Origin of the sequence: Cohaesibacter marisflavi (assembly GCF_963665895.2) — a bacterium.
Taxonomy (GTDB): Bacteria; Pseudomonadota; Alphaproteobacteria; order Rhizobiales; family Cohaesibacteraceae; genus Cohaesibacter; species Cohaesibacter marisflavi.
Genome location: NZ_OY762533.1, coordinates 57672 through 173014 on the forward strand (window position 1 = coordinate 57672; position 115343 = coordinate 173014).

The following is a 115343-nucleotide window of genomic DNA, read 5'->3' on the forward strand; positions in this document are numbered from 1 at the left end:
GGGAGTTTACGTGGCCTTTCGGGCCTTGCTTTGGGCAAGGCGGTAGCTCTCACCATTCATTTCCAGAATGTTGACGTGATGGGTCAGTCGGTCAAGTAATGCTCCGGTGAGCCGTTCGGTTCCGAAGGTCTGGGTCCATTCGTCGAACGGCAGGTTTGAAGTGATCAGTGTCGCCCCCCGTTCGTATCGCAGCGAGATGAGCTCGAAGAGGAGTTCCGCCCCGGTTTTCGATAGAGGGACGAATCCCAATTCGTCGATGATCAGCAGTTTGACGTTGGCCATCTGCTTTTGAACACGCAACAAGCGGCGCTCGTCACGCGCTTCCATCAGTTCATTGACCAGAGCTGCCGCGGTGGTGAAGCCGACACTCATCCCTTTCTGGCAGGCCGCAAGCCCCAGGCCCAGCGCCACATGGGTCTTACCGGTTCCACTGGGCCCCAGCGCGATGACATTCTCGCGCCGGTCAATCCATTCGCAGCGCGCCAGCTCCAGCACCTGCAGCTTGTTGAGCCTCGGTATTGCCTTGAAGTCAAAGCTGTCGAGGCTCTTGGTAGCCGGGAACTTCGCCGCCTTGATGCGGCGCTCGATCATCCGCCGCTCACGGTCAATCAGTTCCAGTTCCACCAAGCGCGTTAGGAATTGCACATGGTCCAGCCCTTCGGAAGCACATTGGCGCGCCACCTTCTCATACTCCCGCAGGAAGGTTGGCAACTTCAGTGTTTTGAGATGATGGGAAAGCAATATCTCGGGCGCATGGGTCATTGTGCTGCCTCCGTCATTAGGGACAGATAGTCGGCCGCCAAGGTCGCCTCGACCGTTGCCCTTGGCAGGTAAGGATAGACATCAAGATCGAGCCTCGCCGGGCGCTTTTCTACCTGACACAGGACAAGGTGCTTCACCGCATCGAAGCCGATTGCACCCAGCTTCAGGGCCTGCTTTACTGCGGCCTGCAGATCATCCATGCCGAAGCTTTCCAGAAGGCGCAGCACCTGAACATACTCACGGCGCCCCATCTTCAGCATGCGCGCTTCCATCAGGCGGCGCAAAGTATCGAACTCTTCGGGCAAGTCCCATCCAGCCAGAGGTGCTGCTTGGTCAAGCGCGTTGATTTTGCGCTCGATCAGAGGGAGGTAGTGAACCGGATCGAATACCATATCCTCGCGATCGTAGCAGCGAGGATGGCGTGCGATGACCTCGCCACGGCAACCAATCACCACCCGGTCAACATAGCCACGCACCCAGACCTCTTGATGGCCATAGGCCACGGGAACCGAGTAGTCATTGGTGTCGTAGCGCACCAGAGACTGGGAGCTGACGCGACCACTGGTCTGATTGCAGGCCTCAAAGGGAGCGGCTGGTATAGGTGACATGGCGGACAGATCAGCTCTCAATCTCTCGCCGATTGTTTCTTTATGACCGCGCAGGATATGCGCCTGCCGAGCACTGCATTGGGCTTCAAGGTCTGCGTTGAAGCTCTCCCAGTCAGGAAAGTGCGGGATCGGCACCATATGATTGCGGCGCGTGTAGCCTACCATCCCCTCAACATTGCCTTTGTCATTCCCCTTTCCCGGGCGCCCATAGCGATCCCGGAACAGGTAATGCGACAGCAGCGCGCTGAACAACGTGGCACGAAGGCGTGTTCCATCCGGTTCTATCTTCGAGACTAGACAGCGGTCGTTGTCATAAAGGATTGATTGCGGCACTCCGCCAAAAAAAGCAAAGGCATGAACATGCCCGTCCATCCAAGCCCCAGCCGTTGCCGCTGGATAGGCCCGCACGAAGTAGGCGTCACTATGTGGCAGGTCCAGCACGAAGAAATACGCCTTCTGCTCCACACCTCCGATCACAACAACAGCTTCGCCAGAGTCCGCCTGCCCATGCCCTGGCGCATGGGACAAAGGCACAAACATCTCCTGACTGCGCCGCCCGTGCTCGCGCACATAATCCTTGATGATCGTATAGCCTCCGGTGAACCCATGTTCCTCACGAAGCCGCTCGAATATCCGCTTGGCCGTGTGACGCTGTTTGCGGTGCACGACCTTGTCCGCTTCAAGCCATCCATCGATGATCGCCGTAAAGCCATCAAGCTTGGGCCGCCTGATCTCTTTCTCTCGCCGGTATCCTGGGGGTGTCGAAAATGCAACCATCTTGCGAACGCTGTCGCGCGATATGTTGAAATGACGAGCCGCCTCCCGCTGGCTCATGCCCTCTGAGCAGGCCAAACGGACCTTCCTATAGAGTTCCACGGTGTATATCTCCTCGCCCTCCCTGCAAAAACAAGAAAGGCAGAATGGACGACTTTTACGCCGCCCGCACCGCCAACACGACGGCGCTACCGTGGTCTAATTTTGCACCGCCGTTCTCACTGCACCATAGTGTCCGGAAAGGTAGCCGCGATGGCGAAAAGTCCGCTTTACGCCTCAAGGTCGAGGATCCTTCGCACGTGCAGCGAATTCACACTTCCCGCTCTTTTCGGATTAGCTAAGTCGGCATTCACACCAACCACATGTAAGGCTGTGTCTCTTTGCGAGAATGAAAATAGTTGAAATTTGTTGTTATTCGCCCCACATCTGGTTTCAAACTCAGGAGGAGTGAAAAATGAACTTTTCTCTAGGAAAGAAACTTGAAGATTATGTCGCCGGGCAGATTTCAAATAGCCTCTACAATAATGCGAGTGAAGTGGTCAGGGATGCTTTGCGCTTGCATGAAGAACATCATCTGAAGCTGGAAACTTTACGCCGTGACGTTCAGCTTGGTATGCAGTCTGTGAAAGCTGGACGTATTAGCCGCCCTAGTGCGGAAGAGGTGATCGCAAAAGCGAAGCAAAGAAAGCAGGCATAGTGTCAGGATTTTTCCTTACCGTTGAGAAGACATCCAGGACATTTATTTACCGAAGAAACATGGGGAGAACAGAAAGGCCGAGACTATGTTCTCAGTCTGTATGGCACTTTTGATCTTCTCGTCACCACTCCTCTATTGGGCAGGTTGCGACATGAGCTTGGTGATGGCATTCGAAGCCACTCTCATGCTTCTCATATAATTTTCTATATGGAATGGCAGGAAGACACCGCCATTTTGCGGGTACTGCACAATTCCCGTGATTTTGAAGAATTGTTCGTTATCTATTCTCCAGTGCTTATCGTCAAAAATGATTAAAAGCTGAAAAAATCTCACTCCTGCAGAAAGTGGTAACTGTCCGCCTTCATTGACTATTGTAACGGCGCGCCGAGCGAAAGCTTCTATCATTTGCTAGATTGCGTACGGCAAATATGCCTCGCCGCTTGACCTGTACAGAATTCTGTGCATATGATTGCAATCAGCTATGGAGACACATCATGGATGTTCTGACTTATACAGATGCACGCGCTTCTCTGAAGGACGTAATGGATCGAGTGATCCATGATCGCGTTGAAGTTGTTGTAACCCGCAAAAAAAGAGAAGCGGTCGTCATGATTTCCCTTGAGGAATACAATGCGATCCAGGAGACACTTCATCTGCAAAAGAGCCCAGAGAACGCACGCCGTCTACAGGCATCCATCGCACAATTGGATGCAGGCAAGGGCGTTGAGCGCGAGATTGACCTTTGAAGCTCCTCTTTTCAGAACACGCTTGGGAAGATTATCTTTGGTGGCAGTCTGCCGGCAATGAAAAGGGCCTGGAGCGGATCCATGAGCTACTCAAGAACACGATGCGACAGCCCTTCAAGGGAATTGGCAAACCTGAACCCCTCAAAGGAGATCTGAGTGGTTGGTGGTCGCGCCGCATCACCGATGAGCATCGGTTTGTTTATCGTGTGAGTGGGAAAGGTGACGCGCAGAGCTTGGAAATTGCTCAGCTGCGTTATCACTACTGATCCCGTCTCAATCAGCCAGTACATTGTAGACCGTTGAGCGAACGGCCTTACGGTCCATGCTTGGCTTGCGACCGATGGGCCGCGATTGCCGTTCACCAGCCTGGATGAGCGCGTTTTTATGACAATGCCCGGCTCGTGTCGGGTTCGAGCCCACTTTACGAGACACACATTCAGTATCCGTGATGTTTCGGTTCTAAAGCGAATGTCTCAAAGATTAGCAAACCCGTCCCCTGGTCGCTGACACATTTTCAACACTGCAGTTCGCACAAAAGGCAAAATAAAAGATCTGAAGACCCGCATTAGCTCGGATCGGTTCAGAGCGAGCCTCAAGCTAATCGCTTTACAGTTTCATGATTGAGATGCGATCGTTTTTGCAGAAACAGCAATCTGATCCGCTCAACATAGTTGTCAAATGCAAGATCCATGGCGGACTGCTTATCCGATGCCTGATCGTTGATTTGCTCATTTGGAGCGACCATCCCCCAGCTGCTTTCATTCCATTTAAGAACTTCATAGCGACCAAATATGGTGTCAGCGAAATGGCGCTCATTTGCGTTGAGGGATTCTTTCCAATCGAGTGGGGGAAGCAAGGTACCAATATTTGACAATACGCATAGTACTGCAGCCTCGGCTGCATGCTGCCATTCCTGAGACGAGGCATCTATTGTGCCTCGAAAATCAGCACTCAAGGCTTCTGCTTGATGCACACGACAAATCGTTTGGGCGACGAGATCGGTCAAGGTATTCATTTATCGCATCTCAACCATAACCAGACAATAACAACATCTACTAATCATAAATCGATTACCGCATCAGCTTTATCGCAGATATTGGCAAAAATACCATTTATAGTAGATTTATCAGACAATACACCTTTATCTGCATTGCAGGCGTTTGATCGAACAGATTTGCCCTGCAGCCCTGATATCTTTGTATTTTAGAAATCAAAGTTAGACTAGAAACGAAAGCCAAAAGCTATAAATCTCTTCTATGCTAACGCGAGCGCCCCTTGCCTTTCGGGCGTTGAACCCGTTCTTTAGTCTTCGGCGCCTTGCCACCAAAGAAGATAGAAAGATAGGCTTCCTGAATGGCTAGCGCCTCGCGGACCTCGGCATTTTCCCCTGCAAAGGATTCCAGAAACTTCCTCCAGCGACGATGCTTTTTCTGTTTCCTGAATCTCTTCCAAACACGATGCTTTTTCAGGGATGGATCGAGTGGTTCCCTTTTGTAGGTTCGATCCTTATCGGTGTTCAGGCCGATCCGGTTATTGTCGATGGCGACATAAGGGCCAAAGCGCTTTTCAAGTTCCGCTTTCGAGAAGGACCGATCCACATTGCTTGCCTTGTCATGTACACCTGTTCCTTGATCGACAAAAACTAGGCCATTGCCGCGCGTCTTGATAACCACACCAAGTATGTCGAGCTTTTCGTGGAACTCTGCCCAGGAAGAAGACGCATCGCGCATGGTCTTGAGAAGTTCCTTATTCTCCCTGAGAAAGGAGGAGAAGGATTTCTCCCATGTGAAGCCTTCCATATCCTGCGCTTTAGTGTTGGTCCGCTCTTTCTTTTCTTCACGGCCCTTTTCCAGCCTGAGACCATATCTCTTCTCTAGAATGATGCAGGTTTCCTGCAAGATTTTAAAATCGCGATAAGGGGTATGCATTTTGAAGGTTTCCGGATGCACTTTGTTGAACATGATATGCATATGGAAATTGTCGGTATTCTTGTGCGTACCAACTACCCGCTGATGGTCGGAGAACCCGAGAGCATCGGCAAATTCCTTCTCGATATCCTTGAGAACATCAATGCTTGGTTTTTCTCCTTCAGCGAAAGAGACGACAAGATGATAGTTTGGATCTGACTTGCTGGTATGGTTCATGCCCTGAGTGGCAACAATTTCATAAGTCGCAAATTCAATATCCTTAAGCTCTGTGCCTGCATCACAATTTGACATCCAAAAGCTTTCGAGCTTTTCGCCCTTCTCTTTTGCATCGGCGATATAGCGAATGAGTCTGCTAGCGCCACGAGTATTTTTCAGGGCCGTCCGTTTTGCAATCATTTTCCAACCAACCGTATCTTGCGTTCTATCTGTTCTGTAAGTTGGCGGGTCTCTTTGAAAATTTCCTGCATTTCGGCAACAAGAAGGCCGTTCTGGATCTCATTCATTCCCTTGAGCTGTAAATTGCCCAACCGCGCTAAATCGGCCCGCAGCTTCACCAATTCTCGAGTTAGCTCTTTAGCCGACGTATCCGGTAGCCTGCCCCTCATGAAAACAGTTAGGAGTAGCTTGGATTGCGAAACATTGGCTTTTTTCGCCAAGGCTGCAATCTTTTCTTTCTCGTCTCGGGTAGCAAAGACCTTTATGAATTTTCGCGGCTCCTTCTCGGGCAAGTTTCTCATCGAGCAATCTCCCGACTTCGCCCTAGATTCTTATCTTGGCTCCGGTTTCGAGAGAGAGACAAAAAAACCTGCCGCAGCGCCTCTTCCAGTCCTTTAAGGCCCCGCTCTGCATGAATGTCGTTCCAGTCAGTAAGGCCTTTGGCCTTTTCTTTGCTGGTCAATGGAGGAGCGATCAACTTACCATTGACCGCCTTTGCCGCTTCCCGACCCTTTTCGAGGCCAACATTGGGAAGGCCTCGCAGTGGTAACTGGTGGTCATTATCAGCTGCTATACAGATCTGAAGATCGGGATATTTTTCCCGAATTTCCTTGGCGACCTTGACCAGATTGCCACCATCAAAGGCGACAAGCGTAGGAAGGTCGGTTGCTTTGTGAACCGAGGCCGCCGTTGCATAGCCTTCCGCAATGAACAACGCTTTGGCAACGTCACTTTCAAGCTGACGCTTGGGATCAATCACATGGAACAGCCCTTCCTTGCGACCGTTCTCAAGGAAGAACTTGTCTTTCCCAACGAACTGAACGTTATGCAGACGCCCGTTTGTGTCACGAAGCGGAATAAGCAAGCGGCCATCGTCAAGTGCTTTGACACCATATCCGTCAACGCCTTTGCGCTTGAGATAGTCGCACCTCTTCTGAGTTGCCCAGTGGGGGGCATTCTTCCAGATCCCAAAGGCGGTTTTTGCAGCAGCATCCCGCTCTTTCGCGAGATCTTCTGCTTTCTTTTCCCGATTATGCTCGGCCTGAGCCATGACAGCTTCGCGCTGCTCCCGGCTCATTTCAACGGCCTCCCCACGCCATTGCAGGGTTTCATCTCCCTTGAAGAGCTTTAATTGCCCATTGGGAACACCGCCATCATCAAAGCCGCGATAGGAGGCATTGCTTTTTCGCTCGCCATTGATGGTTACACGGTGCCACGAGCCATCCATCTCTGGTTCACCTCTAAGGTCAACATCATGACTGCGCAAAAAGCTGGCAAACTGAGCGCGTAGATCCTGCGTGCTGCGCGTATTGTTCGGCAACCATTGTTGCAAGGCATCAGATAGCTTTTCTGAAGGGGCATACCAAAGCTTCCTAGAATTATCGAAGATTGCCCCTGCTTTATCAGCTGCTTTTCGCTCGGCATAGGGAACTGCAAGGTAAGTTCGTTCGTCTGGCATTTCGAAAATCTTTCAAATTGAAAAAGGCAAGGTCTACGCGGCTTTGGGAGGAACCATTTGGGCTCGCGCAAGTAGATCCTTGTCTTGAAAATACAGAAGCTGACGACCATAGATCGGTGAATAGCCAGCTTGGAAAATCAGCATATCGCCGGCTTTCGAAATGGAGCCATTTGCCTTCTTCTGTAGACCTGGCAGCGCCATACATTCATCCGGTGTCAGCAATGGGCGGGAAATCTCAGCAAGGCTTTCCGAATGGGAGGCTCCCAGTTTGTCGGTACGCCAACTGGCTGACGTGCGTTTCTGGATAATGGTCGTCTTTCCTGCCATGTCGGATAGAAGCCGTGCGGTTTCCAAGGTATTCGGAGCATAGGCAATGCGAACATGGCAGTTCGACACGATGGATTGCTCCCGACCATAGGCCTTTTGCAACTGGGTCAAATCCTGCACGATAATGAAGGCCTTAAGGCCATAACCGCCCATGAAGGCAATAGATTTCTCAAAGATCTCCAACTTGCCAACAGAGGTGAACTCATCAAGCATCAAGAGCATCCGGTGCTTGTAATGCTTGATAGATCGTCCCTCTTCAAAAGCCATGTGCGATGTGAGGCGGGTTAGAAACTGGTTGAGCAAAATCCGCACCAACGGGCGCAGCCGGGCAATATCCGAGGGCGGAATGACGATGTAGAGGGTCGTTGGTTTCTCCGCATTCATCAGATCCGCAATCCTGAAATCCGAGGCTGAGATATTGTTCGAGACAATGGGATCGGAATAAAGGGCGAGCTGGGACGTTCCGGTTGAGTGAACGCCAGAGCGTTCGTTCGATGAGCGCTTGCGCATCCGTGCGGCACCAATGCGGACCTCATCATTGACGATCTTGCGCCCTTCATGATCAAAGGCTTCCATATCGCGCAACAACCGGTCGAAGCTATCATCCTCTTCAGCATTTGATGGCTTTGCGGCCAATTCACCAACCGTCTGTCCAATACTCTCATCATCACCGATAGACATGAACTGACGGACATCGGCCAGTGTGGCGGAGCGCCTTTCCTGGATCTTGATGCGATACAAAACATGGAGAATTGCGGTTGAAAGCCATGCATAACCCTCTTCCTGCCAGAAGTCCTTAAGCCCGGCTCCATCAGGGTCAATGATCATGATTGCGATATTCTGGCAGTCGGCAATCTCGTAGTCGGTGCCAATGCGCACTTCTTCAAGAGGGTTGTATTTGGCTGATCCTGAAACAGCAGCCGGATCAAACCGAAAGACCCTCTGGCCTTGCGCGGCCCGCCATCCCGCAGACAAGGCATAGTTTTCTCCCTTGATATCAAGAACAAGAGCGGATTCCGGCCATGAAAGAAGGGTTGGGATGACAAGCCCCACACCTTTACCAGATCGGGTCGGTGCAAAGCAGAAAACATGTTCCGGACCGTCATGGCGAAGCGCCCTGACCGATCCTCGCTTGGGCCATCCTCCGACAACAACACCCTGATCGGACATCAGGCCGGAACGTTTGACATCTTTTGCCGTCGCCCATTTCGCGGACCCATGCAGATCCTTGGTATTGCGATCACTGCTAATAAGAGACGAGCTGGCGCGTCTGTCTGCCCATGCAGATATGCCCATCACGACAGCAAATACCCCCAGTCCATAATAAACCGGATAGAGAATTTCGTTCGGCACTTTCACTAGAGGATGCTTGAACTGGTCAAGCAGCCATAACCACCACTGAGGATTGGCAAAGTCAAAGCCAAAGGAATAGCGCCAGCTTCCAATGATGGTGACGACAAGGAGGACAAAACCAATGACACGAATGATCGGACCCATGATATCTCCTCACGCTGCAAGGTTTTCGCCATCAGGCGTCAAGCGTCGCAGAATATAGTGGTCATTCTTCATCTCGTAGATTTCAGAGACAAAGCGACGGCCATCATTGGTGCGGCGAATATGGACCACCAGATCAATCAATCGGGACATGAAGCCAGCAGCATCAGGAAGGATCTGTCCGGATGCATTGATGTTCTCCTGAAACCTTGAAGGCACCAGAGCGGCGCTTTCGGCGTGAACCGTACAGAGCCAGCCGCGCGCGCCCGTGTTGAGCACGTTCAAAGCAGCAAATGCATTCTGGGTTGATATTTCCCCGAAGATGAGATTGTCCGGCGAGATACGCATTTGATGGTCAAAGAGCTGTTGCCAGTCCATGAAACCAGCTCCGGCGGCCTTATCACGCGCAGCAATCAGGGAAACACCGTTGTAAAAGCGGTCAGTTTCCAGCTCCAGGGTATCTTCAGCGCTGACCACGCGCCGGTCATCAGGCAGAAAAGACAGGAACTTGTTCAGCAGCGTCGTCTTACCGGTATTTGTTGATCCGGATATCGCTATGTTCCATTGGTTTCTAAGGGCATTCGCGAGATAGGCAATGTGGTGACTATCAAGGCCCATCATTTCCAGAGACACATCGTAAGGGTGTTTCAAGCGAATAGCCAAGGACATGTCGGAGGCAACAGAGTTGCCAATCAGACATTCGAAACGATGATTTCCGGGAAGACGTGCCGAGAGTTTGGGCGCAGTATCGGGATTATACTCAATTCCGGAGATGTGCGCCAAGCCCATGCAGATTTCGATAATCCGCTTTCGGGTTAGCTCGGGCTCGGCCACCCGTTTATAACGTTCACCCTCACTTCTCATTTCAAGGATGATTTCGCCAACTTTCTTTGATCGCAACTCAACCACTTCGGGATTGTCATAGTGGCGGGAAAGGGGTTTGAGCAGCCGTTGAAGCAGCAGATCGGACATAGGTGCCCCCCAAAAATAGTCAATTGTCAGAAGAAAGGTACGGCGCATGAACGCGCCGTACTAGCTAAGAGGTCAATCATTCCGATTGGGGCGACAAACACCTTGTGTCTGCCTATGATCAACATCAGCGACATATGGCCTGCCACGCTCTTCGCTGGTGTAGTCTGAAGTGCCATCAGGATATTGAATACGACGCCTCGTCAGAACCGCCTTGTAATGCTCAAGGGTTACAGTCATATCGACATAGGTGGTATTGTATCGAACCGGAGGGCAATGTGGCGAACCAGTAGAAGAGATCCGGGTCGGCAGATTAGTCTCAATGACCGCTGAGGTACCAATAGCAATATCCTGTCCCGTAGAGTCCACCACATGAACACCTCTTAGAGGGGTATCGGTACGCACTTTCTGAGACGTGATTACGTCCTTAACGTAGACTTCAGCAGTCTCGACCGTTCGTACACATTTGTCACCCTTGTCTACGACTGCTCCATCACCGATAGGAATTGCATATTCGGAACCGTCAGGTCGGGTGTAGATGTCACTTTTATTGCTCGGATAAAGAAGATTGCAGCGGTCATAGTAGGCCCGTGAAGAATCTTCCACTTCCTCGATACCATCATGGGTGTATGGGATCTTTTCAGCTCCATCCGCCAGATAGGCAGACTCAATCTGCTTTTCGACCCCGTCGACATTCAGAGTGATTGAGATAAGCTTTTGAGCATAAAGCTCCTCGTCATTGTTCTTCCAACCATCAAACATCCGAACACACTTATCGCCCTTGTCTACGACTGCTCCATCACCGATAGGAATTGCATATACGGTGCCGTCAGGTCGGGTGTAGATGTCACTTTTATTGCTCGGATAAAGAAGATTGCAGACATCATAGTAGGCCCGTGAAGAATCTTCCACTTCCTCGATACCATCATGGGTGTATGGGATTTTTTCAGCTCCATCCGCCAGATAGGCAGACGCAATCTGCTTTTCGACCCCGTCGACATTCAGAGTGATTGAGATAAGCTTTTGAGCATAAAGCTCCTCATCATTATTCTTCCAACCATCAAACATCCGAGCGCACTTATCACCCTGATCTTTGGCAGCTCCATCACCAACAGGAACTGAATATTTGGTGCCATCAGGGCGGGTGTAAACGTCACTTCGATCGCTTGGATAGAAAAGATTGCAGGTTTCATAATATGCCTGCTTGGGGTCTTCGGTATCCTCAAACCCGTTATAGGCATAGGAAATCTGGGCGGTCCCATCCATCAAATAGTTGGAAGCGATCGGATATTCGGTTCCATTCACATTGATGGAAATTGAAACAAGCTGCTGAGCATAAAGCTCGTCATCATTGTTCTTCCAGCCGGTAACGGTCACATCGTGCGGATAGGTCGTGCTATTGCTCATGCAGCCAGTGACATATTCGCGGCCAAGCTTGGTATCATAGTAAAAACGGGATTGACCGTATGAGACACCGGCACTCAAATCATGGGTCCAGTTACCCGGATCGTCACAGCCGTTGGTCGTCTCTTCGATCGTGGTGGTGGAATTTGCGGCATCAGGCACACAGGCGCTGATATATTGCGGCTTTCCATCGACCATGATCTGTGTGCGATACTGCTCGGTAGCGGTCCCTGCGGCCTTATCGACGAGAACCGGACAAAGGCGAATACCCCCTTCATAGAAAACCTTGGAATGCTGATATTTATTGCCGGTTTCCGTGCAAGGCGTCACTTGATAGTAATTGCCATCCTCACTTTCATAAGCATACATCACCATTTCCGATGAAACGCCCTTTGAAAAGTCATGCTTCATCGTGCAGCTGTAGCTATCAGCAACAAGCTTGTAAGGCTCCAATGTCTCCGATGGTGAACAATCCTGCACCTTGATCTGGGTGTTATTGCCATTTGTATAAACAAGAGACGTATTCCGGCTAACCTTCATATTGTCGATATCAACCGACACAGAACAGCCATTCTCAATCTCGGAGATTTTATAGGTTTTCTCGATATCTGGCTGACAGTCGGAGATCTCCTTGCGGGTCGCCTCAGCGTCAATATAGTAGGACAGATATTGAGGATTAGCGGTTTTACCATCCAGATCAACCACATCGCTACAAGTCGTATAGGACTTCTGGATGGTATAGGTCGTACCGTTATCGGTGCAGGCATCTTCCGAGGTCATCGTTCCATTGGTGAAGGTCTGGCTCTTGGATTGCACACGAACAAGCCCTTGGGTCTCGTCAATGACAACCGGACAGCCGACAGTCGTCACACGAACTTCAACAGTATCTTCAGGCTCTTCTTCTTCCGGCTCGATCCTCTCAGGGGTCTGGTAAGAACCGGCGATATCATTTGCACTCCCTCCACCGCTTGTGGAAGCGCCTCGATCAGTTCCGTTCTCCGTGCCCTTTTCTTCGGGCTCTTCCTCTTCTTCAGGTGGGGTTTTCTGGAGGGATTTGACAGCAGTGACAAACTCCTCTTCATTCCCGTTGACAGATATGGCCATTGTTGGCTCCAACATGTCAGAGTCAATATTGAACTGACTGGTGAATTTATCGGCCGAAAGAGCGACTGACGCGTCATCCTCGTTGGATAGATTGGTAACAATAACCTGGGCGATCTTCTCGCCATCAACTGTCACGGTTCGCGTAAACCCCTTCGCAGAGATCCCGCTTAGATCAACTGGTGTCTCCGTATTGGGAGATCCGGAGAAGGAAAGATTGACGGGAGACCCTTCTTCCGTCATTGCTGTTTCCAGCGTGGGCACAACGGTAAACAGGTTTTCCTTGATAACCGCTTCGGCGTCGGTTGGACTCGCTGTTGCCAAAGCGGGATCTGTCGTTGCTGCCTGCGCACCACTATCGGGTGACGATTGAGCCATAGCGAGATTTGGTGTAAGCAAAGCTGCTAACACAAATCCCAAGCTCAATTGCTTTCGCAATCTCATAGATTTGCTCCTTAGTTTGATTTGACCGGATCGGCCAGATACCAGTCTTTCTCTGGTCGGATTTGCACGCGGGTTCCCTGTGCAATTCGGATGATCGGGGTAAGATCAACTGTGTCTTCAAGAATGGCGGCGGTAATCTGCCCCACATTCTCGGAAACTCCGGATGCTCCATTACCGATGATATTGGAATCTGACTGATCAGCTGAAGATGCAGCCATAACGCCGGCTTCGACTGCCGACCCAAGCGCGGTCGTCAGGATGGCGCTGCCATATTTCTCCCAGAAGCGATTATCGACCTCGCCCGAGAGACCACCATAGCCTTGGCTATCACCAATATGAGAGGAGAGCTGGAAGATTTCAGCGCGGCTCTCAGCCAGAAGAATACGATTACATGTAAAGCCGACACGCGTCTGCCCGACCTTATCGACTTCATCATAGTGACAGATCATGCGTGAGCCCTTGGGAACCAGTTTGGTTCGTCCGTGAGCCCCGTAAACATCACGAGAGACTTGCACGATCACAGATCCATTGTCTGAAAGCTGCGAGTTCACGCCATTCTCAAGAATGCCGGTGATGACACGGTCAGCGGCCAGAATACGGGTATTGTCTACCGCAGTGGTGGAATAACTGCGCTGAGCGCTGTATTTACTATTCTCTTTGTCAATGCCATCAGGCGGCGGAAAATTCGGAAGGTTCGCATTGTAGCGCCCTTCTGGAGCCTGCCTACTGGTCAATTCTCCATCAAGATCCACCGCAACAAGCCTTTGTTGGGCAGCACGGCGCTCAAGCATTTCTTGTTGCAAGGCAATCTGCAAAGACGTAGGGCCGGGTTCCTCTTTCACTTCGGGTTGAAGATACTGCGTCACATATTCAGTGACCTTTTTCTCCTTGACCACTTCCTTCTCAACCGGAACCTCGACCTGCTTATTGATAACAACAGGCGGCATTGTTATGACGCGTGGCTTGGGAGGGGGCGGCGGAGGCGTTGGTTTTTCATAGTCGAAAACCTGAGGATCACTTTCCCCAACACCACGCGGGATTGAAGGGGGTTGGTGGCATAGCCCCCCCAATGACATATTGAGAGCCAGGAACACAGTGCACAATCCCATGATCAGTCTCCCAAATACTGGATGCACATGTAGGACTGACCGCTCTTGAGCGTGATCAACCGATGGGTTGACTCAACGACAAATGTCGTACCGATAACGCGTGTGTTGACCAGTTCGTCAATGTCATCGACCACCACATAAGCCGTTGGAAGCTCGATATCATTCCATTTGTCGCCATACTGAATGTAAGTGAAATTGTCATCGCGATAGACCTGCTCGGGCTTCAGGCTCTTGTCACCCCACAATTTGTAGCTATCGAAACCACGAATTTCGGAAGGGTCGAAAGTCGCTGTTTTAAGGAAGTCTTTCGCTCCAGTTGCGGCCATCTGACCTTGCACAGAGGGGCTGGCAGTACCATTGGCACCATCAACAAAGTTGATGACCTCCAATCCACTTGCATCAATCCGGTCCTCAATCTTGAAGGTAAGGTCCGGAGCGTGCCTGGACCGCACCGATTCAGAGCGAAGATAGAAGGAAAGAACCTGACCTTCTTTTGTATAGACCTGCATGGAGCTATCAACCCCAGATCCAAGAGGTTTCACGACCAGAATATTCTTGGTACGGCGCTTGGCGTCAAACCTGTTGGTATCCCCTAGATCAACGCTTTCAATCTCCATTCGCTCTGGCAAAACGATGGCCGTGGTCATGTACTCACGCAAACGGACCTTATAGACGCACGTATCGCAAAGCGCTTCGATATGAACGCCCTGCCCTTTGGTTTTATATGACCATGCAGACTGGATCTGCCCGCCGATGGAAACATTGCGTTGCATAACACCGAAGTCACCAGAGGCTTGCAAGCGAGCTTGCTCCTCAGCAATTGCATCCAGCCCCAATGCGGCCTGCGCGGCCGCCTGATTGGCCCCATCGATCCGGCTTTTGGTATTATCGGCAACAGAGCGATTAGGGGGCTGCCGCACAATCGCGGTCTGAGCATGGGCGATTGGTGCACTCACTAGAACCGCAGCGGCCAGAATTGATGCGAATATGGACTTATTCATTTTTTGTAGGTTCCTCTTTGACTGCCATATTGAGGACGCGGATACCGAGGGGATTTTCGAATTTATCGACTTCCTGAACGTCTTGCTGGCGAGGCTCTAGTTCGAGATAGGCGCGCAAATGGCGCTTCTTTGGCTTGTCTCGCCCGATCTTGTCTGTCTGGATGAATTCAACGACAAACTGGTAGATGTCGTCATACCGAACGATCTTGTTTGCGCCGACCACTGTGATTGATCGGTTCAAACCATCCGCAAGAGCGCGGGAGATAAGATCTTTGTTCGCTTTGAGATAGCCGTTGAAGAAGTCGCTGTCGCTATAGCGACGAACGCGATTGAAGCGCTCATTCTGGGTAACATCATCAATCGCCAGAATATCGCGAACATAGCGGCGAGCAATTTTCTCGACCATCAGCTCATAGCCGGGAACTTTTATAGAAACCGGCTCGACCGAGTAGATCCGATCATCATTGGGGTCCACCCGCAACAAAGCAAACTCGGTTGTTTTAAGCGGGAAAAGCTCACTTATTGTGCTAACAAGAACAATGATCGCCAAGGTCGCGGCTGTCGAATAGACGACGAAAAAACGCAAGAAAAAGGCGTTCCGACGCGCTGCCGTTTTGAAGGCAAACGGATCTGCATCAAGCACGGCTCTGTGGTTGCCGATCCCTTCCTCAGCTTGTCGTGCTGCTCTTTTTTCCTTGCTTGCCGCCCTGTCGTCAGACTTCGGCTTTCTGGTGGTTTGCGTCTTGCCAAAAGAGAGCATTCTTTTATGAAATGGCAGTTTCGAGCCGTAGTAGACAGCAGGGTCTTCCTGCTGCTCATACGCGCTCGTCCCCACGTCTCCTCCCACCTGCTTTTCGTCATTGGCGACCGTAAGCATCAATAATGAGGAAACAGCCTCCGGCTCTACGCGCTCAACTGGCTCGATGCGCACAACCTGATCAGGGGGCTTGCGCAGCTTTCTGAATAGTCGAGTTAGAAATCGCATAAGGAACCTCAACCCACCCATTCAAAACGGGGAGCCTGATACTGGATCTCAGTGCAAGCACATGGAGATTTGCGCATTTCATCGACGCCATCCGGTTTGATAGGCATTTCCGTTTTCGAGAATGTGGAACAGCCTGTCATGGTGATGGATGAGGCAAAAATAAGCGCACTCAGGACTACTTTAATCATCTGATTTACCTTTCGAATTTCATTCTGTAGGGGTGGATATTTCGCCCGGCCTTTTGCGATTTTTGTATTTTTTGTAGCCAGTTTTGGCTCCGTCTAGCGCTTTGCTGCCAGCATATTTCGTGACACCCATTCCAACGCCACCTGCGGCAGCTCCAGCCCCAAGAGCCCTGCCTGCAAGAGTGCTTGCTCCAACCGAACCAAGCATCGCACCAGCGATAGATCCTGAAATCGAAATGGCTTCGGACATCAGTGCGCAACCAAGCCAACCCATTATGAGAGCAAGCAGAAACGGACCAGAGGTTAGTGTTGCAAAGTCATCAGGAGAGAGGGAGGCATCGCCTCCAATATTGAGAACGTCGAAGCATTTCGTAACGATGGAAAAGACCAGTGTTACGGCTAGCATGGTTGCAATCGCACTGATGAGCGTGCGGATAGCCTGAGCATAAAGTCCCGACCCAAAAGGGAAGCCGGATAGAGCAACAATAAAGGGGGCAAGGCCGCAAATCAGCGTTATCCGAAACAGGCAGGTTGCCGTTTGGGCAAGAAAGAGGATGAGCAGAAGACCATACGGAACTAAAAGGAAAAATCCATATATCGCCCTCATCACATATGATATCGATCCTGCCCAACTAGGCTCTCCAATAAATATGGAAACGATCGTGATGACTTTGGTAATCTGGGATTCAATTGCCATCAGCAGAGACGAGATCCCATTGGTTCCCGCGCCGCTATAGCCTGTAATGGAAGCAGACAAACCGCCAAGGACGGAAATGGTCGTATCAAAGACTGCCGAGACGATACTTTCAACGCCCAGAAAGGCCCCAAAGCCGAGAACCATAAAGACAACTTGTTTCACCGCATGAGGGACATCAAGCGAGCCTAAGACAACCTGAATGCCAACCCAGACGATCCAGACAGTTGCAATGGCTATAACAAGACCGGTAAGGGGCCCTTCCACGTTGGAAACCATCTGATCAACAAAGCCGGACGAGTTATCGACGAAGGCCTCAAAAACTGTGCAGGTGGTGCAATCCATTATTCTTACCCCTCTGCATCGGTCTCTTCGGCCAGATCGTTCTCTACAGGGACTTGTTCATTGATGGTCGCAGCGGCCTGAACCTTGAGCATTTGAGCCATAAGCTGGTTCATATGGCTTTGTGCAACCAAGCGCGCCACATTGACTTCAATCAGCACCTGAAGCCGCGCATTCATGTCTGAGGCTGTCTCGCCCGCTTTCTTATAGTCCTGAGCGGTTTCCAACGTCTCGTCGGCTGTCTCAATGGCCTGATCGGCCTGCGCCAAACCTTTGACAGACGCATCCGTGATGGTGTTGACCCGGTTCGTCTGGATGCCCTTGAGCACTTCCTTCTTTTCAGCCCATGACCCGGTCTGAAGGCTCTCCCTCTTTGTGATCAGCCCGGAGCTATAAGCCGAACTGCGATCACAGATTGAGCTGAAAGACATGCTCTCAAAATCGACTGAGGGCATCAGGGTTTCGTAATCAGGAACGAGACAGCTTTTTGCACTCGCAATCGAGTTCGCCAAGCTCTCGAAGTTGATGGATGGGATCGAAATATTTCCCATTTCACCAATGGCAGAGAAGGTGTCATCGGCAACCTTCTTGACTTCCTGAAGCTTCTTGAGCTGATCGGTTGCCACCTCCAGACTCTCTTTTAACGTGTTGAGCTGGTTTTTAGCGGTTTCAAGCTGGCTCTTGAGCGCTGCAACGGATTTTTGGGCCTCCGCTAGATTGCTCGTGTCGACAACCAGCATCGCAGCCCTTGATGGAGATGGAGCGCCCACCAGAGCAACGAGAAGTGATGCTGCAAGCAAATGTGATCTTAGATATGGGATAGCCATTGATCCCCCCATTTTTGTTTGATTTCGTTGAGTTCGCGAATTGGGGCTGGACCGGAGCGGTAGAAACGGATTGCGTCTCCAAAAGGCGTAAGGTCAATGTCGATGATGGTGCTCTCATTGAAAGAGCTGGCTTCGAACCGCTTGACAATCATGACCTGTCGGCCACCACGCATATCCCCCTGCCCCTTGATGAATGCGATCTGTTCAGAGGACAGATTAAGCGGTTCGAGATTTTTGGTATCGACGTTGGAGTTGGGAAAGAAGAACATGGTCTGGGCATTCTCAATAATGCCCGAAGCTCCTTCTACCGAAAGCAAGGCTCCCGGTTCCTGAAAGGCCAACCCAACAAGCCCATCAAGCTTTCTGTATTCGCGATACATCTCAAGCGCGAGCTTGCGGAAGCCATCGTTACGCAGAAGATTTGTGGCTTCATCGATGAAGATGGAAAAGCCACCATCAGTTTTACGAGCGGCTTGAGAAATCGCGTTGGCAATGTGGGCGATGACCGGAGGGCCCAACAGAGGATCTTCCAACGCCTCGTTCATATTGATCCCTGCAAGGAATGACTTTTCCAGAAAACCGGAAATCTGATCCCGAGGCGCATTGAAGACATGGGCATATTGCCCCTCTTTCTCTTCAAGAGAGACCCACTTTTCAAAAAGCCTGTGTTCGGTCGATAAACGAGGGAAGGAAGCGGTAAAAATGTTGTTGAGTGTCCGTTCGCCAACTTCCAGATATTCGGACATATCAATGGCATTGCTAAGCAACGCCTCCATATTCTCCGTATATTCGTTGCCCGCGAGCAAGCGCATAATCTGAAGCGCTCTAAGCTTGGCGGTCTTGTCCGACAGGTCCGTATCCAGAGGATTGAGCGCCAGCTCGTCATAGCCCTGATAGACACCGCCCATGGCTTCGACCATGAAACGCGCACCGTCCTTGGAGTCGAACACATAGTTCCGAACTTTTGGAAATTTCGACAGGCCTCCAAGCAGATGCATGATAAGGGTGGACTTACCTGAACCAGTCGGAGCAAAGACAAGGTAATTGCCGGGGCTCTGCGGTTTGTCCGATACGTGAAACTGGAAGGCGTAGTTGGCGCCGGTTGGCGTCTTGAACAATCGGATGGGACGATCCCCAAAAGGTGACTTCCACATACCAATAGGGGAGAACTGGAACGGCCATAGCGTTGCTATGTTGCTATCAAAAAGGCGCAATGGGCGCAGAAGCTTCTCTCGACCTGGCATGCGATTGAACCAAGCCACGCACGCCCCTTTTGTCTCGATGGAATATAGGACACGCGCTTTGTCGAGAATTGCGGTGATCTTGTCGATCACCTCATCAAGCCTCGCTTCGCACTTTGATCTGACAGCAATTTGAAACTGCGTTTCCATGAGATGATGCTCATCATTGAGCAAGTCCTCAAGCGCTCCTTCAAACTCCGCAAGCTGAGTTCCAGTCCCGAAGAAATTGTGCTTTTGCTCTTGGACAGTCCGCGTGAAAAGCGCAACCTGCTGTGTAGTGTCCAGCGGCTTCACAATATGACAAATCTCTAGCTCGGCAGGCAGCGCAAGAATTTGAGAAATTAGAAGTCCATTCATGGTTTCTGGCCATGTACGAACCGCTATGATTTTGTTGAGATATGAAGCAGGAACGGTGGTCTTGATCAAACCATCCGACGATATATCCAGATCACAAGCCGGAATATTGGCGCTCATATTTTGGGAAATACGCGGTAGGAAGGGCATGAACTGGCCGCATATCAAATAATTGACAAAGCTACTCAGTTCACAGGGGTCATCAAGCTTTGATGCGGCGAAAACAGGTCGTAGGCCATAGCTTTCGAAGGATGAAGAAAATCCTCTGGTCGTTTTGTCCAACTCGCTCATAGTTGGGCAGGTAAGGACAAGGCACCAGATTTGCTCAAAAGCATTTTGATAAATGCTCTGCTCTTTCTCTCCGATTTCCTTGAGCGTGATAGTCGGCCATTCTGCATCAAAGCTAACATCTCGGGAGCGCTTCACGCCAAAGATACGCAGCGTTGTGTTGGGCTTCAGAAATTGATGGAATGCAGTTGATCGGGTTTTTGCAAGAATATCCTGCTCAGCCAGAGAACGCGTCTCATAGGCCACTCCGGACAAGGTAAAGATGCGGACATACTGCCCATCCTTCAATTGAAGTGTCTGATTGTCGGCAAGGATTTGATCAAATTCCAGCTCGTTAGCCAGCCAATCCTCATCAATGTCACCGAGCAAATAGCGCGATGTTTTAGGATGAAAGAGCGCACCAGCAAAAAGAGCTGTTGTTGTCATGAATAATGCTTGGGTTAGCATTGGTTATTTCTCCAAATTCTTCTTTTCACCAGCAACCAAATGGCGGCTTGGTTTGCCTCTCAGAAAAGTATTGGGCAGAAGGAAAAGAGTGTCGGAGTGAGGATCTTTGCGGCGCATATAAACGGCCCACGCAATCCCGAGCGGCATCGTCACGATGAAAAGCACAAAGGCAACAGATTGACCGCCCGCTACTCCGCCAAGCATGGAAAGGAGAACCACCCCAATGACGACAACGGAAAAGTGAAAAGGTGACATACCGAGGATTTTCATCGGCTCTTGCACATAGGTAGCAACGCTGCTTTGTGCTTTCATCGTGCTGCTCCCTTATGACGTTGCCGACAAGAGGGCCGTCAGAATACTAGGACCAACCATGATCAAAGCGCCGCCGAGCACATAGGTCAGTACCCGCCGAATATCGAAGTGCCCTGAAATTATGATATAGATGCCGTAAAGGATCAGCCCGAAGCCGATAATTGCAGTCGCAATGCTCACGGTGCCGCTCTGAAGGGATTCTGCCAGAGACGTGGCAGGAGAGGCCCAGTCAGAGCCAGCCAAGGCGCTGGAACTACCAAGGGCCATACCGGCAAGGGCCAAAGGCAGACGAGTTTTGGATTTTCGAATATAAATGCGCGACATTGTAATTTCCTATTGTTTGAGGATCACAAAGATGGCGATAACCGCCAGAATGTTGATGGAGGAAAAGAAGCCGTTCCAACGGGTCATGCGCTGCATGGACCGTTTGACAAGCGTTAGTTGTTCGGTGAAATGAGCGACGGCCTGAAGATGAGTAGCGATATTCTCTTGTGTCACCGCATTGTTGATCTCGGAGACCGATCTGACCGCTTCATTCAGCTGGTCATCGACGGTGGCGACAACTTCACGCACGCCAGATTTGCTGCGCTCTCCAAAGAGATCCATGGCCTTTGAAAGATTGGCTTTAAGCGTGTCTGAAAAGGCATTGAGCAAGGGCACAAGCGCCATTATGGGATCATCTTCAGACAGAATGACGCCGGAATGTCGCATAATGGCTTCTCTGGCATCTTCATTCTTGAGAGTATCCCACTCCAGATCCAGTTGATCTGAAGAGTGATCGATCCCGCTCATTCTGCGGCCTCTTCGGCAACAAGCGCAGCAGAAAGCCTGGATTGGTCCAGTTGAGTCACATGCGACTTCCAGATCTGTCTCAATCTTTGGCGGCTCATGATCTTGAAGTCTGGAGACTGGATCGCAGCTTCAAAAGTGAGACTTTGCTCCATCATCGCTCTTATGTCAGCGCCAAAGGTTGCTTGTTGAACGCGAGGATGCAAAAGCAGCTCGAAAATCCTGTCTTTGTAGGTCTGGAAGAATTTACTTTCGCTAAAGCTCTTCCCTTCCCGACCAACAGGCCCGAAAAATTCGTTTTCCCAGATGACAAATTGAGCCGTTTCAAACTGTGAAATCAGCTCTCCTAGACCGTCGAGCGTGCTCTGAAACGCAGGGCCACCACAAATGGGAGAATGGATCAAAACGCGCGTTCCACTGTCCTGCAGAAACGGAAGGGCCACATTCTGAATGAGGTATGATGTGAAGGGCACATAAGCACTCGTGCCAATATCGCAGATGATCTGTTCACCAGCCTCTGCTTCAACAATTGTCTCGATCATCTGATCAAAACAGCGAGGGTTGATGTCATCTTCCTCCATAATCTGAAGGGGAATAGCTTTCAGCCCGGGGATTGTCGAAAAAGTGGGTGTACTGGGATCACAATCAACTGCTGTTACCGAAACAGCTCTATGGGAGTAGTACTGGGCGATGATGGAAGCAGTCAGGCTTTTGCCGATCCCGCCCTTTGCTTGCAATACAAGATGGAAGGTTTTTTCCATTAGAATTCAAACCTCTTTTTGCGATCAATTTTTCGGAAAGGGTTATCTTTGGAATTTCGGAAGCGTTCAGCCGCTGACCTTGATTGATCGACTGTTTTTGAATATGTTGGCAGGGTCGCAGCTTCAGAATTTTGGGATGTGTTTTGTGAAACCGAAGCGAGATTTTCTGTCGTCGGGACATTCCCTCCGGCATTGCCCCGACCAGACCCATCATGTTCGTGAGAATTGGTGCGAGCCATAGAGCGCAGGTGCGAGAAATCTCGATAGCTCACTGCACTTTTGAGGCTGCGCATAAAGGAAGAATATGAGCTGGAAACACGCCCTCGGTTATTGAGGTCCAACCAAACTTCCTTTAAATTTGGCTTCACAAGGCAAAGTTGTAGCGTTTCCGTCAGCACAGCATCAACCTCAATGCGAGATTGACCATAGGGCTGACGGACTGAGGTCCGTTCAGACGGCATGGTATTGTTCGCGCCAAAAGGCGCGCCCTTACTATTTGTGGTAATTTTTGTGGAATTGGCGAATTGGTCGCTTCAATAACAAAGCGATTCAGCCATTAGTAGACTTCAATGCACAAAGCGCGAAGCGCGAAAGTCAGCGACCAATTGCCAGACTTTGGGTAAGTTGGTTCTCCAATGCGAATGTTAAACTGGTACTTTAATGTTCGCTAGGTTCGGGTGGTCTTATGTGGAAGTGAGACCACTCGAACCGCTAGCGACTTACAAAACACACCATAGTGTCAAGGTGACTCCCTGTATACGGGAGGTTGACTCCTCTCCCATTCCTTTTCCACAATTTCAAAAATCATCACTAATGTTGAGTAAATTTGTCTTCACTGTGTGATGGGAAATTCAACCAATCGTTGAGCGTGAAACGCGAATAAGAATTCTCTTGCATGACGAACGGTACCGTCATGCCTATCCTGCCGTCCCACCTATTGCGATTTGTTGCGATAGATTGCGATGAATTACGACAGATTGCGATTCCGTTGGTTGCAATTCGGAACATAAAAAGAACAAACTGCAATAAATTGCGATAGAATGCGAAACAAATTGAACTATTGCGATTATCCGAGATTTCCACGAGATTTTGTCAGATTCTTCGAGATATTCGGAGAAGAATTGCAATAAACAGCGATTTCTTTTGTTAGATTGCGACCACTCGGGTTTCAAATCGAGTCAATAAGAAAACCTCAAAAATGAGAGACTTCACCCTCTGAAGCCAGCGCAAAAGCGCGTCTCACACTCCGCTTCCGGCCTGTCGCTCCGATGGAAGGGATGAGAAGAGCGCTTTGCGCTCTGCAAATGGGTCGCAGGACTCATGGGAGCGCGCCCCAATGCGGGGAAGGAAGAGTGTGTTTAGCCATGGCGGCGGTTGTGCCGATCAACTCGCGTCATGGACACCTTCACAGCCAAGCCTTTTGATGTCGTGGGCGAGACGACGAGGAGAAAAGGAAGTGACGGTGCGGAATCTTCCCCAACGAAAAAAAGGCCGAGGGTCATCTCCTCAGCCTTCAGACAACCGACAGCTTGTCTCAATACACTCACCTGATTTCAGTCAGGAGCCGTTTGAGGTCCTTATAGGTCTTCGTGTGATTGGTATTGTAAATATCCTTGTTCTTACCCTTCGGGTTGAGAATGAACCATGTGTCACCGGTCACTTTGGTTCGGTTTCCCTGCTTTGAAAACATCAGTTCAACCTGAGCGACCGGATTGCCCTTTATGCGGTTCCGCAATTCAACGATGTTTTTTCCGTCGCTCTCGGAAAAGGATTTGCTAAACAGCAAGGACGTTTTGGTTTCTTTCGTAACCGAATAGCCGAGAGTGGATCTCGTAAAGATCCGCTTCGCCTTCACTTTGGCCATAGGAATTGATTTCTACGTCATATGTACCGCCAGACGACTGGATGCTTCGGCCGCGGGACTAACCAAAAATGCAGCCGCAATCAAACTCGCCAAAATTGCCTTTTTCATTATGTCCTTTTCTTCACAAAAGATAGGGAGAATTTAAGCATCTTTTCTGAAAAACTCAATAAATACCGTGACTTAACAGGATGCTAAAGCTAAAATAGTGAAAAGACAAACACACTCTAAAGAATAGAGACTATGCGTAAGATACTTGCATCTGTGGCCACCAATCTGGTGAGAATTGTCTCGCTCTTGCTTGCGACGGCAACCACAATGGCGCTATCATTGGTGTTGGTATTTCTTGTTCCGCTATTTCTGCAGTTTTTTTATCAAATTCCCAAGAGTTGGAATCACGATGGCCCTATCGCAACTGACCCTATTTTTTGGGCTTTTTGGCTGTCCATTTCTTTTGGCCCGGCTGTGCTAGCTTTTCTTGTTCCGCCAATTGGCAACTGGATTCAAGACCAAGGTTTTTGGAGTGCGCAAACCTTCGGTCCGCGAAAATGCTGTCATTGCCCAGGTCAACGAAAAACTTACGGTCGCCGCCAAGCAAAAAAAGAGACGCATATTCCAAGTGGTCTATCGTATGATGGACGATGATGACACCAATGCCTTTGCATATGGAAGCAACCGTATAGTGTTTACCACCGACATGCTTCGAAAGTACGCAGCATTTCCCAATCAGGTTGACATGCTAGCTGCGATCGCGGCTCACGAGTTGGGGCACCACAAAAACTTAGATACCTTTTTCGGGACAATTCAGAATTTTCTGTTCTACCCTCTGCATCTTGCGATCTTCATTTTAAATTTGCTGTTCAGCTGGATACCAGTTCTAAGCCAAATCAACTTCTTGTTTGTTGCTGTAGCGCAAATTCCACTTTTCTTGTCGCAATTTCTTTCAGACTTCACGCGGCAAATGGTCGAGTATCGAGCGGATGCCTTCGCAGCACGCCTTCTTGGGCCGAAACACTTTGCAGATATTCTCGACGATTTTGGAAAAACCGAACGCTGGGAAGGTGGCGGTGTTCTCGTTTCGATGCAACGCTCACATCCCCCCTCCGAGCTGCGCCGAGACAGGATTTTGAAAGAATTCGGACATCTGATTTCATCAGACAGGCTCCATGCGCAAGCCGTGGAGTGATCGGACCAGGTTGAGGTTTCCTTCCTCGGCGCGGTCGATCATTGCCTTGAAATAGGCTGCCGGATGAGAGATCAGCTCCGGATCTCTGAGCGCCTTTTCGACAATTACGGCCAGACAGACGAGCGCCATCAGGTTGCCTTGTCGTTCAACACCCCATCCAAAATCTCGGTCACTAAGGCCAATAGTGAGTTTTAGCATTTGCGCCGATCCCATCAGTTCCTGCCATGATCCGAAGGTGCAGCCGGTCACGGTTTGCACCTTTTTGCATGCGGTCTGCACCAAACCGATGGATACCTGATCCATGCAATCGATTTTGCCCTGCTCTGGCCCTTCGCCTTGGAAAAATGGTAATTGCTTTTGTTCGATCTCGCGTCTAGGCTTTCCTTGCAAAGCCCATTGAGCGGCTTGTCCGCTCTCAGAATTTGAGACTTGCTCGTTAGAGCAAGGCCGCAATTTCTTATTACTAATATTATCGGAATAGGATGTATTAGGTATAGTCACGACACCAGTGTCATGCGCGGGTGACATTTTTGCATTTTCTTCTGTCTTTTCTGCATCATAACCAAGCTTGGCAAGGGCTTCCTGATAGATGGATTTCATAGCATCTGCACAATCATGCCAACTCGCTCCTGTATCATCCAAGACACGTTGAGCACTCTCAACCTGCTTGCCAAGATCCACATCATCCTGCATGGAAAGATCAAGGATCGCACGCGCCAACCGCGTCACAGATCGCTTGGCTTCCCTCTCTGCATTCAAAGCTTTCTGGAAGGCATCCGCCTTCTTGCGGAAAGCAGCAAGGTTGAAGCAGGCCGGGGTGAAGTCGAGGCCATAGGCCTGAATAACCTGCCCTGCCCGATTGCGATCAATGAAGCGCCGACCGGTCGGGCTATCCTTGTAAGCCAGGATACCTGCTTCAACGAGCTGCTTAAGCCCTCTCGTCACGGTTCGGGTCGTATGCTGCGTATATTCAGCCAAGCGTTGATTGGAAATAGCAACGATGGGTGTGTTGCCTTCCTGAAAGTCGTCCGCATGAACCAGTCCAAGCAAGATATCAAGAATATGATAGGCCGTCCCCTTGATGCCCAAAGCTGGCGCTACGCGCTTGAGGGTCAAAGACAGCTCATGCTTTTCGATAATCGGGCGATTGTCTTGCTGGGCAAGGATCGCGCTTGCGATAATGCCATCCGAGAGAGATCGGAAATTGGCAATTGTGGTGTGTTTCTGTGACATGGTACCTCCCGCCAAACAGCGGTTTGAGATCCTGTATCCCAGACAAAAGCCATAGAAATCCCGTTTTTGGTCAAGAAGGAGTCTTGCCAAATGGGTCCATCACACCTATAGTCAAATTTGCTAACTATGGACTATAGCGCTTGTCGCTTTTGTCTATCTAATAAACCCGTCAATTTGCCGATTGACGGGTTTTTTCGTTTCCCGCAGATCAGGTCATTGTTTCTCTCCCTTCTCTGCTTCGTATTCAGAGATGAGTGTTTCCATTCTTTCTCTAAGGAATTCAGCGAAACCTTCCCCCTTCGAGCGATCAATCGAAAAGTCCAGAGATTTAACCTTCTCCGAAAATTTAACGATTTTGTCACCATTTCCCGATTGAAAGAACACAATGGTTCGCTTGTTCGTTGATGCTGATTTTTTATGCGCGGAGCGCTGTGCCACCTTGAGAGCGATTTCAAAACGCCCGTTGCTGTCTGCCTTTTGCCACGCAGCAGAAGCTGAAGCATTGACGATAGCGTCTTCAGCAGCTTGCTGCCTGTCCTCGAACACGATCGCGAGGGCAGACCACCGAGGCAGGCCAACGCCATTGGCGCTGCCGATCAAATGACAAATCTCGTTGGGAATTGCATCTGCAATACGAAGAAGTTTCCGTAGATTGGATTTGTCTTGAACTCCAATAGCCCTGCCAATCACGGAATGTGCATACCCAAAGGCTTGCAATGACCGAGCATAGAGAGCCTTCTCGATGAAAGACAAATCGGTACGATCATTATTTTCAATACCTTGAGCAACAACCAGTTCCTCGTCGGAAAGCTCTTGAACGAAAGCCTTCACCGTAATGCCTAGAAGGCGACAAGCATGCGCCCTCCTTGCACCATACGCAACTTGGAAATACTCAGACTTCTCCGGATGGGGACGCACAAGAATCGGAAGTTTCTGACCTTCCAGTTGGATAGACTGCTTGAGTGCTATAAACTCCTCAGTATCCTCGCTCCAAGGGAACCGGTCAGCTACCGCAGAATCTAAAATTTTCTTAGGATCTATTTTCTGGAAAGCTGTTTCTTTCAACTGGTTCTGGAGTTCTACTACCCGCTGTTCAATTGCAGTCATTGAGGTCTTGAGCGCTTGTGTAGGGATGGAAGCAGACGAGCGGCGACCGGCATCTTTCTTTGCGCTCTCGAGAAGAGCTGCACGATCGGAGACATCATAAGCAGCACTTAGCTTCTGCTTCCTTTTATCGTTAGCACTCATTTCCGCCCCCATGCTTTTTCAATCAGATCGAAGATCTCACCATTTACTGCGTTCACAGAGTCAATCGCTCGAATATAGGTGTCACGGCTAACATCACTGCGGTTCAGTTCATACAACGATTTGTTCTCCAGACCGGCGTTTGCTATTGCAGTCGTATCAAGCACAGTAGTTCCAATGATCTTATCAAGAAACAGTGAGCGCATCATCGCAGCCAATGTGGTCTGGGGCACATCGTTGGGATTATGACGAGTTATTAGCAATCGGAAAAAATCATGTGCAAACGGCGTGCCAGCATCTTTGAAAGCTGCCAGCATCTCGACCAACATCGACAAGAACTGAGACATACTGGCAACATCGATCATTGCCGGTTGCACAGGAACGATTAAGCCAGTTGCAGCATAAATCGCGTTCAGTGTCATATAGGAGAGCTGAGGAGGCGCATCGAGGATGACAACATCATAGTCGTCTTCAACCGTCTCAAGCGCCGCCGCGATCCGACGAACAAAGTGCGACTTCCCAACAAATTCGGGGTTGCTGATCGCGCCTGGGGTTTCATGCTCAAAATAGTTTAGTTCTGCATGAGCTGGAATAAAGTCCAACCCGTGAAAATAGGATTTCCGTATTACATCCTTCATCACAGGCCGTTCTTCATCATAGCAAACCACCCCATAGATCGACTCCATCGATCCAACGTCAATTGCGGCTCTTATCCCAAATGTCTCGGTTAAACTTGCCTGCGGATCCAAGTCAATTGCGAGAACCCGCAATCCCTTCAGTGCGAGATATTGCGCTAAATGAATGCTCGTAGTCGTCTTGGCGCAGCCACCTTTGAAGTTAGCAACAGTTATGACCTGAAGCTTCTCCTCACCTTGTCTACGTGGCAGGAACTTTAATGCGTCAGAAACTTTTTTCGCGGCGTAATACTGACGAATATCATCAATATCGGAAAGGGTATAACGCCTAGCCGAATTGCCCAATCGGGCAACTGGCGGAATCTCACCATCAAGCTCAAGCTGCCGTAGTCTTGTGCTCGTTACACCGATCAGCGACGCAGCTTCCTTAGCCGTAAAAGATCTGAGTGTTTTTTTAGCTTCAGGCGGATAAGTTGCGGTCCATATGCGATTGATCTGTTGATTCAACAGCAACGACATTTCTGAAAGGAACTCTTCCGTGTCTGTTTCCTGGACGGACTGCATAACGTTATTTATCTCCTAGCGGCCCCCAAAATTACGGAATATGGATCAAGGCCGACGAAAAATTGTAAGCAGATCATGTTTGAGGAGTCTCATTCTGTCAAGCAAGATAGGGTTAATGGAAGATTAATGTCGACATAAACTTATGAAAACATAGAGAATATCTAGCGTTTATAGCTAACGGGATAACAGTGGACTTTTACTCTGCTAGTGCAATCAGGTCCCAAACTGTCAGAATCGATTCTTCCGGTGTCCCTCCGAGTATATGCAGCATTGCTCTACCCCGTACAGGCCTCTAAAGAATTTCATTGCAACTGCTACGAATCACCAAGATCAGTAATTTCAATAAGTTAAGTAGGGGGTTAGTTAACCCCCTTGTGAGTTTCGTGCCTTCAATCAACGTTTGATCGAGAACCGCAACAGGAATTGCGACGCGATATTGGCCCCCTACTCTTCGCTCACGTCTGGTAGCCGCTGGCCTCATCTCCTCATGAACCGCTTGGCATTTCGAAGGTCCGGCGCGATATCGACGCTTCGCCCGTTCTCATAAAGAACATAGATCGAGCACTTGCGGGTTGGCCCTGCATGGCGATGAAGTCACGGCGCTTTCGCGCCGTGTCCTTCTTGGCTGGCTCCGGCTTACGCAGCATCTTTGGCCTCTTCGGTCTGCAAGCTGTCGGGGATCGGGTGGGTCTTGCTGTCAGAGAGATAGACAGCGACCCATTGCGGATACTGGCCGGGCTGCCGCTTGCGCGGGTCCAGACAGGTCTTGAAGCGGAACGTCTTGCATTTGGAAAGACGGGTGCCGCGATAGCATGAGGAAATAGCAGAATATTCGGCCTTGGTGAGTTCGATCTGGGTCAAGCTTATCACCTCTCCAGGATGATACTGGTTCTCGGAATCAAGCGTCTCGGCTTTGAAGTTGAGGATAGAAGGCTTAGCGGTTTTCTTGGCTGGCACCTGATAACCGGTATTCTGCATCAGGTCGCGCCAAGCCTCATCAGACAGGGGAAGACATTTGGTAGACGTGCCGCCGACCAAATGAAGGGGCAACGGAACAGGGCTTTCGAGTTTAAAGCTCCCCTCCTCCGTCTTTGTTGCCTTCGGCTTCTCTGCTCCATGCTCACGGGCAAAAGCCTGAATGACGGTTGGGGTCAAGGCTCCTTCAAAGCGTGCCACGTCTCCCAATAGCTCTCGCTCATAGGCGAGCCGGTTCAACAGATGCTCAATCCAGCGATGTGCAATGCTGCCTTCAACAAGGCGGGTAAGTTTCTCGATCATATCCAGCCGATAAGCTTGCGGGTCAATCTCTCCATCGACCATTTTCTGCCACGTACCAAAGGGGGCAATACAAACAGTGCCGATCTGGTGCATACCAACCAACTTTATAATGAACTTGTTCGATAGGTTTTCTTGGAAAACTTCCAGCGCTTTTGCGTAGCTGTTAAGCGTGCGCTGATGGTCGCGCAGATCAGCGAGCAGGGTTTTAATGCGGCGGGCGCGTACATTGGGCCGCGCTTTGTAGTCTGCATGACGCTGCACGCTCTCGGCTCTGTAGAGGTAGTGAGAAGCCGCACGGCGGCTCTCAACGGCTTTGCTCATATTGTTATGCATGCGCTCTTGGGTCCGGCGTGCCTTGCGCTCGGAATGATGCCCCACAAGGATCGGCTGGCCGAACTCAAAAGCGCGCGACAGCGTGTCGGCTGTGGCGGTGAACGCATTGGCCTTACGGGTCTTGTTAGTGGCAATGGCGTCCAGTCGCTCGGCTTTCATCTCGGCGCGTTCAGCAAGGGTCGTGCCTTCTGGCTCGATCTCGCCAGCAATCGCAAGGCAGAAGTCTTCGCGGGCAGGCGTCCATTTGGGGGCTACAAAAAGCTCCTGCTTGGGTGCCCATTTAAAGCCAGCATCCTTGACCAGCGCGTATGTGCCGCTGTCCAATCTGGTATCGGAATAGATCCGTAGTTTGTTGTCTTCAGGGGAATAGGTTGCTTCTACGCCTTCGATGCGCTCGATCTTGGTTTCGGTGTTCGACATTGATTTGCTCCTTGTTCGCTTGGCTTGATCGCCTTTCACTTTCTCTCGTCGTGCGACAGGCCGGAGCGGGGTCAAGGTCACAAGCGCCGAACGCAAGTGAGGGGATCACCTGCACGCAATGACCAAAGGGAATGAAGGAAGGGGACGCGGTGCAGCGCAGCTGTTCAGCCTTGACCCCGATCTGGCCATAGCCAGAGAACAGGGACAAAGCAGGGCGCGAGCGCCCTTCCCCGATTAGCCTTTGGGTGGCGGAATAAGAACGGCGAGGAAGGGAGGATCAGAAGGGTCGAAGTTTCCGCCTCACCTTTACCGGCAGCCTGGCCGGAGGGGAGTTCGAGGGGCGGGTGTGGCCCCCTCGCGGCAAAGCCAGCCGGTCGATCCGGTTGGCTTTGCCCCAAGGCGATCTGCTCTGAAGGGGCTTTCACCCCTCCGAGCCAACCAGCCTATGCCACCATATCAAACAGGTCTGTTTGAAGGGGGGTGGAAAATGCAGGAGCGGGAAACTCACAAACCACGATTTCAACGCAAGGGGAAACCCCTCTCCAGTCGCCACGGTAGATTTCGGTATCAATGCCGCATCCAGGTTCGATGGTGATCCCTGTTTTCTCCGAGAAGCTTTTGAACTTGCGACTTTCAGACCGCAAATAGTAACGCTCACCGGAATAGCGGAAACCGGCTGAGGTCTGGGGCAGAATGAAAGCACCAAACTCAGCCATGCGGGATGCAATTTCGATCACTTGAAACTCAAAATCCATTCCTTTTTCTGAACGGGTCCGAGCCTTGCCAAACGGCGGGTTGCTGATGGCACAATCAAAGCGGCGGGCAGGGGCAAAATCAAAGACAGATGCACAAATCCAATTGGCTTCGGGGACGATCTTCTTGCCAATCTCGACATAGGCGGGATTGATCTCGACGCACGTCAGGCTTTCGGCACGTCCCGACCAAAGGGCATGAAGGGACAAAGCCCCGATGCCAGCACAAAGGTCGATGACATGGCCATTCATGATTTCAAGGGAGAAGTCTCGAGCAAGGCCGCTGGGCGTGAAGAATGCACCGGCATAGGCATTGTTATGGCTTGCGCCTTCCTGCCAGTTATCGAGGACAAAAAGCTTTTCGTCATCAGACAGGCGGTCTTTGGTCAGGATGGCTTCGCCTTCATTGTGGGCTTTGGTCTGTGCTTTGGTGAGTTTCATAATGCATACCCCTGTGCGTTCGAGTAGGAACTGGCGGCTCGTTTGATCGCCTTTCACTTTCTCTCGTCGTGCGACAGGCCGGAGCGGGGTCAAGGCCATAAGCGCCGAACGCCAGTGAGGGGATCGCCTGCACGCAATGAACGCAGTGAATGAAGGAAGGTGACGCGGTGCAGCGCAGCTGTTCAGCCTTGACCCCGATACGGCCCTAGCCAGAGAACAGGGATAGAGCAGGGCGCTTTGCGCCCTTCTATTTCCCGCTTCTTGTTTTCCGGTCCAAGACACAAAAAATGCCCCTCCCGAACCAAATCGGGAAGGGCTTCCTGAAGCTCTCGCGGGGTATGCAATGCAAGAGCTTCAAATGGGTTATTAGTGAGTGCTATGAGGCTTCCCAGACAAATCGAAGCCGATGGCGTCCATGACAGCTAAGGTCGTCGTCAGGGTCGGATTGCCTTCTTGACTGAAAGATCTGTAGAGCTGTTCGCGAGAAAGGCCAGTCTGCTCTGCAATTTTTGTCATGCCTTTGGCACGAGCGACAATTCCGATGCAGTCAGCGATGAGTGCAGCGTCTTTCGTTTCAAAAGCGTCTTCAATAAAGGTCCGGATCGCTTCATCAGATTTGAGAAATTTAGCCGGATCAAACTCCTTAAGCTTCTCCACCATGGTCAGTTTCTCCATTGTGCTGCTATGCGTTTAGCATCCTTGATATCTTTGGATTGGGTTTTCTTGTTGCCGCCACACAGAAGGACAATCAGTTCCGCTCCTCGCCTTAGGAAATAGATCCGATATCCGGGGCCATAGTGAATGCGTAATTCACTTACCCCGTTTCCAACTGGTTCAGCATCCCCAAAGCTTCCTCTGGCAACAGATACCAAACGCAGGGTTATCTTTGCCTTGGCATTCTCGTCCTTGAGCCGATCCAACCATTTATCGAACGTCTCTGTCGTGAGGATCTTGATCATTTGCATATATGTAGTTTAAAAACTACACCCTGTCAATGGAAGTTGAAACCCACCGCGCCAAACTTTTGTGTCCGGTCGCGGCGGGCTTGCTGGTTTAGGCTGCGAGGTCTTGCTCGGCTTTCTCTTCTTGGCTGGTGGCCTGCTCTGGTGTCAAGGGCTGGTTGATCATGCAATCCGGTACCCAAGATGCAATGCGGTCCTTTGCCTCTGGTGAAAGGCCGTTGCGGTCAACGTCATTATTGAACAGGGCATGGAGCCGCGCCACCTTGTCACCCTTCTTCATGTTGGCAAAGTTCGCAGAAACAGGCTTGCCATCAATGAAGCTCCTAATCTCGTCAAGCTGGTCGGCCTTGAGGCGTTTAAAAAAGGTGCTGTTGGGCGTCCATGTGTTGCGCACATCAAGCTTCACTGCGTCAGCTAACAGGTCCACAAAGGGGATGGGATTGCCGACATAGATGATAGCATGTTGAATGTCACAAAGCATCTAAAGCTGCGCATAGAAAGCAAACATTTCAGGGGGAAGTAGAACATGCTCTGGATCGTTGGTTTGCCAAACATTCAATCAGACGGCCAGTTCTGCCATAAGCGAGATGAATCAAATCCAATCAATTGATTCCCAATATGAATTGGATTTATTCGATGCCGATCCCTACCATCATAGCATAGTCAAGAATAGGGGAGGGGGCCTTGTCTATCCGACCGGAAATCCATTTGAGAAAGCTGATCCCATCGCGCAATATGCACCGCTTTTATCGCTTTAAAATAGAGCCTGATTTACTGGGGGGTGTTCAGTTAATCCGTAATTGGGGCCGCATTGGTACATTCGGGCAGGTCAAAACTGAGTATTTCTCAGATAACAGAGCTGCTCTAAAAAGGTGTCGCTGCCTTCAAGCGCAGAAGATCGCGAGAGGTTACGTGCCTGTCGCACCGGCAAAAGCGCTTTAGCGGATCGCTTGGCGCGGGATATGTATTTTCTTTCGGCCTCAAGCTGGCCTGCAATCACAATGATAGGGGACCCATTGTGGTCGCTATGCTCCTTCTTATAGATGCCTCTAAGGCAAACCGGCACTTATTCGGCGTGTTCTTCTTTCATGCGGTCCAGATCCAGAGTGCGCAAGGCGTCCCACTCGGCTCTTCCTTCTCTCAAAGTCCTGCGGCTTTGGTCAGATTAACACGGAAACGGTCTCTTCGGCGCTGATACCGGCGCGTCATTTCAGCGCTCGCATGACCAAGCTGCTTTTGAACGTAGCGTTCGTCAACTTCAGCCGAAGATGCCAGACCGGCGCGTAGGGAATGGCCGGCGAAGAGTTTATCCCGCTCCTTCTCTGATAAATCTCCCCGGATTCCTGCGCGTGCTGCCGTTCGTTTGACAAGGCGGGACACTTCTTGCGCATTGAGGCGATCAGGGCCAACCCTCTTGCCCTTGCCAGTCACCCTGCGAAACAACGGGCCATGGGCGATCTTGCCAAATTTGATCCACTGTTGCACGGCGTCAACTGGGCAACTGGCACTCGAAGAGCCTTTGCCAATTTCCACTTCCCGCCAGCCAGTCTTGCCGCGCAGGGTCACAAGCAAGCCATCCTTGAGGATCTCGATCCAACCGTTGCCATCCTCTGTCTGGTCCCGGCCGAGATCGAGGGCGACAATTTCCGAGCGGCGGAGACCGCCGGCAAATCCGATCAGTAGCATGGCCCGGTCCCTCATGCCTCTGAGGCTGCCCGGATCAAGGGTGTCGAGCATTTTCATGAGGTCTTCTGGCAGAATGGCTTCTTTTTGGCGTGGGGGCGCTGCGTGGCGATTACGGATGCCAGCGAGAATGGTGGCGATGGTGCGATCCTTGCGATCCAGAGACAGGCCACGCTGGGTATGGTTCCAACAGATAGCCGACAGGCGCCGCTCGATGGTGGCAACGGCCGCAGGGCACCTGTTGGCGGTTGCCTCGCCGGATGCCAGGGCGGTGATATAGAGGCCAACCGTCTGGGGGTCACCAGAGGTGGCTGAGACCCCGTTGCGGCGGCACCAACTGGAAAAATGCTTCCAGTCGGACGCGTAGGCCCGTCGGGTATTGGTTGAAGAGGCCGCTTCGACATAGTCCCGGGCACGATCGATCAGGGGGGTGAGATGGGAGAGGGGAGGAGACGTGACGCCTGGTGACCCATGTGCCGGTTCTTCAGCTGGCACGACGAGGCCCTCTCTGCCGTTCTCGTTGGTCGGAGGGACGTTGTAGGTGATTTGGTTGGACTTTTCGCTGTCAGAAGCCATGATGTCATATCTATCTTAAAAGGAATGATAATGCAACATTATCATTCTTAACTATCGTTAGACAAGCTGTGCGCTTTTATGCAATAATTTCCCTGAAAACCGCTCATTCAATCGGTGCCCAGGTCATGACACTGCCGCTGCCTCAACCGCCAACCGCGATCAATCCGATCCCGTCCATGCCACAATGGGCCCGCATGGATGAGAAAAATCTGTCGACCTCGGACGCAGCTTTCTTTGCCGGTATCGCCCTCACTTGCCTTGATACTCTTGTCAAAAGCGACCCGGTCTGGGTCGGTTGCTGGCGGGCGCGCCAGGCCCTCACCTGTGCGGTCGTGACCTCGCAAATGCTGGGACGCCGCCAGGAAGCGGCCGCCTTGCGCGACATGCTCCTGCTCACCACGCCGGGGGATGATCCGGGCCCGGCTGGCCGGATCGCCAAGGGCTACAGGCGCTGGAGCCGTTCAAGCGGGACAGTCAATAGCAAGACCCTTCGTCGGTTGGCGGACGCTTTCGGTTTGCCCTGGGATGATGCGCTTGCCGGCGTGGTCATTCTCTTTGACGACGCGCTGCAGACACAAAAGGCAGTGCCCTTCGCGGTCGCGGATCTGTTGGCCGCCGTAATGGCCTTAAGACCCGATATCGAATGCCTCGCTTGGCTACTGGGAGACTGGCTGATTGCCTCAAGGCTTGGCTGGCACTCCCCCGTGCCGCTGCTGGTCACAGAACGCTATGCCAAGGCCTTTCGTCTGCCAGTCGATTCCCGGCGTGTGCAACCTGGAGAGAGCGGGTTTGAGCGGGCCGTGTGTTTGTCCCTGACCCACGCGACAGACAGGGCCTTGCAATCGGCGCGCTCCATCGCGCATCGGGCTGACTGTCTGATCGAGGTGGCGCCAAAGCTTCGCACGAAAGGCGCCGAGCCTGTTATCAAGGCCTTGCTCGAAGAAGATGCCGTCCTGTCCTCAGCGCCCGGGCTTGCTTTATCCCGTTGGGCCAGTCGGCGTCTGTTCCTGCGGTTGCAGGATCTGGGAGCGGTCAGGGAATTATCCGGACGCGCTTCCTTCAAGATATATGGATTGTGATGATGGCGCCAGAGCATACAATGGGCGGGGGAGGGCAAGACGGTTCGGCATCAGACGATACCCTTCTCGATCGGGACTTGCTGGATTGGCCCGCTCCATTGCGCTGGCGCGAATGGATGCTGCGCGTCGAAGCGGTGATTTTTGCCTCTGCCCAGCCGGTTTCTCGCGAGCAGTTACAAAGGGTCGTCGGAAAGAATTGTAGCATCGATCTGCTGATTGAGGATCTCATCGAGGACTTGCGCGATCGACCCTACGAGCTGGTCGCGGTCGCAGGAGGCTGGCAGCACAGGACCCGGGTGCGTTTTGCCCAGGCCATTCGGGCATCAAACGCGCCGACCCGCTCAACCGCTGCCAAACTATCCCAATTTGAGGCCGCAGTGTTGACGGCGATCAGCTATTTCCAGCCCATAACCCGCAATGAGTTGACCAAGCTGTTCGGCAAGGAAGTGTCCCGTGACCTGATCGGCAATCTACGCGGAGCCGGCTTCATTGCCTCAGGGCCGAGAAGTCCGACGCCTGGTGCGCCCTATAGCTACATTACGACAAAGCATTTTCTGACAGTGTTTGGCCTTGAGACCCTCAGAGACCTACCGGACATCGAAGCGCTTGAAGATGCTGGCTTGCTCGGGCGACAAGGCGAGTAGACACAAAAGAATTCAAGGCAGGTTTCTGCATCGTTCAGCTCGTCAAATCCTCGTAGCGACGGAAACGAGGAAGCCCGGAATCTGAACAACCGTTTCGTTATCGCAGATAATCCCCTGTGTTTCTATTTGCTCAAGCGCGTGGCGGTTTCGGCATAAGGACAAATGCAGGCGTCATCGGTCTGAAACGCAACAAGGCTTGTGGGGGACTTGAGGCACGTATTGGCTTCCGTTCCCATTAGTAAAACAGGCGGGAAGGAGGCATTCGCTGCAGGAGCGAGAACTTAGGTTCTGTCGGCAAATGCTGACATTCGCGGATTCTCCCACTTGTGGAAAAATCGACGTCGGCCGATCCTTTGAGATTTGGTGCCACTTCAGATTGTCAGGGGCGAGCCAAGCGACTATCTTTCCGACATGGAACATGCACATCTAGATAGGCGAGTCGCTATTCAGGTTGATGGCGAGGACGTAGTTCAACCACTAAGTCTCCTCCGCCGCGAACCGTATCTTGTCTTGCTCGGCGAGCCCGGTGCAGGCAAATCTACAGCACTGGAGTACGAAGCATTTGCTGAGGGTGGCGAGATTGCAACTTGTCGGGAAGTGATGAACGGATATCCGATGGGCGAGTCTGGAACCGCATATCTTGACGCGCTTGACGAGTATCGTTCGGGTGACAGTGGGAAAGAAAAACTCCTACAGCTTGCCAATGCTATTTCACACAGTAACATTCGACGATGGCGCCTCACATGCCGTACTGAAGACTGGCGTGCGACGGCCGACCTCAAGGCAATGCGCCGCGCCGCAAACAACGAGTCAATCACAGTGGCGCATCTTTTACCTCTGAACGAGGAAGAGGCGCAATTGGTATTGGCGTCGCTAGGAGAACCCGACCCGGAGACGTTCATTGGCGAAGCTCGGCGCAAAGGTGCCGATGTGTTTCTCGAAAATCCACTTAGTCTGAGACTGCTTCACTCGGTTGTCGTTCTGAACGGCGTTTGGCCGACCTCTCGCTTTGATTTGTTCACGAGAGCCACTTTTGCGCTTGCTCACGAACATAACCCAGAGCGCGAAACCGATCCTCGCCCTGGGGCGGAAGAAGTTCTCGCGTCAGCTGCCGCGATGAACTTCTATCTACTTGCCTCTGGGGCTAAAGCACTCTGGCGTTCGAATGCATTGCCCCCTGCTTCAACCCAAAACGAATATGCCGCTACACATGCCTTGGGGCTGGAAGCTCACGCTCTCGAAGCCGCTCTTGATACCGCCTTGTTTAGGGGCGAAGAACAAACGTTCACGCCATTACACCGAACGGTTGCGGAGTTTTTGGCAGGTCGTTTTCTGGCAAAAAGGGTGGTAGGAGCTTCGGAGATGCCTGCGTTTCCGTTAGGAAGAGCAATTGCGCTAATCACGGGAAGCGACCAGAAAGCCCCAAGTGAGCTCAGAGGACTTTATGCTTGGTTTGCCGTTCACCTGCATTCTGAGGGTGATCCTAGTGGTGCACGCCGTCTTATTCGGAATGATGCAGCAACAGTGCTGGCATATGGCGACGCTGCGGCATTCGATGCAATTGGGCGGAAAGAAATCCTATATTACTTGGACCGTGATGATCCTTTTTTCCTATCCTCACAGGATGGAGCGACGGTCGTCGGAGGGCTTGCTGGTGATGACCTCGCCGACGCCTTCAAAACCATTCTTGACGCCGATGTCCGTAGCCACCGGCAGGTTACTGTCCTTCAGGCACTTGCCGAAGGTCAGCCCGTCGAACAAATGTCGGAGAAACTGCGGGAGATCATGCTTGACGCTGCAAGGCCTCTCTGGATGCGGAAGAGGGCTGCCGAAGTCCTTGTCTCAAAAGCTATAGACAATGTTGGGATGCAACGGGACCTCTTGGACGATCTAGCTAAAATGACGGTTGACTGGGGTCAATTGGCAATCCGGGCCTGCATCTTAGGAAGTTTCGCAACTCAGGACGTCCAATTTCACGATCTCCATGCGCTGCTCGAAGATATTGACCGCATGCCTTCGAAGAATCGAGAGGATGCAGATGACGATGACACAGCCTCTCTGCACAATCTGCCCATAGCGATAACGAGATCCCCGCGACCGGACTTTTTCGATCGGGGTATTGGAAAAAGCGATGCTACGCGACGTCACAAAGCCCGGGTTGAGTCGTTTCTTAATCGAGCCTTTGTCGTCTCAATTGAAGCTAACCCAGACATAACCGCAGTTCGGCTTCTATCTTGGATAGGAAACCTTCGAGAACATAGATGGGATATGCTCGAACGTGACGTTGTTGAAGCCATTGGCAAGTGGATGGAACGCGGTTCAGGGCGTCGGGAACTTGATTTGTTCCTTGCAGTGACGGAACGAAGCTCCTCTGACGAGGGGCCTTGGGTAGTTTGCAATGAATATGTTTCGACCGTAAGACGGCTACCATCCGACGTTTTGATCCGTGAGTTGTTAGACTTCGCGCAAAAGGCAAGTAAGGGAGCGGTGCGGAAGAGGCGGTTTCAGATAGCTGCGTATGCGGCTCGAGCCGGAACAAACTGGCCAAAATGGAAGAAACCGATTGTTTCGCTGCTCGAACAGGAACAAGGTTTCAAGGGTTTTGTCAGGTCTCTGCTGTCCGACCCCAACGCACAATGGAAAAAGAAAGAAGCGAAGCGAAAAGCCTGCCAAGAAAAGGAAACCGCAAACTCGCGAAAAGGCAATATCGCCGAGCTTGCGCCGGTTATTGACCTAATTTCTGCTGGTGCACCTGAACAGTATCGCGTCTTGAAATGGGCTTCCAAACATTACAGGGATTGTCGGGTCAGCGAAAGCAAGTCGCCGCTCGAAAACATTACAAAATACACAAATGAAGAGATCGCCGCAGCTATTGCAGAAGGCTTTGTTCAGTTCACGATTCATACCGGCATAGAAGTTAGCGTCGAAGATCTTGGCGAAGCAGAGGCAACCAACCAGGCATACTTTAGTGAGTATGTCGTTGCGGCAGGGTTGCATCAGGCGCTATTGCACGGACGAGAAAATGATATCGATGCGTGCCCGCTGATTATTGCTTTGGTTGGGCTTCGGCAAGCCTATTTCAGTCGCGACAATGATCCTTCGGTTGCAAATTGGGCAGTTGGCCGACTGTCTCATGATCCCGAACAAGGTGCTGGAGTGATGTTGCGATACTGGAATGCTGCCCTTGATGCTGGCGATGATGACCTTGGCTCCATCCATCATCTTACGAGCTCGGGCGGGCCGGAACTGATATCTCGGTGCCTTGTTGGCTTGCTTGGCGAGAGACCAGGACTACCAGATTCCGCATTAAGGCAGGCGATCGCTGCCTGCGCTGAGACGATCAACATTAGTGAGATGACTGAACTCGTACAAAATGCTCTTAAACGTCATGATCTCGAGCGAAGCCAAAGAGATATTTGGTCTTTTGTTGGACTGGCGCTGATGCCTCGGGAGTTTGCCAGTCGGCTATCAGAAAGCGAACAAGAGGCAGCTCTGTTGGCACCAAGTGGTGACATTGCGGAGTCATTCAACGAATTGTGCCCGGATATCGATTTGCTGGACCGTATTAGAATTGGGGTTCTTGGAAAGACACATCCGGCACGTGACGATGATTGGTGGCGCTCAGGTGGAAGCGGTATTATTAGGACATCGATCCGGCGTCTTGAAGCCTCTAGTTCGGTTGAGGCTGGAGAGCATTTGAAAGAACTCGCTGCCGTGGTCGACACGACTTGGGCACCTCATTTGGCTCACGCAGCTGCGGAACACGCCCGAAAGTTGCGTGATGAGAAATTTGCAGCGCCTTCCGTGAGACAGTTATTGGGTGCCATCTCAAGTGGCCCACCTGCGACGCCCTCGGATCTTGCGGCCATCGTTCTAGATGAAGTGGAGCGGTACAAGAGCACGCTTAGAACCGGAAGTGAAACACCCTGGAAGCGTTTTTGGAATACAAATCGATATGGGGAGGCGACCAATCCCCAGATAGAGAACGAGGACAGAGACCGGCTGCTCGAGCTATTTCGTCCGCGCTTTGAAAGATATGGCATTTCAGCTAGCCTTCCCGAAGCCCATCGCGGAGAAAACACCAGAGTCGACATCCTATTGTTGAGCCACGCAGGAAAGAACCTCCCGATCGAAGCAAAGCGGCATTATAATAACGAGCTCTGGACGGCCGCATCAACCCAACTCGAGGGGTATGCTGCGGATCCAGATTCCAACGGTTTCGGGATTTATCTCGTCTTTTGGTTCGGTACAGAATTTGGGGGCCCAAAAAGAAGTGATGGTGCGGCCAACCCAGAGAGTGCCGAGGCGCTTGAGGAGATGCTAACTAATGACCTTCCACCTCGAATGAAAGAGAAGGTCACAGTTGTTGTGCTGGACGTGTCTCGACCGCAGTCGATTGTTCCGTCTCAGCACCTATGGGACAGATTGGGTTGATTTGACAAAGGAGGATTTTGGCTCATCGTAGCTCTATCAAAGGAAGCGAAGATGAGACAGAAATCCTGTTTGCAGAAGCCATCTGCAGAGAAGACCATCAAAGACATCCGCCGAAAGACCCGAAAGAAGTATTCGGCAGAAGAGAAGATCCGCAATGTGTTGGACGGTTTGCGTGGCGAAGACAGCATCGCCGCTCTGTGCCGCCGCGAAGGTATCTCCGAGAGCCTATATTACACCTGGTCGAAGGAATTCCTTGAGGCTGGCAAGAAGCGACTGGCCGGAGATACGGCTCGTGCTGCCACCAGCGATGAAGTGAAGACGCTGCGCAAGGAGGCTCGGGACCTTAAGGAAGTTGTCGCTGAGCAAACACTTGAGCTCCGCCTGCTTAAAAAAAGCATGATCGAAGATGGGGGCGAAGAAGAGTGAGGTATCCCGCATCCGAGAAGCATGAGATCATCCGCCTTGTCGAGGAATCCCATCTGCCGGTAACTCGAACATTGAAGATGTTGGGCATTCCTAAATCAACATTCTATCGTTGGTACGACCGTTTCCTGATCGATGGTGTTGAAGGGCTGGAAGATCATAGCTCTGCACCGTCACGAGTCTGGAACCGGATTGAGGATGATGTTTGTGACAAGATCGTCGAACTGGCTCTGGAGGAAACCGAATTGTCTCCCCGGGAGCTGGCGGTGACCTTCACAGACAAGGAAAGCTATTTTGTGTCAGAGGCTTCGGTCTATCGACTTCTGAAAGCTCATGACTTGATCACGTCTCCGGCCTTCATCGTCATGAAAGCTGATAATGAATTCCGGGACAAGACGGCGCGCCCCAACGAGATGTGGCAAACCGACTTCACCTACTTGAAGGTCATTGGCTGGGGTTGGCTTTACCTGTCCACCATTCTCGATGACTTCTCGCGCTATGTCGTGGCTTGGAAATTGTGCACTACCATGAAGGGTCATGATGTTACCGATACCCTCAATCTGGCCCTTGAGGCTTCTGGCTGCGATAGCGTGAAGGTCGAACATAAACCGCGCCTGTTGTCGGACAATGGCCCATGTTACATCGCCGAGGATCTGGGAAACTGGCTGGAAGACCGATCTATGAAACAGATACATGGTGCGCCAGGTCATCCGCAGACACAGGGTAAAATCGAACGTTGGCATCAGACACTCAAGAACCGGATCCTGCTGGAGAACTACTTCTTCCCCAGTGAGCTGGAAAATGAGATCGCTGCATTCATCGATCACTACGACAATTGCCGGTACCATGAGAGCATAGGAAATCTCACCCCGGCCGACGTCTACTTCGGAAGAGGACAGGCAATTCTGGAACAAAGGGAAAGGATCAAACAGAAGACAATCAAACGGCGCCGCTTGCAACATCAATCACAAGCCGCTTAAATCGCAGAAACTGATGAGCTGAACCCTCCAGTCATAACCAAACACATCTGTCCCAAAGCATTCGACGACGGACAAGTATCGATAAAATTCGAAAAACAACCCAATTACTGATACTATCCGCCGATTCCTCGCACCTCGCAACATTTACTTGGTTAATCAAATATTAACAATGCACGTGAAACACCGCACTCGACAGCCTTCTGCATCAAGAAGGCTAGCAAATTCCTCGCATCTGTAAGCCAATAAACTCTCAACCTGATGTGAACAAACAGCTGTGAAACATAGCTGAATCCGGATATGGGTTTCTCTCATCCGGTTCTGACTACAATCAGTTTTCAATCAACATGATTGCCTGTCTATTGAGACGACGACTGCCAGAACAAACCTGTGATTAATCCTCGCACTTGCAAGATATTGCTTCTGTCAGGCAGTGCGGAACAAGAATCGCCCTTAAAATTTAGTCATTACATTTAAAATTGCAGCCCTCACGCTCCATTCTAAGCGGTTCAGCAATAGGCCTGCGTAAACGCCCGGCATTAATCCTGAAGGATGCTTTTTTCGTCAGCGCAAATGAAAAGTGATCAGTAGCGCTATTCGTCTTCATCAGCATATAATTGCCTGAGCGCATTGATATTGACGATTAGAATCTTACCGTACTTAGCATCTATCCATCCTAACTTTTCCCACGCGACCAACCGTTTGTTGATAGTTTGACGGGTCGTGTTAATAATTGTCGCCAGATCGTCCTGCGTCAGATAGAGATTGATCAACACTCCCCGTTCGTGCGGCTCTCCATATCCCTCAGATAGACTCACTAGCCGCTTTGCCAAGCGGGCAGACACCGATAAAAGTGTGCTGTCATGCAGCATGGCGAAAGCATTGCGTACCACTTTACACAGCAGTAACGCTAGAAATCGATTAAAAATCGGGTAATTTTGCAGAAGGTGTTCTACATCGTAGGGTTTGAGTGTCAGGAGTGTGCTTTTGCCGATCGCCCTAGCGTCGTGGGTACGGAGGGATTTATCGATCATCCCAATTTCGCCAAACCAATTGCCAGGCGAAAGATAGCGGAAAATACATTCTTTACCGTCGGCAGAGACTGTACTTACCTTTACGGAACCGGTGATGACCGCATAGAAGCCAAGCGATTCATCACCGCGGTAGTGAATGATTTCGCCATTCTCGTATTGATACAAATTGGCGCGAGACATAATCTGTTCAATGAGATAGTCCGGTAGTGCTCGAAACCAACTGCTACCAAGTAGAATATGGTTGATCTCTTCCGTAGAAATGACGCGGCTATGTGACGGTGCTACGGCCAATATCTTAACCATCGTTGTGGCTCCTGAGGACGATTGTTGTCTTGTCCGACACCAAATGCTTCGAGACAAACGGCAGCGTTGATTCTAAGAGAGTTCCACCCATCTGATTTGTCGATTTAAGCCATTCTTTGTCTGTGTTGCAAGCGGCGGTTTCTGATTGTCTGCATAGGTGGTCGAATAGTCCGGCGCTTCGTTCATTGCGTCCGAACCATCCAGATTGCGGGAGGTAGGGAAGCGAATGTCTTTTACAACAACATCTGTAATCATGACTATGGCCAATACTCCTTTTCGGTCTGACCGTCCGTTTCGGGCTGAATTTGATTAAGCGGCAGATTCATGCCTTGCCCTTGAGAGCCTCCAGCGCCTTGATGAAGGCGGCGGCGTTCATGGCCACTTCGTCCGCAGACATGCCCGCCTTGTAGAGCGCGCTTCCCAGCCCGAAGCCTGCTGCCAGATAGCCATCCATGGTTTCGGAGGAAATTCCGCCGACGGGGAGGATCCGTGTGGATTTCGGTCAGAATAGCCATCATGGCCTTGACGACAGCAGGGGAAGCAATCTCTGGGAGAACAGCTTGAGGGCATCGGCGCCAGCCTTCAGTGCAGCGAAGGCCTCGGTTGGCGTCACAACGCCGGGCACACAGGAAAGCCCCAGGGACTTGGCATGTGCGATCACCTCGGTGTCGCTGTGCGGCATGACAATCAGCTTGCCACCGGCGGCGGCGACGCCTTCAACCGCTTCGGTGCTGAGAACTGTGCCAGCACCGATCAGAGCGCGCCGCCCCAGACTTTCCTGCAAGATGGGAATGCTTTCAAACGGACGGGGTGAATTGAGCGGCACTTCAATGATGCTGAACCCGGAATCAACCAGAACCTGACCGATTCCAAGGCTCACTCTTTCACAATGCAGGAGAGAAAGAGAAAAAAAGGGGAGAGAGCCCACTCCGCAGGATGGAGTGGGCTCCTTGTTTCATCGACCCAGTAGGCTGAAGATGCCAATCGAGACGGGTGGTATGTAGGATATGATCAAGAGGAGAACGATCATGATCGCAACGAAAGGTATGATACCTCGTACCACGGTGCCGAGCTGGGCGTTGCCGACCCTTGCCGCCACGAACAGGTTGATACCCAAAGGTGGAGTGATGAACCCGATTGCCAGGTTGACCACCATGATGATGCCGAAGTGAATCGGATCCACACCCATGGAGGTTGCCACAGGGAAAAGGATCGGAGACAGCACCAGAATGGCTGGCGTGGTATCCATGACACAGCCAACGAACAGCAGAAGCACGTTGATGATCATGAGAATGATGATCGGATTATCCGAAATCGTCGTCATCAGGTCAGCCACCTGAACCGGGATCTGCTCGATGGTCAGGATCTTGGCAAAGGCGGTTGCACAGCCCAGAATGACCATCGTCGTACCCGTTGTGGAGCACGAGCGCGCAACGGTCTTGAGCAGCTGCGAGAAGCTGATCTCACGATAGAAGACCAGACCGCAGAGCAAGGCATAAACCGCGGCAACAGCGGCCGCTTCTGTCGGGGTGAAGATACCCGCATAGATGCCGCCCAAAATGATGACCGGGTTCAAAAGCGCCCATTTGGCTTCCCACATCAGTTTCGCGGCGACACGACAATCAAAACTGCCTTCAATGCCTGCAATTCCGGCCTTCTTGGCATAGAAGTAGCTCCAGCCCATCAGCGCAAAGCCGATCAGGAAGCCAGGAACGATACCTGCCATGAACATGTTGGAAATGGACGTTCCCGTCGCAACGCCGAAGATAACCATCGGGATGGAGGGAGGGATGATAACCCCGATTGAACCGGCAGTTGCGACGAGAGCCAGAGTGAAGGATTTTGAATAGCCTTTTTCCAGCATGGTCGGAATGACCATGGAGCCAACAGCGGCCACAGTGGCCGGGCCCGAACCGGAAACGGCTGCAAAGAACATGCAGACAGCGACAGTGACGATGGCAAGACCACCGGTCACACGACCGAAGAACACGTTGGCAACGTCAAGGATGCGGCGGGAAACACCACCTGCGCCCATCAGGTCACCGGCTAGAATAAACAGCGGGATCGCCATGATCGGAAAGCTATCCGTACCGGCAATCAACTGCTGGGAAATATAGTTGGGCGAAAGAGCTTCTGCAGCAAGCGCAGCTGCGGCCGAGGCCAGACCGATGGCAATGCCGACAGGGACATTGAGGATGAGGAACAGGACTAGGCTTGTAAAGAGAACTGTAGCAACCATGCCTTAGAACTCCTCGATGTTGGATTTATCAGGATTGCGAAGGCGCCAGATAATGGTCTGGACCTGCCGAATGGCTGTCAGGAAGAATCCGACGCCGGGCGCGGCATAGATCATCCACAAGGGGATCGCCAGAGCGGTTGAACGCTGGTCAAGCATCATCTGCTTGAGCACCAGTTCGTAGGTGGTCTTGACGATGAACAGGGCGAAAGCCAGAAACAGAAGGTCACCCAGAATGACAACCCACCGCTGCCAGGATTGGGGGAAGAGTCCCAGCGCTGCGTCGATCTTGATATGCTTCATTTCACGCGCGCTGTAGCTGATCATCAAATAGATCAACCAGATAAAGACATATCGCGCCAGTTCTTCGGACCAGGACAGAGATTCCCCCATCACATACCGCATGAAAACCTGCACCGCGATAAGGGCGGTCATGAAGAGCAGGAGAAAGACGCTGATTGAAATTTCGAAATACTTGTCCAAAAAGCGTAGAATGGTCATCTACTTGGTCCCTTTCGAGTACCGAATTCAGTGGCCGCAAAACACATGTTGCATGGAAGGTCTTTCCCGCTTCGGGACCGGCATTGATGGCAACATATGGACGAGGACTGGCATGGCCAGTCCTCGCAATTAGCGGCTGATGAGGCTTATTTCTTCAGCAAAGCATCCATGTATTCAGGATGATCCATTTTGGATTTGACGAGATCATAGATGTTGGCATCAATAATCTTTTTCTGCCACATTGCTTTCTGATCAGGGGTCAGCTCGGTAACAGTCACACCGTCGTTCTTGATTCTGACGAGGATTTCTTTTTCCAGTTCCTGGGAGCGGTTACGCTGGAACGTGGTGGTCTCTTTCGCAGCAGACGTGATGGCGTCCTGCTCTTCTTTGCTCAGAGAGTTGAATTTATCCAAGTTCATGAAAACGATGTACGGGGTGTAAACATGCTGGGTCAGAGACACGTTGCTCTGAACTTCCTGGAAGCGGTTGCCGTCGATGATACCCAGTGGGTTTTCCTGACCGTCAACAGTGCCCTGCTGCAGAGCGGTGAACAGTTCGGAGAAAGCCATCGGGGTTGGGTTGGCACCAAGAGCGCGCCATGCAGCCAGATGCACGTCGTTTTCCATGGTGCGGATTTTCATGCCGTCCAGATCGGAAGGCTCAGCAACAGCCTGTTTGCTGTTGGTGAAGTTACGGAAGCCGTTTTCCCAGAAAGCCAGACCTTTGAGGCCTTTTTTCTCAAGGGTTTTCAGGATGGCCTGACCGGTTTCACCGTCCAGCTTTGCATATGCATCTTCAGGGCTCAGGAAAAGGAACGGAGCGTCAAATGCATACAGATCCGGGAACAGGGTAGCCAGCGGAGACGTGGAGCTTACACCAATATCGATATCACCAAAGATGGTGCTTTCGGTGATAACGCGGTCGTTGCCCAACTGGTTGTCCGGGAAGTGTTTCACTTCCAGAGAACCGTTGGTTTTTTCTTCAACGATGCGTTTGAACTCAACGCCAGCGTCTTTACCCGATACGGATGTCACGTTGGAGAAACGAAGGGTTTCAGCAACAGCTGGTGAAACGATTGTGCCTACAGCCAATACTGCTGCAAGCGTAAGTGTTTTAATGGACATTTCTTCCTCCTGTGGTAAATGTCTCGAAGTTTATCGCGAAATTATACAAATTGACGTCCGGTTCAAAGTTGGACCAAACCCCAATTAATACTTTCCCCTTTGGCGAAACGAACAGCTTCTTGTGCAACCTTGTCGGATTTCAGGGCATCAGCCAGTGCATCTTTATCGATCAGACCACCGCGTGCGGTGATGACGACATAGACGCAGACACAAGGCCCAAGGTCACCATAAAACGCGCAAGCCAGACGCGAGCGCTGATACGATAAAGCAGAATACTGCTGGGGTCTTCGAGCAGCACATAGCCGATAAAGAAGATACGGGCGCCAAAAGCGTAAGCCGCATCTCTCGGGCCGGTATCCAGGTGAAGCTCCTATTTAGCAAATGCCAATGCTAGAACGATCCAGATAGGCCCAAAATACTCTTCAAAGTAACCATTGGGTTGCTCTGACGTGTGTATTTGCGGATTGCCAGTGGTAAATCCTGATCGGTAGAGTGGAGCATAATTCACCCCTTTTGTATTTGTCGTTATTGTGGTGGCCCGCGCGCGTGTCCGGACGATACAGGTCGGCTATTTCACGCTAAATCGTTCAAGAGCGTCCTGACGAAGCGTGGTACCTGCACCTGGCGCGGTGGGGAGAGAGTAGTACCCTTCGTTGACTTCAACCGGATTGACGAAACAGTCCAGCGTCCAAGGAATAAATTCAAGCAATGAGCAGGAAGGATGCGCCATGACCAGATGCAGCTGCGCCTGCATCATGTCACCGTGATGCGGCGTTACCGGTAGATTGAAAGCCAGACCAAGATCGGCAATTTCCCATAACGCCGTCAGCCCCCCGCAACGTGTTGCATCCGGTTGCAGGTAATCCACGGCACCAGCCAATACAAACTCTTTAAAAGAATCGAATTGATAGAGCAGCTCACCCAGCGCAATCGGCGTGTTTATATGTTCAGCCAGCGTACGGTGGCTCGCGACGTCATCATGCCACATCGGCTCTTCAAACCAGGTGATATCGAAATCGGCGAGCCGCGAGCCGTACTGCTTGGCGGTGCTGATGTCCCATTTGGCATTCGCGTCAACCATCAGATTCACGCCATCACCAATCGCCTTTCTGACTGCCTCAATACGTTTGAGATCCTCTCGCGGGTCCGGCTTACCGATTTTCATTTTTACGGCATTAAACCCTTCTTCAAAAATCATCTTTTTGCAGTCATCAACCAGTTCCGCCGTATCGCGGACCAGCCAGCCGCAGTCAGTGTTATAGGCGAGAACGCGGTTGTTTTTCGAACCGCCAAAGACTTTCCACAGAGGCTGCTCCACCATTTTTGCTTTGAGATCCCACAGCGCGATATCAATGGCAGAGAGCCCCATTTGCATCAAACCGCCGCGACCGACCCAGATATTGGTCGAACTGCGAGACATCTTACGATGCAGGTAGCGAACTTCGCTAGCGTCCTCGCCGATCAGCATTGGGCCGAAAACGTCCTGAATGATGGTGGTGATAAGGCGGTCGGTGGTGATGTCAGCGTGTGTCCCGGTATAACCATAGCCAACAAGACCGGTATCAGTTTCGATCATCACCCCCGGCATTCCCCAATGGGTAATGCTATGGGTTGAGTCGCCAATAATATTTTTTGTAACCGGCACGTGCATAATAAACGTGGTGAGTTTGGTAATTTTCATTGCGGCTTCCTGTGTCTGAGTGTCCTGACGGATGGCCGCACTGTAGCAACGGCATTCTTGCAAGTCTGTCAAACGGTTGACACTTCCTCGGAAGCGGAGGAGTTAACTGAGCTTTTAAACGGAGCGCGAAGTTGGCCGCTGTCCGATGGTGGAATCGACAATTGGTCATGCTCTGCACCCTAAAAAGGGGATCGTTTAAAACTAGAGTTTTCGCGCTATTCTTTCGGCTGGGAGAAGGAACGAAAGCAATAAAAGGGCGTGTCGCAAACTTTTGTCGTTAACCCAGCCTTGAGATTTGGATGATGAAAAGGAGCTCCAATTTGTTGAAGGAGCACCGTATGATTCTCAATTCCATTGCCGAAAAACTAAAACGGAAATCGAAAGATGATTTCAAAGGCAGACAATTTGAGGCATGGCTGATCATACAAGCGGTATCCTGGTATCTGCGGTATCCACTGAGCTATCGGGATCTGGAAGAAATGTTCCTTGAGCGCGGCTTTAAAGTTGACCACAGCACAATCAATCGTTGGGTTTTGGCCTATGCTCTGCTCATTGAGAAGCGATTACGTCGGTTTCGCAACCCCCATTGCGGGTCTATTCGGGTAGATGAAACTTACATCAAGGTGCGGGGGAAGTGGAAATTCCTGTACCGGGCCATAGACAAGCATGGCAATCCCGTGGATTTCTTGCTTACAGCCAACCGCGATATTGAGGCAGCAAAACGTTTCTTCAACAAGATGCTCAAGGAAGAGCCACTCCTGTCGCCGGGCAAGATCGGCACTGACGGCGCCAACACATTCCCCTCAACGATCAAACAATCGGTCGACAAAGGCTACCTCAGACCAGCCCCTGTCCACTATGTCACCAAGCATTTACAGCAGCGCATAGAAAGCGATCATTTCAGGGTAAAGAAGAACATGCCCAGGATCGGTGGTTTCCGATCCTTCCATACAGCGAGACGAACAATCGCAGGTTTCGAAGCAATGCTGTGGCTCAAGAAAGGTTTTGGCTTTGCAGGCCAGTGGACCGTTCGCGAACAGAATGATCTCATTGCTCTCCTCTTTGGAATTCAAAAAGTTAACGAAGCATGAAAATGAGATTGTTCACGGGGTAAATGCACCCGTTGATAATCTTTGCGACGGGCCCTTCAAATGAGTATCTGCTATTTGGCTGCGAGAGCTTGTGTCACCGCTGCGGGGTCTTTCTCAATCACCTTCAAAAGAGTAGTGGCGGCGCGATCCGGAAAGCGGCGCTTTTGTTCCCAGTCTCGGATCGTACCAACTGGCAAGCCAAAGCGCTGGGCAAAAGCTTCTTGTGTTAGCTTATGCTTCTTGCGGATTGCTGCAACGTCCACGACTTCAGGAGTGTAGGTGCCAGCCGGTTCAGCTTCCCCCTTGGCAATCGCCAAGGCTTCATTTGCGCTTTTTAAAAGTTCACTACCAAACGACATGTTGCGTCTCCGTCAGTGCAAGGTGCTCTTGCCTTTTCTGTATATTTCGGCCAACTGCGGCAAGACCTTCGCCAGGCCGTTTCTCTCTGCCTTGGTCAAGTTTGCCTTCTCACCCTTGCCATAGATCGCAAGAAGAAAAACAGGAATGTCTCCACCGCCGTAATAGTGGATCGTTCGATACCCTCCGCTCTTGCCTTTCCCTCTGCCAGCATGCCGGAGCTTTCTTGCTCCACCAGTGCCAGCCATAAGGTCTCCAGCCAGAGGGTCATCCGCAATCGAGCTAACGATCTCCATCAGCTCATCCTCGGATATTCCACACTTGCGGGCTTGAGCTTTAAAGGTATCGGTCCAAATCACTGTATGCATATCACAATATACGGCAATGCCGTACCTTTTTCAAGAGGGAACCCACCGCGCCCGACTTTTGTGTCCGGTCGCGGTGGGCCTGCTGGTTTAGGCTGCGAGGTCTTGCTCGGCTTCCTCTTCTTGGCTTGTGGCCTGCTCTGGTGTCAAGGGATGGTTGATCATGCAATCCGGTACCCAAGATGCAATGCGGTCCTTTGCCTCTGGTGAAAGGCCGTTGCGGTCAACGTCATTATTGAACAGGGCATGGAGCCGCGCCACCTTGTCACCCTTCTTCATGTTGGCAAAGTTCGCAGAAACAGGCTTGCCATCAATGAAGCTCCTAATCTCGTCAAGCTGGTCGGCCTTGAGGCGTTTAAAAAAGGTGCTGTTGGGCGTCCATGTGTTGCGCACATCAAGCTTCACTGCGTCAGCTAACAGGTCCACAAAGGGGATGGGATGACCGACATGGATGTTAGCGGTCAATGAGCGGGCAACCGCAAGGGTTAGAATGTCGGTCTTTTCCTGATCGGTCTTCTTGCGGAAGGCTGCGAACCGTTCACCCACGACATCAGCACTCGGGCGGTTCCAGTCATCAGCGATGGTTAGAATTTCTGGTAGGGTCTGTCCGTGTTCCTCGACTTCGTTCTTTGCGATACCAGAGGTAATATTACAGGGCAGGGCACTTTCCCAAGCCTTCGTCACCATAGCGAATATGGCAATGTCCTTGGCAAGGGCGTCGTCTTCAAGAATGGCCGCTTGTAAGGCACCGGTACGGATCACGGCCATATCGGTTAGCAATGCTTGGGAATAAGCAGCCTTTTCTTCCTTGATTGCGGTAGGCTCTGTGACAGGCTCACGCTCTGCCAGAAGGCCAGCCTTGACCGCTCCGTCGCGATCTTCAGGCCGTACATAACCTTCCTCAGCACGGATCGTGCCTTGGTTATCAAGCCAGAGATAAACACCTGAGAAATCCAAATCGACAGCGAGATACTGAGACTTTTGAACCTCTTCCAGTCCTTCCAATTCTTTGACTTCCAGCTCGGTTGCCTTGCTTTCGTTGTAAAGCTCCATCAGAGCATCAAACCTGCGTTGGTTCTCGTCAGAAAGAGGGAAGGCGGTCGGGTACAAGCGGTCGAACTTGGACCGTTCATCATAGGACAGCATATCCTCCCCGACTTCCACCCATTTCCAACCTTCGGCCAGAAGGGCTTGGCGCTTGACTTCAAGTGCTTCGCGGGTCAGGCGTTCAAGAATATCGGTGTTGAGGAAATAGACCTCTTCCCCGAATAGGTCTTCGCGCACCTTGCCGCCTGCGGCTTCATAGGCTTCTCGGCCGATAAGACGGGCGCGGCGATCCGTGGCCGTGTTGGCTTCTTCCATCAGGAGCCGCTTGATGGTGCGGGTGTTATCGCCTCCCCATGAGCGGCTAAGGCTTTCAAACACCTCGGCCTGTCTTTCCTGATCATCACAGACGGTATAAGCGGCGGCTGTATCGAGAGTGATTTCGCCCTTTGCCAAGGCTTCAAGGATGCAAGGAGCAAGGTTTGCCAGCTTCAAACGGCCTTTGACGTGGCGCACGGTCTGGGCGAACGCGATGGCGATCTTTTCAGGGGCAAAGCCTTTCAGTGCCATTGTGCCATAGGCTTTGACTTCCTCAACGGGGTTGAGGTCTTTTCGGGCGTTGTTCTCGGTATTGGCCCATTCAAGGGCCTGCTCTTCATTGTCAGCGATGCGGACGGGCACGAGGAAGCTTGCCAGAATGTCTTTGTGTTCGAGTAGGTGGGTGAGGGCACGAAATCGGCGACCACCGGCCACGATACCAACCTTATCGCCTTCCTCGATGCCGACAAGGTTCTGTAGGAGGCCACAGGCTTTGATGGATTGGGCAAGGGCTTCGATTTCAGCGGCGTCCACGTCCTGACGTGGGTTGATGGGAGAAAGAACCAGCTTGGAAAGCGGGAAGTTTGAAATAAGTTTGGAAGCGGATTTTTTTGACATGGTGCATACCCTATGTGTTTGGATTGTTGGATTAGGCGAGGTCTTTGGCGGCGGCGAATACGGCGTCGCGCCAGCCGGATTGAAGAAAGAGAGCTAGGAACTTTTCGGCGCTTTCGAAGGACAGGCCGATCAAGTCGTCTGCGTCGTCATCGTGAGGAACGAATTTGTAGGTGATCAGACTTCCACCATTCTCAAGTTCGAAGATGTCGTAACCACGGATGGTCCAATATTGGATTTTCTTATGGCTAGGATTGAACTGGCCGTTCTTCGTCTTGAAGTCGGGCAGGGTCTGAACCAGATCAATCAAGTTGCCGAACGAGAGCGGTTTGAAACCGGAGGCAAAAGCCTTGGGGTCGAGCGACCCTTTTGTTTTTGGGATGAAAGTCATGATGCATACCCCTATGCGGTTGGATTGAAGGAGGCGGCTCGTTTGATCGCCTTTCACTTTCTCTCGTCGTGCGACAGGCCGGGGCAGGGGCAAGGCCAGCAGATCCGAACGTCAGTGAGGGGACCGCCTGCACGCAATGACCGCAGGGAATGGAGGAAGGGGGATCGGATGCAGCGCAGCTGTTTAGCCTTGCCGCTGATCTGGCCCTAGCCAGAGAACTGAGAAGAGAAGGGCGCATTGCGCCCTACCAACGGGCCATAGGCCCCAAGGGAACGCGCCCGATACAGGGGGGTGTCATCATCTGCCGTGGCGGCGGAAACATCACCAAGGGATCGACACCGCATGGCCAAAACCCGTAGGGGTTCGGGGAGCAAAGCGACTAGAGCCCGGTCGCCGCTTGCCGGCGATGGTGCCTGCGATTGCTCTTGATGGCAGAGATATTGAAAAATCGACTTGCAATGAACGCCGTTCAAAAACGGCGAATGTAGGCACAAGGATCACACATTGGATTGAGACTAATTATCTCACGATTCCAGCTGTTTAAACCCATTTTAAGACTGATTGAACTGAAGCGCAATCTATCCACTATTCGAGATCTACCAGAGCAGAAAGCCCCTATCTTTGGTCGAATCTAAGGGTCTAGACTCTGTTTCAAACGACACTGAGTAGATCATATGGACAGTTTGCCAGGACTAAATATAACAATGGAAATACTAGCGAACCTAAGCGCCCAGCTGGCTTTAGGCATTTTGGGACTACTTTTGCTTGATCTCATGAAACTGAGACAGGCCAATCTACGCACCTTGAAGTCCGAACAGAAAGGCAAACGCTCATGCTAACAGCAGCGATTATTGTTTGTGCGAGCCTTTATGCCATTGATGGTGATACGGCCAAATGTGATGGCACAAACCTGCGCATGCTTGGCGATGGCACCCCTTATGTTGATGGGGTTGATACGCCTGAATCTGGTAAAAGAGCCAAATGTCCTTATGAACGCCAACTTGCTGAGAAGGCTACACGCCGGTTTGCAGAGCTCCTACGAGATCCTAATCTGACGATAGAAGATTCAGGCGAACGCGGTCCCTTTAATCGCCCGCTTGTGCGGTTTCGGCTTGGAGACGGAAGAACGGCTGGCGCTACTCTAATATCAGAGGATCTTGCTCGTGTTTGGCATCGAGGGCGTCACATTGACTGGTGTCGATAAGCGAGAAATTCATGATTCCGATCTGGGCCAAGGTCGGACAATGCGGCGGCATGGGAAGGGTAGGGGCTTTAGCCACTACCCTTTTCTATTGCCCCGATCGGCAAGAAGAATGGTGAGGGCAGCATACCTTCAATTGTTCATCAAAAAGACACTCGGAGCCGATCAAGAAACAATCCTGCATCCATTTGCCTGCGAACTTGGTTTGGAAGCAGGAAGCATACAAAAAACTGATCGAATTGGGTCTCCACCAATCTCAATGACTTGAAGAAATATTAATATGGCTCCATCAAAATGATTTTTATTAAGTGCTTTGATCTTCGCAAGGCATGCACGAGCCTCGCTAGAGATAACTATATAGAATATGGAAGAAATCTCATGAAGGTATCAGAGAAAGTGCGCAGTTTGTCTCTTAGGAGCTGGTTAGTGCTGGGCATGTGTATGGTTTTGTTGCCGTTCGCGAGCACCGCATTTTATGGTTACAAGATTTACCGCGAAGAAATATCGAAGACATTTGAGACTGTTATTCATGCCCACCACAGGATGTTGCTCCCACTAGAGCGGATTCAAGACATTTTCTGGGATATCTCAGACGAGATCAACGACTATGCCCAAGAAGGTGGCGCTGGCCATATAGTTTCTTTCGAAGCCTCAGCCAAAGCTGTACAGGCACAACTGGTGGAAATGAGCTTAGCGATTGCGGACAACAGCCGCTATGAACAGATCCTTCATGGTGTGCAGCTGCACTGGGAACAGGTGCTCAAGGTGGTGCCTGGTGTTCTAGAAGGCACGCCAACCACGGCAGATAGCAATCTTCAAATCTTTGAGCGCGAGATTTCCAAAGCAGCCCAACAACTCGGGCAACTTGCAGAAGAACTCCGATCTGAAAGCGAAGAAGCGCATCGGACCACGCTGGAAGCAATTAAAAGGTTTGAGATCCTTGCTCTGTTGGCCGCTATTTTGGCAATCGGTTTGGCCATTGTTACGATATATACGATTGACCGTGTGCTGATGATTAGCACTGACAAGCTCGTGGAGGGGGCCATGAGAGTGGCCTCCGGAGATAGAGAGCAGGAGATTGATATTCAGGTCCCCCCTGAATTGGCATCGGTTGCTAAAGCTTTCAACACGATGACAAGGCAAATTGTACTTCAGGAAGCCAAACTGCAATTAGCTGCGCGTCTTGATGGTTTGACTGGTTTGAAGAACCGGCGTGAGTTTGATCTCAAAGTAGCCGAGCAAATCGACGCAACCAATGTGAAAACAGCTTCTTCTGCTCTTCTGATGATCGATATTGATCATTTCAAGAGGTTCAATGACAGCCATGGCCACTTGGCCGGCGATGATGCCTTGCGCCATGTCGCCAAGGTTATTGCCTCAGGCGCCAGAGAGACCGATGAGGTCTTCCGATATGGCGGTGAGGAATTTGCTCTGCTTCTTTCAGATATTCGGCAGAATCAGATCCTTCAGGCGGCCGAAAGAATTCGCCGTGAAGTCGAGAAGACCCATATCCTGCTGCCCAACGGAGAATATGAGACTATCACGGTGAGCATCGGAGCCGCCGAATTTGCGGGCGGGATTTCATTCAATGACATTGTAGGGCAGGCGGACAAGGCCCTTTATCAGGCGAAGGCGTCTGGTAGAAACAAGGTCATTGTGGCGAAGTTCTAAACCGCAGCGATCCTATGGGTGTAAAATCTAGAATGCAGCAGCAGTGATCGGTGAAGTCGGCCCCTTCGATGGTCGCATACGCCGTTTTCATCGTTTTGAACCCTCGAACAGGCCTGATCAATTGCTTCAACTTGCCATGATCTGCCTCGACAACATTGTTGAGATATTTCACCTGGCGGTGGACGGTGTCCTTCGAGCACTTACCTTCCTTCTTCAACTCAGCGAGAGCGACCCCATAAGGCGCAGCCCTGTCCGTGTTGATGATGGCTGGTTTCTGCCACTTTTTGACGCGCCTCAACGTCTTGGACAGAAACCGCTTCGCTGCCTTGGTATTTCGGGTCGCCGAGAGGAGGCCCCGTACCTTGATGTATGTTTCATCGACCCGCCAGCTGGAAGAACGAGGCGAATGCTACTGCCAGCGCAGCCGCCGTTCGATTTCTGGGGCATATTTCTGAACCCAGCGATAGATCGTTGAGTGATCCACGGGAACGCCACGCTCTGTCATCATTTGCTCCAGATCCCGATAGCTTATACCGTACCGGAAATACCACCGGACTACCCATAGGATCACATCACCCTGAAAATGGCGCCACTTGAAGTGTGTATGCATTCCCTGCTCCCGCTTAAAACATCAGCCTTGCCCTCCGCACTATCTTGCATGGTAGGCAAAGCTCCAAAGACAACCTTGCTGTGACTTGTCTAGCCTCCAATCGGGTGTGTTATTTGAGCGATATCCTTGAACGTCCTCTGAACAATACACGCCGAAAATCGTCTTATTTCCATTTAGGATGGCCAAATGCGTCTGGATTGACCACGTTTGACCATTTTTCTCCGTTCAGGATGGCGAGGGTTCCCTGAGCGGCCATGACGACGGCCTTGGCCGTTGCTTGCGGGGTCTGGGCCGCCAGATGCGGCGAAACGAGGAAATTGGGAAGAGCAAAGAGCGGGTGACCAGCCGACATTGGTTCTGCATGCAGGACATCCACCCCGGCCGCCTTGATCTGCTTTGAAGCCAGCGCGTCATAAAGAGCCTGCTCGTCGATCAGATCACCCCGCGCCGTATTCACCAGAAGAGCGGTCGGCTTCATCATCGCGAGCGTCTCGGCATTGATCATGTTCCGGGTTTCGGGTGTCGAAGGCACATGGAGTGACATCACATCAGCGCTCTTGAACAGCTCTTCCAGACTGGAGGCCTTGCGGTAGCCTGCAGCCTTTACGGTCGCATCGGGCACATAAGGGTCGAAGATCATGACCTCCATGCCCAACGCGGCGCAGAAGCCGGCGAAGATCTGGGCGATATTGCCAAACCCGACAACACCCGCAGTCAGACCAGAGAGTTCGGTGGTTGCGTATTTTTCGCGGATGGCAAAATTGCCCTTGCGTGTTTCCGCATCACTTTCCGGCAGGTTCTTGCTGATTGAGAGCAACAGCGCCAGGGCGTGCTCGGCAACCGAACGGGAGTTCGCTCCCGGGGCCACAACAACGGGAATGCCATTTTCGGTTGCGGCTTCAACATCGACGCTATCAACCCCAACTCCGGGCCGCGCAATCACCTTCAGGCGCGGGCAGGCTTCGATTGCCTTGCGGTCTATCTTACCAATCCGCAGGATGAAGCCATCAGCCTGCTGAAGCTGAGGCAGGATCACATCACTGTCGCCATTATGTGTGACCACGATTTCGGCCTTGCCCTGAAGGGCATCCATGCCATCCTGATAGAGAGGATGCGACAAGAGTACAGTATTCAATTTGGCCTCCTAAAAACTAGGGTTGGTTTCCCGCGCCATCTGCCTGCCGTTCCCTGATTGCCACAATTTCTGTTTGGTGCGACCAGGGAACGAACACGCCTCGGGGGGAGCCAATAAGGGGGGCTGGCATCAGGAAGCCAGTTTTAATCCAGCGCGGCGATTTTCTCTTCGAGAACCTCGATCGCTGCAATGATCGCGGCTTCCTGATCCGGGGTCGTTGGCTCGGTAGGCTGACAGACCCGCTTGTCAAGGAAGCCCAGACGGCTAAGAGCAAATTTGGTCGAGGCGGTCTGGCTTTTGGCCAGAGGGAAGATGCCGCAAATTTCCGGCCCTGTCGCAAACTTTTGTCGTTAACCAGGATTTGAGATTTGTGCGGTGAGAAGGTGCTCCGATTTATTGAAGGAGCGTCGTATGATTCTCAATGCCATTGCCGAAAAGCTGAAACGAAAATCGAAAGATGACTTCAAAGGCAGACAATTTGAGGCGTGGCTGATCATTCAGGCGGTATCTTGGTATCTGCGTTACCCGTTGAGCTATCGGGATCTCGAAGAAATGTTCCTTGAGCGCGGCTTTGAAGTTGACCATAGCACAATCAACCGATGGGTTCTGACCTACGCTCCCTTGATCGAGAAACGGTTGCGTCGGTTTCGCAAACCCCATTGCGGGTCTATTCGGGTGGATGAAACTTACATCAAGGTGCGGGGGAAGTGGAAATATCTGTACCGAGCCATAGATAAGCACGGCAATCCCGTGGATTTTCTGCTCACCGCCAATAGAGATCTTGATGCAGCAAAGCGTTTCTTCAACAAAATGCTCAAGGATGAGCCGCTCCTGTCGCCGGGCAAGATCGGCACTGACGGTGCCAACACATTCCCGTCAACGATCAAACAATCGGTCGACAAAGGCCACCTGCGGCCGGACCCTGTCCATTATGTTACCAAGCATCTACAGCAGCGTATTGAGAGTGATCATTTCAGGGTAAAGAAAAATATGCCCAGGATTGGTGGTTTCCGATCCTTCCATACTGCGAGACGAACCATCGCTGGTTTCGAAGCCATGCTGTGGCTTAAGAAGGGCTTCGACTTCGCGGAGACATGGACCGTTCGCGAACAGAATGATCTCATTGCTCTCCTCTTCGGACTTCAAAAAGTTAACGAAGCATGAAAATGACGCTGATCACAGCACAAACAGGGCCTGCTTAAAACTTTGCGACGCGCCCCGGGTCAGCTTTGAATGATTATTGACAAGTTGGCCCCTTGGTATTCGAGAGAAAAGCGGACTAAATGAGCACTTGGAGCGGAACGAAACCGTGGCAGATCTACTTTGCTGATTCGCGTAGTGGCACCTCGGGCAATTATCCTCAACTGGTCAATCCTAGCTGACGAACGGAGATCAGGGAAGATTGTAGCGCATATAGATATCGATAGGCACCGAAGGCGGTACATAGCCGATATCGCCTGTAGCATAGGCTTTCATCGAGGCGATTGCCAGTTCAATTTCCGCTCTGGAATCCTGATTGATGAGGGCATCAATTGTTCCTGAAATCAACGCATTCCGCGTGTGCTTGGTCAACTCGTGCGCAACCACGATAATGTCCTTTTCCCGACCTCGTTCTTCCAGCGCCTCAATCAGGCCCCGGTTTCCTGCTCCGATATTGTAGATGCCAATGAGATCGGAACTTTGAGACAGAATATCCTGCACGACCTGTTTGGTGATGGCACTGTCGTCTCGTCCTTCCGGTACGGATACGATTTTGAGCGACGGATATTCCTGGGTCAAAACCTGCTCGAAGCCAAACCGCCGGTCGGCCTGATCGCAAAGCGTGCGAGAGCCAATGAGGGCCGCAACGGACCCGGATCGTCCTGCGGCGAATTTGCCAATGAGAGAGGCAGCCGTGCGTCCGGTAGCGATGTTGTTCGGGCCAATGGAGAAATGCCGTTGCGAGGGCGTGACATCGGACACAAGCGTTGCCACGATGACCCCCTTGCGGACAAGGCGATCAATTGCCTCGCGCACATGAATGGAATCGATTGCGATGACGGCAACTCCCGTGCATGTGGCCGGACCGACTTGCGCAAGCGCTCGAGTCAACTCAACCTCGTCAAGCTCGGTATAATCGCTGAAAGAGAGGAAAACACGCTGAGCCGCAAATTTCTGCGTCATTTCCTCGATGTCTTTTTTCATGTTGACCATGAAGGTGTTCTTTGGACCGCGAGGAACAATGAACTGAAAGTAGCAATCGCGCTCGACAATTTCTTCTTCGGCAGAATGCCCTGTATGGAAGTCGAGTTGTTCGATGACTTTTTGCACGCGCCATTTCGTATTGGCGCTGACATTGGGGCGATTGTTTACAACGCGATCAACTGTCGCCAGCGAAACGCCAGCCTTTTCTGCAATGACCCGTAAGTTAACTTTTTTTACCACTTTGAGTGTTCCTCAGGCATAGCTATCGCAACAGCCCTTTAAGGTCTTCAGATCGGAATTCCCACATTTTCATGCAAAAATCCACCATCCGACTTGGAGCAAAATGACGCTGCTTGGATTCCAATTGCATGCAGCATCAATTGAACTTGATCAGAATCGTACGTCACATAGCCCGGGTTCTTGTGTAAATTTTCGCATCAACCCCGCAGGACGGGGTCGATGCTTTGGGACCGTGAATCCCGGTCAGTTCTTTTTGCTGAGCGCAACTGCCAGAACAATAATCGCACCGCGTGCAACAAGTTGTTGGCTGTATTCCAGACCATGCAAGGTCAAACCATTGTTGATCATACCGATCATGATCGCTCCGATGATGGAGCCAATGACCGTGCCGTGGCCACCCGCCAGCCCTGTGCCGCCAAGAACGGCCGCAGCAATAACCGACATTTCATCGCCTTCACCAAACTGGAAACGACCGGACTGCAAGCGCCCTGCATAGAGCATACCCGCCAAACCTGCAGCCATCGAAGACATGAGCATAACCCGTGCCTTGATAGCATTGGTGTTGATCCCGCTATATTGAGCTGCTGTTTTGTTGCCCCCGGTAGCCAAAACACGGCGCCCGAAAGTATTGTGTTTTAGCGCCACATGTCCTGCTATGCCGATGATTGCCATCCAAAACAGCAAAATTGGCAGCGGCCCGATATCACCGCCACCAAATATGAAGGCGTAGGTTTGATTGAGAATGGGAATGGCCGCCGTGTGGCTGATCCACATGGACGTGCCAGTGCAGATACCCATGGCCGCAAGAGTTACAAGAAAAGAAGGGATGCCAATTTTGGTGGTTAAAAAGCCTGTAATGATGCCGACAAGGCAACCGATGCAGAGCCCAGCCAAAACGCCAGCGACCAATCCGTAGTCATGCAGTACCATGGCCGTTACAACAGAGGACAACCCTGCCAAAGACCCTACCGACAGGTCAATTTCTCCAGCAGCCAGAACGAATGTCATGGCAATAGCCATAATTGCAATAATTGCTGTTTGACGCACGATATTGAGTAGATTGTTCAGATCCAGAAAGCCTTGATCGCGCAAGGTGATTGAAAAGATGATGAAAAGGACTGCAAACCCCAGATAGATAACCGCTTGCCGCCAGGAATCCCGGATAAACGCCAGAGGCGAGACACTGTTCTGTGATTTTGTGAGAATGGCATTAGACATTTGCATTTACCTCTTGAATGGCGACTTGCAAGCGACGTTGAGCTTCCTGAAAGGACGCTGTTTTATCGGTGTTTTGAGGGAAGAGATCATCATGACCGAGTTCTTTTTTGATCCGGCCATCCGCCATAACAATGATGCGATCAGATCCGGCAATCAGTTCGGCAATTTCAGAGGAAATCAGAATGACGGCCTTGTTCTGAGCAGCCATTTGCCGAATGACATTCACGACTTCGGTTTTGCTGCCAATATCGATCCCTGCAGTTGGTTCATCCAGAATCAAAATCTCGGGCTCAGTGGCTAGCCCTTTGGCAAGAACCACCTTTTGTTGGTTGCCACCAGACAGTTGCTTTGCCTTGGTTTCAGGACTGTCTGTCTTCACATGGAGAAAAGCGATTTGATCATTGACCAGCTTAGCCATCTTCTCACTCGACACCCAGCCCCAGTTGCTGATCCTGTCAAGCACGGACAGACAGATATTGCGCGACACGCTGTGCTGAACCACTAGTCCCTGACGTAAACGGTCTTCGGGTATAAGCGCGACACCATTTTTGAGCGCTTGTTCAGGACTATTCAGTTTAACGGGATTGCCGTTGATACGGATTTCCCCGGATCGGAGTGGATTGACACCGTAAAGCATCCGAGCCAGAGAGCTTCTCCCGCTTCCCAAAAGCCCGGCAATACCAACAACTTCACCCCGTCGAACAGTCAGATCGACCTCACACGGCGTGTGCGCACCAGAGGCGTTGATCAGCTGGAGAATATCCTCACCAAGTGCCGCCTCGTCGACTTTATCCGGCGCGGATAAGTTGGTGCCTGCTTTTCCAACGACATGGCCCACAATGCTCTCGACTGTCATATTTCCAATCGGAGCACTGAGAACAAGGTGGCCATCTCTGAGGATCGTTGCATGATCTGCAATGCGCAAAATCTCATCCATCCGGTGAGACACATAAACGATCGCAACGCCAGAAGCCTTTAGCCGCCGGAGCATCTCAAAGAGAAGATCAACTTCAGCGTCACTCAACGCAGTAGTTGGCTCATCAAGGATGAGGATATCACTGCGTTGGGACAATGCCTTTATGATTTCGATAAGCTGGCACTGGCCTGTGCCCAGTCGGGAAACAAGTTTCCCCGGTTCGATATCGACATTGAATTCTTCGAATAGCCTTTTTGCCTCTTCAAGACAGAAACTATCGTCGATCAACCCGAATTTATCCTTAGGCTCCCTATTCAAAAAGATATTTTGCGCCGCCGATAGGCTCGGAATGAGGCTCATTTCCTGAAAAATCATGGCAATCCCGGCACGGCGGGATGCTTCCGAAGAATGCTCGAGCATCGGCTGACCGTTCACTTCGATTGAGCCATTATCGGGGCTGTATATGCCACGCAAAATCTTCAAGAGCGTTGATTTTCCAGCACCGTTTCCTCCCAAAAGGGCATGGATCTGACCGTGCCGAACCTCAAGATCGACATTTTCAAGAGCCAGAACACCTCCAAAAGATTTGGTAATTTTAGACATCTTGATCGCTGGGGGATCTGCCTTCCAAGCATCACCAGCCACAGAGGCGCTGTTTTCCTCGGATCTATTGGCTTGCACCATCACCCGGTCTCCTCCAATTTTCTCGAATTGCACCCAAGTCTTCGATGGAGCGGGTCATCGAACACCAGTACAAAGCGCAATTGCTAGTCCTCTATCTTTGAATATGAAAAGGGCTCTTTCCGATAAGCACTAGAGCCTTTCGGAAAGAGCATGTCGGGGGAGAAAATCAGCGCATGCTGTCCTTGACGTCTTTTGGAAGATCCTGATGGTATACTTCCTGCCAAGCTTCAGGCAGGTTGTCATAGGTTACAGCCAGAGACGGAAGAGCAACATAATCCGGAGCTTTTTTGCCCAAAAGACCATAGCCAGCCAGTTTGGCCTCGGTGACACCCTGATCATATGGTCTCTGAGATCCCAAACCATGCACATAGGATTTCTGAGCCATATTAATTGCAACATTGGCGCCCAGATCGCATGTTGTCAGGACGAGATCCTTAACTCCGGTAGAGCGAGCTGCCGCGACAACGCCTTCTGCGGGAACATCCCAGACAGCCCACAATCCGTTAATATTTTTACGGTTAGCGGTTAGCATGGCGCTTGCCATCCGTTCTGCACTGCCTGCAAGGTTGGAGCCGCTGATCCCCTGCTCTGCAATAATCTTGATATCCGGGAAATACTTGTTAATGGTATCTTTAAAGCCATCATAACGCTGCTGGGTTACGAAGAAATCGACAGCATAATAGATCGCACCGATATTGCCTTTTCCGTTCAGGGCTTTTGCCATCAGAAGAGCAGAAGCAACTCCGTTCCCATAGTTGTCAGCAGATACAACGCTGACATAGTCCTTGCCAGCTTCCATCCCATTTGGAACGTTGTCCATGAATACAAGCTTTACGCCCTGTTCTGCTGCTTTTTTATAAGCGCCAGCCGTAGCGACAGGATCGGTTGGGATAGAGACAATGATATCAGGTTTTTTAGCCAGAATCGTCTCAATATCAGCCACCTGCTTTTCAGGTTTGAAGCCAGCATCCGTAACCGCCAGCACTTCAATGCCCATTTTCTCAAATTGAGCCTTGAGGCCGTTGACCTGAGCCTGAGACCAGTCGTTACCCGCATAGTGAAGAACAATCGCTGCGGTTGCCTTCATATCCTTGATTTGGGCAAGTTCTTCATCGCTAAGCACCACGTTGGCTGCTGGTGATGGCTGCTCGCCATTTGGCCCAAGACTATACACTTTGGTTTTGAGCTCATTGAGCAATGCATCCGGGTCAGCTGCCATGGCAGCTCCAACACCCATAGCAGCAACCATACCAATTGCTGCTACAAATCCTGTCAATTTATGAAAACGAGACATTGTAAGTCCTCCTGCTTAGTCTCATTAATTTTCTTTATTTGGTAGAAATCCTCCCCAAAGAACGAGGGGAGGATTATTGTTTCCTCCATTCGTGACACTCAGGCGCCTGAGGTCAGACGGGACAATTCCGACGTGGCTGGATTAATGATCACCTTGCCCTGATGCAGCAGGTCAAGCAGTGCCGGTACCTTGTCTTTGGATTTCAAGAAGGTTCGGGCGCTTGAAAGATCCGTGAACAGGCCAAGAGAAATGGGTGGGTATTTTTTCCCAGCCCATTCGAGCATGTCTTTGGCTATCTGCTCCTTGCTGCCACCAAATTCCCGATCCATCAGGTCGACAGAGGTGATTATGCTGATACGTTTATCCTTGTCGAAGCTGAGGATGAGGCTGGCCCAAAGGCTTTCTTCTTCACAAATGCCAATAACCACTGTGCTTTCTGCGGGAACAAAACGTTCAACTGATGCCTTGATCGCATCATAGGATGCACCCAATCTCCATTGCAGACCAAGCTGTTCGTTGGCGGGACTAGGATAGGTGACAATGTCTTCCCCAAACTCTCCCATCAGGCGAAAGGCACGATTGACATATTCGTCGATGTCGTCGTTGACAGTCCAGGCATCTTGAATGCGTTTGAAATACTCATCTGATGCACTGCGTTCGAGTATCATGACAAACTCGACGCTATCCTTGTTGGCTTCATAAACCGTCTTTGCATCCTGTTGTGCATTGCTGATTTTGGTGATGGGACGATTAATAGCTCTCCCGTCACTGTGCGCAAACTTTTCGATCTCTCCCTTGTCATGCAAGATGATGATCTTGTTTTTGCCCTTGGCTGAATCGAGCATCAAGGCCTGCAGATTTCTCCAGTGGGAAACCTCAATGTCGATCATTTCCACGTATGCTTGCAGCATTTTCCGTTTCCTCCTGTCTCACAGACCTACGGCATATGTCTTGATGGTGTAGGGTGCAAAGCTATCGCTCCAGCTCTGCGCATCACTGCTGACAGCTTTGTCAGACCAGATCTCCTTGACAGATTTTACCGGTTTGCCAATGCCAACAGTTGCCTCGATTGGTTCACTGGTCGGGTTAGCCACATAGACCAGCAGCTGATCATCTTTTGCCGGGTTGCAATGGATCGCAAGGTCCAGACGGCTATCATTCTTGACGAGAGGAACAACTCCGATGTCATCCGTGGCAACAGTCAGAGCCGACGGAATCTTTTCCATATCGGATATCAAGATCACTTGTCCGGAGCCAACCTTGTAGGAAGTTGCAAGCTCGGCGCCATCCTTTGCCAAACTCTTGGCCGGAGCAGACAGAACCTTGGCCTTAAACAAGTCGCATGGCGCAAACAGGGTATCCAGATGAGGCAGTTTCGGCCCCAGAACAACCGTTCCACCTTTTTCGACAAAAGCAAGCAGCTTGGCCTGAACTTCAGGAGAGAGAAACTCGAAACTGGACAAGCAGATGGTTTTGTAAGCAGCCATGCGTTCTTCAGCCAGCGCTGTATCAGAAAGCAGATAGGTGTAACCCTGCTCGTTCAATACTTTTGAGAAACTGTTGAACCAGTTGGTTTTGGAAAGCTGGATTGGCTCGTCGAAACCAAATGTTCGCTCCGAGACAGTCATAGCATTGGGATATTCCGACATGCTGATCTGGGATTCCAGAAAATCACCCGGGAACGAGAGCAATTCAGAAGCCGCTTCAAGACGGTCATAATCCCGGTTAGCCATCAACAGAATATCTGCCTGACGATGGAAATCTTTGAAATCATACTTGGTTGCGACCGCATTGGTCTCTGCGAAAACAACGGCATTTTCTTTACGGATGCGTCCGTCTCTTCGAATTGGCGACCCCATCCACTTGTCGCGCTCTACCAGCATATAGCGACTGAAGCCCTTGATTCCGTGCATCAATGCGGCCTTGGTTACGAACCCCTCATCATTCTGATCGCCCGGATTGAGATACCAAGGCCAAACACCGGCAATGAATTCGGGGATGTATGGGAAACGGCTCGTCCCAACCACATAGGAAACGACTGTCCGCACGTGGCTATAGAGCTCTTTACGCGAATAAATATCGAAACCAACAAAGTCGAGATGCTTCTCAAGTTCCGTCAGGTTGTAAGGAGCGGTAATCCCGCTGGCAGCCCCGCCAGGCCCAAGAGGATGCGGATAGTTATGAAATAGCGGTGTTTGGTCAAGACCACGCTCTTTCATCATGCCCGCTAGTCGGGACAAGCAATCAACGAGATATTTCTCGCGATATTCGATCCAGTCGACATGGCGAGGCAAATCCCGCTGGCTTTTTCCTTCAAAACGGCGGGGAGCGTCCAAATCTGCAAAGCTCTTGATGCTTTTGCCATAGGCTTTGCTAACCGCTTCGGTCGTTTCATATTTCTCTTCAAGGAAGTTACGGAAGCGAGCAATCGACGCTGGATGAAAATCACAGGCATAGGGGTTGATATGGAAGAAATAGGCCATTTCATTGTCAACCTGTGTCGCAACAAGCCCACCTTTGGGATATTGGTGCTTGACCAGAATTGGCATGATCGCATCGAACCAGAGCGCGGTTTCCTCAAAGAACTTGTCCACCGCGTAGCTGACGGCTGGAATCGGGCGCGGAACCTGGGTCAGAACCGCCTTGCCTCCCTGCGCATTGAGGGCTTGAAGGTCGGGATCATCCAAAATGCGGCGTGGATAGCCGAACCACGTCATTTCCGAGTTGATCTGCGGTCCGGGTCGTGCGATCGTTTTCAGCCCGGCCTTGTCGATCAGGGTCAGGAAAGCATCCAGATCGGTGCGAGGGTCAACCTGACCAAAATCGAACTGCCCCCGTTCAATCTCATGTGCCTCCCAAGGCATGTAGATGGAAATCGTATTAAAGCCTAGAGACTTGACCTTGTTGATTATGTCTTCCCATTTATCTCTATCAAGACGCCAATAGTGAACAGCGCCGGAGTAAACGGTTGTTGCAGTTCCATCTATCACAAACTTCTTGTCCTCCAGCGTGATAGAAGGATAGGCGTTTCCTCTCGCGGTTTTAGACACCTCGTACTCCCTTTAGGTTACGGCTCTCCTGCGCAGTCATCAGCGATCTGCGTGTCAAAAAGCCTTCAATTTGCGTGCAAGACACTAGCGACGGATGGAAAAAATGGTCAAATCACCTCAAAAAAACTCAAATGTTTGAATTTTCCATCGAGCAAGTAATTAGAATTATTCTTATAAACCTCTCAATGGGCTGATTTTGCATGAGTTATGCAAAATTATTCCTGCAATTGAGAATTGTGAAGAAAATGATGTACATGTGGATAATAGTGATGTCTATCCTCTAAATTCCACCGTTCTGAGACTTTTTTACTAGAAAATTGATGGTTTAATCGCAATGATTTGAGTTGTTTTTATTTGGAAATCAAATGAAATACGTCAATTTTTCCATCACTCCGTCAATAACCTCTGTCAGCCGCCTCACCTCTCGCTCCCCCTCATTGACCTCATGTATGGGCGGTCCGGTAAGGGCAGGGGGGGGAACAAGCCGCACCCCATTGGCACCCGTCGAGTGTCTTGCATGAAGCCAGTGAATTTGAGTGGATAGGGGCGATAAGTGAATTGCCCCTAGAATTGTAGACACCTTGTCCCCTAAAAATGAGGCAAGGAGACTACGATGCCCAATTCCCATTTCACCGAAGAATTCAAGATTGAAGCATGTTGAATGTCACTGAGAACTGGCTCTGACGCACATTTGCTGAAGTTGGGGCCTACGTCGCACCGATCAGCCGCGCTTGCAGCAGATCGAGCTTTGCGCGTCCGTACATTTGGCGCTTGATGAGCTTCAGACGTGTGATTTGCCCTTCGGTTTGCCCATTTGACCATGGAGAGATGATGGCGTTTCGGACTGCATCTACATCCTTTTCAACGCCGCCGGCAAAAGAGCTAACCAGGCTGTTCTTCGCTGTTTCCAGCCAGCTATCGAGATTTAGCGCTGACTTTGAACGGATCATCGATTGGAAATCGCCAATAACCTTGCGAGTGATGACTAATTCCGGAACATTCACTTCAATCGCAGCCACCAGGATCGCTTCGGATTTTGCCAGGTCATCGCGCGCAGCTGTCATCAGTCGAGCGATCACCCTTGCAGATGGCGTTCGCGCGATCCCACTCTGACCAGCTTTCTCTGCTAAACGCCGGCGTTGCGCCCATTATGAGACGATACCGCGTTGCCCTGGAAAGCCTTTTGCTTTCATCTCGCGCCAAAGTGCCGAGGCGTTTCGTGCCCCTTCGTCCCAGCGGCTGTTGAGCCAGGGTAGCCAGCTATCCATTATGCTTGTCTTTGTCCGAAACACATCAAGACGCTGGCCACGCAAGACATCACGAACAAGCTTGCGACTGTGACCAGTTTGCCGGACAATCTGCCGAATGGACGTTCCCTTCTTCTTGAGCTCCCAGATTGCCTCATTCGTCTCCTGCCGGCGCAGATACCCCTCATATTGCAATTTTTCCGCATAAGTCAAAAGCTTGGGATCAACGACCTTGCTACCGACTGCCTGTCTGATTTGGCGCATGGACTTGCCAATCGCATCGAGAAACGCGCGGCTCGAATTCTCCATGAGATGCCAGCGATCAGCCACCTGATCGGCATCTGGCAAAGCTTTCGCTATGGCCTCACCATATCCACCACCTCTGTCACGAGCGACAATCGAGATAGAAGGATGACCAGCAAGCCATGTCTGAGATGTGTGCAGCGTGCGATTAGGCAATAAAGTAACTGGTTGGCGTCTCTCAAGATCGCAAATGATTGTTCCATAGGTTTGGCCGCGTCTAAAGGCAAAGTCGTCAATTCCAATGACAGAAAGCTCATCGGTTCGCTCCGCGCTCCGTCTACGCACCACTCGCAGGAGTGTATCGTTGCTAACGGGTATCATCAGGCGTTCAGAAAAGGCTGCTGCAGGTCTGCCTCCAAGCGCCAAGCCAAGATGGTGCACGATTGTTTCCAGCCTTTGGGTTCGTCGACCATAGCTAGCTAGGACACCATCATCGAACCGTTCGCAGAAGATACGCCGCCCACACAGAACGGTATCACACCAGAAACGACGTGCCTCAATAATAAGCTCTACACGCCGACCGCCCAGCGGTAGGTCCGCTGGCCTCCTCAGATATCGGCTTTGAACACGTCGGCTTGGTCGTCCACAATCCGGGCAAAGCCCCGCTATTGAACGCGGACGCAACCGAATTTGTACTCTCCCGTTTGCGATCTGCACGGAACCTACTGAAAAGCCATCCGGCGCAAAGCTCGCACGCTGAAATCGATGAAGCATAGCTGATCCTCCAATGAACCAGCAAAACCATGCCCAATAATTTCAGCAAATATGAGTCAGAGCCTCTCTTTCATGGTATATGATGTCACAAAAAGTGTAGATATTGAGACTGTGCACTTGCCGTGTCTTTTTTAATGTCTCAATATAGTTGTCGCATGACCTTTTAAATCATTCGAGACATCATGGCCAGAGTTGGATATGCACGCGTCAGTTCCGTCGGACAATCTCTCGACATTCAACGAGAGAAGCTGGGCGTTTGCGATAAGCTGTTCGAGGAAAAGCGCAGCGGCACCACCGATGCCCGTCCGATGCTCAAGCAGTGCATGGAATATGTCCGTGAAGGCGATCAGCTGATTGTCACTAGGATTGATCGGCTTGCCCGCTCCACTTTGCACTTGTGTCAGATCGCAGAAATTCTTCGCAACAAAGGGGTCGACCTTGTTGTTCTGGATCAGAATATCGACACGTCTGACGCGACTGGGCGCCTCTTGTTCAATATGCTCGGGGCTATCGGACAGTTTGAGACAGAGATCCGCGCCGAGCGTCAAATGGACGGGATCAAGAAGGCTAAGGATAGAGGCGTAAAGTTCGGAAAACGGCAGGCGCTTTCAAATGACCAAATCAATGCGCTACGGGAAAAACGTGAACAAGGCGTCCTCATTAAGGAACTCATGGTCCAATATGGCCTCTCGAAGGCTACAATTTACCGGTATCTCAGCAAGAAGAGCGCCTGAGCGCCATATTTCGACATTAAGAAAAGGTCAAAATCCTTAAAGGGGTTTTCTGCACTTAGCCGGAATCGACCCCATTAATGCATGAGATGCTTGGCTGCATTTTCTGGAACGACTTGTCACCCTGCTTTCTAGAGCGGGATTTTTTGTGGTTAGATGACGTAGTTTGATTAAATAAATATATAGTCAGATTTTCTTGTAAAAATAAATGTTATTCAAAAAATAAAGCTTGATTATTTTTATAAGGCATGTCATAAATATCTCAACAAGGGGAGAGGAACATGAACCACACAACACATATTGAAATCAGAATGAACCAGAGAGGCATCAACAAGGACATGATCCACCTGGCTATGGATTATGGCGAGTGCAAGGGTGACAAGCAGGTCCTCAGCAGGTCTGCCTGCAGGGACAGGATTATCGAGCTCAAACGGCAGGTGAAGCAATTGGAGCATGCTGAGAAAAAGGGTGGCATCACGGTGGTGACCGTAGGCGACCAATTGATCACCGCCTACCGTACAAACAGCTTTTCTCCGAAGAAATCTCACAAGTAAGGAGGTCATGGGACGACTATGAAGGCATACAGGAAAACCATGAGCACCCTTCGCGGGGACATCCGGTCAACGGACATCGCTGGTATCATTCTGAGGGAATGTGCAAAACGATTGGATGTCGAGGAAGCCCTTTCTGGGGAATTGGACGGGGAATGGGAGAAGCACAAGGACGACTCTTTGATGCTTGCGACGGTCAGCCTCATCCTGGACTTGCCACTGGAGGATCGACTGGAAGCAATCAGTGACATGTTGCAATATGAGGGCATGCGTCCCGGTGCGATACTGTGGCTCAAGGACGGAGCGGCGAAACAAATTGCAGGTCTTGTGCGGGAGACGGGATCGGTACGGTGTTCGTTCGTATCCTCTCTTCACTCTATGTTGTGCCTCGGGATTGGGGACAATAAGCCGTCACAGATCAGGTTCATCGATCATGACAGGCGGGTCTGCGAAATCGCGAAAATCACATCGGCGATGATGGGACTCAACGTGGAAGTAATCCTGGGGGATCCTTTTCAACGGAAAGATGAAGGTGAATTCGATTGCGAATTGTGCGTTCCCCCGCTTGGAATGATATTTCAGAGGCAAGACGAGTTCTCTCGATCTGTCGGGGATTGGTTTGGTCATTCGTCCCGCCCGCCGAGGGTCAATTCCGAGACTGTTGCGATTGTCGATCTGTTAGTGAACACAAAACGGTCGAAATGTGTGTTGGTTGTCACCGGAGGTGCCCTTTCCCGAGCGGTAGGGGTGGAAAACCTTGCGAGGGCAGAATTGGTGGAGTCCGGACGTTTGGCGTCAGTCTTTTCCGCGCCTTCCGGTATGGTCTATTCCAATATGGGTATCAATTGCGCCGTGATAACGCTCGATCCATTGGGTGTCTATCATGACAAGGTTCGTTTCGTAGATCTGGCTCACAGGAACTTCAGTGAGAGCTCTGGACGTGGCAGGACCGAAGCCAAGGTTGATATCCCGTGGATTGATGTCATTGATGCCAACGAGGCAGATGGCGATATTACCGTGGATGTATCGGTTGCTGAGATTCATAAGCAGGGGAACAACCTGATGGTCCAGCGCTACCTAACAACGGGTGCTGGCAGCAAGGTCAGCAAATTTCTGGAAGGATACGGGACGAAGACCCTGGACGAGATCTGCAAGATCGTCCGTCCCCTGGCAATCCCTCGCAACGAGGACGGAGAATTTGTCGTCCATGAGGTGTTGCCAGGGGATGTACCTGAATTTGGCCGCGTCCAGAAGGCGAGCAAGGTGTCACGAACCGATCAGGCCGGTCTCCGTAAAGCAAAGAACCAGCAATTGATGACTGGTGACGTGCTGTTTTCAGTCAAGGGTACCATCGGGGTGGTCGGTATTGTGCTCGATGATATTGGTAACGAAAGTGATATTTGCATCGCAAGTCAGTCATTCATCGTATTGCGTCCTGCCGAAGACCGATTGTTGTCTGAAGTTTTGTATGAATTTCTCTCGAATAGAATGGTTGTTGAACATATTCGATCCATGGCGAGCGGTGCTGCGGTCCAGATGCTGAATATCAAGGACATAAAGGCCATTGAGATCCCTGTCCCGGCAATGGATGAGCAGAGAGAGATCAAGGAGGCGTTTGATGCCGTGCAAAAGCGTGTCGAGAAATTGAAGGCCATGGAACGGGAGCTCCGGAGCGACAGGATGGCCAATTGGCCCCACATGGATTTATCCCTCGAGGAATAAAGGCATTCCAGAAAATTGGGGGAGGAAAAGAATTGTGGTTCCTCTCTGAATGTTCACGTCCGGGGTGGTGGGAGAAATGCCTAAGGCGTCATGGGTAGGAGAAAATAGCATGAGTGGACGAGGGAGCTACATCGGGGGGAGTACAATCATCTCGCTCGGATTTTCCGGGACTTATTGGGGGGAAGCACCACATGGCAAGATCAATCCAAAGGCCAAGAAGGCCAATAAGATCAAGAAGCCAAGACGCAAAAAAAATACGGAAGCAAATAAACGCGCCTTGGAAATGAAAGATTTGCAGAAAAAGCGCAAAAAAGACAAGGAAGCCTATTTCCGGAATTACATGAAAAATTGCGCTGCCTGTTACAATGCCAGTCGGAATATGCCCGAGGTGAAAAATAAGTATCGAAGCTTGTTCCCTGATGATCCGGGACAGATAGAGAGCTTCGTTTGCAACAACAAGATATTTGTCAAAGAATTAGAGCGCCTCAAGGCGAGGAATACAGCAAGAAATCGGGCTAGAGTAAGCGAATTTCCTGAAAAGAACAGCCTTAGAAAGGGGGCTAAAGCATCTCTTCGCAATTTTGTGAAACGGTGTGCCTTGGCCCATTTTATCGGGGATGACTGGCCTATGCCCGAAGGCAAAGTAAAGGATGAAATTCCCGGTGATGTGAAAACTGCAAAGGAATTCGTGATGCATCACGAAACCTTCGCTCAAGAACTGGGCAGACTTGCTGAGAGTGCAAAGAAAAGCCATCACCAGAGGGAGGAAGCGTCCCGCCTGAAAAATCGGAAAAAGAAAGGGAATGCCAATGATAATTCACGCATTGCCCTTGTTCGCCAGGTCCGAGAGATCGATAGGAAGATCGAGATGGCGCTGGCCAAAGGCCGGAATGTCGCCCGGTTGAAGCAGGAGAAAGACAACCTTCTTCATGGGCGGGTCAGGATCGATCTTCGTTTTGCAGAGGACGGATTTACCACTATCCCGACAAAGGTGAAATTTGTTGAGAAGGACAATGGGGAACCGGAACTGGCGTTGGGAAAGACCAGGGAAGAGTTGGAACAAGACCTTAATAACATACGCGATCAGAAACTCACGCCTTCAGGAATCCTGATAATCAAATCACTGTCGGATCATTTGAAGATGGCGGAGATGTCAACCTGCCTTCAGGTTCCTGTAGAGTTTCTGCAGAAGGTATTAGACAGCTCCATGTTCCAAATTTCCAAGAGCCCGGATATTTCTCAGATGACATTGTTGTTCGATATTTTGATTGAGCGAACAAAATGAGGAAAACAACACCTACAAGACGCCAAATAGACAATCTCGCTTCGTGAAACTCTGTTGTTCGAAGCCCGCATCACCTTGCAGATCCAAAGCTGTAGCGATACCGTCTCTGCAACTCAAACAATAATACTCGCCTATTGAATCGAAGAACAAAATGAATCAAGCCTCCCATAACAATCTGGTTTCTTTCATCTGGCGCATTGCCGACGACTGCCTGCGCGATGTCTATGTGCGCGGCAAATATCGCGATGTCATCCTGCCGATGGTCGTCTTGCGCCGCCTTGATACGCTGTTGGAACCCACCAAGGAAGCGGTGCTGGAAGAGGTGCGGTATCAGAAGGAAGACATGGGAGAGACCGAGCTGGATGACGAGCCGCTGAAGGCCGCTTCCGGTTATGTTTTCTTTAATACCAGCCAATGGACCTTGAAGAAGATCCACGGCACGGCGACCAACAACCAGCAGATCCTTCTGGCCAATATCGAGGATTATCTCAGCGGCTTCAGCGACAATGTGAAAGAGATCATTGCCCGCTTCAATCTGCTCGCCCAAATGCGGCATATGGCAGAAAAGCAGGTCTTGCTGGATGTCATCGAGAAATTCGTCTCGCCGAACATCAACCTCACCCCGAATGACGTCGAAGACCCAGATGGCAATCTTCTGCCGGGCCTGTCGAACCTCGGCATGGGTTATGTCTTTGAAGAGCTGATCCGCAAGTTCAACGAAGAGAATAACGAGGAAGCCGGGGAGCATTTCACACCGCGTGAGGTGATCCACCTCATGACCCACCTCGTTTTCGACCCGGTCAAGGACAAGCTTCCGGGCGTCATCTCGATCTATGACCCGGCCTGCGGCTCAGGTGGCATGTTGACCGAGGCGCAGAATTATATCACCGACCCGAACGGTCAGATCTGTGCCGAGGGCGATGTCTATCTCTTCGGCAAGGAGATCAACGACGAGACTTATGCGATTTGCAAATCGGACATGATGATCAAGGGCAACAACCCTGAAAACATCCGCGTCGGCTCGACCCTCTCGACGGACGAATTCTCTTCCACCCGCTTTGACTTCATGCTTTCCAATCCGCCCTATGGCAAGAGCTGGAATAGTGAGGTGAAATATATCAAGGATGGCAAGGATGTCATTGACCCGCGCTTTGTCGTCAAGCTCAGAGACTATTGGGGCAAGGAAGAGGATCTTGACGCCACGCCGCGCACATCGGATGGCCAGTTGCTGTTCCTGATGGAAATGGTCAACAAGATGAAGCCGACCGGGCGCGTCGCAAAGTTTTAAGCAGGCCCTGTTTGTGCTGTGATCAGCGTCATTTTCATGCTTCGTTAACTTTTTGAAGTCCGAAGAGGAGAGCAATGAGATCATTCTGTTCGCGAACGGTCCATGTCTCCGCGAAGTCGAAGCCCTTCTTAAGCCACAGCATGGCTTCGAAACCAGCGATGGTTCGTCTCGCAGTATGGAAGGATCGGAAACCACCAATCCTGGGCATATTTTTCTTTACCCTGAAATGATCACTCTCAATACGCTGCTGTAGATGCTTGGTAACATAATGGACAGGGTCCGGCCGCAGGTGGCCTTTGTCGACCGATTGTTTGATCGTTGACGGGAATGTGTTGGCACCGTCAGTGCCGATCTTGCCCGGCGACAGGAGCGGCTCATCCTTGAGCATTTTGTTGAAGAAACGCTTTGCTGCATCAAGATCTCTATTGGCGGTGAGCAGAAAATCCACGGGATTGCCGTGCTTATCTATGGCTCGGTACAGATATTTCCACTTCCCCCGCACCTTGATGTAAGTTTCATCCACCCGAATAGACCCGCAATGGGGTTTGCGAAACCGACGCAACCGTTTCTCGATCAAGGGAGCGTAGGTCAGAACCCATCGGTTGATTGTGCTATGGTCAACTTCAAAGCCGCGCTCAAGGAACATTTCTTCGAGATCCCGATAGCTCAACGGGTAACGCAGATACCAAGATACCGCCTGAATGATCAGCCACGCCTCAAATTGTCTGCCTTTGAAGTCATCTTTCGATTTTCGTTTCAGCTTTTCGGCAATGGCATTGAGAATCATACGACGCTCCTTCAATAAATCGGAGCACCTTCTCACCGCACAAATCTCAAATCCTGGTTAACGACAAAAGTTTGCGACAGGGCCAGCAAAAATAAACTGGTCGCATGATGTTGCTGGAAACTCCATTGCAATCGCCGAATTTTCTTCTCCCACTGACTATCTCTCGATTACGAGTTGCTCTATTGTGGAACTCACAGCCGCAACGTGGCCTGTTTTCGATATTGCACCAACGGCCTCCAGATATCCATTTCTATACTCCGACGACGATTGGGCTGATCTTGGAGCTCTTCTTCATCCCCAGTATGCAGACCCGAAAAGCCTGTTAGAAAACTGGATTGAGGGCTTCATAATGCAACGGCCTACAGACACCCTTGCATTACTCAAGGATATTTCAAACGGGATATTCTCCCAAATTTCTTACAAGTCCCGTGAGGCAGAAGGAACACAGGACCCAACCGAAACCTTAAACAAGGCATCAGGTTCATGCCGTGACTTTGCAGTTCTATTTTTGGAAGCCGCTAGAACACTCGGCTTTGGAGCACGTATCGTTTCAGGCTATCTATACAATCCTGACGAGATCTACATTGGATCGCTTGATGCTGGGGCAACTCATGCGTGGGTCGAGATCTATGTTCCTGGAGCTGGCTGGATTCCATTTGACCCGACAAACAGAACCGTTGGATCGAGTAATCTTATTCCCGTTGCGGTAGGGCGCGATATCCGGCAAATTACTCCGGTAACGGGCAATTTTCATGGAACATGCAGTGACTTAATCGATATGTCAGTGCAAGTTACAGTCGAGAAAGAATGATGATAATGATCAGCAATTCGGTTCAATTTGTTCGGGAGGCTCCCCCTTCTGAACTGGTTCGACTCTGTTGCAAAAAGTAGAGCATCTGCTTCAGACTGATCGATGGCAGAGGTGGTCCTGCTTTTTCGACCATGTTTCATCCTGAACAAGGTGGATCTGATTTTGGGTTCAGGCTGCCAGTTTTATTGTTCCATTCGTCGTGTCATAGACCTCATTCGGGGTCAGGACGCCGCGGGTGGAATGGGGGCGCTCCGCGTTATACAACCGGGTTTAACAAAACCCATAAGAGCACACAACGGCGCGTGCTTTATGAATTTCATGCCTGGTCCGGGCAAGAAGTCCTGATCGAAAAGATCGTAAACAAGGCGGGTATTCAAATTGCTCGATGTCACCAGGTCGGTGATACGTCCAATATCGCACTCGAGATTCCCCTTTGGATGTTCGATCGGCAGACTTGTTTGTCGGTTCAAGTATGCCATTACCCACGTGTCGATGTGTCTGGTTTATCAGCGCTACAATTTCTTCTTGCCCAGATTGCCAAGGCCAGTGAACTCGATTTGTCTTCGAGTGCCCATGGTTTGAGCGCAGACTTTATGTCTGGTGATCAGAATCAGGGAGGTGATCATGCGTCGATTTCAACCAAGCCCCGAGCAACAGTTAAATCTATTCAGTCCATTGGAGGGACCGTACCACCCTCAGACGCCGCACTGGCAAACGCTGCCGCAGGAGACGCGCACCAAAATAACCAGATTAATGGCGCGAATGATGATGGAACACGGTGAATTGCCCCTAGAATTGTAGACACCTTGTCCCCTAAAAATGAGGCAAGGAGACTACGATGGCCCATACCCAATTCACTGAAGAGTTTAAGATTGAAGCAGTCAAGCAGATCACCGAACGCGGCTACTCAGTTGCAGAGGTGTCGGAGCGGCTCGGTGTCAGTACCCATTCGCTTTATGCGTGGAAGAAGCGATATGGCAAACCCAACTCAGAGATCAAGGCGACCGATGCACAAGCTGCCGAGATTAGACGCCTTAAGCAGGAACTGGCTCGGGTTACCGAGGAGCGTGACATCTTAAAAAAGCAACGGCGTACTTCGCAAAGGATGCCAACCTCTCGGCGATGCAAGCATCACCTGCCGGTCAATGAATGAAGTACGCCTTCATTGCTCAGCATCGGCCGGAGTTTTCTATTCGTGCCATGTGCCGGTGCTTGTCCACTCATCCCAGTGGTTTCTATTCTTGGCTGAAGCAGCCCTTGAGCAACAGAGCACTTGAAGACCAGAGGCAAACGGATCTGATACGACAAGTCTGGGATGATAGTGGTAAAGTCTATGGCTATCGCAAGATCCATGATGATCTTCTGGATATGGGCGAGAGCAGCTGCCCCAATCGCGTTGCCCGGCTAGCCAACTTGGCCGGGATCCGAGCTCAAATTGGCTATAAACGGAAGCATGGCAAATATGGCGGCAAACCGTCTCTCGTGGTCGACAACCGCTTGAACAGGCAATTTGAAACCGATGCTCCCAACATCACCTGGGTGACAGACATTACCTATATCAAAACCCAGGAGGGCTTTGCCTATCTGGCAGTCGTGATAGATCTGTTTTCCAGAATGGTTGTCGGTTGGTCTTTACAGCAACGCCAGACGACGGATGTTGTGCTGAGAGCTCTGCTGATGGCGATCTGGCGCCGCAAACCCAAACAGAAGGTTCTGATCCATTCGGACCAAGGCTCACAATTCACAAGTATTGATTGGGCCGCATTCCTGCGCCAGCACAATCTTGAGCACAGCATGAGCAGGCGTGGCAATTGCCATGACAATGCTGTTGCTGAAAGCTTTTTCAACCTTCTCAAGAGAGAACGCATCCGGCGTCGAGTATACAAAACAAGAGCTGATGCGAGGCAAGATATCTTCGACTACATCGAAATGTTCTACAATCCAAAACGCAAACACGCTACAAACGGAATGCTCTCGCCTGTCGAATACGAGCGACAGAAAGTTTGAAGCCCCAAGGTGTCTACAATTCTAGGGGCAATTCATGCTGCGGGCAATGGGGCGTGATGAACTCCTGTTTGAGCCCGTAGCTCCTAACCATCGCGGTGAAGTGCCGACTGGTAAAAACCAGGCCATTGTCCGAGCGAAGAAGGAACTCCCGATCGACCCGCCCAAGCGTTCCAAACCTTGAGATCAAGGCATGTTCAAGAGCTGCCGTGGCGGTCGACGCCTTGCCTGTTCGTGACAGATGCCAACCGAGGAGTTCGCGGGTATGGCAATCGATGACCAGTGCCAGCGAGGACCAGCCGTCTTTCCCGGTCCAGACGCGAGCCAAGTCTGTCGACCACCTCTCATTTGGAGCAGTGGCAACTGACGGTACCGCCTCGATCCGGGGACGCATTCCAATGGCCCTCTTACGAACCTGCCATCCTTTAATCTGGAAAACGCGCTGAACGGTGTTTTTGTTGAAGCCCAGAAGCCAGGCCACAGTTCGATATCCGAAGGATGGCTCCTTCTCTATCAGTTCCTTGATAGGCTCGGCAAACCTGGGATCGACTTTGGGCGCCGATTTGGTCGGCCGGTAATAGACGGTTCTGCGCGGAACGCCAAACCAAGCGCAGAGCTTTGCGATCGGCACGCGCACACCTTCTGCCAACAGGCCCTCATGAAGTGTCAGGATCAATTGTCGTCCTCCCGCTCCATGAGGGCCTGCAACTTTTTTCGGGCACGCAGCTCCAGCATGGCTTCGCCGTAGGCTTCCTGAAGATCCTTCAGCTGCTTCTCATATTGGGCGCGGATATCAAGCGGATTGGCTCGAAGAGAGTTTTCCATGCCGCGTTTGGCATCCTCGACCCAGCCTTCGATCTCGGAAGGGGAAAGATCATAGGCGCGGCTTGCTTCCGACACCGTCGTCTTACCCTGGACCAGCTCTATGACCAAGGCGGACTTGCGCTTCGCCGTCCAGCGTTTGATGTTCTCGTTCATTGTCATACTCATCGCTATTTTCCCTAACTATAGCATGAGCAGATTTTCACTGGGTCAATACAGCTACCCAGTCGCCAGGCCTTCTCATATACTCAGTCGCAAAGCTCATTTGCCATTGGCCTTTTGTACCTCCAACAGTTGCTTCAGTTCTTGTTCTCGCGATTACTGTCGCACGGCTTTCTGTCTTGAGATGTACAGTGACTTCTGCATCCTGAATGGAATGATATACAGCTTCTCCCGCCTCTATCTCTTTCAACCATTCCTGCCGTGGTTGCAGGTAACCAGTCATATGGCCGAGTTTGAAATCATCATCCAGCAGCGTTCTAAGAGCATCAGTGTCTCCGCGTACCAAAGCTTCACGGAATTGAGTCCAGGACGCAAGGAGCTCGCTTTCGAGCTCTGAATTGTTAGCTTTCATCGTGTCTATTCTCCCAAGCAAGTTTTCTAGATCATTGCAGGAATAATTGAGCCCGTGTGGTACGGGACCAATTATTCCTGTGGCCATTACCTCTCAGTGATTTACCTGTTCCGAGGCGTATTCAGTCACATCCAGACGCGCCTTCCAGGGATCGGGGCCAGCAAACGGCGATCCATCCGGCCGAAAATCCATGATTTCATCCATAGTGGGATCGTAAGCTGGCCAGCTGGTAACGCCCTGTCCATTCGGGTTTCCTGTTTTTGCGAAATTAACCCAGTAGGCATGCATCACATCGGCAACGGCTTGATCTTCAGCGGTTGACGGCGGGGTAGGTGGCCCATAGGCGCTGGTTCCCAAAGTGTCAAAAACATAGGGAATTTCGGATCCGTGCGGCGCTCCGTTTGGAAGTGCTTCACGCAATGCCGTGGCAACATAGGAAAAACGATACACATAGGCAGGATTGCCTTGCGACACGAAGGCTCTGGCGGTGAAGCGAGCCGGTTCAGCTTGGCCCCGATCGGAACTGGCTAGCGAGTCGAGCTTGGCAGGGGAGAGGGCTCCGTCCGGATCGTAGGCCGCGATGGCGTCAGCTTTGCGCTCTCCGAAACTGGAAAACACCTCTTCCTTCGTGCTTCCAAGACTTATACCAGCGGAATCGGCGCTGTTGGTACCTATTATAAGCGGAACGCGCGCCTGGCGACCTGCTTCATAGGCGCTTTGGGCTGTCTCAACCACCAACTTTCCATCGAGAATTGGACCTGAATAAGTATCGGAACTGTGAGGTGCCGTCTGGCCTGCATTCACAACTTCGAGTGTGCCGAGTTGGCGCAATTTGGCGAGAGCAGAAGCATCGGTTCCTTCTATACCGTGTGCATGCGCAAAATTTACACCAATCGTTTCCGCCGACAAGACACCCGGCTGGTCTTCACTAAAGGGTATGCCTGTCAGAATGCCATTCCGACCGCCACCGGATTCGATGATCGCCTTGTGAAAAAGACCACGTCCCAGTGGAGAGGAAAGCATCGTGTGCACGGAGACACCTCCCGCCGACTCGCCGAAAATTGTAACATTGTTAGGATCGCCACCAAATGATGCAATATTCCGTTGTACCCATTTGAGGGCCGCGATCTGATCCATATAGGCGTAATTGCCTTTGAGTTCGTCCGGGGACTCCTGTGTCAGGGCCGGGAAGGCAAAATAGCCCAAGCGCCCGAGGCGATAATTGAATGTCACCAGAATGACGCCATCCTTGGCGAAGGGAACGCCCGAATAGCTCGGACGAGCCCCGCTACCGACCAGAAATGCACCGCCGTAAATCCAGACCATCACCGGACGCTTCGCATCGGTATCAGTGTCTGAGGGACGCCAAACATTGAGGTAGAGGCAGTCTTCTGAAGAATTCGGCAACAGCGTTTCCCCGTTACCGCCGAACGGTATCTGCGCACAATCTTTGCCTAAACTGCTCGCATCGAGTTCATTACCCCACGGTGCTACGGGTTGGGGCGCTCGCCAGCGAAGGTCGCCAACTGGCGGGGCGGCGAAGGGGATCCCCTTGAAGCTTGTGACACCGTCCTCGGTAACGCCACGCAATAATCCTGAGTCGATGCTAACGGACTGAGCAACAGAGGATGACGAAGCAAGCGTTGCCCAGGCCAAAGCTGCAACTGCAATAGTTCCGACGGTATGAAGGAGTGGCCTAAGCCGTTCGTGTCCACGACCGCCCGGGTCGGAATATCTGATATCAGTCATGTTGTTAATAGCCTCTCAAACTTTTTGCTTTGACATATCCAGTTAAGCCCACTGCCTGAACCCGAAACTGGAAAGGGTGTTTGCGGGTACAGAGAGGCTTTCTGTTCTAGTGCTCCGAGGGACCAACTGGATGGTTTGTTCATTGGCTTCGAACATACCGAAATGCCTGCTTTTCGTTCGGCGAGAAAATCAATCACCGCCCCGGCAACAGGCTTGATGCCTCGAAAGTTCAACTGGATTCACTTATGTATTGCTGAGAGATTTTAGGCCGTTAAGGGCAATCGTAATATGCACTTTGATGTGCATGAGGTGATAAGCAGGACTAATCAATAGTACGCGAGAGCAATAACGACCGTGTGGTTTCTTATCGTTACGACGGCACAGTTGGTCCGCTCATGCTGATCAACTGTGACAGTCTCACGGATGGATGCTCGACGCGATTATAGGATTGCTTGGATTTTTTCTATAAAGCCTGTCAGCCCCTCAAAAAACTATATTCTCAATTAAATGCAGCATCCGAAAGGGGATCGATGACTGAACCGAAGTGGATCTCTGAAACACACGGTATCCTTTTAAATATGCCTTTTCTTTTCGACGCTCAGTTACGAACAAATCCTTGACCTTGCGGCGAATGGGACGCATATTCTCATTAAAATATGCGGTGATTATGCCGCAATTTCGCCGCAGGATGTAAGATGAGCAATACGTGGATCCATGAACGACAGGACTGGCCCAATTTTCGCTGGGATGCCGAGGCCATTTCACTCGCCCTCGCCGACATTCGGTATCGTCAAGGACGTTTACTTGGTCGTATGGAAAGTCTTGGATTTGATCTGCAGCAGGAAGCAAGCCTCGAAACCCTCACGAACGACATCGTCAAATCTTCTGCGATCGAAGGCGAAAGTCTGGACCGTATGGAAGTCAGGTCTTCTATTGCCAGCCGACTTGGAATAGACGTCGGCGGCATGGTTCCTGTCAGTCGGCATACCGATGGTGTTGTCGAGATGATGCTGGATGCGACCCGCAATCATGCAATGCCTCTGACCGAGGAACGCCTGTTTGGTTGGCATGCCGCCTTGTTCCCGACCGGACGAAGTGGAATGCATCGCATATTGGTTGGGGGATGGCGTCCAGCTGAAGCGGGACCCATGCAGGTTATTTCGGGGCCTATAGGTAACGAGAAGGTCCATTTTGAGGCTCCAGGCGCAACACGGCTCCAAACGGAAATGCAGTCTTTCTTGTCCTGGTTCGAGAGAAAAGAAAGTATCGACCCGGTTCTTAAGGCAGGCATCGCCCATCTGTGGTTCGTCACCATCCATCCATTCGAAGATGGCAACGGTCGAATAGCTAGGGCAATATGCGACATGGCTCTTGCTCGCGCCGATGGTCTGCCTGATCGCTTTTATAGCCTTTCCACGCAGATCGAGCGGGAAAGAAAGGACTATTACATATCTCTGGAAAAGCAACAGCGCGGAGATTTGGACATCACCGGTTGGCTGGGATGGTTTCTGAACTGTCTGGGACACGCTCTAAGCAGTGCAGAGACAGCCCTCGGGCACATCCTGTATAAAGCGCAACGGTGGAATCACATCAAAAGCAATCCCATCAACGATAGGCAGCGACAGATCATCAATCGCATGCTCGATGATCGTTGGGAGGGTTATATGAACACTTCAAAATACGCCAAACTTGCCGATTGCTCCAACGACACCGCCCTTAGAGATATCCGGGCTCTTCTCGAGTGGGACATCTTTGTTCAGAATGAAGGTGGTGGGCGCAGCACCAGCTATCGGTTGGTTGGCCAAAAGGAACTCTCATCCTAATCGGCCTTTTGAAGAGGCGAGACTGCCCTACTCACACCAAGGCACGTTCTTGGTAAAGTAGTTTTTGTCAACAAAGAGGTGCAGACGTGTAGTTGGCTATGCAGCTACTTGAAAATAGGGTATCCTGCCTTGAGCATGAATTCGAGGGATTTGTCATTGTCGCAAAAAAACTGCTGGAAATCTTGCTGATCAACCGGAGATGACTGCAATAATCGTTTAGTGACAGCATTCACAACGAAGACGGGCAAACACTGTTTGGGAAGACCTAGTGGTGGATACAGAAAGCAAACGACGTCAAATGATCGATTTCGAAATTGTTCAAAAGAAATGGGAAACCGATCCCGCATTCGTTAAGGCGAAGGAAGAGCTTAAGATCGAATTCGAAATTGCCAGCTTTCTGATCCAGCAGAGAAAAAGCCAACTTCAGAAGTAGTTCAACTATATCAAGATGTTGCCCGTGTCCTAATCTTTAGAAATTTAGGCTGCAGGTTACAATCCAGTATCGCCGTACACGAGAGAGATGTTTCATTGAACATCCCATGTTGAAGAGGCGATCAACAGGGGTACTCTTTCGCGCATTTTCTCGATTGGCCTGCCAGGTCGTCACCAACTGCGGAATGAAAGCCAAGCTCTGAGCAAGCGTTCCATCAAGAACTCCAGATCAGGGGTTGGCAAGAAAACCTTCCCTCGGTTCCATGGGCGCGCCCGCCATCGCACTCAACTCACCTATTGTCATGGGGACGTCGTCCACCGTATTGACCTACGGTTGTCCAAATCCCCTTTCAGGGCCATCTACACGAAGGTCGCAGCGTTGCCTCTATGACCGCGCGCGCAGCGAAGCGATATCTCTTGACCCAACCGCCGGTGGATTAATGGTGGCCAGTTTGCAAGTGAAAGCCTTTTTGTTTGCTACCTAACTATGTCAAGAAGAATTAGGTTGCCTCATTTAAATCATCATGCATCCCTCGCCTGTCCGTAAGAGGATCCCTCAACGTACATTTTTTCGAAATTCATCGGGCTGAGGAATTCTCTTCTCTTGAATTGTAACGTAAGAGTGGTACGATTTGATTCTCATTGAGGGCGCCTTATACGGACAAATCACCATGAAAATCGGCTATGCTCGCTGTTCCACTGACAAACAAGACCTGATAGTCCAGAAAACGGCTCTGATAGATCTCGGTGTCAAAGAAGAGAACATTCATATGGATCATGGTTTGACCGGCACCAACAGGGACCGCCCTGGCCTCGAGAGAGCCCTTGCAGCATCCCGAGAAGGCGACACCTTTATTGTTTCAAAACTGGATCGGTTGGCGCGATCCGTTCCTGATGCCCGTTCAATCGCTGACCAGTTGGAAAGCAAGGGTGTAAAATTGGCCCTGGGACAATCCATCTATGATCCAGCAGACCCTATGGGCAAGATGTTCTTCAATATTCTGGCCACCTTTGCCGAATTCGAGGCAGACTTGATCCGAATGCGAACGAGGGAAGGCATGGCGATTGCCAAAGCCAAAGGTAAGCTGCGCGGGAAACAGCCGAAGCTATCCCCGAAACAACAGAATGAACTCAAACGGATGCATGAGACAGGAGATCACTCTATCAGCGACTTGGCCGAAATCTTCGCAGTCTCACGACCGACCGTTTACAGGACATTGAACAGAGTCAGGTGAATTGGTAAATCGGGCGGATTGCTGCCATTTGCCGTTGGTGCAAGATCTCTGATGCTGCAGGCTAAAGCGGCCCTCCTTGCCTCATCAAATAGTCAGCAAAGCAAATGGGTTCCATGGGAACTCGGCTTGGCTGATGGGTATAAAGGAATGGATCGGACCGCAATTTTTCCGGCAGTTGACAGCCAAGGTCAAAGTGGATGGGTGAATTGGGAGTATATTGGCCTTTACGACAGGATCGTTTGGGGGCAAATCAAAGGGGACAGCGAGAACCGTTGGCTTGTTCATAATCACATAAAGAATACGGCCATACGTTTGAGCGAATGGTTACGCCAATAGCTTTAGACCTATTGTAGATGGCGCCGTTCTAAGGAAGAGAATGGTTGAAAAATATCGCTCATAATTTCCATGTTGGATGATAAAAAACAGGTGATAGGGAATGGCGAAAGAAGAGGTGATCGAGATTGGTGAATTGCCGATTGACAAGATCAATAGGGCGTTGGACACCGAGCTGGATCCCGGGATGCTGGTTTTGACGCCAGGTTCTGCACGTCATGTCAAAAAGAGTCATCCGGATGAATATGATCAATGTTTGCCCCATCTTCAAAAGGTCATTTCCGATCCGTCTTATATCGGGGATGATTTTCGCAATAAGGGCAAGTTCGAGTTGGTTCGACCTGTACAGGGATTTGATGGACAGAGTATTCTTGTTGCTGTGGTTACTGAACCTGACGAAAAAGGCAATTATAGAGTGGCGTCTTTTTATCCGGTATCTCAGGCAAAGGTTGATAAACGCAGACAGAAAGGTACTTTGGTTATTGCAAGATAGGAGGTGGTATAAGTAACAAAAAACCCCGTCGTGAAGACGAGGTTTTCTGGATTTATTCTTGCTTACGGCAGGATCCCCGGTTTTCAGATTGCAGCTTATGGGACATCTCCCTAGCCACAACGCTCCTGCATCTCTTCATCAATTGACTACTTTACCGGTTTTGAGCCGGTGTGTGAGAAGGGCGTTCTCACCTCGTAAGCTGTGCCCCTAATATTGCATGTGACGCTGGAAAAATCAAGACTGTTGATGAAAGGACGATTTATGACGAAGTTGGTTTGATCACATCAGCTGGGATCAGGTACTACCAACGGTCCGTCATTCCAGCCCCTTTCTTTCTTCTACGCGACTGCCGCTCGGGGTCGAACGCACGTAGAACCCTTGTGGAATAGCCTCCTGCACCAGCCCGACGTGCGAGATCAGGCCCACAGCCCGGCTGCCTTCTGTCAGCGCAGCAAGGACCTGGATCACTTGGTCCAGTGTGCCCGCTCCATTCTCTGTATCGAGGCTACCGAAGCCTTCGTCGATGAAAATCGTATCCATCCTGATTTTGCCCGACAGGTTCTCGACCACATCGGCGAGCCCGAGTGCGAGGGCCAGGGCAGCGATGAAGGTCTCGCCACCTGACAACGTGGCTGTCGGACGAGCCCTGCCGGTGTTGATGTCGAAGACCTCTATTTCGAGCCCACGCTTGCCGCGCCCACCCGATGTTTCGAGCCCGCGCGCTAGCCGATAGCGACCGCGTGTCATAGGGTCGAGCCGCATATTCGCAGCTTCGAGCACTTGGTCGAACATGGCGCCAATCGCGAAAGTCTCGAGCGTCATCTTGAAATCGTTCTTGCCATTGGCCAGATCCGCCAGCCCCCGAAGGGGCCCGGTTTCGGACTCAAGCTGATCGGTTTTGGCCAAGGCCTGAGCCAGCGATTCCTTGAAATTGGTCAGTACCGACACATTTGTTTCCGCTGCGGAGAGCGCATCGTTGGCGGCTTTCAATTCCTGTGCAGCATTGTGGAGCACCTCCTTAAGAGGGCCTAAGTTCGGACGCTCGCGATCCGCACAGGCAGCCCTTGCGTCCTGCCATGTCGTGCGCGCCGCGATCAGGCCCTCACGGTGATCGGAAACCGCCTTTCGGTCGGTCTCAAGGGTCGGAAAATGCGCCTTGCAAACATCATATCCCGCTTTATCCAGCCCGACCTCGGTAAGCCGTGCATAAAAGTCACCTTGCGCCTTTTCCACCCGTTTAGTCTGTGCGTCGCGCGTCCGCTTTGCGGCTTCTAGCTGCTCTTGCGCACGGGTGAGCGCTTTGCTAGCCGCTCGATCCCCCTGCGTCGCCACTTCCAGCGCCTCGAAGAGTTGGCTTTGCTCGCGTTGCAAAGCCTCCCGCCGAGCGGCAACCGCCTCGGGCGTGCGCAGACCTTCCGGCAGGGTGTCAACCACTGCATTGCGCTTGGTGCGCGCTTCCGTAAGAGTTATCTCGGCCTTACTTGCAGCGGTGCGCGCCTTAGCTTCGGTAGCTTCGGCCTCGGTTACTTTCCGCTTGAGATCGGCCAACTGTTCTGCCATCGCGTCCAGATCAACGGCTTCTCCAAGTGCATCGACAGCGTCTTCCTGCCGTGCGATTTCAGCTTCGAGTTCCGCCAACGTGCGCTCGGGGCGTTCCTGTTCCTCCAGCGCCCGCTTCTTTTCGTCGAGCCGCGTTTGACAATTGGCGAGTTCGCTTTCCGCCCGAACTCTGGCTTCGGCTGCGGTTCTCGCCTGCACCTGCGCGTTGCGAAACGCTTCGGTTAAACCAGATTGTTCGGGCGTACCACGGGCTCGCGCGGGGTGGTCGTGGGAACCACAGACAGGGCATGGCGCCCCTTCGATCAACTTTTCGGCCAGAATGATCGCTTGCGTCCGCGAAAGTCGTGCTTCGGCCTTATTCAAGGCCGAATCGGCGACATGCGCAGCTTCAGTCTTTCTCTCAAGTTCACTCGATGCCGCTTCGACCTTTCGTTTGGCATCCGCGACATCCTTTTGCGCCTTTGCATACGCTGCTGCCTTGACCCGCTCCTGATTTAGCTCGGCCAATTCTCCAGTCACCTTGCCTCGCGCCGCCTCGGTCTTTCGCGCCTGTTCAAGCGCTATATCGGTCTCGTCGCGCTGAAACCGGAGCGTTTCTCGTGCCTCTACGGCATCGGTCAGAACCTTCTTCGCTGAAGTCTCGTCCGTTACAGACGCGTCAAATGCTTTTCTTAGCTCTGCTGCCTGCCCTACCCGCTCCTCAATCCCTTCTAGCCGTGTCAGATCAGCTTGAATGGCCTGAAGTCTGTTCTCACCTGCCTTGGCCTCAACCAGTTTTTGCGCCGCTTCGTCCCGAGCTGAATGCGCGCCGCCGAGCACCGCTTCCGCCTCAGTCACGGCTTTCGCCATGTCTCTACTGTCCCGCTCCGCTTCATGCCAAGCCGTTTCAAGATCACGGGCCTGAAAGGCTTTCGTGACGGCCTCAACCCGTCTGGCCAGAGCATCAACCTCATCCTTTTTCGCTTCGAAAGCATCGAAAGCCTGCCGTGCCGTGTCGACAGCAGAAAAGGCCTTTTCGATCTGTTCGCCTTCGGTCAGAGCCTTGCGGGCGGCTTCGTTAGCTATCTCCGCGCCCTGCTGAATGTTTCGCTTTTCTTCGACGTTGACTTCGGCTGCAACAATCCCGCGTTCCAGCGCTTCAGCACTCTCGAAGCCACGTTCCTCGAGGCGAGCCACGTAGAGTGCGCGCTGGTCGCGCAATGCCCGTTCCGCCTCCGAGGCTTCTTCCTTCAATCGTGCGGCGAGATCGCGATAGATCTTCACGTCGAAGAGGTCTCGCAATATCTCGACACGCGCATCGGTCTTTGCGGCCAGAAACGTCTCGAACTTGCCTTGCGGCAAAAGCACGATCTGCCGAAACTGATCTGCACCGTAGCCCAAAAGGGCCTCGACCTGCTGCCCTACCAGCGAGACCTTTTTCTCAGCAATCACACGGCCAGACTGGGTCGGGCCAAGCGTATCCACCGGGATAGCCGTGACGTCGAACAGCGAGGCTTCCGCTGCGTCCTCAGTTGTTCCTTCCCCACGGGCCTTCGGGCGCTCTTGCGCCGGACGACGTCGGATCAGGTAGGTCTTTGTGCCCACTTCAAAGACAAATTCGACTTCAGTAGGTAAATCCGGCGCGGAGTGATCTGAGCGCAGAGAACGTGGCTCTTGTTCGGTTTTTGTTGGAGCCCCGAAAAGCGCAAAAGAAATAGCCGAAAACAGCGTTGATTTCCCGGACCCTGTCTGCCCGTAGATTCCAAACAACCCCGTCTCAAGAGCGGAGCGGAAATCGACCACCTCGGTTGTTGCGAACGGCCCAAAGGCCTGAAGTGATAGGCGAATGGGTCTCATGTCTACTCCTCCCCGGATGCTGCTGCATGAAGTTTGTCAGCTACGATCGCAACTTCGTCTTCATTGGGCTCCCGGCCGCGAACAACCATTATGAAGTCGCCAACCATCTCGATCGGCGTGACTGCTGCGCGCCCGCCTCCTTGCATTTTGGTCTCCGCTACATGCGCTTGTCGGGCGTAAGCCAGATGGCACGCATTGGGATAGGTGGCGCGCAACCGCTTCATCGGATCGACCAAAGGGTTCGCATCCGTCAGGATGGCCTGGATGAAATCTTTAGATGGCGTCCCTTCCAAAAGATCCGAGAATGCCCCGGTAAGCGAGCGCACCTGCCGGATTGGACGGAACGGTATGGTGCGGATTTTGACACCTTCAGGCGTTAGATCGACAATCGCCATGGATTTTTCGTTTCCCGCCTCGTCGAAACCGAAAGCGAGCGGTGCTCCGGAATATCGAATATGACGCGCGCCCACTTCCTGCGGCTTGTGCAAATGCCCCAGTGCAACATAGTCCGCACCCTCGAAAACATCTGATGGCACGGTTTCGATGCCTCCGACCCTAGTTAGGGCGCGCTCCGTCTCGCCGACTGAACCGCCCGCGACAAAGGCATGAGCTACGACAACCCAGCGTGCCCCTTCGGGCACCCGCCCCCTCGCCGCGGATATCTGAGCTGCGATGACATCCGCTGGCGCGCTGATCCCCTCATCCCCAAACACCTCCCGCGCAGCGTATTCATAAGAAAAGGGCAGCGCGGAAAAGGCGACTTCGCCATAATCGTCACACAGCACAATCGGGGTTTCGACCGCGTCGGCGATACCACGCACCAACACTCTCGACGCTGTAGAGAAGACAGACATTGCTTCAATCCGGTCACCGGAGTCGTGATTTCCCGAAATCATCACCACCGCGGCTCTGGTCTCCTCGGCTACGCGTTTGAGGAAGCGATTGAACTGCCGGATTGACGAATTAGGCGGCGAAGCACGATCAAATACGTCCCCAGCAATCACCAGAACATCGGCTCGCTCGCTCAAGAGCGTCTCTAGAATCTGGCTCAGAATGACCTCATGATCTTCTTCGAGGCTCAAACCCATGAACTGTCGTCCCAGATGCAAATCTGCTGTATGAAGGATTCTCATCGTTACACCGTCAATTTCTACACATGTAAAAATTATATGGACAAGAGAGGCGAGTCAAGCTAGATTTGAACTATGACCTTCGATGACCTAAAATTTGCCCAGCGGACACGCTTGGAATACCTGGATAGACTGTTTTTCTGGGACGGTGCGGCGACACGCGCTTCCCTGATCAAACGGTTTGACATTTCGAATGCACAAGCCGCGCTAGATTTTCGTACATATCTCGCCGAAGTCCCGAAAGGCACACTTCAGTATGACGCATCCTCACGCCAATATTTGGCTCATGAGAGCTTTGAGCGGCTAACCGGAAGGGCGTCATCGTTGGAGTTTGAGCAACTCCTCTCCGGCGAACCATCTTCCACATTCGATAGGTTGCCTGATCTGCAGCGCACCCAAGACATGCGTGTTCTACGACCGCTCTACCGTGCTTTCAGAGCCAAAGAGGCAACAAAGATCGTTTATCAGTCGATGCGGGATCCAGAACCGATGACCCGCTGGATTGCGCCTGTGCGCTTTGCCTCTGACGGAGTGCGACTGCATGTGCGCGCATGGTGTTATGAACGTGAGGGTTTCCGTGATTTTCATCCCGCTCGCATAGACGCAGATCGTTCTTTCGATGAAACCAAGCCGGCAGAAGAAGTTCCGCGTGATGATGATTGGTTTACCTGGGCCATCCTGAAGCTCAAGCCGCATTCAAGATTGACCGACGCGCAACAACGAGTGGTTCGCATTGAATTCGGGTTCACGTCAGATGTCCTTGAGGTGAAAACGCGAAAAGCGCTTGCGTTCTATACAGAACGCCGATGGGGTCTTGAGCAAAAGGAACCTCGTCTTGAACGGGTCTCTATCGACTATGTTCCCATGAGCGAGGAGGAGATCAATGCAAATTGACATGCAACGTGTTGATCCCTCCCTCAACATGAACCGGTTCTATTCCGTTGAGCTGATAAAAGATCTCTTCGGTCAACACGGTGTCCATAGACAGTGGGGGCGCTTTGGGACATGGGGTCGGCATCGCCACGATTGGTATGCGACTCAAACCGATGCAGAAGCTGCTCTTTCCGATCTGGTCAAACTGAAGCTGGCGCGCGGGTATTTAATCAGGCTGTCTGTGTCAGAAATCTAGGGGGGGATGGAATGTCGTTGTTTGGAAAATGGTCGCAGCAAGGTGTCCCCCAAAAAGGTTGGACCTGCATCGGATTTGAGGATCTAGGTGAACCCTCCACCCAATGTGAAATGTGCGAAAGTCAAGACATTCGGTATGTTCATCAGATGCAGCACCCTGACTATCCGCACATTCTCGAATGTGGTTGCGTTTGTGCTGGCAAGATGGAGGAAGACTACGCGGCCGCTTTGAAGAGGGAATCTGATGGCAAGAATTTGGCCGAACGCCGCACGCGCTGGTTGACACGCAAATGGAAGGTTTCGAAAAGTGGAAATCACTTTCTGAAAACGGATGGGTTCCACATCGTAATCTTCCCGAAGGCCGGTGGATGGAGCGGGACAATTACCCAGCTTAGCACCGGGCTCACAACGCACGCTCGCCGTCTTTACGACACTCAAGATAAAGCGAAGCTTGGCTCTTTCGACGGCATGGTCTGGCTAAAGAGGCACTGACGGTCGATTGTGACACCACGCTTCGGGAGACATCAAAGGCATAGATAACCGGAGGTTCAGCCATCACATTCCTTCGTCCTTCTTCTCAATCTTCACGCAAACCAAAGCCTTTTGTCATATCCATTTTTCGAACTGTTGCGGGTTCTTCGGTGTCGGCCCGAACGCTGCAGATCTTTCTATGAATAGACGCCTGATTGAACCGACAGCAAGTAGGCAAGAACTCTGTCAGAGTTGCGCTCCAACACCAAATCAAACGCAGTTTTTCCGGCCCAACCAGGAATTGGTTGATGTTTAAACCAAAGAGCGGCACGCTGATCAGACCCAGTCATCTCGCTTGCTAAGCTGAGAATGCGCATTAATGGGCGAATTGCTTCATTCAGCTTGCGCAAACCTGATTGCCGATAAAACGAATGTCGATCGATACCGGTCAACTTAGCCAATTCTGTCTGAGTGATTCCAAGTCTCTTGGCGAATGCTCGTGCAGATATGATCTGATTGTTGCTATCGAAGTGCGTGGACATGGTTGAGTAGCCTCTCTGCAAAGCAGGCCTTTGAAGTTCATTCGAGATAAGCCAATTCTGTGATCATCTCTCGATCAATTCAAGCCTCTTGAACCGCCAAAGGTTTGCCGAAAGCAATCATCCTGCGACAGATGGTTATCCAATTACCTGCAGTCAGGTCTACGAAAGTAGCTGGCTTTGAGCGGAATTTATCGTGATACGCCAGTGCCCAGCCTTGTCCCGTAGGGCTTTTGTTATCCTTGGTCTGAGTAGAATATCGGTGTCGGTTTCGCTGAAATAGCCGATTGCCGCCCGGGTAGAACGGCATTTCTTATGGCGTCACCGATCAGGCTCAGACTGTGCCGTCGACAGCTTCAAAGGAAGAGCTTCATTAAAGAGCCCGCGCCCGATTCAAATCTTCATGCTCAAAAGCACTCGCCATGCGCTTGATCTCGACAGGACGCGCACCGACATCTCTGGCTGTCTCGCGCCAGGTTGCGGTCACGGTTGCCACTTCCTTGATGATGGTGCGAGCTTGTACCAGCGTCAGAGCAAAATATTCTGAAGCCTCTTCCAACAGATCGATCGAACAAGTGCTCTCGTCGAGATCGATGTTGGTTGACAGAACCCGTGCCTTGACATCGGTGGGTACCGGATTGAGGTCATATGCAGGAGAGAGTGACCAGCCAGATTTTCCAGACCAAAGAAAGCCGTGGTTGCGTAGATGATCGTCAACATTGGAGATCATCACATTGAAGACAACGCGACGATAGAGCTCCTGCGCATCGGTTTTTCCCTGAGCGCCATGTTCGGCAAGAACGTCAACGATCTCGGGATAGCTGCCGCGCTCACCATCCTTGGCACCCATCATGGCCATTGCCGATAAAAAGGGAATACGGACTGTACCATTGCGATCAAAGCGACGCGACAACATCACCTTCTTGCCCGCGACATCGACAAGTTCATGTATTGGTGTGACGATGCCAGCATCTTCTGCCAACCGCAGGGCGATCTCTTCCCACGTCTCTATGCTGTAATCATCAGTCTCCTTGGGAAACTTGGCGATGGAGAGGTGACCATGTTGGTCGACCACCGACGCCTTGGGCCGGGCACCGCCCAAGGATGAGCCTGGGGCAAAGATGAGTTGAAGGTCATCGTCGGTTTCTTCATCCAAGAGAATCCGTTCGGTAATCTGAAGCAAACGACCAAGTTCGACGATCGCAGGTACTCCCGCCTGGATTGGTGCCTGAAACGTATCATCGCCAACCCAACGAAATCGCAATGCGCCAAGCCGGGTCTCGTCGGCGACACCAAGGAGATAGTCGCTCTCAGTGAGCGTTCGGACGGTTCGACATTCTCGTTCGGCAAGGCGACGCTCTGAGCGCTGCATCAATCGGCGCCCCCATGTATCAGGTGCGGAATCACCGATAGAGCCGAAAGTGGCGAGACCAGCGGGTGGTGCGAAAGCGCCGCGACTCAAAGCAAGGGCGGGCTCCAGAGAAAACCTGGCGGGATCATCCAACCACGCATCGTCGTATTCAAAAAGAATGGTCTCTGTCCCGCGAACACGATTGCTCCGCGCCAGCCCTATCTGTCGCGTGCGACCATCCAGATCGATATGGACTTCGAAATCAGTCATTTCGCGACGATCCGGTTGATCGCTTGAGATGGGCGTGTTTCGGCAGGTCGGCGCTGGCCAGAGCTTGCCCGACTCTGTCGTTGCTGATGTCGGCGATTTGGTTCAATCCATCCAGTAGCCCGAGAGCTTGCAAAACGCTGGCATAGATACCAATGCTGACGTTGGTGTCGCCAGCTTCGACCCTTTGCAAGGTAGAACGAGAGGTAAAGGCGCGTTCTGCAATAACGGCCATCGGAAGCCGTCGGCGTCGGCGCGCGTCATGAATGTCAGCCCCGAGCTTGCGCAACGCACGGCGTACGGCGGCAGGAGGATTGTGTGGTGTTGGCATTTTGACACCTTCGTTTTACAGATTATCCAAATATGTAGCACGAAGGTTACATTTCTTCAAGAAACCTTTCAACCGTCTTCTTCAATAGGGAGCTAAGGCTAGATCTTACCGTCACCTCAAGAATATCTACCGAGATGCTCCGAACTGAAACAATAGTGACGATCGTCGCTTTCACATCTGAGGGCTCGCTGGAACGGCCATCAATCTGAATGAAGAGACCATCCGTCTCGGTGTGCAATCGTTCGTGAGGCAATCGGGAACAAAGAAATGGCCACGATCAGATCGGGTCATCGCGGTATTTACGGTGAAATAGCAGCTCCGTTTCGCTGCGCGGCGGGCATCTGACAAGAGACGAGCGATCCAAGGGAAACATAGGAGCTTCTTAAAATAACCCTCAAATGCGGCGCGAAGTCCTCCAACGGTTGAAACCACATGCTGCAACGCTGCAGAAACTTAATCTCTGCATCAAACGGGAATTTTGGAATAACCGATGCCTCCGCCCTGATCTTGCGACCGGGCGGAGGAAGGCTCACCAATAATAGTTGTGAGGTTTGTGATTGAGTGGCCAAGCAATATTATCAGGGTCGGCCCCTCTCAGTATTTTGTGTTCAAGGTCGCGACGGTGGGCTCGAGCAGGGCCTGTGTGACGCACCTTGTCCCACCAACGGGGATAGTTGGAGAGCCAATCGTAGCTTTCACTCTTTATGCGACGATTGAGTTCACGCGCAGAATAGCCATTTGACGCGGAAGTTCGAGGGTATTTACGTTTGAAATGAGCCATATAAGGTCTCCTTGAAGATTGGAACTTACATGGCACACCTCCTTTTGATGATGTTTGCGCTCAGTTTGAGCAGAATAGTTGAAATGTAGTTGCCTTTACAGGCAGCCCGCCTGATTGTGGCCCCACGGACCATAGCTGCAACGAACACACCGTCAGGTCCAGACTTTCATCACAGTGTTCTGCTGGATGATCGAGGCTCCACCTGGCATCTCTCGTAAACCACTTCCTCAGGTAACCACTATAGCGGATTTATGAGACAGCCGAAAACCACAAATTGATCTTGCAGATCAAATCTCCGCCGTAGAGAGCGGGGTTTTCGGACGTTTGCGCTGAGCGCGACCAGAATTGACAAGAACACGAGGCACTGCCCAAACCAAGATGGCTAAAATCCAATTCAAATTGCACTATTTTTAGTTGCGCAACTTCCGATACAGCACATTCCCGTTTTATGCAAGATGGTTGATTTCCAGCTCTCTAGCGCAAAATAAAAACTGTGGAATAGTTGTTGAAGTCCTGTTCATCAAAGCAACCGAATCACTTCCGAAATATGTAGTGATTCGCTCATTCACCCCCTCACAGGTCAACTAATTAGACGGCCAATCTCAAATTTACATAGATTTAGCAGCTCCTCTTCAGTGAATTGTAACAGCTTTTTTCCATGCAAATTTATGGACAAAAGCGCTCCAGCCGCGGCTGCTCGATGGCTTTGGAAATTAACCATAATTGAGGCACTTTTGGAGGCCAAATCAAAGAAATTTTTGTCGTCGTTCTAAAGTACGAACGGCCCGTATAAATGATCATTAAAAGTGCTAGAGCTGGGAAACTCCTATTAATGCGTTCAATTCATAAAATCTCGTAAAAAATGCAATTAATTCGTCGACTAATGAATAAAATGACATAATACCAATATTTTTAACGCTTAGCACTCGTCGGCTTCTGCGACGCCATTGCTTATAAGTTTTATCCAATACCAATTATATTCAACTACTTAGGAAAAATTCATTAAATTCAAACTGCGATCAGACAGAAAATGCACAAAAGTTTTAACGAGCTGACTCTTGGACATCATTTTTTCATGCTCATGAAGCTGAGGAACTACCAGCTCATAATCCAGCTAAACCAAACAAGATATTTCTCGAAAACTCGGTCATTCTGGCATGCTTCCGGGATTCTCAGCAACAAATTCCTGATTTTAGAACTCAGGGAATCCCTCGCTCTTCCGTTCATTCACGGCCTTTTCAAAAATTTTCAGAACGTACACCTTCTCTCTTTCTGCACGACGGAGAACAGCACCTGAACACATGAAAAATCCGGCAACTCCAACCTTCTATAGTCCAAATGTGCAGAAGACCATCGATTCAACACGGGTATGTCATGCGGTTCCATTCGGAGGCCTAAATTCGACCAGTTTTCTGGTACTTTTTCACGCATTCAACAGTCTGAAATGTGACGACAAGCTGAGAGCGTAATTCTGGCCTGTTAACTAAGTTTCTACCCATACAAGCATTGCCAATTTGGCGAAACCAGAGCAGAGTGCACGAAGGAAACGAGTCAAGAGGGGTTGAAAAAAAAATGTGTCAATGCCTAATATTGAAACTGCAGCCACATTTCGAATTTGTCGAAACGTCACTGCCATAACACAATCTATGATTGTATTACTCAATTAGAAGGCAATCGAAACGGCAAAAACAAAACGGCCCCGAAGAAGTACACCACATACTCTTCAAGGCCATATTTATGTGTAGAATAACCCCTACACATTCAGCTTACCGTCTCGATGCTCCCAACGCAAACGATAGTTTGCAGAAAGAGTATCATTATGAATAATTCCCAACAGGGTAGTACTACCCTGAACGGCAGCGCTTTGTCTAATGAGGGAACACAACCCAAATCTGGCTCCAGCATCGACGCTTCAAATTCAAGCGCAAGCTCTGCTCCTTGGACTGTTACCTTACCAGCAGGACGTAAGCGTCCTACCCGAGACGAAAGATACGGACCTCATGTGAATTCCCCTCATATGTCTTACGGCGCTACCGGACTTCATCTGCTGAACGAGCTTAGATGTGAATTTGCTGACATTGGGAATACCGATGTTCGCGTCTCCGGCATCATGAAAGCTCTCGAGGATGTCCAGTCTATCGCCGGGAAGAACGATATGGACGAGATTGGAGATGAAATACTCGACGAAACGACAGCCCACGAAGTCATGACGAAAATTGACAGAAACAAACATGACCGTCTCAATCAACATGTCTTTCCGTTCGTACGGATGCGCTATAGGGCATTCCTCAATAACAATGTAGAACCTGTCGCCGCTTCACAATATCATGTCAAATCCGCTCCTGTTCCCATAAAAACACTCGGGCAAACGATCAAGGAAGAGGTTTTGGATAGGTTCAATTTAACTCAATCCGCTCTCGCCGACTCTATTGGTATGAGTAGAGGAACACTTCTTTACTATATGACTTATGGAGGTGGACCTTCTGAAAAGAGCCGACCGTACCTTGAACAAATTGAGGCCAAATTTAACATCAATTCAGGCGTGTTGACAAAGTACATCAACAATCCGCTATTGACCCCTCGCCCTAAACCCACCACCGCTCTCGGAAAGGCGCTTGAAGAACAATTTAAAAAACACAAGATGTCCTATGGGCATTTTGCACAACATGGTTTCACACACAGCGTGATCACCAATACCATCAACAAAGGTACCAATTTCAACCGAAACAGTCGAAAGAAACTGAGAATTCTCGACAAAGCTTTCGGCTTGGAAGACGGGTATTTGGCATCCCTCGTCGTCGACCCCTACAAGTCAAAACGGTTAAAGATTACGCACTTAGTGAGAAAGGGAACTTCAGAATTCCGAATGAGCGAGATCAGAGGGCATCTTCCTGATGATTTTGATGAATATCCGGAGGAAGAGCAGAAAAGGATCATAAAATTTGTCGAAGAAGACTTGATCTATACTTTTGATGACGAGCACCCAAACAGCGGAAGAAAGGGTTTCTACGGTCTGAGCAAAGAAGACAAACCGTCTGTGAAAGGGAAAAAGGCGTCTCTCAAAGCCCCCGACAACATCCTTCGTGTCATCGAGCGAATTTGTGAATTTAAGACCAAGCCTGACGCTGCTGAAGAAGAAAATCGCGAAAAGACCTGGATCAAGGAGATAGCAAGGACGAATGAAAGTCGTTTCTTGCGATTCTTCGGGGCCCTCGTCAAATGTGGCTATCCTATTGAAAAATTGACGTTCGAACTGATCTTCACGAATTGGGCCATCGAAACATACATTGCTTTCATGACCAAGCGTATGGGCTTTGAAACACGGACTATCGGTGAGACACTTGAATTGCTCGCTTCGATGGTGAATCCCGAGCTCGGATATATTGCCCAGTATCCCGGCATCGACCAGCCTCTGACCGTGATCGAAGGCTTTGTGACTTCGCAAGAAGTAGAAAAGCTTCACGGCATTCCCGCTGGGCTCTCTAAAGAAGAACAAAACAGGAAATTCAAAGAGAAGTGGCACGATGCCTGCAAGAATAGATTTAAATATATTTCTAAAATCGCAAAAAGAATTAAGAAGGAAGCAGGTCAATCAAGACCCGTCTTCGAGCCAATCGAAAAATTACTTAAAAATGAAGCACCTTTGGAGGTATACTATTGCGGAATCATGAAGGAACTTCGGACTTGGACTCCAAATAAGCGTAATTATTCAGGTTGGAGTGAGCACCAGCGAAATATCATGTTATTCCGTTTGGCTGTCTTTACAGGTCTACGCCGCAGGAACCTAGCTGAACTCCTTATCGATCCCCAGATCTACGATCCCAATGCAAAAAGACACAGTAATGAATGGCTGCGGCGGAAACAAAGAGGAGAAATCCGTCGACAGGACCTTCTCGACAAAAACGGAAAGCCAATATTTGACCTGAAAACAGGCCAGAAAAGAAGCACATACACCTTGGAAATTCCCAAAAGTGCATTCAAAAACCGCAGCACAGAAACTGCTCTCAAAGATCACAATTCTATTGAGCTGCCAAACCTGGATGGTTTCTACGATCAGCTCGAAACCTATCTCTATGAAGCTCGCAAAGCAATTATTGGCGACGACCGTCGCGATACAGGAGAATTCTTCGTTAGCACCATGAAAAGAGTTAAGGATAAAATCGCTCTTACTCCCGGAGCTTTATCTGATTGTTACAAAAGGATTATCCAAGTCTTTGGGGTTAAAAACAAATGGACTGGGCGCGGTGCAATTCCTGGAATGAAAGCCCATCGGATCCATACAATCCGGCACATCTTGGCAACCAATAGCATTAAACTGAACAACGGTGCTGTTTCTCATGCCGCAGCAATCCTGTTTGACTCAGAGGAAATGGTAAAAAAGGCATATTCCGCTTACCTTCCGGCAGATGCACATTCCTATGCGGTCAATCAAAGCTTCACATTTCTCGGCACTCAAGAAGCAGCATAATTTCTACTACAGAGCAGATTCTCGGCGGCATTCGCGGCCGAGAAGTAACACAATCTGCATATTTGCTTGCAACTATCCACCCCAACGCTTTTTCCTATTCAGGGCATGAAGCACCAAGCTGCAAACGGCTTCATACGGACATTGGGAACAAGTCGCATACCTTTCACAAAAGGCAAAAGCTTTGCGTGTCTTGTCCCGCCCCTCGTACGCCAAATCTATATACACCTTTTCAGCGGCAAACCCCTTGAGCGTCTCACCCATAAAGGACCGGTCGATCTCATAAAACGACTCAATTACAGTGTTGAGCCTGGCCCGGTTCGTCTTCCCAGATACGACACCGCAACCTCTGAAAACTCTTCCAATTCCGATGGGATTACGCAATGACAATAGTTCTGATGGCACAGTGTCTTCGCTCTCGAAAATGCAAGCCTCAGAAATCATTGCTATTTCCAACCGGACTTGTGCCATAGAAATGGTTTCGCGTGCCCCGCGTTTGATGCACTCCCGACAGGCCTGTTTGACAATGTCCTCGGGCGTGACCTTATCATCTCGTCCCGCAGTAAGCCGCCGTATTGCCCTATCGAGATCGGCTTGAATTTCTTCGTCACCTGTCATTTCCCCAATGACATAGAGCGGCAGCGAGATCTGTACGGATCTATCGGCCCGCTTGCCTGATGCTCGTTTATAACGACCATAGATGGTTGCTATCATGGACATTCCCCAGGCATGTAACTCCTGTCGAAGTGGTTCAGAGATTGAAATATCTCGGCCGACGATTGCTCCGGATTGCTGTATTGCCGCAGGCATCGTTCGACATGTGATCTGATAGGTACGGGTCGCATTAATAGCATCGATGCCACTGATATTTGTCAGAACCTTCGGACCAAAGAAACTCAGCGTCCTGATTGAACCGTCTTTTTCAACGATCGACTTCTTTCCCGTACTTTTGCTGTAAGAAACCTTCAAGATTTGATTGATGTCACCGTAACCGTTATCTGACTTTTGGCTCCGCCGACCCACAGCTTCCAGATCGTCAAGAACGAGCAACCCACGCCCTTGATCCATGTATCTGACAAAGCTGCGATCCGACCCACCACCAAGAATTTTGGCATTGTATGAAAGGTCCGCAATCACTTCAGCAAGAGAGGATTTTCCCGACCCCTTCTCACCATTCAACAATATGAGCGGAATCGCATCAAAAGCGTCATAACAGTATGAAAGCAACACATAGGCTGTGAGCAGTTCATAATCCGTTTTGTTGGGCAACCACGTCGATGAACGAATATAGTCAGCCACTTCCTTGAAAAGAATCCCGGTGGCCCTGTGAGCTCGTTTTCTGGTCGTAACCGCATCTGCATAAGCTTTGATAGAATCCAGCTTCCATGTCGCGCAGTCCCTTGGTTTCGGAATCGAGGAAATAACTGTGCCATCTTCAAGCAGAATAACCTCATTGGATTTTGAGACCCCTTTTGGCAAGGGCGGACGCACAAAACCAAGAATAACACCATCCGATCGAATGACCTTGGTTTCGTAAAATGATGTCGGAACAGCTTCGACGTAGACTTTTCCATCTGGACCGACAACACGTCTATCCAATGACCCGACACAGCGAACCTGAAAAGCGTAGTGCATATGCCCGTTGATGAATGCTCCATTGACGTTAACTGGATCTGCCTCATACACCCCCATCTTTTGTAACTCGAGCGGAACCGTTTCAGGGACCAAGGGAGGTGGAGCGCCCAATATGTGAGCATCCCTGACCAGTCTTTCGAAATCACCGTCATTGTTACCTGCAAGAAAATACCCAATCCAGTCATGGCCAACCATGCGAGGAATATCGAGGCGAACGAATTCTCGAGCACAGAGCATACGAATTGACTGAGCAAAAGCCTCCCCGCCAGAATCATTGCCTGTACCAATAAGAACCCGCCCCCACTCCTTTAGAAATCCGTTGCCCCAATTCTCAGGAATACTCCTCCATTGAGTGGAAGAGATAACAGCCGTTCTTGCAAGAAGAGAAGTTCCAGCGAGGACTTCCGCGATGCGCCAGACATCTCGAGGGGTGTCAACAATAAGAAGCCAGCTTTTCCCGGAACAGTCTCCGTCCCAATATGTCAGAGCAGCACCGGTACACCAAAAATCGTGTTCAAGGGGATTCACTGAAATTCCGGGGATATTGAATTTCACTATACGTTTGGTCATGGTGCCGTCGGCAGCAATGACTGGCGCAGTAAGCCAAAATCCTCTTTGTTCGTCACCGGCGCGGCGGATAACATCCGCCAATCCAACACCAAAGCTATCCATGAGGAACTCGGGCTTGAACCCTTGATCTTTTAACCAGACCCAAACTTCTATATTTTTATCAAGACGACTTCGATCTCTTTCAAGGGTCTTGGGATTAATTGAAACGGGAACTTCAAATTCGTTGGTAGACCAATTGGTATTGTCAACCATAACGCTGCCCTTGAGAACCTGTTGGGAGATGTGCCCGGCGACAATTGTCTCCAGACGCGGTGATCAGCGATCAGCATTATGATCAGGCTTTACATCGTCGAAATCAGGGACTTCTACAAAACGCCCCCCTACAGCTCTATATTTGACGCCGGGTTTCAGATCCTCCTGCCCGACACATCCTGTCACAAACCCTATGCAATTCAGATCCTCATCAAATTCAGCAAGTGCAATCCAGGTGCCTTCGGAACCGGTTGCGGTTGAATCAGCACCACACGCAGCAATGACGCAATTCTGGCCAGAAGCAATTAGATCGCTGTATGCGCCTGAAGAGGCAAGCCTGCATCGGTCACCGAAAGCGCGAAGATTACTTAGGTATCCTGAAGCCGCAAGCTCGCATTCCTCTTTTATCGAAGTGAGATGGCTAGAGTGCCCCGCAGAAGCCAACGAACTACCCGCTCCCATTGACTGAATTCCGGACATGGAACCGGCGGCGATAAGAACCGAATTGTTTCCTGCTGAAAAGATATCTGTGTCTTCCCCGACCACTGCGACTACATCATCATCACAATCCGAAAGCAGAATACCTTCGCTTCCAGAAGAAACCAAAGTGTTTCTCTTTCCTACTCCTGACAAAACCTGGCAATCCTGCAGAGACATCAAAATGGTTTCATCACCACGTACCTGATACAGACAGCCGTCCTCATCTCCCTGCGGTACCGAAGTAGACATGATCGATTTTTGAAACAATTGTTCAAACGTCAGCAACGTGATCACGGTGACGGTTCTAAATCTATCCGGATCGGGCATACCCCGAGTATCAGGATGGGGATTGTCCGCTTCAACTAGCGCCGCGAAGAACCTGTCCTCAGTTTCCCCAAAGGGGCACTCAGTTAAGAATTTCGCCACATCCGTTTCCACGATAAAAACGTTCATCTCGCCATCAGAACCAAAACCAGCCTGATAGGTCTTCCCGACCTCAAACGGATTTACGTGTGAAGGTAGATTTAGCTTCATGTATCCTGTGACTTTCGGCATCGATGGCTCTCCTGTAGTTAGTACACATTAACCCATCCCCCACATCACCAATTACTCGATCAGAGAATGTGAAAAGTTCCAAAGTCTCAACCGGCTATCAGTCTTGGCTGAAGCGAAAATTTGACCAATCGCACCCCATCAAAACCTTTTAAGGTCAACTTATGTCCCGATAAGGACATAAGTTGACCGTTGCGTCAAGGTCGTTGTACGCGCATACAGGTTTCATGACCGATACGCCACTTTCACCATTCAAAATGAACCTTCCGTCCAGCTTGCGCGATCAACTCTCAGAGCTGGCGAAAAGGAACAACCGTAGCCTTTCGGGAGAAATAATTTCCCGGCTTGAACTGTCTGTAAATATCGATGCACAGAAGGCGATGGACACCCTTATGATGGCCGACACCATCTTGGACACCGATGGCCTGGGAAAGCCGGTACGACAGCTTCTAAGAGATGTCGGTTCTTCTTTGGGACTGAATGTGTTTGGAGCACTTCCAATACAGGAAGAAGACCTTCGATCACTGGTACATCAGGAACTTAAACGGCTAAGAAAACACGTCGCTCTGGCACACCCGGTTGCCGACGAGGCATCCTTTGCCGCAGCTTTGGATGCCTCGAAACAGAGACTTTCCGAAGGAAGCATTCGAGAAGCAATAATTCATGCCGCAATTGAAACACTTCCCAATCTCGATGACACCGAGATTCAGGAATGATTGCCGCTTAACTATCCCCGCGAACGTATACGCGTGGCCATTCTGATGTCTTGAGCAACCGCATTGCTTGCTTGCAACGCTTGACGCATTTCACTAAAAATCGGTTTACGTTTTTCGGGATCCTCGATCGTCAACAATACGGCGAATGGTACACCCTCAGTAGGAAAGCTTGCCTCGGCACGAATGAGGCTCGATACCTCCAATCTCCAATTCGAAAACTCTCCTTTGTCTGTGAAGACCGATTCATATTGTTTTGAAGGCCACCACTTCAAACCATGATCAATCAAAGCTTTTTCTGGAACTCCAAGACCAGTCGTTTTGGGTAGGTATCTTGGCGCTATCTGATTGACAAAACTAGGTAATCCATTTTGCTTTTTCCCGGGTTGGCGCTGCCGTAAACTCGCTTCAAGATTCACCCGGACAAACTCTGCTCCGAAGGCTGGATCAAGTGGTGGCGAGTACACAAGCGTCATCCTCGCCCGTCCCGAACATGCCCCATCGGGCTTCACTAGACTGCGAGGCCATTCAAAAGGAAAGCGAAGGATTGCCGGTTTCCGCTCCCCCACGGTCAATCGACTTTGAAATAGCAACGTCACCTGATGATCATCGGTTTCCAGCATATCCATAACCCGGGCAGGCTGACCATAGCCGGCGAATTGACGGCTAAGGTCTTTTAAGCCGCGTTTGGTGAGCGGATCAGGCATTTGGGAATGATGCAGAAGCATTGCACGAAGAGCCTCAGTCTGAAGTCCGCCTTGCGTTGCGACATCCAAACCGGCAAGAGTTCGGGCAACCAAAGGTGCCGCGAAACTGGTGCCAATCACATCTCTCTTCGTGCCGCTAGGAGTAATTGAAACCAACCCTGTTGGCTTTCCCACTCCAGCCCCACCAGTTCCCCCATATGCCGCAACATCGGGCTTCACACCAACCTGCAGGCCAGGTCCGCGAGTCGTGTAAACCGTTGGAGCTCCTTCAATCTGTATGGTTGCAGGTGGGTTTAAGGCTCCCACCGAAATCGAACGGACACTTTCAGACGGTTTGTAAATTGTATCTGGTTGGGTGCGATTTGCAAAATAGCGGACCACGTCAATCGGCTTCTTTTGCCAAGGCGTTCGGCCTTGACCAGATGGCAAATTTCCGGACGAATTCACGAATATTACCCCATAAGTGTCGGCAATTTGATCCAGGCGGGCAGCATAGATACTATACCTATGCCTTTCCACATCTGAGATCGCGTTAATGGACAAATTGAAGACTCGCACACTGTGATCTCTTCGAGCTTCAGCCACAGCTTGCTCTAGCTCTTCAAGAAAATCCGTAAACCCATTCGCATATTGCTCCATGAATGGGCCGCTCGGATAGAGAGGAGCATCATATACCTCACATCCATCAGGTTCTGGCGTGACAGCAGGTGAATTAATTGACTGCCCGGCACAAATCAATCCGGCAACACCAGTTCCATGATTACCGTCGTATTCCGTCTCATCCAAGAAATCGAACCTGCCCTTCACCCAAGGAGCAAGGACATTTGAAACGCCAGAATCAATCACCCCCACAATCGGATAAATGGCATTTTGTGAAGGTTGGGGCAGCGGTACTGGCAAGCTCGAAAAGCTGGGTAAACCGGAATCCGATACCAGAACTTCATCTGCCAACTGCAGCTGAATTGGCGGTTGAATTGATCTGACCAACGGGTGGGCAGTCAGTTTATTCAATGCGTCTTCGTGGCGTTCTGCATTCAAGTCGACAGGTGCTGACTTTGTAAACGCAGTCACATCTCGCCCAGCAGGCCCAATTCGGTTGTCGACCAACGCGTTATTGGGACTTTGAGTGAGTTGGAACTCAAGAACAGGTGTCCGCCCAATTTCACTGACAAAAAAGGTTCGAGCCCCAGCCCCCAGTCCTAGAAGCAACTCTTGAAGAGAACTGCGAAGGGCAAAACGGCCGAGTGGATCATCAGCAATCACATTGTCACCGGGCGTTTCAAATAGTTCGATGTGATATCCGGATACCGTTCGAGGATCCTCAAACATTTGCATCACAGCAGCCGTTGAAAAACTTCGTTTGCTGGAAGACGGAGCAATTTCTATAGATTCGATAGCCCCGACCTCGGATCTTGCGGGTGTCGGAGCTGAATAAGGCTTTCCTGTATTCTTCGAAATGTTGATTGCAACCGTGTATTCTGCAAGCTCAACTCTTTGCCTAAGCCCCGCCAAATAGACCAATGGCGCTCGAAAGTAGACTGTGCCAACGGCTTCGGCGCCAACACATGGAAATTGATCTGGCTTGAATAGAAAACGGACCGGACGATAGGACTTCGCAAGAGCTTCGTCACGTATTTGCACTTTCAAATATGCAGCAGGCCCATACGAGCTGGATTGAATTTTATCAATGATATCATCGATTGCTTTGAGAAGGCGCTGTTTGTGGGCAGCAAATGCTTCATCGTCGTCTTTAAAAAAGTCTCGCCCCATACCTCCTTGGCCTGGCTCAGGGGCTCTCAGAAAATCTGAGTGATTCAATATGATTTGAACGGGATTATTGGGCATGGAGAGCCTCCATCAAAGGTAGATGCCTTTTTGATTTCTTGATGTCACTGACACGCGATTGACCATAACCCGTTGCCTGTCCAATTTCAGATTGCTTCAAAGGAAAATCGAGATCATTTGCAATCAAGCTGATGAAGGCTTCTGGATCCGATGCCAGAATTCGAGCGGGTTCATTCTCTTGAGAGGGAAGTCGACCGAGCACCGCACTCAACGTGTGAAAAAGCCCCGGCCCATCATGACTTTTCCCACTCAATGCCAGTAAGCGTTTCATTGAAATGCAAATTCGTTCCAAATCCGCTCCTGAATGACCATCAAGACAGTAAGCGATGATGCTGAAAATAGGTGGCTCCGGTTTAAGAGGCGCAAGAAAACGCTCGATCATTTTCGTACGAGCCAATAGCCCCGGCTCTCCTATATGAACATGGGTCTCAAAACGGCGCCAGACCGCAGGATCAAGCAACCTATCGTGATTGGTGATGGCAATTGTGACGCCAAACGCCCTCCGTTGGTCCAAATTCTGCAACAGTGAATTTACGACGCGTTTGATCTCACCGACCTCTTGTGGATCATCTCTCACCTTAGCGAGCGCATCAAATTCATCCAGCAAAAGCACGCATGAGTAGCGGTTGGCAAAATCAAAGAGATTGGCAATATTGCGAGCTGTTGTACCAAGAAATGAGGAAATAAGTCCGTCAATCTTTGCTGTAACTAGGGGCAACCCAAGTTGTTCTGCGATATAACTGGCAGTCAACGTTTTCCCTGATCCAGGAGGACCAAAAATAAGAAGAGATCTTGTAGGTTCGACACCAACATTACGAAGAGCCTCCTCACTTGACCATTCTTCTAAAAGACCTGCGATTGTCTCGGACACACGGCTCTCGTAAACAGGCACAATTCTCTCTCCTTCCGGAAAGTGTATTTCGCACAAACTTGCTCCGGTCTCTCGATCTATGGGCGGATTTGTCTCTCTTGTCAGAGCCTCACCAAAAACAAGAGCACGCGACACCTCAACACGACTTGGTTGAATATCTTTCATTTCGCTCGAGGACTTCAGTAGGCGCTCTATCGTTGCCGCTTCTTTGACATCGCCGGCTTTTTCGAGCCGCGCACGCAAACGGACAACTTGCTTGTCAAAAGCCTTTGTATCACCAGACAAACCAGCGCGAATGATGCTCTGTATGACAGAAAAATGATCCATATCGCCATTCCTATAATTATTATTGGCATATTAGCTCTATATATCTCACATTAAGCCAATTTGATCAACAATTCGTTTTTGGAATCGGAAAAATTGACTTGAGAATCTCCCAGTCATACCGCATCGAAAATCGGCTGAAGTGTTGGCCAAATGAAATGAGAGTTTTGTCTCGACGCCTAAAACCATCACGGTACCGAGCTGGCAACCATCAATTGCCAACACAAGTTGAACTCATTACTGAAATCATGAATGACATGACGCGGGATCAAAGCAGCTTCTTTGCCTTTACGTAAAACAAAAGCAGACCGGTTTTCCTGTTGCCGCGCCATGGACATGGATGAGCTGGATGGCCAGTCCAATCGTTGCCTAGGGCAACTTCTTGATGGCCGACTTCAAGGCCTGGTCGTGGACCGTACGCCTCGGATCCCACGTATCATACAGGCAGGAGGAGAACATGTCGGCGAAACCAAGCTCGCGCTCGATATTGCGTAGCAACAGGATACAACCATCAGAGGACAACCCGCCAATATTAGAAATCACCCAACATTTTGCTTTTGCCCAATATCTTGCCGAAGCAACGCCATCAACATCGGTCCAACCGAGAATTTGCCATCTAGTGCTTTGTCCGTCAAAGCTCGTAGATATCCTCCTGGTGAACTGATACGGTCAAATCTTTGAAGCATGCAAGCGACCACTATTGAGGCGTGATCTGGGCCCAAAGACGTCTTTGCGTCTTCCAACGCACTTGGACTGATCCCGAGCATCGTTCCTGCTACATCCGCAGCAACCTTCAGGTCTCGCCAACTGCTCACTCGGTTGGAAGGCCCGTAAATTGAAATATCAGGGCAAGCCTGAAGCACCATTCCAAGAGGATAGGTTTTCTGCGGCTTGTTTGGATTTCTGGGCTCATCCTCAAGATTTTCTTCTTGCTGCCTTTCGGAAGCAGGTTCAAGATCAATATGAGGGTTTGTGTTTGAATTATGATAGTGACGCTCATTATGAGCATCATTGGCGCTTATTTCTTCAGAATTTAAATGAGTTTCCAACAGCTTATGAACTCGTTCTCTCAGAGTTTCACACAGCCTCAAGGCTTTGCCTAACTCGCCTGCATCCGAGTTCCGAGGCAGTCCTCTCAAAATCTCCGCCAACTGTTCTTGCAATGCGACCCACGGCCCGGGAATAGCCTCAATCAATGCCATCTCGATCAGCTTGCTCACATCCCGACGAACAATGGTCAGTTCCTCACGAAATGCCTTCAATGCCGCTTTCTCGGCCCGTACATGCTTTGCCATATTCTCAAACTCTTCAGCACGAGCGACCAGAGGGCTGAGATCAAACCCATAAGCAACAGCTTCCTGACCGTGAACGGCTTTGCGTCGAAATCGCTTCCCATTCGGACTATCGCGCCGAATGATCAAGCCTCGTTCAACCAGCGCGGCAAGATGCCGGCGAAGGGTCGCAGGAGCCATACCGTGTGATCGCGCAGATAGGCTTTCGTTAGAAGGAAAAACGATCAAACCGGTACCATCCGCGGTATCACGATCAGCAAGAGCCATATCATCTTCTGGATAAAAAGAGAGAAGCGCATTCAAGACAGCGAGCGATCTGTCACCAATTCCGACGAAGGATCGGGCTTCACATACTGTCCGGAACAGCTTCCACTTATCGTATTTATCACTGCTAGTGTCGTTTGCAGCCATCACATCCAATTGTCTTGCAAATTGGCCAAGCGACATCGTTCGCCGCCCAAAAGGCGTCGTCACATTCCTTGATTCCATCATTTTCACCATAAAAAAGGCAAAAGGAGTCCGCCCGCTCGCTAAGCGGTCAAAATGGCTTGACTAATTTTCGCGGAAATGTGATTCTCGAAATCGCTACATAACGAGAGGTCTCTGCGAAATTTGCTTCGTGGGGGCCTTTTTCCTTTTGTCAGCTTTCTCCCTCTTTTTCCTGCTTCAAAAACTCTTCGTGCAGTCGGTCCAGGTTTTCTGACAGAAACCGACCGAACCTTTGTCCATCTTTGGATTTTAGCTGTATCGAAAAGCTACGACTGTTCGACCTGAATTCAGCGTCTACCGTCTTGTCAGAAGAGTTCCATTTTCCAATCTGAGCTGCTCGTGATTTGGGGCGGCCGGCTTTTTCCATAACACTAAGCAAATGGATAAAGCGTTCTTCTGAACTTCCAACGCTCTTAAATTTGTCGTCTTTGGTAGCCTCGATAGCGGCTTTCCTGTTGGATGGCTTCAAAATAGCCTTGCCCATCCTGTCCCAGCGTTCCCTTCCGACCCCTTCAGCCTTCCCGATCGCAAAAATAACGTCTTCAGGCACTCGTTTGGTAACCCGGTTCATGACATCAAGCATTTGGCCGTCGACCGACAAGGCTTCCGTGATGGTCGGCACCGAATACCCCTGCTCCGATAGCTTTCGAGCAAAAGTTGCCTTCTCAATAAAAGTGAGATCCTCGCGGATGGAGTTTTCTTGACCTTGCGTTATTACGTGCTCGATGTCGTCGATTGTGCGAACTATCGCTTTAACATTAATTCCAAGCTCCATCGCCGCCCTTGCGCGGCGGTGACCGAAGACTATCCGGTAACGGTGTTGCTCGCCCTCAATCGGCCTGACCAAGATTGGAGATTGCTGCCCTTTCTCTTGAATGCTCGCCTTGAATGCTGCAAACTCGGACGCATCTTCTTCGAAGCGATCTGACACGAAGGAAGCTTCCAAAGCATCGGGTGAAAGATCCACAATTTGTTCGCCAGATCGAACAGCCTCAGCTATGGAAGCGAGTTCACTCAGTGACCCTTTCATCGATCTGGAAGCGCCTTTGCTGGCATAACCTGATGTGGCTGTTCTGTTTGGTTTAAGGGCCTCGTCACCAGTTATGTTCTTGAAAACGTCGCGTCGCGCCATTTTACTTGCCCTCATTCGGCTCTAAATGCCTGCTTATACTAACGTTTTTCCCTACATATGCGGCCGTATGGAATTCTATCATCTCAACGTCCCCAAGCTTTGTTCACCAGATCAATCACTTCCTGATTCACAGCATCCATGGATTCTCTGGCCCTCTTGTAAGTCGTAGCGGCAAATTGCGAACGTTCAACTTCGTAGAGGGTCTGCTTAGTCAGACCTGCGTCCGAAACCGCAGTGGATTTGACCATGGGATTAATCATCATTTGCCCGGCAAACATCGATTGCATGAACCCGACCATCTGCTGTTGGGGAAGGTCAGTTGCCTCATAACGAGTAACTAGATATCGGAACCAATCCAGATCCACATTCGCGCCAGCACTCTCGATACTCTTGAGGATATCACCAAGCATAAGCAAGAACTGCGACATCGACATAATATCCAACATTTGCGGATGAACCGTAATGAGCACCGATGTTGCAGCCGTCAATGCCGTCAGAGTCAAATAGCCAAGCTGGGGAGGGCAATCCATAACGACGATGTCATAATCATCGTCAACCTCACCAAGTGCATCTGCGATGCGAGTAAAGAACAGTTTCCCTTCATTCCCTTCACCATCTCTCATCGCAAGAGGAGTTTCATATTCGTATTCCTGAAGCTCCAAATTCGCTGGGACAACGTCAAGGTTGGGAAAATTCGTTGGCTGGATGATACTCCTGATGGAAGCCCGCTCGTTGTCGTACCGCAAAGCTTCATAAAGTGATGGTTTTTCATCCAGTTCCGGTTGAATACCATAAAGCGCAGTAAGAGACGCTTGAGGATCAAGATCCAACGCAAGAACCCGATAGCCACAAAGGGCCATATATTGTGCAAGATGGGCCGCCGTAGTGGTCTTGCCGCTTCCCCCCTTGAAATTGACAACCGATATAGCCTGCAACCGTTCACCGTTTTTCCGACGGGGAACGCGATTGAGATAGGCACGAAGTTCGTCAATTTGTTCTGCGGTGTAAAGGCGGCGGCCACCAGATGTAACCGTTGGCTCCTTTACCTTACCTTCATTATGAGCCCGACGAATGTAACTTGTCGAAACGCCGATAAACTGAGCAGCTTCCGCCAGTGTGAATTGCCGAAGGGTCTTTTGGGCATTTGGTGGGAAAGTCTGCGTGCGCAACATGTCGAGTCTGGCTGAGATATCCTCGCCATGGCCCAGGATCAAATTGGCAAAGCCCTTGGCTAATGCCTGATCATCAGTAACAGTCATCTTCTTTGCGCAGCCCCAGTATCGATAAAATTGAAAAAACAGCCCAATTACTGATACTATCCGCCGATTCCTCGCACCGAGCAACATTTACTTGGTTAACGAAACATTAATGACGTCGGATAGACACACTGTTCGACCATTCTCTCCTTCAAAATATCTGGCCGTTTTTCTCAATCAGTAAACTCTTGGGCATTCAATCCGACCCAAACAACAAGCTGTGAAACAACACTGAATCCGATTTAAGGATTCTCTTATCACTTTGTATCGGCGAGGAAAATGTAGTCAAAATGGCAGTCTGCTTACGGGGTCTTCGATTGGCTGAACAAAGCTGTGACTAATCCGCATCGTAGCGATGATCGCGGCCTTTCCAAATTACACATAGCTAGAATCACCCACGGAACTCACCTTCAATTTCTGTTGTAAATCCTCATTCGACTTTCTAGGCCGTTCAGCGTGGCATACAACCAATATCATCACTCTCTCATCTTTTGGTTCTTAGTTAAGCGACACTCAAAAAATACAAGAATGCAGTCTTCATTCATTGAGATTCAAGATTAATGTAAGCGAAATGAGCCCCCTAATCAGCAATCTGTAAAAGAACTAAATTAGAGAACGAAAATATAGCTTCACATACAAAAAACGCAGTCTATGCGGGAGTTTTGATTAATGAAAACCAGAATATTGGGAGAAAGCGGGCTCGAGGTGTCAGCGATTGGCCTTGGATGCATGGGCATCACTCAGGTTTACGATACCGCTCTTGAGGAACAGGACGCAATCAACTTTCTTCGGAACACCTATGAAGACGGGGTTACCCTTTTTGATACGGCGGAGGCCTATGGGCCATTCGCCAACGAAGAGATTGTTGGGAAGGCGCTGGTCCCATTTCGAGATGAAGTGGTTATCGCAACCAAGATCGGCTTTGATTTCGATGCCATAACCGGCGAACGGCGAGCCGGAGTGAACAGCGATCCGAAACACATTCGTTCTGCAGCAGAGCGATGCTTGAAACGACTGCGAACCGATAGAATTGACTTGCTGTATCAACATCGCGTGGATCCTAAAGTTCCAATGGAGGACGTTGCAGGCGCGATCGGAGAGTTGATTGATGAGGGGAAGGTCTTGCATTTTGGCCTTTCGGAGGCTGGCGTTTCCAGCATTCGAAAAGCTCATGCAGAAACGCCAGTTACTGCTCTTCAAAGCGAGTATTCACTTTGGTGGCAAGCCCCAGATGAAGAAATTCTGCCACTTTGCGAAGAACTGGGTATAGGCTTTGTTCCTTTCAGCCCACTGGGTGCAGGGTTCCTGACAGGTTCGATCACAGCCCAAACCTCATTTGAAGAACATGACTATCGCAATTCAGTGCCTCGGTTCAGTAAGGAGAACAGGGCGCAAAATCTGGAACTTGTTGAGCTCGTTCGAAAAATTGCAAACGAAGCGAATGCAACGCCAGCACAAATCGCAATCGGTTGGCTCTTGGCTCAGAAGGACTGGATTGTTCCCATACCTGGAACTACGAAGCGTCACCGTTTACAAGAAAATATCGGAGCAACGATCCTGGACCTTGACCCTAAAATATGGGTTGAATTGAGCGAAGCCGCAGACTCCTTGCTCCTTCCAGGAAGCCGCCTTTCACCTGCCTTGGAATTGACCGGCAGATAGTTTGCATCGGCAAAGTGCTCAAACGCGCAATGTTCTAGAACAGCTTCGCAATCAAAGACGATCACTGTTGCTTCCCATCAAAAACCAGCAATAAAAGCAAAGTGGTGATTAGCAATGCGATCAAGAAGCGCCTCCCGATGGCGGATTACTCCGGGGGAGGCGCTTCCGTATTTAACATGCGAACAGGATGCCCTAAAAATGTACGCGGTAAACGAACTCTCAAAGTCTCGTGTTTGACTTCACAGGAGAGTGGTTGGAACCCAACGGATAACCAGAATGCAATAAGACAGCTGCAAGGAAGCTGCATTGAGAAGCCTTCTGTATATTA

Annotated in this window: 97 protein-coding genes and 5 pseudogenes; 33 read left to right on the plus strand and 69 right to left on the minus strand. The window is 50.8% G+C overall.

Going from position 1 to position 115343, the window contains the following annotated elements; translation table 11 throughout:
* Window positions 1-6: 6 nt before the first annotated feature.
* Window positions 7-762, minus strand: coding sequence for an IS21-like element helper ATPase IstB (gene istB, locus ACKPCT_RS00290; protein ID WP_319566996.1), 756 nt, complete (start codon window positions 760-762; stop codon window positions 7-9).
* Window positions 759-2246, minus strand: a complete 1488-nt coding sequence (istA, locus tag ACKPCT_RS00295) for an IS21 family transposase (RefSeq protein ID WP_448148833.1) — start codon at window positions 2244-2246, stop codon at window positions 759-761. The genes istB and istA overlap by 4 nt, the downstream gene beginning before the upstream one ends.
* A gap of 352 nt (window positions 2247-2598) precedes the next feature.
* Between istA and ACKPCT_RS00300 the strand changes: the two genes are divergently transcribed.
* From ACKPCT_RS00300 to ACKPCT_RS00315, 4 genes are all read left to right on the plus strand, one after another.
* Complete coding sequence (locus tag ACKPCT_RS00300; protein ID WP_319566997.1) at window positions 2599-2841, plus strand: type II toxin-antitoxin system ParD family antitoxin; 243 nt, start codon at window positions 2599-2601, stop codon at window positions 2839-2841.
* A 21-nt stretch (window positions 2842-2862) separates the two neighbouring features.
* Complete coding sequence (locus ACKPCT_RS00305) at window positions 2863-3156, plus strand: type II toxin-antitoxin system RelE/ParE family toxin (RefSeq protein WP_407652407.1); 294 nt, start codon at window positions 2863-2865, stop codon at window positions 3154-3156.
* Between the two features lie 179 nt (window positions 3157-3335).
* On the plus strand, window positions 3336-3587 hold the full coding sequence (locus ACKPCT_RS00310) for a type II toxin-antitoxin system Phd/YefM family antitoxin (RefSeq protein WP_319566999.1): 252 nt from the start codon (window positions 3336-3338) through the stop codon (window positions 3585-3587).
* A complete protein-coding gene (locus ACKPCT_RS00315) occupies window positions 3584-3853 on the plus strand; it encodes a Txe/YoeB family addiction module toxin (RefSeq protein WP_319567000.1) in 270 nt (89 codons plus the stop codon). The genes ACKPCT_RS00310 and ACKPCT_RS00315 overlap by 4 nt, the downstream gene beginning before the upstream one ends.
* A gap of 326 nt (window positions 3854-4179) precedes the next feature.
* Here the strand turns inward: ACKPCT_RS00315 and ACKPCT_RS00320 are convergent, their stop codons facing one another.
* The 20 genes from ACKPCT_RS00320 to ACKPCT_RS00415 form a co-directional block, all read right to left on the minus strand.
* Window positions 4180-4602: a hypothetical protein gene (locus ACKPCT_RS00320; RefSeq protein ID WP_319567001.1), complete on the minus strand. Its 423-nt coding sequence runs from the start codon at window positions 4600-4602 to the stop codon at window positions 4180-4182.
* Window positions 4603-4846: 244 nt separating this feature from the next.
* The gene (gene traI / locus ACKPCT_RS00325) at window positions 4847-5911 is read right to left on the minus strand and encodes a TraI/MobA(P) family conjugative relaxase (protein WP_319567002.1); all 1065 of its coding nucleotides are present in this window, start codon (window positions 5909-5911) and stop codon (window positions 4847-4849) included.
* Complete coding sequence (locus ACKPCT_RS00330) at window positions 5908-6252, minus strand: plasmid mobilization protein (RefSeq protein WP_090075649.1); 345 nt, start codon at window positions 6250-6252, stop codon at window positions 5908-5910. The genes traI and ACKPCT_RS00330 overlap by 4 nt, the downstream gene beginning before the upstream one ends.
* On the minus strand, window positions 6249-7409 hold the full coding sequence (locus tag ACKPCT_RS00335; RefSeq protein WP_319567003.1) for a DUF5710 domain-containing protein: 1161 nt from the start codon (window positions 7407-7409) through the stop codon (window positions 6249-6251). Before ACKPCT_RS00335 ends, ACKPCT_RS00330 begins: the two co-directional genes overlap by 4 nt.
* A 33-nt stretch (window positions 7410-7442) precedes the next feature.
* Window positions 7443-9233, minus strand: coding sequence for a type IV secretory system conjugative DNA transfer family protein (locus ACKPCT_RS00340; RefSeq protein ID WP_319567004.1), 1791 nt, complete (start codon window positions 9231-9233; stop codon window positions 7443-7445).
* 9 nt (window positions 9234-9242) lie between these two features.
* Window positions 9243-10202, minus strand: coding sequence for a CpaF/VirB11 family protein (locus ACKPCT_RS00345; protein WP_319567005.1), 960 nt, complete (start codon window positions 10200-10202; stop codon window positions 9243-9245).
* 72 nt (window positions 10203-10274) lie between these two features.
* Window positions 10275-13082 carry a hypothetical protein gene (locus tag ACKPCT_RS00350; RefSeq protein ID WP_319567006.1) on the minus strand — a complete coding sequence of 936 codons (2808 nt, stop codon included), beginning with the start codon at window positions 13080-13082 and terminating at the stop codon, window positions 10275-10277.
* A 77-nt stretch (window positions 13083-13159) separates the two neighbouring features.
* Window positions 13160-14257 carry a TrbI/VirB10 family protein gene (locus tag ACKPCT_RS00355; RefSeq protein ID WP_319567007.1) on the minus strand — a complete coding sequence of 366 codons (1098 nt, stop codon included), beginning with the start codon at window positions 14255-14257 and terminating at the stop codon, window positions 13160-13162.
* Between the two features lie 2 nt (window positions 14258-14259).
* The gene (locus tag ACKPCT_RS00360; RefSeq protein WP_319567008.1) at window positions 14260-15258 is read right to left on the minus strand and encodes a TrbG/VirB9 family P-type conjugative transfer protein; all 999 of its coding nucleotides are present in this window, start codon (window positions 15256-15258) and stop codon (window positions 14260-14262) included.
* Complete coding sequence (locus ACKPCT_RS00365) at window positions 15251-16243, minus strand: VirB8/TrbF family protein (protein ID WP_319567009.1); 993 nt, start codon at window positions 16241-16243, stop codon at window positions 15251-15253. Before ACKPCT_RS00365 ends, ACKPCT_RS00360 begins: the two co-directional genes overlap by 8 nt.
* 8 nt (window positions 16244-16251) lie before the next feature.
* Window positions 16252-16431, minus strand: coding sequence for a hypothetical protein (locus tag ACKPCT_RS00370; RefSeq protein WP_090075554.1), 180 nt, complete (start codon window positions 16429-16431; stop codon window positions 16252-16254).
* A 19-nt stretch (window positions 16432-16450) separates the two neighbouring features.
* Window positions 16451-17467: a type IV secretion system protein gene (locus ACKPCT_RS00375; protein WP_319567010.1), complete on the minus strand. Its 1017-nt coding sequence runs from the start codon at window positions 17465-17467 to the stop codon at window positions 16451-16453.
* Between the two features lie 5 nt (window positions 17468-17472).
* Window positions 17473-18291, minus strand: coding sequence for a hypothetical protein (locus ACKPCT_RS00380; protein WP_319567011.1), 819 nt, complete (start codon window positions 18289-18291; stop codon window positions 17473-17475).
* Window positions 18273-20621: a VirB4 family type IV secretion system protein gene (locus ACKPCT_RS00385; RefSeq protein WP_319567012.1), complete on the minus strand. Its 2349-nt coding sequence runs from the start codon at window positions 20619-20621 to the stop codon at window positions 18273-18275. Before ACKPCT_RS00385 ends, ACKPCT_RS00380 begins: the two co-directional genes overlap by 19 nt.
* A 3-nt stretch (window positions 20622-20624) precedes the next feature.
* Entirely contained in the window at window positions 20625-20933 is a 309-nt protein-coding gene (locus ACKPCT_RS00390; RefSeq protein WP_090075549.1) for a hypothetical protein, read from the minus strand.
* A 12-nt stretch (window positions 20934-20945) separates the two neighbouring features.
* Window positions 20946-21257: a TrbC/VirB2 family protein gene (locus tag ACKPCT_RS00395; RefSeq protein ID WP_319567013.1), complete on the minus strand. Its 312-nt coding sequence runs from the start codon at window positions 21255-21257 to the stop codon at window positions 20946-20948.
* A gap of 9 nt (window positions 21258-21266) precedes the next feature.
* Window positions 21267-21725, minus strand: a complete 459-nt coding sequence (locus ACKPCT_RS00400) for a hypothetical protein (RefSeq protein WP_319567014.1) — start codon at window positions 21723-21725, stop codon at window positions 21267-21269.
* Entirely contained in the window at window positions 21722-22483 is a 762-nt protein-coding gene (locus ACKPCT_RS00405; RefSeq protein WP_319567015.1) for a nucleotide-binding protein, read from the minus strand. The genes ACKPCT_RS00400 and ACKPCT_RS00405 overlap by 4 nt, the downstream gene beginning before the upstream one ends.
* Window positions 22483-22944, minus strand: a complete 462-nt coding sequence (locus tag ACKPCT_RS00410; RefSeq protein ID WP_319567016.1) for a hypothetical protein — start codon at window positions 22942-22944, stop codon at window positions 22483-22485. Before ACKPCT_RS00410 ends, ACKPCT_RS00405 begins: the two co-directional genes overlap by 1 nt.
* Window positions 22945-24026: 1082 nt before the next feature.
* Entirely contained in the window at window positions 24027-24347 is a 321-nt protein-coding gene (locus ACKPCT_RS00415; RefSeq protein WP_319567017.1) for a hypothetical protein, read from the minus strand.
* A 240-nt stretch (window positions 24348-24587) separates the two neighbouring features.
* On the opposite strand from ACKPCT_RS00415, the gene ACKPCT_RS00420 reads away from it, so the two are divergent.
* Together ACKPCT_RS00420 and ACKPCT_RS00425 are read left to right on the plus strand one after the other, a co-directional pair.
* Window positions 24588-24989: a hypothetical protein gene (locus ACKPCT_RS00420; RefSeq protein WP_319567051.1), complete on the plus strand. Its 402-nt coding sequence runs from the start codon at window positions 24588-24590 to the stop codon at window positions 24987-24989.
* A complete protein-coding gene (locus ACKPCT_RS00425; protein ID WP_319567043.1) occupies window positions 24901-25530 on the plus strand; it encodes a M48 family metalloprotease in 630 nt (209 codons plus the stop codon). The genes ACKPCT_RS00420 and ACKPCT_RS00425 overlap by 89 nt, the downstream gene beginning before the upstream one ends.
* Here ACKPCT_RS00425 and repC (ACKPCT_RS00430) read toward each other — a convergent pair.
* The 8 genes from repC (ACKPCT_RS00430) to ACKPCT_RS00465 all read right to left on the minus strand — a co-directional run bounded on the left by repC (ACKPCT_RS00430) (window position 25498) and on the right by ACKPCT_RS00465 (window position 33874).
* Complete coding sequence (gene repC / locus ACKPCT_RS00430; RefSeq protein WP_319567018.1) at window positions 25498-26763, minus strand: plasmid replication protein RepC; 1266 nt, start codon at window positions 26761-26763, stop codon at window positions 25498-25500. The genes ACKPCT_RS00425 and repC (ACKPCT_RS00430) overlap by 33 nt on opposite strands.
* A gap of 213 nt (window positions 26764-26976) precedes the next feature.
* A complete protein-coding gene (repB, locus tag ACKPCT_RS00435) occupies window positions 26977-28011 on the minus strand; it encodes a plasmid partitioning protein RepB (RefSeq protein WP_319567019.1) in 1035 nt (344 codons plus the stop codon).
* Complete coding sequence (repA, locus tag ACKPCT_RS00440) at window positions 28008-29207, minus strand: plasmid partitioning protein RepA (protein WP_090075540.1); 1200 nt, start codon at window positions 29205-29207, stop codon at window positions 28008-28010. The genes repB (ACKPCT_RS00435) and repA (ACKPCT_RS00440) overlap by 4 nt, the downstream gene beginning before the upstream one ends.
* Window positions 29208-29843: 636 nt before the next feature.
* On the minus strand, window positions 29844-31238 hold the full coding sequence (locus tag ACKPCT_RS00445; protein WP_319567020.1) for a DUF3560 domain-containing protein: 1395 nt from the start codon (window positions 31236-31238) through the stop codon (window positions 29844-29846).
* Between the two features lie 443 nt (window positions 31239-31681).
* Window positions 31682-32431 (minus strand): methyltransferase, encoded by a 750-nt coding sequence (locus ACKPCT_RS00450; RefSeq protein ID WP_319567021.1) that lies wholly within the window; start codon window positions 32429-32431, stop codon window positions 31682-31684.
* A gap of 366 nt (window positions 32432-32797) precedes the next feature.
* Window positions 32798-33091: an addiction module antidote protein gene (locus tag ACKPCT_RS00455; protein ID WP_319567022.1), complete on the minus strand. Its 294-nt coding sequence runs from the start codon at window positions 33089-33091 to the stop codon at window positions 32798-32800.
* Window positions 33092-33093: 2 nt separating this feature from the next.
* Window positions 33094-33390, minus strand: a complete 297-nt coding sequence (locus ACKPCT_RS00460; protein ID WP_319567023.1) for a type II toxin-antitoxin system RelE/ParE family toxin — start codon at window positions 33388-33390, stop codon at window positions 33094-33096.
* Window positions 33391-33484: 94 nt separating this feature from the next.
* A complete protein-coding gene (locus ACKPCT_RS00465; protein WP_319567024.1) occupies window positions 33485-33874 on the minus strand; it encodes a hypothetical protein in 390 nt (129 codons plus the stop codon).
* 254 nt (window positions 33875-34128) lie between these two features.
* On the opposite strand from ACKPCT_RS00465, the gene ACKPCT_RS00470 reads away from it, so the two are divergent.
* Window positions 34129-34335, plus strand: a complete 207-nt coding sequence (locus ACKPCT_RS00470) for a WGR domain-containing protein (protein WP_319567044.1) — start codon at window positions 34129-34131, stop codon at window positions 34333-34335.
* Window positions 34336-34533: 198 nt separating this feature from the next.
* Here the strand turns inward: ACKPCT_RS00470 and ACKPCT_RS00475 are convergent, their stop codons facing one another.
* Entirely contained in the window at window positions 34534-35652 is a 1119-nt protein-coding gene (locus tag ACKPCT_RS00475) for a site-specific integrase (RefSeq protein ID WP_319567025.1), read from the minus strand.
* A 125-nt stretch (window positions 35653-35777) separates the two neighbouring features.
* On the opposite strand from ACKPCT_RS00475, the gene ACKPCT_RS00480 reads away from it, so the two are divergent.
* From ACKPCT_RS00480 to ACKPCT_RS00495, 4 genes are all read left to right on the plus strand, one after another.
* A complete protein-coding gene (locus ACKPCT_RS00480; protein WP_319567026.1) occupies window positions 35778-36731 on the plus strand; it encodes a DUF1403 family protein in 954 nt (317 codons plus the stop codon).
* Between the two features lie 2 nt (window positions 36732-36733).
* Window positions 36734-37375, plus strand: coding sequence for an SMC-Scp complex subunit ScpB (gene scpB, locus ACKPCT_RS00485; protein ID WP_319567045.1), 642 nt, complete (start codon window positions 36734-36736; stop codon window positions 37373-37375).
* 363 nt (window positions 37376-37738) lie between these two features.
* Complete coding sequence (locus ACKPCT_RS00490; RefSeq protein ID WP_319567027.1) at window positions 37739-41809, plus strand: hypothetical protein; 4071 nt, start codon at window positions 37739-37741, stop codon at window positions 41807-41809.
* 51 nt (window positions 41810-41860) lie between these two features.
* Window positions 41861-43212, plus strand: a protein-coding gene (locus tag ACKPCT_RS00495; RefSeq protein ID WP_319567028.1) for an IS3 family transposase whose coding sequence is annotated in 2 segments (ribosomal slippage) — window positions 41861-42197 and window positions 42197-43212 — 1353 coding nt in all. Because the reading frame shifts where the segments join, the coding sequence is not laid out codon by codon here.
* 590 nt (window positions 43213-43802) lie between these two features.
* Here the strand turns inward: ACKPCT_RS00495 and ACKPCT_RS00500 are convergent.
* The 8 genes and pseudogenes from ACKPCT_RS00500 to ACKPCT_RS00535 all read right to left on the minus strand — a co-directional run bounded on the left by ACKPCT_RS00500 (window position 43803) and on the right by ACKPCT_RS00535 (window position 50088).
* Entirely contained in the window at window positions 43803-44546 is a 744-nt protein-coding gene (locus tag ACKPCT_RS00500; RefSeq protein WP_319567029.1) for a Crp/Fnr family transcriptional regulator, read from the minus strand.
* A gap of 111 nt (window positions 44547-44657) precedes the next feature.
* A pseudogene (locus tag ACKPCT_RS00505) lies at window positions 44658-44807 on the minus strand (fuconate dehydratase); the annotation flags it as partial.
* A 61-nt stretch (window positions 44808-44868) separates the two neighbouring features.
* Entirely contained in the window at window positions 44869-45000 is a 132-nt protein-coding gene (locus tag ACKPCT_RS00510; RefSeq protein WP_319567030.1) for a hypothetical protein, read from the minus strand.
* A 60-nt stretch (window positions 45001-45060) separates the two neighbouring features.
* Complete coding sequence (locus ACKPCT_RS00515; RefSeq protein WP_319567031.1) at window positions 45061-45426, minus strand: hypothetical protein; 366 nt, start codon at window positions 45424-45426, stop codon at window positions 45061-45063.
* Window positions 45427-45501: 75 nt separating this feature from the next.
* On the minus strand, window positions 45502-46785 hold the full coding sequence (locus tag ACKPCT_RS00520) for a TRAP transporter large permease (RefSeq protein WP_319567032.1): 1284 nt from the start codon (window positions 46783-46785) through the stop codon (window positions 45502-45504).
* Between the two features lie 3 nt (window positions 46786-46788).
* Window positions 46789-47283 (minus strand): TRAP transporter small permease, encoded by a 495-nt coding sequence (locus ACKPCT_RS00525; RefSeq protein WP_090069597.1) that lies wholly within the window; start codon window positions 47281-47283, stop codon window positions 46789-46791.
* 146 nt (window positions 47284-47429) lie between these two features.
* The gene (locus ACKPCT_RS00530; protein ID WP_090069595.1) at window positions 47430-48407 is read right to left on the minus strand and encodes a DctP family TRAP transporter solute-binding subunit; all 978 of its coding nucleotides are present in this window, start codon (window positions 48405-48407) and stop codon (window positions 47430-47432) included.
* A gap of 568 nt (window positions 48408-48975) precedes the next feature.
* Window positions 48976-50088 (minus strand): mandelate racemase/muconate lactonizing enzyme family protein, encoded by a 1113-nt coding sequence (locus ACKPCT_RS00535; RefSeq protein ID WP_319567033.1) that lies wholly within the window; start codon window positions 50086-50088, stop codon window positions 48976-48978.
* A gap of 338 nt (window positions 50089-50426) precedes the next feature.
* Here ACKPCT_RS00535 and ACKPCT_RS00540 point away from each other — a divergent pair, with 338 nt between their 5' ends.
* Window positions 50427-51179: an IS6 family transposase gene (locus tag ACKPCT_RS00540; RefSeq protein ID WP_319567034.1), complete on the plus strand. Its 753-nt coding sequence runs from the start codon at window positions 50427-50429 to the stop codon at window positions 51177-51179.
* Window positions 51180-51250: 71 nt separating this feature from the next.
* Here the strand turns inward: ACKPCT_RS00540 and nadS are convergent, their stop codons facing one another.
* From nadS to ACKPCT_RS00560, 4 genes are all read right to left on the minus strand, one after another.
* Window positions 51251-51538, minus strand: coding sequence for a NadS family protein (nadS, locus tag ACKPCT_RS00545; RefSeq protein ID WP_319567035.1), 288 nt, complete (start codon window positions 51536-51538; stop codon window positions 51251-51253).
* 12 nt (window positions 51539-51550) lie between these two features.
* Entirely contained in the window at window positions 51551-51832 is a 282-nt protein-coding gene (locus ACKPCT_RS00550; protein ID WP_319567036.1) for a type II toxin-antitoxin system RelE/ParE family toxin, read from the minus strand.
* A 159-nt stretch (window positions 51833-51991) separates the two neighbouring features.
* The gene (locus ACKPCT_RS00555; RefSeq protein WP_319567037.1) at window positions 51992-53881 is read right to left on the minus strand and encodes a ParB/RepB/Spo0J family partition protein; all 1890 of its coding nucleotides are present in this window, start codon (window positions 53879-53881) and stop codon (window positions 51992-51994) included.
* 31 nt (window positions 53882-53912) lie between these two features.
* Window positions 53913-54269, minus strand: coding sequence for a hypothetical protein (locus tag ACKPCT_RS00560; protein ID WP_319566877.1), 357 nt, complete (start codon window positions 54267-54269; stop codon window positions 53913-53915).
* A 149-nt stretch (window positions 54270-54418) separates the two neighbouring features.
* On the opposite strand from ACKPCT_RS00560, the gene ACKPCT_RS00565 reads away from it, so the two are divergent.
* Window positions 54419-54628, plus strand: coding sequence for a hypothetical protein (locus ACKPCT_RS00565; protein WP_319566878.1), 210 nt, complete (start codon window positions 54419-54421; stop codon window positions 54626-54628).
* Window positions 54629-55848: 1220 nt separating this feature from the next.
* Window positions 55849-57141, plus strand: a complete 1293-nt coding sequence (locus ACKPCT_RS00570; protein WP_175528236.1) for a GGDEF domain-containing protein — start codon at window positions 55849-55851, stop codon at window positions 57139-57141.
* A 61-nt stretch (window positions 57142-57202) separates the two neighbouring features.
* On the opposite strand, the pseudogene ACKPCT_RS00575 reads toward ACKPCT_RS00570, so the two are convergent.
* Both ACKPCT_RS00575 and ACKPCT_RS00580 read right to left on the minus strand, forming a co-directional pair.
* Window positions 57203-57751: pseudogene (locus tag ACKPCT_RS00575) on the minus strand (IS6 family transposase); the annotation flags it as partial.
* 163 nt (window positions 57752-57914) lie between these two features.
* Complete coding sequence (locus ACKPCT_RS00580; protein ID WP_319566879.1) at window positions 57915-58886, minus strand: hydroxyacid dehydrogenase; 972 nt, start codon at window positions 58884-58886, stop codon at window positions 57915-57917.
* A gap of 411 nt (window positions 58887-59297) precedes the next feature.
* Here ACKPCT_RS00580 and ACKPCT_RS00585 point away from each other — a divergent pair, with 411 nt between their 5' ends.
* Entirely contained in the window at window positions 59298-60050 is a 753-nt protein-coding gene (locus ACKPCT_RS00585) for an IS6 family transposase (protein ID WP_319566880.1), read from the plus strand.
* A 228-nt stretch (window positions 60051-60278) separates the two neighbouring features.
* Here the strand turns inward: ACKPCT_RS00585 and ACKPCT_RS00590 are convergent, their stop codons facing one another.
* The 7 genes and pseudogenes from ACKPCT_RS00590 to ACKPCT_RS00620 all read right to left on the minus strand — a co-directional run bounded on the left by ACKPCT_RS00590 (window position 60279) and on the right by ACKPCT_RS00620 (window position 70736).
* Complete coding sequence (locus ACKPCT_RS00590; RefSeq protein ID WP_319566881.1) at window positions 60279-61310, minus strand: LacI family DNA-binding transcriptional regulator; 1032 nt, start codon at window positions 61308-61310, stop codon at window positions 60279-60281.
* A 243-nt stretch (window positions 61311-61553) separates the two neighbouring features.
* Window positions 61554-62528: an ABC transporter permease gene (locus ACKPCT_RS00595; protein ID WP_319566882.1), complete on the minus strand. Its 975-nt coding sequence runs from the start codon at window positions 62526-62528 to the stop codon at window positions 61554-61556.
* Window positions 62521-64128 (minus strand): sugar ABC transporter ATP-binding protein, encoded by a 1608-nt coding sequence (locus ACKPCT_RS00600; RefSeq protein ID WP_319566883.1) that lies wholly within the window; start codon window positions 64126-64128, stop codon window positions 62521-62523. The genes ACKPCT_RS00595 and ACKPCT_RS00600 overlap by 8 nt, the downstream gene beginning before the upstream one ends.
* 166 nt (window positions 64129-64294) lie before the next feature.
* Window positions 64295-65422 carry a substrate-binding domain-containing protein gene (locus tag ACKPCT_RS00605; protein WP_407652400.1) on the minus strand — a complete coding sequence of 376 codons (1128 nt, stop codon included), beginning with the start codon at window positions 65420-65422 and terminating at the stop codon, window positions 64295-64297.
* Window positions 65423-65520: 98 nt separating this feature from the next.
* Window positions 65521-66333, minus strand: coding sequence for a hypothetical protein (locus ACKPCT_RS00610; RefSeq protein ID WP_319566884.1), 813 nt, complete (start codon window positions 66331-66333; stop codon window positions 65521-65523).
* A gap of 18 nt (window positions 66334-66351) precedes the next feature.
* A complete protein-coding gene (locus ACKPCT_RS00615) occupies window positions 66352-68472 on the minus strand; it encodes a beta-galactosidase (protein WP_319566885.1) in 2121 nt (706 codons plus the stop codon).
* 707 nt (window positions 68473-69179) lie between these two features.
* Window positions 69180-70736, minus strand: a pseudogene (locus ACKPCT_RS00620) (ISL3 family transposase).
* Between the two features lie 182 nt (window positions 70737-70918).
* Between ACKPCT_RS00620 and ACKPCT_RS00625 the strand changes: the two are divergent.
* From ACKPCT_RS00625 to ACKPCT_RS00645, 5 genes and pseudogenes are all read left to right on the plus strand, one after another.
* Complete coding sequence (locus tag ACKPCT_RS00625; protein ID WP_319566886.1) at window positions 70919-71470, plus strand: recombinase family protein; 552 nt, start codon at window positions 70919-70921, stop codon at window positions 71468-71470.
* A 278-nt stretch (window positions 71471-71748) separates the two neighbouring features.
* Entirely contained in the window at window positions 71749-72021 is a 273-nt protein-coding gene (locus tag ACKPCT_RS00630) for a hypothetical protein (RefSeq protein WP_319566887.1), read from the plus strand.
* A gap of 39 nt (window positions 72022-72060) precedes the next feature.
* Entirely contained in the window at window positions 72061-73740 is a 1680-nt protein-coding gene (locus ACKPCT_RS00635; protein WP_319566888.1) for a restriction endonuclease subunit S, read from the plus strand.
* Between the two features lie 109 nt (window positions 73741-73849).
* Window positions 73850-75025 (plus strand): hypothetical protein, encoded by a 1176-nt coding sequence (locus ACKPCT_RS00640; RefSeq protein WP_319566889.1) that lies wholly within the window; start codon window positions 73850-73852, stop codon window positions 75023-75025.
* Window positions 75026-75176: 151 nt separating this feature from the next.
* A pseudogene (locus ACKPCT_RS00645) lies at window positions 75177-76286 on the plus strand (type I restriction-modification system subunit M); the annotation flags it as partial.
* Between the two features lie 61 nt (window positions 76287-76347).
* Here ACKPCT_RS00645 and ACKPCT_RS00650 read toward each other — a convergent pair.
* Window positions 76348-77100, minus strand: coding sequence for an IS6 family transposase (locus ACKPCT_RS00650; protein WP_319566880.1), 753 nt, complete (start codon window positions 77098-77100; stop codon window positions 76348-76350).
* Window positions 77101-77284: 184 nt separating this feature from the next.
* Here ACKPCT_RS00650 and ACKPCT_RS00655 point away from each other — a divergent pair, with 184 nt between their 5' ends.
* From ACKPCT_RS00655 to ACKPCT_RS00665, 3 genes and pseudogenes are all read left to right on the plus strand, one after another.
* On the plus strand, window positions 77285-77911 hold the full coding sequence (locus ACKPCT_RS00655) for a transglutaminase-like domain-containing protein (RefSeq protein WP_319566891.1): 627 nt from the start codon (window positions 77285-77287) through the stop codon (window positions 77909-77911).
* A gap of 302 nt (window positions 77912-78213) precedes the next feature.
* Window positions 78214-78693 (plus strand): hypothetical protein, encoded by a 480-nt coding sequence (locus ACKPCT_RS00660; RefSeq protein WP_319566892.1) that lies wholly within the window; start codon window positions 78214-78216, stop codon window positions 78691-78693.
* 56 nt (window positions 78694-78749) lie between these two features.
* Window positions 78750-79918: pseudogene (locus tag ACKPCT_RS00665) on the plus strand (IS3 family transposase).
* 13 nt (window positions 79919-79931) lie between these two features.
* Here ACKPCT_RS00665 and ACKPCT_RS00670 read toward each other — a convergent pair.
* The 4 genes from ACKPCT_RS00670 to ACKPCT_RS00685 form a co-directional block, all read right to left on the minus strand.
* The gene (locus ACKPCT_RS00670; RefSeq protein ID WP_319566893.1) at window positions 79932-80591 is read right to left on the minus strand and encodes a DDE-type integrase/transposase/recombinase; all 660 of its coding nucleotides are present in this window, start codon (window positions 80589-80591) and stop codon (window positions 79932-79934) included.
* Window positions 80588-80905, minus strand: a complete 318-nt coding sequence (locus tag ACKPCT_RS00675) for a DUF1153 domain-containing protein (RefSeq protein ID WP_319566894.1) — start codon at window positions 80903-80905, stop codon at window positions 80588-80590. Before ACKPCT_RS00675 ends, ACKPCT_RS00670 begins: the two co-directional genes overlap by 4 nt.
* Before the next feature lie 34 nt (window positions 80906-80939).
* Window positions 80940-81311, minus strand: a complete 372-nt coding sequence (locus ACKPCT_RS00680; protein ID WP_319566895.1) for a nuclear transport factor 2 family protein — start codon at window positions 81309-81311, stop codon at window positions 80940-80942.
* A 93-nt stretch (window positions 81312-81404) separates the two neighbouring features.
* Window positions 81405-83060, minus strand: coding sequence for a carboxylesterase/lipase family protein (locus ACKPCT_RS00685; RefSeq protein ID WP_319566896.1), 1656 nt, complete (start codon window positions 83058-83060; stop codon window positions 81405-81407).
* Between the two features lie 695 nt (window positions 83061-83755).
* Here ACKPCT_RS00685 and ACKPCT_RS00690 point away from each other — a divergent pair.
* From ACKPCT_RS00690 to ACKPCT_RS00705, 4 genes are all read left to right on the plus strand, one after another.
* Complete coding sequence (locus tag ACKPCT_RS00690; protein WP_319566897.1) at window positions 83756-84883, plus strand: Fic family protein; 1128 nt, start codon at window positions 83756-83758, stop codon at window positions 84881-84883.
* 268 nt (window positions 84884-85151) lie between these two features.
* Window positions 85152-85316, plus strand: a complete 165-nt coding sequence (locus ACKPCT_RS00695; RefSeq protein WP_319566898.1) for a hypothetical protein — start codon at window positions 85152-85154, stop codon at window positions 85314-85316.
* A 670-nt stretch (window positions 85317-85986) separates the two neighbouring features.
* Window positions 85987-86550, plus strand: a complete 564-nt coding sequence (locus tag ACKPCT_RS00700) for a recombinase family protein (protein ID WP_319566899.1) — start codon at window positions 85987-85989, stop codon at window positions 86548-86550.
* Window positions 86551-86986: 436 nt separating this feature from the next.
* Window positions 86987-87376 carry a PBECR3 domain-containing polyvalent protein gene (locus tag ACKPCT_RS00705; protein WP_319566900.1) on the plus strand — a complete coding sequence of 130 codons (390 nt, stop codon included), beginning with the start codon at window positions 86987-86989 and terminating at the stop codon, window positions 87374-87376.
* Window positions 87377-87691: 315 nt separating this feature from the next.
* Here the strand turns inward: ACKPCT_RS00705 and ACKPCT_RS00710 are convergent, their stop codons facing one another.
* Together ACKPCT_RS00710 and ACKPCT_RS00715 are read right to left on the minus strand one after the other, a co-directional pair.
* A complete protein-coding gene (locus ACKPCT_RS00710; protein ID WP_319566901.1) occupies window positions 87692-90772 on the minus strand; it encodes an SMC family ATPase in 3081 nt (1026 codons plus the stop codon).
* 2 nt (window positions 90773-90774) lie between these two features.
* Window positions 90775-91860, minus strand: coding sequence for an exonuclease SbcCD subunit D (locus ACKPCT_RS00715; RefSeq protein WP_319566902.1), 1086 nt, complete (start codon window positions 91858-91860; stop codon window positions 90775-90777).
* Window positions 91861-91977: 117 nt separating this feature from the next.
* Here ACKPCT_RS00715 and ACKPCT_RS00720 point away from each other — a divergent pair, with 117 nt between their 5' ends.
* The 3 genes from ACKPCT_RS00720 to ACKPCT_RS00730 are packed head-to-tail and all read left to right on the plus strand — an operon-like array spanning window position 91978 to window position 93522.
* Window positions 91978-92796, plus strand: coding sequence for a WYL domain-containing protein (locus tag ACKPCT_RS00720; protein ID WP_319566903.1), 819 nt, complete (start codon window positions 91978-91980; stop codon window positions 92794-92796).
* The gene (locus ACKPCT_RS00725) at window positions 92786-93031 is read left to right on the plus strand and encodes a WGR domain-containing protein (protein ID WP_319566904.1); all 246 of its coding nucleotides are present in this window, start codon (window positions 92786-92788) and stop codon (window positions 93029-93031) included. Before ACKPCT_RS00720 ends, ACKPCT_RS00725 begins: the two co-directional genes overlap by 11 nt.
* An 11-nt stretch (window positions 93032-93042) precedes the next feature.
* Complete coding sequence (locus tag ACKPCT_RS00730; RefSeq protein WP_319566905.1) at window positions 93043-93522, plus strand: hypothetical protein; 480 nt, start codon at window positions 93043-93045, stop codon at window positions 93520-93522.
* Between the two features lie 176 nt (window positions 93523-93698).
* On the opposite strand, the gene ACKPCT_RS00735 is transcribed toward ACKPCT_RS00730, so the two are convergent.
* From ACKPCT_RS00735 to ACKPCT_RS00745, 3 genes are all read right to left on the minus strand, one after another.
* The gene (locus tag ACKPCT_RS00735) at window positions 93699-94043 is read right to left on the minus strand and encodes an antitoxin Xre/MbcA/ParS toxin-binding domain-containing protein (protein ID WP_319566906.1); all 345 of its coding nucleotides are present in this window, start codon (window positions 94041-94043) and stop codon (window positions 93699-93701) included.
* Between the two features lie 370 nt (window positions 94044-94413).
* Entirely contained in the window at window positions 94414-95661 is a 1248-nt protein-coding gene (locus tag ACKPCT_RS00740) for a type II toxin-antitoxin system HipA family toxin (protein ID WP_319566907.1), read from the minus strand.
* Window positions 95654-95989, minus strand: coding sequence for a helix-turn-helix domain-containing protein (locus ACKPCT_RS00745; RefSeq protein WP_319566908.1), 336 nt, complete (start codon window positions 95987-95989; stop codon window positions 95654-95656). Before ACKPCT_RS00745 ends, ACKPCT_RS00740 begins: the two co-directional genes overlap by 8 nt.
* Before the next feature lie 2600 nt (window positions 95990-98589).
* Between ACKPCT_RS00745 and ACKPCT_RS00750 the strand changes: the two genes are divergently transcribed.
* Complete coding sequence (locus tag ACKPCT_RS00750; RefSeq protein ID WP_319566909.1) at window positions 98590-101238, plus strand: hypothetical protein; 2649 nt, start codon at window positions 98590-98592, stop codon at window positions 101236-101238.
* Between the two features lie 72 nt (window positions 101239-101310).
* Here the strand turns inward: ACKPCT_RS00750 and ACKPCT_RS00755 are convergent, their stop codons facing one another.
* Together ACKPCT_RS00755 and ACKPCT_RS00760 are read right to left on the minus strand one after the other, a co-directional pair.
* The gene (locus ACKPCT_RS00755) at window positions 101311-103692 is read right to left on the minus strand and encodes a hypothetical protein (RefSeq protein WP_319566910.1); all 2382 of its coding nucleotides are present in this window, start codon (window positions 103690-103692) and stop codon (window positions 101311-101313) included.
* Window positions 103693-103755: 63 nt separating this feature from the next.
* Entirely contained in the window at window positions 103756-104727 is a 972-nt protein-coding gene (locus tag ACKPCT_RS00760) for a hypothetical protein (protein ID WP_319566911.1), read from the minus strand.
* A 224-nt stretch (window positions 104728-104951) separates the two neighbouring features.
* Here ACKPCT_RS00760 and ACKPCT_RS00765 point away from each other — a divergent pair, with 224 nt between their 5' ends.
* Window positions 104952-105440, plus strand: a complete 489-nt coding sequence (locus ACKPCT_RS00765; protein WP_319566912.1) for an Arc family DNA-binding protein — start codon at window positions 104952-104954, stop codon at window positions 105438-105440.
* Window positions 105441-105451: 11 nt separating this feature from the next.
* Here the strand turns inward: ACKPCT_RS00765 and ACKPCT_RS00770 are convergent, their stop codons facing one another.
* From ACKPCT_RS00770 to repA (ACKPCT_RS00790), 5 genes are all read right to left on the minus strand, one after another.
* Window positions 105452-107989, minus strand: coding sequence for a S8 family peptidase (locus ACKPCT_RS00770; protein WP_319566913.1), 2538 nt, complete (start codon window positions 107987-107989; stop codon window positions 105452-105454).
* Complete coding sequence (locus ACKPCT_RS00775; protein ID WP_319566914.1) at window positions 107979-109187, minus strand: AAA family ATPase; 1209 nt, start codon at window positions 109185-109187, stop codon at window positions 107979-107981. The genes ACKPCT_RS00770 and ACKPCT_RS00775 overlap by 11 nt, the downstream gene beginning before the upstream one ends.
* A gap of 536 nt (window positions 109188-109723) precedes the next feature.
* Window positions 109724-110965, minus strand: a complete 1242-nt coding sequence (repC, locus tag ACKPCT_RS00780; RefSeq protein ID WP_319567047.1) for a plasmid replication protein RepC — start codon at window positions 110963-110965, stop codon at window positions 109724-109726.
* Window positions 110966-111116: 151 nt separating this feature from the next.
* The gene (gene repB / locus ACKPCT_RS00785; protein ID WP_319566915.1) at window positions 111117-112097 is read right to left on the minus strand and encodes a plasmid partitioning protein RepB; all 981 of its coding nucleotides are present in this window, start codon (window positions 112095-112097) and stop codon (window positions 111117-111119) included.
* 83 nt (window positions 112098-112180) lie between these two features.
* On the minus strand, window positions 112181-113356 hold the full coding sequence (gene repA / locus ACKPCT_RS00790) for a plasmid partitioning protein RepA (protein WP_319566916.1): 1176 nt from the start codon (window positions 113354-113356) through the stop codon (window positions 112181-112183).
* 666 nt (window positions 113357-114022) lie between these two features.
* Between repA (ACKPCT_RS00790) and ACKPCT_RS00795 the strand changes: the two genes are divergently transcribed.
* Window positions 114023-115015: an aldo/keto reductase gene (locus ACKPCT_RS00795; RefSeq protein WP_319566917.1), complete on the plus strand. Its 993-nt coding sequence runs from the start codon at window positions 114023-114025 to the stop codon at window positions 115013-115015.
* Window positions 115016-115343 lie beyond the last annotated feature (328 nt).

Bases quoted from the DNA above. Each gene is read 5' to 3' on its own strand.
- istB (WP_319566996.1), bottom strand. From the start codon at position 762: ATGACCCATGCGCCCGAGATATTGCTTTCCCATCATCTCAAAACACTG.
- ACKPCT_RS00300 (WP_319566997.1), top strand. From the start codon at position 2,599: ATGAACTTTTCTCTAGGAAAGAAACTTGAAGATTATGTCGCCGGGCAG.
- ACKPCT_RS00310 (WP_319566999.1), top strand. From the start codon at position 3,336: ATGGATGTTCTGACTTATACAGATGCACGCGCTTCTCTGAAGGACGTA.
- ACKPCT_RS00320 (WP_319567001.1), bottom strand. From the start codon at position 4,602: ATGAATACCTTGACCGATCTCGTCGCCCAAACGATTTGTCGTGTGCAT.
- traI (WP_319567002.1), bottom strand. From the start codon at position 5,911: ATGATTGCAAAACGGACGGCCCTGAAAAATACTCGTGGCGCTAGCAGA.
- ACKPCT_RS00330 (WP_090075649.1), bottom strand. From the start codon at position 6,252: ATGAGAAACTTGCCCGAGAAGGAGCCGCGAAAATTCATAAAGGTCTTT.
- ACKPCT_RS00335 (WP_319567003.1), bottom strand. From the start codon at position 7,409: ATGCCAGACGAACGAACTTACCTTGCAGTTCCCTATGCCGAGCGAAAA.
- ACKPCT_RS00340 (WP_319567004.1), bottom strand. From the start codon at position 9,233: ATGGGTCCGATCATTCGTGTCATTGGTTTTGTCCTCCTTGTCGTCACC.
- ACKPCT_RS00345 (WP_319567005.1), bottom strand. From the start codon at position 10,202: ATGTCCGATCTGCTGCTTCAACGGCTGCTCAAACCCCTTTCCCGCCAC.
- ACKPCT_RS00350 (WP_319567006.1), bottom strand. From the start codon at position 13,082: ATGGCTCAATCGTCACCCGATAGTGGTGCGCAGGCAGCAACGACAGAT.
- ACKPCT_RS00355 (WP_319567007.1), bottom strand. From the start codon at position 14,257: ATGGGATTGTGCACTGTGTTCCTGGCTCTCAATATGTCATTGGGGGGG.
- ACKPCT_RS00360 (WP_319567008.1), bottom strand. From the start codon at position 15,258: ATGAATAAGTCCATATTCGCATCAATTCTGGCCGCTGCGGTTCTAGTG.
- ACKPCT_RS00365 (WP_319567009.1), bottom strand. From the start codon at position 16,243: ATGCGATTTCTAACTCGACTATTCAGAAAGCTGCGCAAGCCCCCTGAT.
- ACKPCT_RS00370 (WP_090075554.1), bottom strand. From the start codon at position 16,431: ATGATTAAAGTAGTCCTGAGTGCGCTTATTTTTGCCTCATCCATCACC.
- ACKPCT_RS00375 (WP_319567010.1), bottom strand. From the start codon at position 17,467: ATGGATTGCACCACCTGCACAGTTTTTGAGGCCTTCGTCGATAACTCG.
- ACKPCT_RS00380 (WP_319567011.1), bottom strand. From the start codon at position 18,291: ATGGCTATCCCATATCTAAGATCACATTTGCTTGCAGCATCACTTCTC.
- ACKPCT_RS00385 (WP_319567012.1), bottom strand. From the start codon at position 20,621: ATGCTAACCCAAGCATTATTCATGACAACAACAGCTCTTTTTGCTGGT.
- ACKPCT_RS00390 (WP_090075549.1), bottom strand. From the start codon at position 20,933: ATGAAAGCACAAAGCAGCGTTGCTACCTATGTGCAAGAGCCGATGAAA.
- ACKPCT_RS00395 (WP_319567013.1), bottom strand. From the start codon at position 21,257: ATGTCGCGCATTTATATTCGAAAATCCAAAACTCGTCTGCCTTTGGCC.
- ACKPCT_RS00400 (WP_319567014.1), bottom strand. From the start codon at position 21,725: ATGAGCGGGATCGATCACTCTTCAGATCAACTGGATCTGGAGTGGGAT.
- ACKPCT_RS00405 (WP_319567015.1), bottom strand. From the start codon at position 22,483: ATGGAAAAAACCTTCCATCTTGTATTGCAAGCAAAGGGCGGGATCGGC.
- ACKPCT_RS00410 (WP_319567016.1), bottom strand. From the start codon at position 22,944: ATGCCGTCTGAACGGACCTCAGTCCGTCAGCCCTATGGTCAATCTCGC.
- ACKPCT_RS00415 (WP_319567017.1), bottom strand. From the start codon at position 24,347: ATGGCCAAAGTGAAGGCGAAGCGGATCTTTACGAGATCCACTCTCGGC.
- ACKPCT_RS00420 (WP_319567051.1), top strand. From the start codon at position 24,588: ATGCGTAAGATACTTGCATCTGTGGCCACCAATCTGGTGAGAATTGTC.
- repC (WP_319567018.1), bottom strand. From the start codon at position 26,763: ATGTCACAGAAACACACCACAATTGCCAATTTCCGATCTCTCTCGGAT.
- repB (WP_319567019.1), bottom strand. From the start codon at position 28,011: ATGAGTGCTAACGATAAAAGGAAGCAGAAGCTAAGTGCTGCTTATGAT.
- repA (WP_090075540.1), bottom strand. From the start codon at position 29,207: ATGCAGTCCGTCCAGGAAACAGACACGGAAGAGTTCCTTTCAGAAATG.
- ACKPCT_RS00445 (WP_319567020.1), bottom strand. From the start codon at position 31,238: ATGTCGAACACCGAAACCAAGATCGAGCGCATCGAAGGCGTAGAAGCA.
- ACKPCT_RS00450 (WP_319567021.1), bottom strand. From the start codon at position 32,431: ATGAAACTCACCAAAGCACAGACCAAAGCCCACAATGAAGGCGAAGCC.
- ACKPCT_RS00455 (WP_319567022.1), bottom strand. From the start codon at position 33,091: ATGGTGGAGAAGCTTAAGGAGTTTGATCCGGCTAAATTTCTCAAATCT.
- ACKPCT_RS00460 (WP_319567023.1), bottom strand. From the start codon at position 33,390: ATGATCAAGATCCTCACGACAGAGACGTTCGATAAATGGTTGGATCGG.
- ACKPCT_RS00465 (WP_319567024.1), bottom strand. From the start codon at position 33,874: ATGCTTTGTGACATTCAACATGCTATCATCTATGTCGGCAATCCCATC.
- ACKPCT_RS00470 (WP_319567044.1), top strand. From the start codon at position 34,129: ATGCACCGCTTTTATCGCTTTAAAATAGAGCCTGATTTACTGGGGGGT.
- ACKPCT_RS00475 (WP_319567025.1), bottom strand. From the start codon at position 35,652: ATGGCTTCTGACAGCGAAAAGTCCAACCAAATCACCTACAACGTCCCT.
- ACKPCT_RS00480 (WP_319567026.1), top strand. From the start codon at position 35,778: ATGACACTGCCGCTGCCTCAACCGCCAACCGCGATCAATCCGATCCCG.
- scpB (WP_319567045.1), top strand. From the start codon at position 36,734: ATGGCGCCAGAGCATACAATGGGCGGGGGAGGGCAAGACGGTTCGGCA.
- ACKPCT_RS00500 (WP_319567029.1), bottom strand. From the start codon at position 44,546: ATGGTTAAGATATTGGCCGTAGCACCGTCACATAGCCGCGTCATTTCT.
- ACKPCT_RS00510 (WP_319567030.1), bottom strand. From the start codon at position 45,000: ATGGATGGCTATCTGGCAGCAGGCTTCGGGCTGGGAAGCGCGCTCTAC.
- ACKPCT_RS00520 (WP_319567032.1), bottom strand. From the start codon at position 46,785: ATGGTTGCTACAGTTCTCTTTACAAGCCTAGTCCTGTTCCTCATCCTC.
- ACKPCT_RS00525 (WP_090069597.1), bottom strand. From the start codon at position 47,283: ATGACCATTCTACGCTTTTTGGACAAGTATTTCGAAATTTCAATCAGC.
- ACKPCT_RS00530 (WP_090069595.1), bottom strand. From the start codon at position 48,407: ATGTCCATTAAAACACTTACGCTTGCAGCAGTATTGGCTGTAGGCACA.
- ACKPCT_RS00535 (WP_319567033.1), bottom strand. From the start codon at position 50,088: ATGAAAATTACCAAACTCACCACGTTTATTATGCACGTGCCGGTTACA.
- ACKPCT_RS00540 (WP_319567034.1), top strand. From the start codon at position 50,427: ATGATTCTCAATTCCATTGCCGAAAAACTAAAACGGAAATCGAAAGAT.
- nadS (WP_319567035.1), bottom strand. From the start codon at position 51,538: ATGTCGTTTGGTAGTGAACTTTTAAAAAGCGCAAATGAAGCCTTGGCG.
- ACKPCT_RS00550 (WP_319567036.1), bottom strand. From the start codon at position 51,832: ATGGAGATCGTTAGCTCGATTGCGGATGACCCTCTGGCTGGAGACCTT.
- ACKPCT_RS00555 (WP_319567037.1), bottom strand. From the start codon at position 53,881: ATGTCAAAAAAATCCGCTTCCAAACTTATTTCAAACTTCCCGCTTTCC.
- ACKPCT_RS00560 (WP_319566877.1), bottom strand. From the start codon at position 54,269: ATGACTTTCATCCCAAAAACAAAAGGGTCGCTCGACCCCAAGGCTTTT.
- ACKPCT_RS00565 (WP_319566878.1), top strand. From the start codon at position 54,419: ATGGAGGAAGGGGGATCGGATGCAGCGCAGCTGTTTAGCCTTGCCGCT.
- ACKPCT_RS00570 (WP_175528236.1), top strand. From the start codon at position 55,849: ATGAAGGTATCAGAGAAAGTGCGCAGTTTGTCTCTTAGGAGCTGGTTA.
- ACKPCT_RS00585 (WP_319566880.1), top strand. From the start codon at position 59,298: ATGATTCTCAATGCCATTGCCGAAAAGCTGAAACGAAAATCGAAAGAT.
- ACKPCT_RS00595 (WP_319566882.1), bottom strand. From the start codon at position 62,528: ATGTCTAATGCCATTCTCACAAAATCACAGAACAGTGTCTCGCCTCTG.
- ACKPCT_RS00600 (WP_319566883.1), bottom strand. From the start codon at position 64,128: ATGGTGCAAGCCAATAGATCCGAGGAAAACAGCGCCTCTGTGGCTGGT.
- ACKPCT_RS00605 (WP_407652400.1), bottom strand. From the start codon at position 65,422: ATGTCTCGTTTTCATAAATTGACAGGATTTGTAGCAGCAATTGGTATG.
- ACKPCT_RS00610 (WP_319566884.1), bottom strand. From the start codon at position 66,333: ATGCTGCAAGCATACGTGGAAATGATCGACATTGAGGTTTCCCACTGG.
- ACKPCT_RS00625 (WP_319566886.1), top strand. From the start codon at position 70,919: ATGGCCAGAGTTGGATATGCACGCGTCAGTTCCGTCGGACAATCTCTC.
- ACKPCT_RS00630 (WP_319566887.1), top strand. From the start codon at position 71,749: ATGAACCACACAACACATATTGAAATCAGAATGAACCAGAGAGGCATC.
- ACKPCT_RS00635 (WP_319566888.1), top strand. From the start codon at position 72,061: ATGAGCACCCTTCGCGGGGACATCCGGTCAACGGACATCGCTGGTATC.
- ACKPCT_RS00640 (WP_319566889.1), top strand. From the start codon at position 73,850: ATGAGTGGACGAGGGAGCTACATCGGGGGGAGTACAATCATCTCGCTC.
- ACKPCT_RS00650 (WP_319566880.1), bottom strand. From the start codon at position 77,100: ATGATTCTCAATGCCATTGCCGAAAAGCTGAAACGAAAATCGAAAGAT.
- ACKPCT_RS00675 (WP_319566894.1), bottom strand. From the start codon at position 80,905: ATGAGTATGACAATGAACGAGAACATCAAACGCTGGACGGCGAAGCGC.
- ACKPCT_RS00680 (WP_319566895.1), bottom strand. From the start codon at position 81,311: ATGAAAGCTAACAATTCAGAGCTCGAAAGCGAGCTCCTTGCGTCCTGG.
- ACKPCT_RS00685 (WP_319566896.1), bottom strand. From the start codon at position 83,060: ATGACTGATATCAGATATTCCGACCCGGGCGGTCGTGGACACGAACGG.
- ACKPCT_RS00690 (WP_319566897.1), top strand. From the start codon at position 83,756: ATGAGCAATACGTGGATCCATGAACGACAGGACTGGCCCAATTTTCGC.
- ACKPCT_RS00700 (WP_319566899.1), top strand. From the start codon at position 85,987: ATGAAAATCGGCTATGCTCGCTGTTCCACTGACAAACAAGACCTGATA.
- ACKPCT_RS00705 (WP_319566900.1), top strand. From the start codon at position 86,987: ATGGCGAAAGAAGAGGTGATCGAGATTGGTGAATTGCCGATTGACAAG.
- ACKPCT_RS00710 (WP_319566901.1), bottom strand. From the start codon at position 90,772: ATGAGACCCATTCGCCTATCACTTCAGGCCTTTGGGCCGTTCGCAACA.
- ACKPCT_RS00715 (WP_319566902.1), bottom strand. From the start codon at position 91,860: ATGGGTTTGAGCCTCGAAGAAGATCATGAGGTCATTCTGAGCCAGATT.
- ACKPCT_RS00720 (WP_319566903.1), top strand. From the start codon at position 91,978: ATGACCTTCGATGACCTAAAATTTGCCCAGCGGACACGCTTGGAATAC.
- ACKPCT_RS00725 (WP_319566904.1), top strand. From the start codon at position 92,786: ATGCAAATTGACATGCAACGTGTTGATCCCTCCCTCAACATGAACCGG.
- ACKPCT_RS00730 (WP_319566905.1), top strand. From the start codon at position 93,043: ATGTCGTTGTTTGGAAAATGGTCGCAGCAAGGTGTCCCCCAAAAAGGT.
- ACKPCT_RS00735 (WP_319566906.1), bottom strand. From the start codon at position 94,043: ATGTCCACGCACTTCGATAGCAACAATCAGATCATATCTGCACGAGCA.
- ACKPCT_RS00740 (WP_319566907.1), bottom strand. From the start codon at position 95,661: ATGACTGATTTCGAAGTCCATATCGATCTGGATGGTCGCACGCGACAG.
- ACKPCT_RS00745 (WP_319566908.1), bottom strand. From the start codon at position 95,989: ATGCCAACACCACACAATCCTCCTGCCGCCGTACGCCGTGCGTTGCGC.
- ACKPCT_RS00750 (WP_319566909.1), top strand. From the start codon at position 98,590: ATGAATAATTCCCAACAGGGTAGTACTACCCTGAACGGCAGCGCTTTG.
- ACKPCT_RS00755 (WP_319566910.1), bottom strand. From the start codon at position 103,692: ATGGTTGACAATACCAATTGGTCTACCAACGAATTTGAAGTTCCCGTT.
- ACKPCT_RS00760 (WP_319566911.1), bottom strand. From the start codon at position 104,727: ATGCCGAAAGTCACAGGATACATGAAGCTAAATCTACCTTCACACGTA.
- ACKPCT_RS00765 (WP_319566912.1), top strand. From the start codon at position 104,952: ATGACCGATACGCCACTTTCACCATTCAAAATGAACCTTCCGTCCAGC.
- ACKPCT_RS00770 (WP_319566913.1), bottom strand. From the start codon at position 107,989: ATGCCCAATAATCCCGTTCAAATCATATTGAATCACTCAGATTTTCTG.
- ACKPCT_RS00775 (WP_319566914.1), bottom strand. From the start codon at position 109,187: ATGGATCATTTTTCTGTCATACAGAGCATCATTCGCGCTGGTTTGTCT.
- repC (WP_319567047.1), bottom strand. From the start codon at position 110,965: ATGGAATCAAGGAATGTGACGACGCCTTTTGGGCGGCGAACGATGTCG.
- repB (WP_319566915.1), bottom strand. From the start codon at position 112,097: ATGGCGCGACGCGACGTTTTCAAGAACATAACTGGTGACGAGGCCCTT.
- repA (WP_319566916.1), bottom strand. From the start codon at position 113,356: ATGACTGTTACTGATGATCAGGCATTAGCCAAGGGCTTTGCCAATTTG.
- ACKPCT_RS00795 (WP_319566917.1), top strand. From the start codon at position 114,023: ATGAAAACCAGAATATTGGGAGAAAGCGGGCTCGAGGTGTCAGCGATT.